Annotated in this window: 81 protein-coding genes (1 of these 81 only partly in view); 32 read left to right on the top strand and 49 right to left on the bottom strand. The window is 67.9% G+C overall.

Going from position 1 to position 82,500, the window contains the following annotated elements:
* A protein-coding gene (gene tyrS, locus BA899_RS00405) for a tyrosine--tRNA ligase (RefSeq protein WP_159299387.1) crosses the window boundary here: on the bottom strand, positions 1 to 529 show its 5' end (the start). Its footprint begins 677 nt before the window's first position; only the first 529 of its 1,206 coding nucleotides appear in the window; it begins with the start codon at positions 527 to 529; the stop codon falls past the left edge of the window.
* A gap of 89 nt (positions 530 to 618) precedes the next feature.
* Between tyrS and BA899_RS00400 the strand changes: the two genes are divergently transcribed.
* Both BA899_RS00400 and BA899_RS00395 read left to right on the top strand, forming a co-directional pair.
* Positions 619 to 1,986 (top strand): OapA family protein, encoded by a 1,368-nt coding sequence (locus BA899_RS00400; RefSeq protein WP_159299386.1) that lies wholly within the window; start codon positions 619 to 621, stop codon positions 1,984 to 1,986.
* Positions 1,987 to 1,996: 10 nt separating this feature from the next.
* The gene (locus BA899_RS00395; RefSeq protein WP_159299385.1) at positions 1,997 to 3,088 is read left to right on the top strand and encodes an anhydro-N-acetylmuramic acid kinase; all 1,092 of its coding nucleotides are present in this window, start codon (positions 1,997 to 1,999) and stop codon (positions 3,086 to 3,088) included.
* Between the two features lie 6 nt (positions 3,089 to 3,094).
* On the opposite strand, the gene erpA is transcribed toward BA899_RS00395, so the two are convergent.
* Together erpA and argC are read right to left on the bottom strand one after the other, a co-directional pair.
* Positions 3,095 to 3,445, bottom strand: coding sequence for an iron-sulfur cluster insertion protein ErpA (gene erpA / locus BA899_RS00390; RefSeq protein ID WP_069134335.1), 351 nt, complete (start codon positions 3,443 to 3,445; stop codon positions 3,095 to 3,097).
* Positions 3,446 to 3,512: 67 nt separating this feature from the next.
* The gene (gene argC, locus BA899_RS00385) at positions 3,513 to 4,547 is read right to left on the bottom strand and encodes an N-acetyl-gamma-glutamyl-phosphate reductase (protein WP_159299384.1); all 1,035 of its coding nucleotides are present in this window, start codon (positions 4,545 to 4,547) and stop codon (positions 3,513 to 3,515) included.
* 77 nt (positions 4,548 to 4,624) lie between these two features.
* Here argC and BA899_RS00380 point away from each other — a divergent pair, with 77 nt between their 5' ends.
* The 4 genes from BA899_RS00380 (at position 4,625) to irrA (ending at position 7,809) form a co-directional block, all read left to right on the top strand.
* Positions 4,625 to 6,298: a chloride channel protein gene (locus BA899_RS00380; protein WP_159299383.1), complete on the top strand. Its 1,674-nt coding sequence runs from the start codon at positions 4,625 to 4,627 to the stop codon at positions 6,296 to 6,298.
* Between the two features lie 57 nt (positions 6,299 to 6,355).
* Positions 6,356 to 6,868 carry a TlpA disulfide reductase family protein gene (locus tag BA899_RS00375; protein ID WP_157809129.1) on the top strand — a complete coding sequence of 171 codons (513 nt, stop codon included), beginning with the start codon at positions 6,356 to 6,358 and terminating at the stop codon, positions 6,866 to 6,868.
* A complete protein-coding gene (hemJ, locus tag BA899_RS00370; RefSeq protein ID WP_159299382.1) occupies positions 6,865 to 7,293 on the top strand; it encodes a protoporphyrinogen oxidase HemJ in 429 nt (142 codons plus the stop codon). Before BA899_RS00375 ends, hemJ begins: the two co-directional genes overlap by 4 nt.
* A gap of 84 nt (positions 7,294 to 7,377) precedes the next feature.
* Positions 7,378 to 7,809, top strand: coding sequence for an iron response transcriptional regulator IrrA (gene irrA / locus BA899_RS00365; RefSeq protein ID WP_083217713.1), 432 nt, complete (start codon positions 7,378 to 7,380; stop codon positions 7,807 to 7,809).
* Positions 7,810 to 7,812: 3 nt separating this feature from the next.
* On the opposite strand, the gene ptsP is transcribed toward irrA, so the two are convergent.
* The gene (gene ptsP, locus BA899_RS00360; protein ID WP_159299381.1) at positions 7,813 to 10,077 is read right to left on the bottom strand and encodes a phosphoenolpyruvate--protein phosphotransferase; all 2,265 of its coding nucleotides are present in this window, start codon (positions 10,075 to 10,077) and stop codon (positions 7,813 to 7,815) included.
* A gap of 5 nt (positions 10,078 to 10,082) precedes the next feature.
* Positions 10,083 to 10,631: an RNA pyrophosphohydrolase gene (locus BA899_RS00355; RefSeq protein ID WP_069134341.1), complete on the bottom strand. Its 549-nt coding sequence runs from the start codon at positions 10,629 to 10,631 to the stop codon at positions 10,083 to 10,085.
* 84 nt (positions 10,632 to 10,715) lie between these two features.
* Here BA899_RS00355 and BA899_RS00350 point away from each other — a divergent pair, with 84 nt between their 5' ends.
* Both BA899_RS00350 and BA899_RS00345 read left to right on the top strand, forming a co-directional pair.
* Positions 10,716 to 11,396, top strand: a complete 681-nt coding sequence (locus BA899_RS00350) for an HAD family phosphatase (protein WP_159299380.1) — start codon at positions 10,716 to 10,718, stop codon at positions 11,394 to 11,396.
* Positions 11,397 to 11,409: 13 nt separating this feature from the next.
* Positions 11,410 to 11,868, top strand: coding sequence for a copper chaperone PCu(A)C (locus BA899_RS00345; RefSeq protein WP_159299379.1), 459 nt, complete (start codon positions 11,410 to 11,412; stop codon positions 11,866 to 11,868).
* On the opposite strand, the gene hemN is transcribed toward BA899_RS00345, so the two are convergent.
* On the bottom strand, positions 11,865 to 13,256 hold the full coding sequence (gene hemN, locus BA899_RS00340) for an oxygen-independent coproporphyrinogen III oxidase (protein ID WP_159299378.1): 1,392 nt from the start codon (positions 13,254 to 13,256) through the stop codon (positions 11,865 to 11,867). The two genes, BA899_RS00345 and hemN, sit on opposite strands and share 4 nt — an antisense overlap.
* Positions 13,257 to 13,359: 103 nt before the next feature.
* Here hemN and BA899_RS00335 point away from each other — a divergent pair, with 103 nt between their 5' ends.
* Positions 13,360 to 13,779 (top strand): YbaN family protein, encoded by a 420-nt coding sequence (locus tag BA899_RS00335; protein ID WP_198515208.1) that lies wholly within the window; start codon positions 13,360 to 13,362, stop codon positions 13,777 to 13,779.
* Here the strand turns inward: BA899_RS00335 and BA899_RS00330 are convergent.
* From BA899_RS00330 to BA899_RS00290, 9 genes are read right to left on the bottom strand one after another with little or no spacing between them, the layout of a single operon-like run.
* Positions 13,769 to 14,152: an MAPEG family protein gene (locus BA899_RS00330; RefSeq protein WP_069134344.1), complete on the bottom strand. Its 384-nt coding sequence runs from the start codon at positions 14,150 to 14,152 to the stop codon at positions 13,769 to 13,771. The genes BA899_RS00335 and BA899_RS00330 overlap by 11 nt on opposite strands.
* Positions 14,149 to 15,447, bottom strand: a complete 1,299-nt coding sequence (purD, locus tag BA899_RS00325; RefSeq protein ID WP_159299377.1) for a phosphoribosylamine--glycine ligase — start codon at positions 15,445 to 15,447, stop codon at positions 14,149 to 14,151. The genes BA899_RS00330 and purD overlap by 4 nt, the downstream gene beginning before the upstream one ends.
* 21 nt (positions 15,448 to 15,468) lie before the next feature.
* Positions 15,469 to 17,043 carry a bifunctional phosphoribosylaminoimidazolecarboxamide formyltransferase/IMP cyclohydrolase gene (gene purH, locus BA899_RS00320; RefSeq protein WP_159299376.1) on the bottom strand — a complete coding sequence of 525 codons (1,575 nt, stop codon included), beginning with the start codon at positions 17,041 to 17,043 and terminating at the stop codon, positions 15,469 to 15,471.
* Between the two features lie 18 nt (positions 17,044 to 17,061).
* Positions 17,062 to 17,358: a helix-turn-helix domain-containing protein gene (locus tag BA899_RS00315; RefSeq protein WP_370456289.1), complete on the bottom strand. Its 297-nt coding sequence runs from the start codon at positions 17,356 to 17,358 to the stop codon at positions 17,062 to 17,064.
* Positions 17,359 to 17,377: 19 nt separating this feature from the next.
* Positions 17,378 to 18,259: a 50S ribosomal protein L11 methyltransferase gene (prmA, locus tag BA899_RS00310; protein ID WP_159299375.1), complete on the bottom strand. Its 882-nt coding sequence runs from the start codon at positions 18,257 to 18,259 to the stop codon at positions 17,378 to 17,380.
* Positions 18,260 to 18,261: 2 nt separating this feature from the next.
* On the bottom strand, positions 18,262 to 18,825 hold the full coding sequence (locus tag BA899_RS00305; protein ID WP_069134349.1) for a cob(I)yrinic acid a,c-diamide adenosyltransferase: 564 nt from the start codon (positions 18,823 to 18,825) through the stop codon (positions 18,262 to 18,264).
* Positions 18,826 to 18,830: 5 nt separating this feature from the next.
* Positions 18,831 to 19,358: an inorganic diphosphatase gene (ppa, locus tag BA899_RS00300; RefSeq protein WP_148122478.1), complete on the bottom strand. Its 528-nt coding sequence runs from the start codon at positions 19,356 to 19,358 to the stop codon at positions 18,831 to 18,833.
* 60 nt (positions 19,359 to 19,418) lie between these two features.
* Entirely contained in the window at positions 19,419 to 20,678 is a 1,260-nt protein-coding gene (locus tag BA899_RS00295; protein WP_159299374.1) for a 6-phosphofructokinase, read from the bottom strand.
* Positions 20,679 to 20,713: 35 nt separating this feature from the next.
* Complete coding sequence (locus BA899_RS00290; RefSeq protein WP_159299373.1) at positions 20,714 to 21,898, bottom strand: cyclopropane-fatty-acyl-phospholipid synthase family protein; 1,185 nt, start codon at positions 21,896 to 21,898, stop codon at positions 20,714 to 20,716.
* Between the two features lie 118 nt (positions 21,899 to 22,016).
* On the opposite strand from BA899_RS00290, the gene BA899_RS00285 reads away from it, so the two are divergent.
* Both BA899_RS00285 and mpl read left to right on the top strand, forming a co-directional pair.
* Complete coding sequence (locus BA899_RS00285) at positions 22,017 to 22,523, top strand: hypothetical protein (RefSeq protein WP_069134353.1); 507 nt, start codon at positions 22,017 to 22,019, stop codon at positions 22,521 to 22,523.
* Positions 22,520 to 23,887 (top strand): UDP-N-acetylmuramate:L-alanyl-gamma-D-glutamyl-meso-diaminopimelate ligase, encoded by a 1,368-nt coding sequence (gene mpl / locus BA899_RS00280; protein WP_159299372.1) that lies wholly within the window; start codon positions 22,520 to 22,522, stop codon positions 23,885 to 23,887. The genes BA899_RS00285 and mpl overlap by 4 nt, the downstream gene beginning before the upstream one ends.
* Here the strand turns inward: mpl and BA899_RS00275 are convergent.
* The 7 genes from BA899_RS00275 to BA899_RS00245 are packed head-to-tail and all read right to left on the bottom strand — an operon-like array spanning position 23,773 to position 30,293.
* On the bottom strand, positions 23,773 to 25,692 hold the full coding sequence (locus tag BA899_RS00275; RefSeq protein WP_159299371.1) for a VTT domain-containing protein: 1,920 nt from the start codon (positions 25,690 to 25,692) through the stop codon (positions 23,773 to 23,775). The two genes, mpl and BA899_RS00275, sit on opposite strands and share 115 nt — an antisense overlap.
* On the bottom strand, positions 25,689 to 26,972 hold the full coding sequence (gene hemL / locus BA899_RS00270) for a glutamate-1-semialdehyde 2,1-aminomutase (protein WP_159299370.1): 1,284 nt from the start codon (positions 26,970 to 26,972) through the stop codon (positions 25,689 to 25,691). The genes BA899_RS00275 and hemL overlap by 4 nt, the downstream gene beginning before the upstream one ends.
* Before the next feature lie 28 nt (positions 26,973 to 27,000).
* Positions 27,001 to 27,636 carry a thiamine phosphate synthase gene (thiE, locus tag BA899_RS00265; RefSeq protein WP_159299369.1) on the bottom strand — a complete coding sequence of 212 codons (636 nt, stop codon included), beginning with the start codon at positions 27,634 to 27,636 and terminating at the stop codon, positions 27,001 to 27,003.
* A 2-nt stretch (positions 27,637 to 27,638) separates the two neighbouring features.
* A complete protein-coding gene (locus BA899_RS00260; RefSeq protein ID WP_041381874.1) occupies positions 27,639 to 27,809 on the bottom strand; it encodes a rubredoxin in 171 nt (56 codons plus the stop codon).
* Between the two features lie 42 nt (positions 27,810 to 27,851).
* Positions 27,852 to 28,625, bottom strand: a complete 774-nt coding sequence (locus BA899_RS00255) for a metallophosphoesterase (protein WP_159299368.1) — start codon at positions 28,623 to 28,625, stop codon at positions 27,852 to 27,854.
* The gene (locus BA899_RS00250; RefSeq protein ID WP_159299367.1) at positions 28,622 to 29,749 is read right to left on the bottom strand and encodes a polysaccharide deacetylase family protein; all 1,128 of its coding nucleotides are present in this window, start codon (positions 29,747 to 29,749) and stop codon (positions 28,622 to 28,624) included. Before BA899_RS00250 ends, BA899_RS00255 begins: the two co-directional genes overlap by 4 nt.
* A complete protein-coding gene (locus BA899_RS00245) occupies positions 29,724 to 30,293 on the bottom strand; it encodes a YfaZ family outer membrane protein (protein WP_157809131.1) in 570 nt (189 codons plus the stop codon). Before BA899_RS00245 ends, BA899_RS00250 begins: the two co-directional genes overlap by 26 nt.
* Before the next feature lie 109 nt (positions 30,294 to 30,402).
* Between BA899_RS00245 and BA899_RS00240 the strand changes: the two genes are divergently transcribed.
* The gene (locus BA899_RS00240; protein WP_159299366.1) at positions 30,403 to 31,809 is read left to right on the top strand and encodes an FAD-binding oxidoreductase; all 1,407 of its coding nucleotides are present in this window, start codon (positions 30,403 to 30,405) and stop codon (positions 31,807 to 31,809) included.
* Position 31,810: 1 nt separating this feature from the next.
* On the opposite strand, the gene BA899_RS00235 is transcribed toward BA899_RS00240, so the two are convergent.
* The 3 genes from BA899_RS00235 to BA899_RS00225 are packed head-to-tail and all read right to left on the bottom strand — an operon-like array spanning position 31,811 to position 33,448.
* Positions 31,811 to 32,047, bottom strand: coding sequence for a hypothetical protein (locus BA899_RS00235; RefSeq protein ID WP_069134362.1), 237 nt, complete (start codon positions 32,045 to 32,047; stop codon positions 31,811 to 31,813).
* The gene (locus tag BA899_RS00230) at positions 32,044 to 32,538 is read right to left on the bottom strand and encodes an MOSC domain-containing protein (RefSeq protein WP_144346773.1); all 495 of its coding nucleotides are present in this window, start codon (positions 32,536 to 32,538) and stop codon (positions 32,044 to 32,046) included. The genes BA899_RS00235 and BA899_RS00230 overlap by 4 nt, the downstream gene beginning before the upstream one ends.
* 7 nt (positions 32,539 to 32,545) lie before the next feature.
* Positions 32,546 to 33,448, bottom strand: coding sequence for a mycobacterial-type methylenetetrahydrofolate reductase (locus tag BA899_RS00225; protein WP_159299365.1), 903 nt, complete (start codon positions 33,446 to 33,448; stop codon positions 32,546 to 32,548).
* A gap of 135 nt (positions 33,449 to 33,583) precedes the next feature.
* Between BA899_RS00225 and BA899_RS00220 the strand changes: the two genes are divergently transcribed.
* Genes BA899_RS00220 through dinB form a run of 5 tightly spaced genes read left to right on the top strand, consistent with a single transcriptional unit; the run spans position 33,584 to position 39,136 of the window.
* Positions 33,584 to 34,165, top strand: a complete 582-nt coding sequence (locus BA899_RS00220) for a YajG family lipoprotein (protein ID WP_159299364.1) — start codon at positions 33,584 to 33,586, stop codon at positions 34,163 to 34,165.
* Complete coding sequence (gene otsB, locus BA899_RS00215; protein ID WP_159299363.1) at positions 34,158 to 34,946, top strand: trehalose-phosphatase; 789 nt, start codon at positions 34,158 to 34,160, stop codon at positions 34,944 to 34,946. Before BA899_RS00220 ends, otsB begins: the two co-directional genes overlap by 8 nt.
* A 14-nt stretch (positions 34,947 to 34,960) precedes the next feature.
* Positions 34,961 to 36,715 carry a glycoside hydrolase family 15 protein gene (locus tag BA899_RS00210; RefSeq protein ID WP_235013269.1) on the top strand — a complete coding sequence of 585 codons (1,755 nt, stop codon included), beginning with the start codon at positions 34,961 to 34,963 and terminating at the stop codon, positions 36,713 to 36,715.
* The gene (locus BA899_RS00205) at positions 36,712 to 38,088 is read left to right on the top strand and encodes a trehalose-6-phosphate synthase (RefSeq protein WP_148122494.1); all 1,377 of its coding nucleotides are present in this window, start codon (positions 36,712 to 36,714) and stop codon (positions 38,086 to 38,088) included. The genes BA899_RS00210 and BA899_RS00205 overlap by 4 nt, the downstream gene beginning before the upstream one ends.
* Complete coding sequence (dinB, locus tag BA899_RS00200; RefSeq protein ID WP_235012717.1) at positions 38,063 to 39,136, top strand: DNA polymerase IV; 1,074 nt, start codon at positions 38,063 to 38,065, stop codon at positions 39,134 to 39,136. The genes BA899_RS00205 and dinB overlap by 26 nt, the downstream gene beginning before the upstream one ends.
* Here the strand turns inward: dinB and choX are convergent.
* Complete coding sequence (gene choX / locus BA899_RS00195) at positions 39,133 to 40,068, bottom strand: choline ABC transporter substrate-binding protein (protein WP_235013268.1); 936 nt, start codon at positions 40,066 to 40,068, stop codon at positions 39,133 to 39,135. The genes dinB and choX overlap by 4 nt on opposite strands.
* A 125-nt stretch (positions 40,069 to 40,193) precedes the next feature.
* Between choX and betI the strand changes: the two genes are divergently transcribed.
* From betI to BA899_RS00175, 4 genes are all read left to right on the top strand, one after another.
* Positions 40,194 to 40,802, top strand: coding sequence for a transcriptional regulator BetI (betI, locus tag BA899_RS00190; RefSeq protein WP_159299360.1), 609 nt, complete (start codon positions 40,194 to 40,196; stop codon positions 40,800 to 40,802).
* On the top strand, positions 40,786 to 42,249 hold the full coding sequence (gene betB, locus BA899_RS00185; protein ID WP_159299359.1) for a betaine-aldehyde dehydrogenase: 1,464 nt from the start codon (positions 40,786 to 40,788) through the stop codon (positions 42,247 to 42,249). The genes betI and betB overlap by 17 nt, the downstream gene beginning before the upstream one ends.
* Positions 42,250 to 42,259: 10 nt before the next feature.
* Positions 42,260 to 43,921 (top strand): choline dehydrogenase, encoded by a 1,662-nt coding sequence (gene betA, locus BA899_RS00180; RefSeq protein WP_159299358.1) that lies wholly within the window; start codon positions 42,260 to 42,262, stop codon positions 43,919 to 43,921.
* Between the two features lie 63 nt (positions 43,922 to 43,984).
* Positions 43,985 to 46,690 carry a bifunctional acetate--CoA ligase family protein/GNAT family N-acetyltransferase gene (locus BA899_RS00175; protein ID WP_159299357.1) on the top strand — a complete coding sequence of 902 codons (2,706 nt, stop codon included), beginning with the start codon at positions 43,985 to 43,987 and terminating at the stop codon, positions 46,688 to 46,690.
* Here BA899_RS00175 and BA899_RS00170 read toward each other — a convergent pair.
* The 10 genes from BA899_RS00170 to BA899_RS00125 form a co-directional block, all read right to left on the bottom strand.
* Positions 46,685 to 46,984 (bottom strand): metal-sensitive transcriptional regulator, encoded by a 300-nt coding sequence (locus BA899_RS00170; RefSeq protein WP_110883392.1) that lies wholly within the window; start codon positions 46,982 to 46,984, stop codon positions 46,685 to 46,687. The two genes, BA899_RS00175 and BA899_RS00170, sit on opposite strands and share 6 nt — an antisense overlap.
* Positions 46,981 to 49,476, bottom strand: coding sequence for a copper-translocating P-type ATPase (locus tag BA899_RS00165; RefSeq protein ID WP_235013267.1), 2,496 nt, complete (start codon positions 49,474 to 49,476; stop codon positions 46,981 to 46,983). The genes BA899_RS00170 and BA899_RS00165 overlap by 4 nt, the downstream gene beginning before the upstream one ends.
* A gap of 129 nt (positions 49,477 to 49,605) precedes the next feature.
* Complete coding sequence (locus BA899_RS00160; protein ID WP_148122500.1) at positions 49,606 to 51,351, bottom strand: ABC transporter substrate-binding protein; 1,746 nt, start codon at positions 51,349 to 51,351, stop codon at positions 49,606 to 49,608.
* A gap of 78 nt (positions 51,352 to 51,429) precedes the next feature.
* The gene (locus BA899_RS00155; protein WP_110883394.1) at positions 51,430 to 51,726 is read right to left on the bottom strand and encodes a DUF2160 domain-containing protein; all 297 of its coding nucleotides are present in this window, start codon (positions 51,724 to 51,726) and stop codon (positions 51,430 to 51,432) included.
* 15 nt (positions 51,727 to 51,741) lie between these two features.
* Positions 51,742 to 52,494, bottom strand: a complete 753-nt coding sequence (locus BA899_RS00150; protein WP_200833017.1) for a carbohydrate ABC transporter permease — start codon at positions 52,492 to 52,494, stop codon at positions 51,742 to 51,744.
* A 54-nt stretch (positions 52,495 to 52,548) separates the two neighbouring features.
* On the bottom strand, positions 52,549 to 53,415 hold the full coding sequence (locus BA899_RS00145; RefSeq protein ID WP_198515210.1) for a carbohydrate ABC transporter permease: 867 nt from the start codon (positions 53,413 to 53,415) through the stop codon (positions 52,549 to 52,551).
* Between the two features lie 11 nt (positions 53,416 to 53,426).
* Positions 53,427 to 54,497, bottom strand: a complete 1,071-nt coding sequence (locus BA899_RS00140; RefSeq protein WP_159299355.1) for an ABC transporter ATP-binding protein — start codon at positions 54,495 to 54,497, stop codon at positions 53,427 to 53,429.
* A gap of 13 nt (positions 54,498 to 54,510) precedes the next feature.
* Positions 54,511 to 55,584, bottom strand: a complete 1,074-nt coding sequence (locus BA899_RS00135; RefSeq protein ID WP_144346787.1) for an ABC transporter ATP-binding protein — start codon at positions 55,582 to 55,584, stop codon at positions 54,511 to 54,513.
* Positions 55,584 to 57,113, bottom strand: a complete 1,530-nt coding sequence (gene glpD, locus BA899_RS00130) for a glycerol-3-phosphate dehydrogenase (RefSeq protein ID WP_148122502.1) — start codon at positions 57,111 to 57,113, stop codon at positions 55,584 to 55,586. The genes BA899_RS00135 and glpD overlap by 1 nt, the downstream gene beginning before the upstream one ends.
* 47 nt (positions 57,114 to 57,160) lie before the next feature.
* The gene (locus BA899_RS00125; protein ID WP_235011847.1) at positions 57,161 to 57,988 is read right to left on the bottom strand and encodes a DeoR family transcriptional regulator; all 828 of its coding nucleotides are present in this window, start codon (positions 57,986 to 57,988) and stop codon (positions 57,161 to 57,163) included.
* Positions 57,989 to 58,117: 129 nt separating this feature from the next.
* Between BA899_RS00125 and glpK the strand changes: the two genes are divergently transcribed.
* The 3 genes from glpK to BA899_RS00110 are packed head-to-tail and all read left to right on the top strand — an operon-like array spanning position 58,118 to position 60,610.
* A complete protein-coding gene (glpK, locus tag BA899_RS00120) occupies positions 58,118 to 59,611 on the top strand; it encodes a glycerol kinase GlpK (RefSeq protein WP_148122504.1) in 1,494 nt (497 codons plus the stop codon).
* 43 nt (positions 59,612 to 59,654) lie between these two features.
* Positions 59,655 to 60,098 (top strand): VOC family protein, encoded by a 444-nt coding sequence (locus tag BA899_RS00115; RefSeq protein WP_159299354.1) that lies wholly within the window; start codon positions 59,655 to 59,657, stop codon positions 60,096 to 60,098.
* Positions 60,098 to 60,610 carry a TspO/MBR family protein gene (locus BA899_RS00110; protein WP_235011843.1) on the top strand — a complete coding sequence of 171 codons (513 nt, stop codon included), beginning with the start codon at positions 60,098 to 60,100 and terminating at the stop codon, positions 60,608 to 60,610. Before BA899_RS00115 ends, BA899_RS00110 begins: the two co-directional genes overlap by 1 nt.
* On the opposite strand, the gene BA899_RS00105 is transcribed toward BA899_RS00110, so the two are convergent.
* Positions 60,611 to 61,570 carry a LysR family transcriptional regulator gene (locus BA899_RS00105; protein ID WP_110883403.1) on the bottom strand — a complete coding sequence of 320 codons (960 nt, stop codon included), beginning with the start codon at positions 61,568 to 61,570 and terminating at the stop codon, positions 60,611 to 60,613.
* A 110-nt stretch (positions 61,571 to 61,680) separates the two neighbouring features.
* On the opposite strand from BA899_RS00105, the gene BA899_RS00100 reads away from it, so the two are divergent.
* Positions 61,681 to 61,848 carry a hypothetical protein gene (locus BA899_RS00100; RefSeq protein ID WP_159299353.1) on the top strand — a complete coding sequence of 56 codons (168 nt, stop codon included), beginning with the start codon at positions 61,681 to 61,683 and terminating at the stop codon, positions 61,846 to 61,848.
* Here BA899_RS00100 and BA899_RS00095 read toward each other — a convergent pair.
* The 10 genes from BA899_RS00095 to BA899_RS00050 are packed head-to-tail and all read right to left on the bottom strand — an operon-like array spanning position 61,845 to position 73,457.
* Complete coding sequence (locus BA899_RS00095) at positions 61,845 to 62,165, bottom strand: AzlD domain-containing protein (RefSeq protein ID WP_159299352.1); 321 nt, start codon at positions 62,163 to 62,165, stop codon at positions 61,845 to 61,847. The genes BA899_RS00100 and BA899_RS00095 overlap by 4 nt on opposite strands.
* Positions 62,158 to 62,850: an AzlC family ABC transporter permease gene (locus BA899_RS00090; RefSeq protein ID WP_110883405.1), complete on the bottom strand. Its 693-nt coding sequence runs from the start codon at positions 62,848 to 62,850 to the stop codon at positions 62,158 to 62,160. Before BA899_RS00090 ends, BA899_RS00095 begins: the two co-directional genes overlap by 8 nt.
* Positions 62,851 to 62,860: 10 nt before the next feature.
* A complete protein-coding gene (locus BA899_RS00085) occupies positions 62,861 to 63,463 on the bottom strand; it encodes a glutathione S-transferase family protein (protein ID WP_159299351.1) in 603 nt (200 codons plus the stop codon).
* Complete coding sequence (locus BA899_RS00080) at positions 63,460 to 66,594, bottom strand: efflux RND transporter permease subunit (RefSeq protein ID WP_159299350.1); 3,135 nt, start codon at positions 66,592 to 66,594, stop codon at positions 63,460 to 63,462. The genes BA899_RS00085 and BA899_RS00080 overlap by 4 nt, the downstream gene beginning before the upstream one ends.
* A 4-nt stretch (positions 66,595 to 66,598) precedes the next feature.
* Positions 66,599 to 67,678 carry an efflux RND transporter periplasmic adaptor subunit gene (locus BA899_RS00075; protein ID WP_159299349.1) on the bottom strand — a complete coding sequence of 360 codons (1,080 nt, stop codon included), beginning with the start codon at positions 67,676 to 67,678 and terminating at the stop codon, positions 66,599 to 66,601.
* Positions 67,675 to 68,277, bottom strand: a complete 603-nt coding sequence (ribA, locus tag BA899_RS00070; RefSeq protein WP_159299348.1) for a GTP cyclohydrolase II — start codon at positions 68,275 to 68,277, stop codon at positions 67,675 to 67,677. Before ribA ends, BA899_RS00075 begins: the two co-directional genes overlap by 4 nt.
* On the bottom strand, positions 68,267 to 69,220 hold the full coding sequence (locus BA899_RS00065) for a glutathione S-transferase family protein (protein WP_159299347.1): 954 nt from the start codon (positions 69,218 to 69,220) through the stop codon (positions 68,267 to 68,269). Before BA899_RS00065 ends, ribA begins: the two co-directional genes overlap by 11 nt.
* 11 nt (positions 69,221 to 69,231) lie before the next feature.
* On the bottom strand, positions 69,232 to 69,834 hold the full coding sequence (gene wrbA, locus BA899_RS00060) for an NAD(P)H:quinone oxidoreductase (protein ID WP_069134379.1): 603 nt from the start codon (positions 69,832 to 69,834) through the stop codon (positions 69,232 to 69,234).
* Between the two features lie 21 nt (positions 69,835 to 69,855).
* Entirely contained in the window at positions 69,856 to 71,154 is a 1,299-nt protein-coding gene (locus BA899_RS00055; protein ID WP_159299346.1) for a glycosyltransferase, read from the bottom strand.
* Positions 71,151 to 73,457, bottom strand: a complete 2,307-nt coding sequence (locus BA899_RS00050; RefSeq protein WP_235013265.1) for a hypothetical protein — start codon at positions 73,455 to 73,457, stop codon at positions 71,151 to 71,153. Before BA899_RS00050 ends, BA899_RS00055 begins: the two co-directional genes overlap by 4 nt.
* Positions 73,458 to 73,576: 119 nt before the next feature.
* Between BA899_RS00050 and folE the strand changes: the two genes are divergently transcribed.
* The 3 genes from folE to BA899_RS00035 are packed head-to-tail and all read left to right on the top strand — an operon-like array spanning position 73,577 to position 75,166.
* Positions 73,577 to 74,140, top strand: a complete 564-nt coding sequence (gene folE, locus BA899_RS00045; RefSeq protein ID WP_069134382.1) for a GTP cyclohydrolase I FolE — start codon at positions 73,577 to 73,579, stop codon at positions 74,138 to 74,140.
* Positions 74,137 to 74,514, top strand: a complete 378-nt coding sequence (gene folX, locus BA899_RS00040) for a dihydroneopterin triphosphate 2'-epimerase (RefSeq protein WP_069134383.1) — start codon at positions 74,137 to 74,139, stop codon at positions 74,512 to 74,514. Before folE ends, folX begins: the two co-directional genes overlap by 4 nt.
* Before the next feature lie 16 nt (positions 74,515 to 74,530).
* Positions 74,531 to 75,166 (top strand): LysE family translocator, encoded by a 636-nt coding sequence (locus tag BA899_RS00035; protein ID WP_159299344.1) that lies wholly within the window; start codon positions 74,531 to 74,533, stop codon positions 75,164 to 75,166.
* A 13-nt stretch (positions 75,167 to 75,179) separates the two neighbouring features.
* On the opposite strand, the gene BA899_RS00030 is transcribed toward BA899_RS00035, so the two are convergent.
* Positions 75,180 to 76,025, bottom strand: a complete 846-nt coding sequence (locus BA899_RS00030; RefSeq protein ID WP_159299343.1) for a universal stress protein — start codon at positions 76,023 to 76,025, stop codon at positions 75,180 to 75,182.
* A gap of 100 nt (positions 76,026 to 76,125) precedes the next feature.
* Here BA899_RS00030 and BA899_RS00025 point away from each other — a divergent pair, with 100 nt between their 5' ends.
* Genes BA899_RS00025 through BA899_RS00010 form a run of 4 tightly spaced genes read left to right on the top strand, consistent with a single transcriptional unit; the run spans position 76,126 to position 82,047 of the window.
* A complete protein-coding gene (locus BA899_RS00025; RefSeq protein WP_159299342.1) occupies positions 76,126 to 77,223 on the top strand; it encodes an efflux RND transporter periplasmic adaptor subunit in 1,098 nt (365 codons plus the stop codon).
* Entirely contained in the window at positions 77,220 to 80,273 is a 3,054-nt protein-coding gene (locus BA899_RS00020) for an efflux RND transporter permease subunit (RefSeq protein ID WP_159299341.1), read from the top strand. The genes BA899_RS00025 and BA899_RS00020 overlap by 4 nt, the downstream gene beginning before the upstream one ends.
* Positions 80,273 to 81,250, top strand: a complete 978-nt coding sequence (locus BA899_RS00015; RefSeq protein ID WP_159299340.1) for an ATP-binding cassette domain-containing protein — start codon at positions 80,273 to 80,275, stop codon at positions 81,248 to 81,250. The genes BA899_RS00020 and BA899_RS00015 overlap by 1 nt, the downstream gene beginning before the upstream one ends.
* A complete protein-coding gene (locus BA899_RS00010) occupies positions 81,250 to 82,047 on the top strand; it encodes an ABC transporter permease (RefSeq protein ID WP_159299339.1) in 798 nt (265 codons plus the stop codon). The genes BA899_RS00015 and BA899_RS00010 overlap by 1 nt, the downstream gene beginning before the upstream one ends.
* Positions 82,048 to 82,279: 232 nt before the next feature.
* On the opposite strand, the gene BA899_RS00005 is transcribed toward BA899_RS00010, so the two are convergent.
* The coding region (locus BA899_RS00005) for an integrase core domain-containing protein (protein ID WP_159299338.1) at positions 82,280 to 82,500 on the bottom strand (221 nt) is incomplete at its 5' end.

Below are 82,500 nucleotides of genomic sequence, written 5' to 3'. Positions count from 1 at the left end.
AGTCGTAACCCTGGATCAGCGGGTACATGAATTCATGGATGGCGATGGACTGGTTGGCCTGATAGCGCTTGTGAAAGTCATCGCGCTCGAGCATGCGCGCGACGGTGTACCGGGCTGACAGCTCGATCATGTCGGTGGCGCTCATCTCGCCCATCCAGGTGGAGTTGAACACGACCTCGGTCCGGTCGGGATCGAGGATGCGGAAGATCTGCTCGCGGTAAGTCTCGGCATTACGCACGACATCATCGCCGGTAAGCGGCTGGCGGGTGGCGCTGCGGCCGCTGGGATCGCCGATGCGTCCGGTGAAATCGCCGATCAGGAACACCACCTGATGCCCCAGGTCCTGGAACTGACGGAGCTTATTGATGAGCACCGTATGCCCCAGATGAAGATCCGGCGCCGTGGGGTCGAAGCCGGCCTTGATGCGCAGCGGCCGGCCGCTCGCCAGTCGCTCGCGCAGCTCGTCCTCGCGAATGATCTCATCGGCCCCTCGCCAGAGCGCCTCCAGTGCGGCGTCCACCTCGCCCATGCTGTTCTCCCGTTGTCATTCCCAATGGCCGTGGCGCGCGATTCTATCCTAATTGACCCGGATACGGGCCGGGGCTATTCTTCCGGCTCATGAACAGACGGCTGAAAACGGGATTGCTGGTAACGGGCTCGGCGCTGATCGCCGCGGCCCTCATCGCCCCGTCCTCCAATCCTCCGGGACAGGCGCAGGCGTCGCGGGCGCTGGCGCTGCCCGACGCGCCCGGCGTGCCGACGACGGCGGCGCCAACCCGCAGCACCGCCTCCCTGCCCGACGCCGATACGCTGATGGACCGGGTGTCCAATACCCGACCGGTGGCGAGTGCCGCGGATGAGTCGGCGGAGACACCCGTCGCCGAGTGGAGTGTCGAGACAGTGCGTAACGGCGATAACCTCGCCGCGCTGTTCAAGCGGGCCGGGCTCAGCGCCCGCGACGTCCATGACGTGGTCAACGCCGGCGATCCCGCCAGTCAACTGACCCGGCTGTTTCCCGGCGACGAGCTGTATCTGCAGGTCAGCGACAACGAGCGCCTAGTGGGCCTTCGTTATGCAATGAGCCCGACACGGACCCTGCACATGACCCGGGACGCCGCGGGTGACTGGCAACCCCGCGTTGAGACGGTCGAGCTCGAACGACGCACCGCAGAGGCGGAAGGCCGCATCGCCAGTTCGCTGTACAACGCCGGCATCGAAGCCGGGCTGAGCGATCGCCTGATCATGCAGCTCGCCGGCATCTTTGGCTGGGACATCGACTTTGCCCTGGACCTGCGCCGCAATGACTCGTTCGCCGTGGTCTATGAAACCCTTTACCGCGATGGTCAGAAGGTGCGTAACGGCCAGATCCTGGCGGCTGAATTCGTCAATCGCGGCGAGCGCTTCCGCGCCCTGCGCTACGAGACGCCGGAAGGCGAGAGCAACTACTACGCCCCGGACGGGCGCAGCATGCGCAAGGCCTTCCTGCGCACACCCACCGACTTCACGCGTGTGAGTTCGGAGTTCAACCCCGACCGCGTCCACCCGGTCTATGGCACCAAGCGCCCGCATCGGGGCACCGATTACGCCCCTCCGCCCGGGACACCGATCAAGGCGGCCGGCGATGGCAAAGTCATCGAGCGCGGCCGCAAAGGGGGTTACGGCAATACCGTGGTGCTCAAGCACGGAACGCGCTACACCACGCTGTATGCGCATATGCGCCGCTTCGCCAATGGCCACTCGGTGGGCGATCGCGTCAAGCAGGGCGAGATCATCGGTTATGTCGGCAGCACCGGCCTGTCCACTGGCCCGCACCTGCACTACGAATTCCGCGTCGACGGGACGCACCGCAATCCCCGCACGGTGGATCTGCCCGAGGCCAAGCCCATCGCTGAGCGCTATCGCGACGACTTCGAGCGCCAAGCTGCCCCGCTGATCGCCAAACTCGACGGGCTGAGCCCCACCCGCGTCGCCCAAGCCGGCGACTGAGCGCAACCCCATGCGCATGATCGGCCTGATGTCCGGCACGAGTCTGGACGGTGTCGATGCGGTGATGGCCGACTTTGATGCCAGCGGCCACCCCCGGCCGTGCGGACATCTCCACTCGCCTTACAGCGCTGAGCTGGCGACGGCCCTGCGCAACATCAATGCCGACAGCCCGCTGGCCCATCTACTGGCGCTCGACGCCCGGCTGGCCGGCGTCTATGCCGCCGCGGTGGAGTCCCTGCTCCATGCCACTGGCTGCACCCGTCGCCAGGTCAGCGCCATCGCCCTGCACGGTCAGACCCTGTGGCATGCCCCCTTGGCCGATCCGCCCGTCACCTGTCAGGCCGGCGATCCCAGCCGGCTCGCCGAGGCGACCGGTCTGCCCGTGGTGGCGGACTTTCGCCAGCGCGACCTGGCGGCCGGCGGCGTCGGCGCCCCGTTAGCGCCGGTTTTTCATGCGGCCCTGTTGGGCGGGGAGCAGCGCCGCTGCGTGGTCAATGTCGGGGGCGTGGCGAACCTGTCGGTACTCGCGGCCGGCGGACGCGCCGAGGCGGGATTCGACACCGGTCCCGGCAATGCACTGATGGACGCCGGCGCGCGACGATACCTGGATTCGGCCTTTGATCGTGACGGCGCATGGGCCGCATCGGGCCAGGTAGACTCAGCGTTTCTGGACCGGCTGCTGGCCGACCCCTACTTCCAGCGTCCGCCGCCAAAGAGCCTCGACGTCAGCACCTTTGACCCGCACTGGCTGGACGCCCATGCCGGGCAGCCGGCCCAACCCGTCGACCGGCAGGCGACCCTGCTTGCACTGACCGCCGAGACCATCGCTGCCGCCGTCGAGCGCTGGGGTGGCGGGCCGCGGGATGTCGTCATCACCGGGGGCGGGGCGGCCAACACCGCCCTGTGCCGGGCGCTCGACCATCGGCTGGGCGGCGAGCGCCCCCTCAAGACCAGCGATGAGCTGGGTATCCCCGCGCTTCAGGTCGAAGCGCTGGGCTTTGCCTGGCTGGGCCGCGCCACGCTGCTTGGCGAGCCGGTGGACCTGACGGCGATCACCGGCGCACGGCGACCCACTGTTCTGGGCGGGATCTATCCGGCCTGAGCGTCCTCAGACCCCGAAGGACGACCCGCAGCCGCAGGTGGTGCTGGCATTCGGATTGCGGATCACGAACTGGGCGCCCTCGATGCCCTCGACATAATCGATCTCGGCGCCTTCCAGATAGGCGCTGCTCATGGGATCGACCAGCAGCTTCACGCCGCCGTTCTCGATCATCGCGTCACCGGCCTCTTCGGATTCATCGAACATGAACCCGTACTGAAAACCCGAGCAACCGCCACCCGTGATGTACACCCGGAGCTTGAGGTCGTCGTTCTGTTCCTCGTCGAGGAGCTGTCGCACCTTCGTCGCGGCGTTATCGGTAAACACCAGCAGTTCTTCCTGCTCCGCCACTTCACTCATGACCCTGACTCCTGTTGATCATCACGTCGATGATTCTCCTGCCTGTCCAATACCCCGTCAATCGTCACTACGGCAGAACACTGATGCCCTGCAGTCCCAGTGTTTCGGGCAGCCCCAGCATCAGGTTCATGTTCTGGACGGCCTGCCCCGCGGCGCCCTTGACCAGGTTGTCTTCCACCGCCAGCACCAGCGCCATGTCGCCGCCCTCGGGCCGATGCACGGCAATGCGCACCATGTTGCTGCCCCGCACGCTGCGGGTCTCGGGATGGCTGCCGGGCGGCAGCACGTCTACAAAAGGTTCGTCGGCAAAGCGCTGTTCATAGACGGCCTGCAGATCCACCGCCGGATCGCGCAGGCGGCCATAGAGGGTGGCGTGAATACCGCGGATCATCGGCACCAGATGCGGGACGAAGGTCAGTCCCACAGGCTGCGCGGCGGCCCGCTCCAGCCCCTGGCGGATTTCCGGCAGATGGCGATGCCCCGAGGCGCCGTAGGCATGAAAGTTTTCGCCGGCCTCGCACAGCAGGGTATGCGGCTTGGGCACACGCCCGGCGCCGCTGGCGCCGGACTTGGCATCGGCGATGAGCGTATCGGTGGCCACCAGCCCCCCCTCGAGCAGGGGCAGAAACCCCAGCTGCACGGCGGTGGGATAGCAGCCGGGGTTGGCCACAAGGCGCGCCTGGCGGATCGCCTCGCGACCATACTCGGGCAGCCCGTAGACCGCCTCTGCGGCCAGCGCCGGGCAGGCGTGGTCCATGCCGTACCAGTGCGACCAGACGCCGAGATCGCGGATCCGGAAATCGGCGCCCAGATCAATCACCCGAACCCCCTGCTCCACCAGCGCCGGGGCCATTTCCATGGCGGTGCCGTTGGGCGTGGCGAAGAACACCACGTCGCAACCCGCCAGCACCGCCGGATCGGGCGGGGAAAATGCCAGGTCGACATGCCCGCGCAGGTTCGGGTAGACGGCGCTCACCGGTTGACCGGCCTGGGCCCGCGAGGTGATCACCTCGAGCGATACCTGCGGATGCCCGGCCAGAAGGCGCAGCAGCTCGACCCCGGTATAGCCTGTTCCACCCACGATCGCGGCGCTAATGGTCATCATCATCCCCTGAGCTGTTCCCATACAGTCTGTATGATGCCAGACACGCCCGCCGGGCGCCGATGGTGAGCCATTCAGTGCAGACAATCCCGACACAGCGCCAGAAATACCGCCTGTCCATCGGCCGTGCGCCGGTTGTCATGGCCGTTCTGGGGGTCATCACCGGGGCACTGACGGCGGCCGTGGTCATCGCCTTTCGACTGCTCTACGAATCCGCCCAGCGCGGGCTGCTGCCCGGCGGCCAGCTTGGCGATTACGAGGGGCTGCCCGCCTGGCAGCGCCTGCTGCTGCCGATTGCCGGCGCGGCCGTGATCGGCCTTTACATGCGCCACATCGCCCACCGCGACCCGCGCACCGGCATCGGCTTTGTCATCGAGCGAACCGCCTACCACGAGGCCCTGCTGCCGCTGCGCAACGCCATTCACCAGTTCGTGACCGCCGCCCTTGCCATCGCCAGCGGCCATTCGGTGGGCCGCGAGGGGCCGAGCGTGCACCTGGGCGCCACCACCGGCAGCCAGATCGGACAACGCCTGGGCCTGCCGCATAACAGTCTGCGCACCCTGGTGGCCTGCGGCACGGCCGCCGCCATCGGCGCCTCGTTCAACACCCCGCTCGCCGGCGTCGCCTTCGCCATGGAGGTGGTGGTCATGGAGTACACCATCGCCGGGTTTCTGCCGGTGATCATTGCCGGGGTCACCGCCACTGCGCTGGCCCACCTGGTGTTCGGCGCCGGGATCGTCTTCACCATCCCTGCACTGAGCATCCAGGGACTCCACGAGCTGCCGCTGGTCATGGGCCTCGGCCTGCTGCTCGGGGGACTGGCGGCCGCGTTCATCCGCACCCTGCGCCACAGCAGCCGCTGGCTCGGTCACTGGCCGGTCGTGCCACGGGCGCTGGTGGGTGGACTGGTCGTCGGTCTCATCGGCCTCGCCTATCCGCAGGTGATGGGCATTGGCTATGACACCATCGCCGCGACATTCGCCGGGGAACTGGGCGTTGCCCTACTGGTGGGGCTGGTCGGCGCCAAATTGCTGGCCACCGCCGCCATCATCGGTCTTGGTGTGCCCGGCGGCCTGATCGGCCCCACCCTGGTGATGGGCGCCGCCGCCGGTGGCGCGGTGGGTCTGCTGGCCGAGTCACTGATCCCGCTGCCGCTGGGCGGTCCCGCCCTGTACGCGCTGCTCGGTATGGGCGCGATGATGGGGGCGACACTGCGCGCCCCGCTGGCGGCCCTCACCGCCATGCTCGAGCTGACCGCCAATCCCGGCATCATCATGCCCGGCATGCTCGCCATCGCGGCGGCCACCCTCAGCGCCCGCGAGGTGTTCCGGACCGACTCGGTCTACCACCTCGAACTCGGCGAACGCGGCCTAGATCCCCGTCAGAATCCGCTGCTTCAGGCGGCCAGCCGGCTCGGCATCCTCCAGCTGGTCAACCCGCGCTGTGAGCAACTGCCCGTGCTGGCCGACACCACCGAGTGGGTGTTGGCCGCCCCCGATGAAGGGGCCCTGCCCGACAGGGCCTGTCGCATTGAGACGCTGCGCGCCCACCATCAGGCCGGCCAGTCCCCGTTCGCCGACGCCGTCGCGCTGCTGCCCATCGATGAAAAGGCCAGCCTGCGGGATGCCTTCGAGCGGCTGCGCGGGGCCGGTGATGCGGCACTGCTGGTTACCCGGCCGGCGAGCGGGGGTGCCCGCGAGTGGACCGGCATCGTCACCCGCCAGGCCATTCATGACGCCTATCTGGACTGATGTTCCGGGTCGGACAGTTGCTATACTGACGGTCATCAACCTGCAAGGAGGTCTGCCGTGCGAAAAGAATGGTTAGTGGGCGTACTGGCCCTGGTCATCGTCGGCCTGGTGGGCTATGTCTGGTTTGCCCCGCCGACGCGCGAGCCGGCCCCCAATGTTCAACTCGAGCGCCTCGACGGCGCGCAGACCGCACTGGCGGAGCACCGCGGCGAGGCGGTCATGCTGGTGTTCTGGGCCACCACCTGCCCGACCTGCATCCAGGAAATGCCCGAAGTGGTGGAGCTGCACCACGACCTGGGGGACGAGGGCCTGACCATCCTGGGCGTAGCGATGGACTACGATCCGCGCGATCAGGTGCGGGCGCTGGTCGAGCGCCGCGGCCTGCCCTATGACATCGTTCTGGATAACGGCGGCCGCATCGCCAATGCCTTCAACCAGGTCCGCGTGACGCCCACCACGGTACTCATCGACCCCGACGGGGGCGTGGTCTGGCAGCGCATTGGCCCGATCGACTTCGAGGGACTGCGCGAACAACTCGAGCCAATGCTCGCGGAGCGACAGTCGGCATGACCGCGCTGTGGATCAAGTCCTTTCACATCATTTCCGTGGTGACCTGGTTCGCGGCGCTGTTCTATCTGCCGCGGATGTTCGTCTATCACGCCATGACCGAGGATGAACCCGGCCGTGAGCGCTTTCGGATCATGGAGCGCAAGCTCTACCGTGGCATCATGAATCCCAGCGCGGTGGTGGCCGTGGGACTCGGCGTGGCGCTGATCGTGGTCCAGCCGTTCTGGCTGGAACAGGGCTGGCTGCATGTCAAGATACTGCTGGTGGTGGGGCTGATCGGCTATCATCTGTACTGCGGTCGACTGCTGCGGGCCTTTGCCGAGGATCGCAACACCCGCAGTCACCGCTGGTATCGTGTATTCAACGAATTGCCCGTGCTGGTGCTGATCGCCGTGGTCCTGCTGGTCGAGCTCAAGCCCTGGGCCTGAGCGCCAGCGCCTGACGGCTGTGGCGCGGCCCGCATTCCATGCTACCCTTATAGAGTACTGATCAAGTCCACAATGGTGTCTGTAATGACGTCTGCGCTGTTCTCCCGCCAACATGATGATTACGTGCGCGACCTGCTGCAGGGCGCCGGCCTGCGGGCGACCCGTCAGCGCATGGGGCTGGCCGGGCTCATTTTCGGTCAGGGCGAGCGCCACATCACCGCCGAGGAGCTGTATGCCGAGGCCATTGAGGCCGGCATGCGGCTCTCCCAGACGACGGTGTACAACACCCTGCACCAGTTCACCGAAGCCGGGCTACTGCGCGAGATCCTCGCCGACCCGCGCCGCATCTACTTTGACACCAAGGTCGACCCGCACCACCACTTCCTCGACGAGGAAACCGGTGAAATGGAAGACATCCCCCACAACCGCGTGGCGGTGGATGGCCTGCCGACGCCGCCCCCCGGCAAGACCATCGAGGGCGTCGATGTGATCGTGCGGGTGCGTCGCCCGGGCTGACGGCTACCAGCCGGCCCGGATCAGGCCCCCCAAGCCATAGCGGTCCATCTCGGCGTTCACCAACCGCCGCACCTCGCCGGGGGTCTCGCAGGCCAGCACGGCTTCAAGCAGGGCCTGCGCGGCCGAATAGGGAATGGTCCGGATCACACGCTTGACCCGCAGGATGCGGCCACTGCTCATCGACAGGCTCTCCAGCCCCATCGCCATCAAAAGCGGCGCGATCGCGGGCTCGCCGGCCATGCTCCCGCACAGCGACACCGGTTTGCCCAGGCGCTGCCCGACCTCGCCCACCGATGCCACCGCCCGCAGCACCGCCGGGTGCAACTCGTCGTAGATCGATGCCACCCGACTGTTGTTGCGATCGACCGCCAGCAGGTACTGGGCCAGGTCGTTGCTGCCAATGGACAGAAAATCGAGCCGTCGCGCCAGGCTCTCGGCCTGATAGACCGCCGCCGGCACCTCGACCATGGCGCCGATGGCCGGGATCGCGGTCACCACCCCCTCTTCAGCCAGCTCGGCATGGGCGCGGCGCAGCAGTGCCGCGGCCCGCTCGGCCTCCTCGACGCGGCTCACCATCGGGAACATCACCCGCAGGTTGTCGAGGCCCACCGAGGCCCGCAGCATGGCCCGTAACTGGGTCAGGAAGATCTCCGGATGATCGAGGGTCATGCGCACGCCGCGCCAGCCCAGAAACGGGTTTTCATCGTGACTGGGGAAGTAGGGCAACGGCTTGTCCCCGCCGACGTCCAGCGTGCGCAGGGTGACCGGCAACGGGGCGAACGCCTCGAGCACCTCGCGATAGCGCTCGATCTGCTCATCCTCGCCGGGAAACCGCGGACTGACCATGAACGGAAACTCGGTACGATGCAGGCCGACGCCCGCACAACCCACCTCCAGCGCCCGCTCGATCTCGGCGGCGAGCCCGGTATTCACCGTCAGGCTGATGGAATGGCCATCCGGCGTCACCGCCGGCTCACCGGCAATGTCCGCCAGCCCGGCGGTCATCGCCTCCTCCTCCACGGCCAGGCGCTGGTACTCATCACGCAGCGCCGGCGCGGGATCCACTTCGACCCGGCCGCGGTAGCCATCGACGATCAGCGCGCGGCCGTGCAGGCCGTGCACCGGCAGCTCGCGGACGCCCATCACCGCCGGCACCCCCAGGGCCCGGGCCAGGATCGCGATGTGCGAGTTGGCCGATCCGCCGGCGCTCACCACGCCCGCCAGCCTGTCCCGGGGGATCTCCACCAGCTGCGAGGCGCTCACCTCCTCACCCACCAGGATGACCCGGTCGGGCAGTGGCTGATCCTCTTCGCCGACGCTCAGCAACCGGCTCAGCAACCGCTGCCCGACATCGCGCAGATCACTGGCGCGCTCGCGCAGATAGGCATCATCCATGGCCTCAAAGCGGCGTGCATGCTCGGCGATGGTCAGGCGCACGGCGAACGGCGCCCAATGGCCGGCATGGATATGCGTGACGATGCGCTCACGCAGGCTGTCGCCGTCGAGCATCTGCAGATACACGTCAAAAAGCTGCTGCTCGGCCGCCGGCACCTGTCCCTGCATACGGGCCGCCAGCCCGCGAAGGTCGGCCCGGGCCGCCTCCAGCGCCCGGCCAAAGGCGGTCTCCTCGGCCTCGACATGGCGGATGCGTCGATCCGGAATGCTGTCGAGGCTGGCGGGGACGGTCATGACATGCCCCTCGCCAATCCCCAGGCCGCTCGCCCCGGCAATGCCATCGAGCCCCAGCGGATGACCGTCATCGGCGTCTCCCGGGTCGGTCAGTTCGCCGCGCACCCGGGCGTGGGCCATGACACCGGCGAGCTGCGCCGCCATGGTGACCAGAAACGCGACTTCGGCATCGCTGAAGCGGTCACGGGCCTGGCGCTGGACCACCAGCACGCCCAGCCGTGACTGATAGTGGATGATCGGGACGCCCAGAAAGGAGTGGAAGCGCTCCTCGCCGGTCTCGGGAAAATACCGGAACCGCGGATGCCGATCGGCATCGTTGAGGTTGATGGACTCCTCGCGCTCGGCCACCAGTCCCACCAGCCCCTCGCTCACCGGCAGGCGCACCTGGCCCACGGCATCCACATTCAGGCCGCGGGTGGCCATCAGGCGAAGATGCCCTCCATCGCCCTCAAGCAGATAGACCGAGCAGACATCGCCACCGGTGGCCTCGGCCACACGCTCGACAATGATCTCCAGCGCCTGACGGAAATCGCCCGCGGCATTGACCGCCTGGACAATGCGGTGGAGCGTTTCCAGCACGCCGGCTAGCGCCCCTGGCCGGGTCGGGGAATGGCCGGCGGCTGCCCGCAACCGGCGTCAGCGGGCCGCGCCGGCGGGCCCTCGGGGAATAACAGGGGGGCGAGCTCGTCGAGCGCCCGGGCATAGACATCGCGCTTGAACGACACGATGGCCTCCAGCGGATACCAGTAGGACACCCAGTCCCAGCGATCAAACTCCGGGTCGGGGCTGGCGTCGAGCCGCACCCGGGTGTCCGCCGAGCGCAGCTGCAGCAGGAACCAGACCTGTTTCTGGCCAATGCAGGTCGGCCGCTGACGGCGACGGATGAGGTGCCGGGGCAATCGATAGTGCAACCAGCCCCGCGTCGACCCCAGTACGGCGACATCCGCCGGCGTCAGCCCCACCTCTTCGTTGAGTTCGCGGTACAGGGCCGCCTCGGGGCTTTCATTACGCTGGATCCCGCCCTGGGGGAACTGCCAGGCGTTCTGGCCCACGCGGCGCGCCCACAGCAGCTCGCCGGCGCCGTTGGCCAGAATCATCCCGACATTTGGACGAAACCCTTTTGAATCAATCACTTACTTCACCAAATCAAGAATCCTGTTGCGGCTTATTCTTCCACACCGCAGAATCAAGCGGCAATGCGACAACGGGATTAAAGCGTGCAGCTGGCGATTTTCGATCTGGACAACACCCTCCTTGAAGGCGACAGCGATTACCTCTGGGGCCAGCATCTGATTGAGCAGGGTGCGGTCCAGCGCGACGAGTTCGACGCCCGGAACCGGCAGTTCATGCGCGACTACGAGGCCGGCGAGCTCGACATCGAGGCCTTTCTGCAGTTCGCCCTGCGGCCGCTCGCTGATCACCCCGAATCCCGCCTGATGGCCTGGCGGGACGCGTTCATCGAGCGCCACATCCGCCCCCGGATCCTGCCCGCCGCCTGTGAACTGGTCGACGACCATCGCCGGCGCGGCCACGCACTGATGATCATCACCGCCACCAACGGCTTCGTCACCGCCCCGATCGCGGCGCTGTTCGATATTCCGGTGCTGCTGGCCACTGAGCCCGAGCGCGGCCCGGCGGGTTACACCGGCCGGCCCGCCGGCATCCCGACCTTCCAGGCGGGCAAGATCGAGGCGCTTCGGGCGTGGCTGGACGAGCAGGAGCAGCGCTTCGACACCCTTCACTTCTACAGCGACTCGCGCAACGACCTGCCGCTGCTCGAAGTGGTGGACCAGCCGGTGGCCATCGATCCCGACCCGGTGCTGGCAGCCGCGGCCCGGGCCAACGGCTGGCCCATGCTGACGCTGCGCGCCGGCGATACCCCGCAACCTCTTGCCTGACAGGAGCCCGAGCATGCACCGCACCGCCCTTCACCGACTCACCGGGTTGGCCACCGCCCTGATCGGCACCGCTCTGGCGGGCGCCGCGCAGGCCGAGCTGATCATTGAAGACGCCTGGGCCCGGGCGACGCCACCGGGTTTTTCCAAGGGCGCCGTCTACCTTGAAATCCGCAATGACAGCCGGCGCAGTGACACCCTGGTCGGCGTGCACACCGAGCGCGCCGGCCGCGCCGAACTGCATCGCACCATCGAGGAAGGCGGCAACAGCCGCATGGTCCACACGCCCCGGGTGCGCGTGCCCGCTGAGGGCAGCGTGACCTTTGAGCCCGGCGGCCGGCACGTGATGATGATGGGCATTGACGAGGCCCTCACCGAGGGCGAGCGCTTCAGCCTTGAACTCGAGGCCGAGACCGCCGGCACCCTCCGGGTCAACGTCGAGGTGCTGGCCCCCACGGCCATGGGCGTCGACTAGATCACGCGGGAGAAGCGCCGTTCGCCGCCGGCCGCTGCCAGGTAGGCGTCGAACGGCATCGCCACGTTGCGCAGGAAAAACCGCCCCCGCGGCGTGACCTCGAGCGCGCCGGGCGCCAGCGTGAGCAGGCCGTCATCCACCAGCGGCGAGAGGGCCGCGAGGGCATCGCCGAAGTAGTCGGCAAAATCGATCCCATGACGCGCCTCAATCGCCGCGTAGTCGACCCGCCCCCGGCACATCACCGCCTGGATCACATCGCGGCGCAGGCGGTCGTCGTCGTCCATGGCCACGCCCCGCCAGATCGGCAGCTCGCCGGCGCGGACCGCGGCCGCATGGCCCTCGGGGTCACGATGATTCTGCATGAAGGCATCCCCGATCTGGCCAATGGATGAGGCCCCCAGGCCGATCAGATCCAGATCGGGGCGGGTGGCATAACCCTGGAAGTTGCGGTGCAGGGTGCCGTTATCGGCCGCCTCGGCCAGTTCATCGCCGGGCAGCGCGAAATGATCCATGCCGATGTACTGATAGCCCTCGCCGGCGAGGCGCTGCATGGCTTCGATCAGCAGGGTGAGCTTCATTTCCGCCGCGGGCAGGGTGGCGTCGGGGATCTGGCGCTGGATGCGGAACATCTGCGGCATGTGCGCATAGTTGTACAGGGCGATGCGGTCGGGGCGCATGGTCATCACCGCGTCCAGGGTCCGCGACAGGCGCTCGGGCGTCTGCAGCGGCAGGCCGTACATCAGATCCAGATTGATGGAGCGAAAGCCCTGGGCGCGAGCCTCCTCAACGATGTCGGCCGTGGCCTGAACGCCCTGGAGGCGATTGATCGCCTTCTGCACGTCGTCATCGAAATCCTGCACCCCCAGGCTCAGGCGATTGAAGCCCAGCGCGGCAAGGTGGCGGATGCGCTGGCGGTCCACCGTGCGTGGGTCCACCTCGATGGAAAACTCGCGCCGCTCCGGCGCCGCCAGGGGAAAGCGCTCGGCGATGGCGTCGATCAGTGTCGCCAGATCGTCGTCACTCAGATAGGTCGGGGTACCACCGCCCAGGTGCAGCTGCTCCACGGGACGGTCGTCGGCGAACAGCGCCGCCTGCAGGTCCAGCTCCTCGATCAGCCGGGCCAGATAGTCCTGGGCCCGCCGGTAGTTGGCGGTGATCACCTTGTTGCAGGCGCAGTAGAAGCACACCGTGCGGCAGAACGGCACATGCACGTAGAGCGACAGCGGCCGGGGGATGGGATCACCATTGCTCCAGCTGACATGGTCGCGGTAACGCGCGGCGTCGAAGTCCTCGGTGAACTGGGCGGCGGTCGGATAGGAAGTGTACCGGGGCCCGGTCACGTCATAGCGACGCAGCAGGGCCCGGTCGAGAAGAAGATTGTCGGCCATGGACGCGCCGCTCCCGATGCAGTGTTTCATGTCATCATAGGCGTTGTGCGACACGGCCGGGTTGATCTGTGTCAGTCAGGTGCAGGGTCGGCGGAGGATTGATTTGAAGCACGACGGGAACAACGGCTCAACAGGGCCCGAGACCCTGCGCAGACGGCTGGTACGCCGCGGATGGCTGATGCTGGCGCTGTTTTTCATCGGCCTCGGCAGCGTCGGCGCGGTGCTGCCGCTGCTGCCGACCACGCCGTTTCTGCTCCTCGCGGCCATGTGCGCTTCGCGCAGCTCGCCGGCGCTGCATGCCTGGCTCTACAGCCACCCGCGTTTTGGCCCGCTGCTGCGGGACTGGCGGGATCACCGCGCGATCCGGCCCCGGGCCAAGATCACCGCACTGGTGCTGGTGGCGCTCAGCTGGGGGTGGATGTGGATCAGCGTCGAGCCGCTCTATGCCCGCCTGTCAGCCAGCGCGGTCATGGCCGGCGTGGTCATCTTTCTGGCCACGCGCCCCCACGGACCTAGCCGGTAGTCAGCGCCGCCACCGCGAACAGCCCTGGCACGCAGGCGAACGCTCCGGTCCAGAGGAGGCTGCGCAGGGTGGGCCGATCGGCGATATAGGCCGCCCCATAACCCAGCCGCAGCACCACGAACAGTACCGCCAGGGCATCAATCCAGCCCTGCGCACCCCCCAGCTGATGGGCGATGATGACGGCCGCGGCAAACGGCGGGAATGCCTCGAAGGTGTTCAACTGCGCCCAGTGTGCCCGCTGGCGCCAGCCACTCAGGCCCGCCAGCCACTCCCGCGGGCGGGCGTTGTCGAACCGGCCCCGGGACTTTGCCAGACCGGCGAACACGAACGGCATGAAGATCGCGACCAGCACCATCCAGTAGGCCAGCGTCATGACGACTCCGCCTGCAGCTGTGCGTTGACCGCGCGGAAACCGATGTCCGCGCGCATGAAACGGCCCGGCCAGTGCACGGTCTCCGCCAGGTCATAGGCGGCCTGCTGCGCGGCCAGGATGTCGTCTCCCAGGGCACAGGCGCACACCACCCGGCCACCGGCGGTGACCACCTCGTCGCGGGCGTTGGTCGCGGTCCCGGCATGAAACACCTTGCGGCCGTCGCCGTCGGCATCGCCAAGCCCTTCGATGACATCGCCCTTGGCATAGGCGCCCGGATAGCCCGCCGCCGCCAGCACCACCCCCAGACAGGGCCGCGGATCCCACTGCACGGCCCCGGCGTCGAGCCGACCGTTCAGCGCGGCCTCGAACAGCGTCACCGGGTCGCTCGCCAGGCGCATGAGAATCGGCTGGGTCTCGGGGTCGCCCAACCTGACGTTGAATTCAAGGACCCGCGGCTCGCCCCGGGCGTCGATCATCAGGCCGGCGTAGAGGAATCCCCGGTAGCCACGCCCTTCGGCCACCAGGCCACGCACCGTGGGCCGGATCACCGATTCAAGAATCCGCGCATGGACCGCGTCCGTGACCACCGGCGCCGGTGAGTAGGCGCCCATGCCACCGGTGTTGGGGCCCTCGTCGCCGGCGTCGCGGGCCTTGTGATCCTGGGAGCTCGCCAGCGGCAGAACCGTTTCACCGTCCACCAGGGCAATGAAGCTGGCTTCCTCGCCGGTCAGGAAATCCTCGACCACGATGCGCTCGCTGGCCGCGCCGAATGCCCCGCCCAGCATGGATGTGGCCGCCTCGACCGCGGTGTCGATGTCGTGGGCAATGGTCACGCCCTTGCCGGCTGCCAGGCCATCGGCCTTGATCACCAGCGGCGCGCCGCGCTCGCGGATATAGGCGAGGGCCGGCTCGAGCTGCTCGAAGGTCGCGTACGCCGCGCTGGGAATGCCGTGACGGGCAAAGAACGCCTTGGCGAACGCCTTCGAGGCCTCCAGCTCGGCCGCCGCCTGCCCGGGGCCCAGACAGGCCAGCCCCGCCTGCTCAAAGGCATCCACGATGCCGGCGGCAAGCGGTGCCTCGGGCCCGATCACGGTCATCTCCACGGCCCGTTCCCGGGCCTGCTCGACAAGCGCCGGGATATCGTCGGCGCCCACCGCGAGGTTGCTCACCCCCGGCTCACGGGCGGTGCCGGGGTTGCCGGGCGCCACGTAGACGTGGCCGCAGCGCGGTGACTGTGCCAGGCGCCAGGCCAGCGCATGCTCGCGCCCCCCATTGCCCACGACCAGGATGTTCATCGGACTGCTCCCCATGGCCGGTCAGTGGCGGAAATGGCGCATGCCCGTCAGCAGCATGGCGATGCCGTGTTCGTCGGCGGCGGCGATGACCTCATCATCACGGCGCGAGCCCCCCGGCTGGATGATCGCGCGGACGCCTGCCGCGGCGGCCTGGTCAATGCCGTCGCGGAATGGAAAGAACGCATCCGAGGCCAGCACCGAGCCGGTCAGGTCCAGACCCGCCTCGGCGGCTTTGCTGACGCCGATCCGGGCACTGTCGACCCGGCTCATCTGACCGGCCCCGATCCCCAGGGTGCGGCCCTCGCGGCCATAGACAATGGCATTCGACTTGACGAACTTCGCCACCCGCCAGACAAAGTCCAGTTCCTCGGCCAGCGCCTCGCTCACCGGCTCGCGGGTCACGCAGCGCAGGCCCGAATCGGCCGTCAGGGCGCGGTCCTGGGCCTGCACGAGCAAACCGCCGCCCACCGGCTGCAGGCGCCATTCCGATGCGGCCACCGGCCCTCCCGGCACTTCGAGCACGCGCACATTGGTCTTGGCGGCGGTCACCATCAGCGCCTCATCACTGACCGCCGGCGCCAGGATGACCTCGACGAACTGACGCTCGACGATGGTCCGGGCGGTGGCCGCATCGAGCGGTCGATTGAAGGCGATGATGCCGCCGAAGGCCGAGGTGGGATCGGTGGCGAACGCCGCCTCATAGGCCGCCGTCGGCTCGGCCGCCACCGCCACACCGCAGGGGTTGGCGTGCTTGACGATCACGCAGGCGGGCGCGTCGAACGCCGCCACGCAGGCCCAGGCGGCATCGCCGTCGGCCAGGTTGTTGTACGACAGCGCCTTGCCCTGGCGCTGCTGGTAGTCGGCGAAGCTGCCCGGTCGGGCCAGGGGATCGCGATAGAACGCGGCCGGCTGATGCGGGTTCTCGCCATAGCGCAGCTCCGCGGCCTTCTCCCAGTGGCGGTTGAGCTGGCCGGGAAAGGCCGATACCTGACCGTCGGCGTCGCGGGCCGACAGGTAATCGCTGATGGCCGCGTCGTAGCGCGCCACATGATTGAACGCCGCCACCGCCAGCTCGTAACGCTGCGCGGCGTCGAGGCCGCCCTGCGCCGCCACTGCCTCGATGACCGCCGGGTACTGCGCCGGCGCCGTCACCACGCCGACGCCGGCATGATTCTTGGCCGCCGCCCGGAGCATCGCCGGGCCGCCGATATCGATATGCTCGATGGCCGCCTCCAGCGAGCAGTCGGGCCGCGCCACGGCCTGCTCGAAGGCGTAGAGGTTGACCACCAGCAGGTCGATGGGCGGGATGGACTGCTCGGCCATCACGGCCTCGTCTTCGCCCCGTCGGCCCAACAGCCCGCCATGAATGCGCGGGTGCAGGGTCTTCACCCGACCCGCCATGATTTCCGGGAAGCCGGTGTACTCGCCGACCTCCACCACATCGATCCCGGCGTCCTGCAGCAGCGTGGCGGTACCGCCGGTGGACAGGATCTCGACCCCGCTGTCGGCCAGGCAACGCGCCAGCGGCTCAATCCCGGTCTTGTCGGAGACGCTGATCAGGGCACGGCGGATGGGCAGCGGGGTGGCGGCGGACATGGCGGGACTCCGTGGTGGTCAGTCTTCGAGGCCGTAATGGCGGAGCTTTTTGCGCAGCGTTCCGCGGTTGATGCCGAGGGCGTCGGCGGCGCGGGTCTGGTTGCCGCCGCACTCGCGCATGACCACCTCCAGCAGGGGCGCCTCGGCCTGCTCGATCACCATGCGGTGGAGATCGTGACTGGCCTGGCCATCGAGGTCGCGGAAATACGCCGTCACCGTCTCATGCACACAGGCACGGATCGGGCCGACGCTGGCGCCCCCGGGGGCGGATTCGTCTTCCATGGCATGAATCCTTCGCGGAAAACCCGAAATCATAACGGCAACACCCCCACCATTAAACCGCCCGCCGCCGACCATCCAGCCGCGCCCATTCATCGACCCGGATCACCGGCTCGAAGCGACAGGCCGGCTCATACGCGGCGCGCACCGCATCGGCCTGGGTTTCAAGCAGTCCGGCCAGCGTCAGCCGCCCCCCCACAGCCAGCGCATCAATCAGCCGTGGCGCCAGCGACTGCAGAATACCCGCCAGGATATTGGCCAGCACACGGTCCGCCACCGGCAGCGCCGCCGCCGGCCCGAGCACCTCAAGCCGATCCTCCACCCCGTTGCGCCGGGCGTTGTCCCGGGTGGCCGTCAGCGCCTGCGGATCATTATCCACCGCCACCACCCGCCGGGCGCCCAGACGCAGCGTGGCAATGGCCAGCAGCCCCGATCCACAGCCATAGTCGATCACCGTCTCGTCCAACGGCGGATCGGCGGCCAGTGCCTCCAGGCACAGGGCGGTGCTCGGGTGCGTGCCTGTCCCGAACGCCAGCCCCGGATCGAGCCGGATGTTGACCGCTTCGGGCACCGGCGGCTCGAGCCCGCCGGGCACCACCCAGAGCCTCCCGCCAAAGCACTGCGGCTGGAAGTGCTCGAGCCAGGCGCGCTCCCAGGCCTGATCGGCGATCTCGGCGGTGCGCCAGCCCGACGGATCCCCGCCGAGGGCCTCGGCCAGCGCCGCGCGCACCGCATCGACATCGCTGTCCGCGGGGAACAGTGCCTCCACCCGCAGCCAGTCCCAGAGCCGGGTCTCGCCCGGCGGCGGTTCGAGCACCGCCGCGCTGCCCGGCGCCTCGGCCCAGGTGATCGCCTCGGCCCCGGCCGCCTCGAGCACCGCCTCGAGCGACTCCGCCTGATCGGCGGTCACCTCGAACGCCACCTGGCGGGCGGACATGGTCAGCGGTGTTCGCCGGGCTGCCAGAGCACGTCGCCACCGGCTTCGCGATTGGCGTCGCGGGCCAGCACGAACAGATAGTCCGACAGCCGGTTGAGATAGCGCAGGACGTTCTCGTTGATCGGTGTGGTCACCGCCAGGGCCGCCGTCTCGCGCTCGGCCCGCCGCGCCACGGTGCGGGCATGATGCAGATGCGCGGCGGCGGGACTGCCCGCGGGCAGCACGAACGAGCGCAGGGTCTCGAGATGGGCATTGACCCGGTCGATTTCCCCTTCCAGCCACTCGGTCTGGCCGGTGGCGACCCGCAGCGGCTCGAAGGGCGGATCCTCCTGCTCGGGCGTGCACAGGTCGGCCCCCACGTCGAACAGGTCGTTCTGGATGCGGGTCAGGGCCGCCTCAAGATCGCCGCCGGCGTGCAGCCGGCAGATCCCCAGCAGGGCATTGAGCTCGTCGACCGTGCCATAGGCGGTGACCCGCGGATCGGTCTTGGCGACGCGGCTGCCGTCACCGAGACCGGTCTGGCCGGTATCACCGGTGCGGGTGTAGATGCGCGTGAGCTTGACCATGCGGATCAGCCGCCGAACCGCTGGATGGAATCGTTGATCTCGGCAACCGCGGCTTCCCGGTCCTTCCAGCCGTTCACCCGCACCCACTTGCCGGGCTCCAGGTCCTTGTAGCGCTCAAAGAAGTGGCTGATCTGCTCGAGCAGCAACGGCGGCAGGTCCTCCGGCGCATTCACGGCATCGTAGATCGGCGTGAGCTTGCTGATCGGCACGCACAGCAGCTTGGCATCCTCGCCACCCTCGTCGGTCATCTCGAGCACGCCGACGGGCCGGCAGCGGATCACCGAACCGACGGCCAGCGGAAAGGGCGTGACCACCAGGGCGTCCAGCGGGTCACCGTCACCACAGAGGGTATCGGGGATATAGCCGTAGTTGGCCGGGTAGTGCATCGAGGTGCCCATGAACCGATCCACCATGATGGCCCCGGAGTCCTTGTCCACCTCGTACTTGATGGGATCGGCATTGGCCGGGATCTCGATGATGATGTTGATGTCGTCCGGCAGATTCTTGCCGGCGCCGATGCCCTCGTAGGCCATGGAAACCTCCTCGTGTGGATGATGCGGATGGCGGCAGTATACGCGGCGGCCGGGCCCGGGTCAGTCCCTGAACGGCGGGCAGCGGGGCGCCACGCGCTCCGCGCGCAGGTGGACGTGTTCGGGCAGTCCGTCGCGGTAGGGCGGATAGTCCTCGCCGGCGATCAGCGGGCGCAGGTAACGCAGCGCCGCCTCGGTCACGAACAGGTTGTCGGCGTCGATATACTCCGCCGGCATCCGCGCCTCGCGGTTGGCCACATCCGCCAGCGGCACCTGGCCGATGTGCCAGCGATAGGGCGCGTCGGCGTCGCGGACGATGGTCGGCATGACCGCATTGTGCCCGGCCACGGCGAACTCCACCGCGGCCCGCCCCAGGGCATGGGCCTGCTCGACATCGGTGGCTGAGGCGATGTGCCGGGCGGCGCGCTGCAGATAATCGGCAATGGCGTAGTGATATTTATAGCCGAGGCGCTCGCGCACCATCGCCGCAATGGCCGGGGCCACGCCCCCCAGCTGGGCATGGCCGAAGGCATCCCGGGTGCCCTGGTCGGCGACGAACCGGCCGTCGGCGGTGCGCAGCCCCTCGGAGACCACCACCACGCAATAGCCGATCCGCTCGACACATGCGCGGACCCGCTCCAGGAAGCGCGCCTCATCCAGCGCCACCTCGGGCAGTAGAATGACGTGCGGCGGGGCCTCCTCGTGGTCGCGCGCCAGTGCCGACGCCGCCGCGATCCAGCCGGCATGCCGCCCCATGGTCTCGAGGATGAACACCCGCGTCGATGTCTCCGCCATGGACGCCACATCCAGCCCGGCCTCGCGGGTGGCCACGGCGATGTACTTGGCCACCGAGCCAAAACCCGGGCAGGTATCGGTGCCGGGCAGGTCATTGTCGACGGTCTTGGGCACGCCGATGCAGGTGATCGGATAACCCATGGCCTCGCCGAGCTGCGAGACCTTGTGGGCGGTGTCCTGCGAGTCCCCACCGCCGTTGTAGAAGAAATAGCCGATGTCGTGGGCGCGGAAGACCTCGATGAGCCGCTCGTACTCGGCGCGGTTCTCGTCCAGGCCCTTCAGCTTGTAGCGCGCCGAGCCAAAGGCCCCTCCGGGGGTATAGCGCAGGGCGGCGATGCTCTCGGCCGATTCCCGGCCAGTGTCGATGAGCTGCTCATCCAGCGCCCCCAGGATGCCGTTGACGCCGGCGTAAACGGTGTTGATGGCCTCGGGATGGTCCCGGGCGGCCTCGATCACGCCGGCGGCGCTGGCATTGATCACCGCAGTGACGCCGCCCGACTGGGCATAGAAGGCATTTCTGGCAGGCATGTGGACTCCCCTTCCCCGTGTTTTGCGGGAGTCTATCAAGCGCCGGGCGCTGCAGCCTCATGCAGATAGTCACGGCACAGCGGGACCGCGGTCTGATCCATCGCCAGCTGGATCTGGAAGACCACCAGACCGCGATGATGGAAGGCCGCCTCGCTGGCGGCCAGATAGAACTCCCACATGCGACAGAAGCGCTCGCCCTTCTCGGCCGCCACCCGCTCGCGCACCGCTTGGAAGCGCTCGTACCAGGCCGCCAGGGTGTAGGCATAGTGCAGGCGCAGGACCTCGAGATCGGTCACTCCGATCTGCTGGCGCTCGATCGCGGCACTGGTCTCGGACAGCGAAGGGATGTAACCGCCGGGGAAGATATAGCGACGGATCCACGGGTTGGTCACCCCGGGCCGCCCGAGCCGGCCGATGGTGTGCAGCAGCGCCACGCCGTCGGCGGTCAGATGGTCGCGCAGCCCGGCAAAGAAGGTGTCGTAGTAGCGCGCCCCGACGTGCTCGAACATGCCCACGCTGACGATGCGCTCAAAGCGCTCGGGGACGTCGCGATAGTCCTGGATGCGGATTTCCACGCGGTCTTCGCAGCCGTGCTCGCGCACCCGATCGCGGGCCACCCGGGCCTGCTCTTCGGACAGCGTCAGTCCGACCACCTCGACACCGGCCTGTTCGGCCAGCTCGATGGCAAGGCCGCCCCAGCCGCAGCCGATATCCAGCACCCGCTGTCCCGGCCTGAGGCAGAGCTTGCGGCGGATCAGGGCACGCTTCGCCGCCTGCGCCGACTCCAGGTCGGTGACACCCGGCGGCCAGTAGGCGCAGGAGTACTGCATGTCGGTATCAAGAAAGCAGCGGAACAGCCACTCGTCGATGTCGTAGTGATGGGCCACATTGCGCCGGCTTGCCGCGCGCCGGTTCCACTGCTGGAGCGGGCGCAGCACCGAGGTCATCAACCGCCTGCCGCCTCCGGGCTCGGCGCCGTCGAAATTGCCCATCAGCACGGCCAGCAGGGTGCGCAGGTCCGGGGTGCTCCAGCCGCCTTCCATGTAGGTCTGACCCAGCATGAAGTCGGGATCCGCCGGCACCCGCCGCTCCACCTGCGGGTCGTGGATGGTCAGCCGCGCCGCGGGGTCATCGCGACCGAACTGGCGGGTCTCACCCTTGCGGCGCTCCAGCGTCAGGCTGCCGGTGTGGATGCCTTCACCGAATAGATGGTCAAGCATGGAGTCCCTCCCTCGCGACGCGGCCCGAATTACCCGTTAACATGCATGCAACCGCAATCGGGTCGCCACGTACAAGCCCACTGCCCTGATCCGCCCGCCACGGACGAGTCAAAATACCATGTCACAGCGCACCACCCTGCAGACCCTGACCGCCCTCGTACTGCTGCGCGCCGGCCCGCAGGACCTGCCGTTTTCAACCGGACTGATGGGCGCCGCCATTGCCGCGACGGCCGTCATCAATGTGCCGATCATCCAGCGCTTTACCCCTGATACCAGCGCCCTGCTGCAGATCAGTCTGCTGGCGGTCTATAACCTCGCGTTTCTGGGGGTCGTCCTGTGGCTCACCGGCAGAGGGCCCCGCTTCATCCAGAGTGCGACGGCCCTGTTCGGCGCCGATGCGGTGATTTCGCTGGTGGGCCTGCCGGTGCTCATGCTGATTGGCCGCCCGGACGAGGCCAGTGCCCTGGGCGCGCTGGCCTTCCTGGGCCTTCTGGTGTGGAACATCGCCGTGGTCAGCCACATCTTTCGGGCAACGCTGGAATGGGCGACGCCCCTCAGCCTGGGGCTGACGCTTGCTTATATCTTTGGCGGCAGTGCCTTCGTGCGCATGGCGGCCGGGCTATGAGCCATGTCCACATCCTGGGCATTGGCGGGACGTTCATGGCCGGCCTCGCCGTGCTCGCCCGCGAGGCCGGCTACCGCGTCACCGGTCAGGATGGCCCACTGTATCCACCCATGAGCGATGTCCTCGCCAGCGCCGGCGTCGAGGTCCATACCGGCTATGACCGGCTCGTGCATGCCGATGACGCCGATCAGGTGATAATCGGCAACGCCCTGTCACGGGGCAACGCGGCGGTGGAGGCGGTGCTCGACCGCGGTCTCGACTACGACTCGGGGCCGGCCTGGCTGGCCCGGCATATCCTCCGCGGGCGCTGGGTCATCGCCGTGGCCGGCACCCACGGCAAGACCACCACCGCCAGCCTGGTGGCCTGGCTGCTGGAAGCGGCCGGCCTCGAGCCGGGCTTCCTGATCGGTGGCGTGCCCGAGAACTTCGCCACACCGGCGCGCCTCGGCCGCTCGCCTTTCTTTGTCGTCGAGGCGGATGAATACGACACCGCCTTTTTCGATAAGCGCTCGAAGTTCGTGCATTTTCGCCCGCGGACCCTGGTCCTGAACAACCTGGAGTTTGATCACGCCGACATCTTCGCCGATCTCGCCGCGATCAAGCGCCAGTTCCATCATCTGCTACGCGCGGTACCCGGCACCGGCGGCATCGTGGTGAACGCCGATGACGCCGCCCTGGCGGACGTCCTGGCGGCGGGCTGCTGGAGCGGGACGATCCGCTTTGGCCAGGGCGACGGCTGTGACTTCCCCCTGCATGCCGCCGCCGATGGCTGGCAACTGGGGGACTGGCACTGGCAGGCGCCGCTGCCCGGCCGGCACAACGCCATGAACACCGCCGCCGCCCTGCTTGCCGCGCGTCATGCCGGCCTGTCCATGGCCGATGGCATCGCCGCACTGGCCGGCTTCCGGGGTGTCCGCCGGCGTCTGCAACGGCGTGGCGAGGCCGCTGGTGTCGAAGTTCTGGATGATTTCGCCCATCACCCCACGGCCATTGCAGCCACCCTCGAGGCCCTCGCCACCGACACCCGGCCCGGGCGGCTGATCGCCGTGCTCGAGCCCCGCTCCAACACCATGCGCCAGGGGGTCCACCAGCACCGCCTGGGCGATGCCCTTGAGGCGGCGGATCAGGCCTTCGTCCTGGCAGCGCCCGATCTGGACTGGGATGTCGGCGCCGCGCTCGCCCCGCTCGGCGCCCGTGGCCATTGGCGCGCCGACCTGCAGGCCCTGATTGACGCGATCCTTGCCGCTGTTCAGCCCGGCGATCGGGTGGTGGTCATGAGCAATGGCGGCTTCGGTGGCATCCACGAGCGACTGCTCGCCGGACTCGCCAGCAGCGCATCCACCTGCGCCGGATCGGGTCGGTAGCGGCGCAGTCGTGGCAACAGGACACCGGGCTTGATCACGGCCCGTTCCAGATCGATCAGCCAGAGCCGCTCACCGTCATCGGCCCGCGCCTGCCAGGCCCGCAGCACCCAGCGCTGACGGGCATCCTCACCCACGCTTATCCAGACATGGTCGGGGCGATGGCCGGCATGCCAGCGCGGCAGCACCGGCAGTCGGGCGGCATCGGGCCGCGGGCTGATCCAGCGCAGCGCGCTCTGCCAGCGCCACGCCGGCGGCGATGTCCAGCCCGGCTCCGGCGGTTGCCAGTCGTTGGCTTCAATGACCGCGACGAACGGCGCCGCCGGGCCGGCAAGGCCCAGCCGCTGACTGGCGGGCTCGGGCCATGTTGATCCGGGCGGATAGCGGTCCAGCGGATCCGGCCAATCCAGCACGGCCGCACCGGCGGCGGCCAGCACCAGCACGCCCGCCGATACGCTCACCGCTGCCGGAAACCGCGGTGGACGGCGCTTGCCCGTGGCGGCCAGGGCCGGCAGCGCGCCCAGCACCACGCCCAGACTGATCCCCGCCACCAGATCCATCGGCCAATGCACCCCCAGCACCACCCGCGACCCGGCCACTGCCGCCACCCCCACACCCGCCAGCGCCATCAACCCGCGGTAGGGCCCACGCGCGGACAACGGCAGCAGCGTCAGCCAGGCGGTGACAAGCGCCGCGATCGCGGCGGCATGCACACTGGGGTAGGCGCCACTCCAGCCGGCCGTGCCGGTCAGCGCGGCAGGCCGGGGTAACCCCAGCCCGTGCTTGAGCGCCAGTCCCAGGGCAACGGCCAGCAATACGCCCAGCAGGGCATGCACCGCGCGGCGAGGCTGGCCCTGCCAGGCCAGCAGCGCGGCCAGTGCCAGGGTGGCGAGGGCAATCGGCAGGCTGCCACCGGCCTGGGTGAGCCACCAGGCAAACGCCTGCAGCGATTCGCTGCGCTGAGCATCAAACAGCGCGACCGCCCCGCGCTCCCAGCCTGCCGGCGCGGGGGCGAGGACTGCCCGGGACAGCGTCGCGATCACCCCCAGCAGGGCCAGCCACCACAGCCAGCCCTCGCGGTGGCGCAGCGCCCGGACAGCGGCATGCGGTCCGTGCAGCCAACGGCGCCAGTCACCCGGCGGCGGATGACGGCCGATGGCCCGCGCCACCCGGTTGCCCAGCAGGCGCAGCGGCCGATCGATACGCGGGATCAGCCAGCGCAGCAGCAGAAATCCCCCAAACCCCAGGGCCAGCCACGCCACCAGCCGCCCCATGACCTCCATGGCCAGGGCCAGCGACGCGCCAAAAACGATCCCAGGGAGCAGATAGGCGGGTGCCCAGCCGATGGCCGAGCCCACATTGGCCAGCAGGAACCGCCCCGGCGGCATCCCCAGCATGCCCACCACGGCCGGGATCACCGGGCGCACCGGACCGATGAAACGGCCCAGCACCACGCTCTTGCCGCCGTGGCGCAGGAACAGCTCCTCGGCCCGATCCATGGCCTGGGGATAGCGTCGCACCAGCGGCAGGGTGCGCAGCTGATCACGGTAATGGCGGCCCAGCCAGTAGCTGAGTGAATCACCGACGATGGCGCCGGCCATGGCCCATAGCAGCATGGGCAGGATCGCGATATTGCTGCCGCCCACCGCCGCGCCGGCGAGGAACATCAGCACGGCACCGGGGACGATCAGCCCGACCAGCGCCAGCGACTCGGTCAACGCAATCAGGCCAATGATCACCCCGGCCCAGCCGGGGTTGACCGAGAGCCACTCGAACAGTGGCTCAAGCGCTGATTCGAGACTGCTCACAGATCGGAGAACACCTGCTCAGCGGCATCCAGGGTATGCCGAAGCGCCGCCTCGTCATGGGCGGTGGAGACAAAGCCCGCCTCGAAGGCCGACGGGGCCAGATAGACACCCGCCTCGAGCATGCCGTGGAAAAAGCGCACGAAGCGATCGCCATCACAGGCGGCGACATCCTCGAAGCCCACCACCGAATCGCGGTCGGTGAAGAACAGGCCGAACATGGTCCCGGCCTGATGGGTCCTGAGCGCCACGCCGGCACGGGCGGCCCGGTCCCGCAGGCCCTCGAGCAGCCGGGCGGTCCAGGCCTCGGCCTCGGCATGCACACCCGGCCGGGCAAGCTCGGTAAGGGTGGTCAGGCCGCTGGCCATGGCCAGCGGATTGCCGGACAGCGTGCCCGCCTGATAGACCGGCCCGGTGGGCGCCAGCCAGTCCATGATCTCAGCGCGCCCGCCGAGGGCCGCCGTGGGCAGGCCGCCGCCGATGACCTTGCCCAGACAGGTCAGGTCCGGATGGATGCCGTACCAGGCCTGGGCACCCCCCAGCGAGGCGCGGAAGCCGCTCATCACCTCGTCAAAAACCAGCAGCGCGCCGGTGTCATCGCAGACATCCCGCAGCCCCTGCAGGAACTCGGGCAGCGCCGGCACACAGTTCATATTGCCGGACACCGGTTCGACCAGTATCGCGGCGAGGCTGTCGCCGTATTCGGCCACCAGCTGCCGGACGCTGTCGATGTCGTTGTAGGGGGCGGTCAGAGTGGTCTCGGTGACCGCCGCCGGAACCCCCGGCGATCCGGGAATCCCCAGCGTCAGCACCCCCGAACCGGCCTCCACCAGCAGCGCATCGACATGGCCGTGGTAGTTGCCGCGAAACTTCAGTACCCGGTCACGGCCGGTGTAGCCGCGGGCCAGGCGCACCGCGCTCATGCAGGCCTCGGTGCCGGAGTTGACCATGCGCAGGCGCTCCATGCCGGGCATGATCGCCTGGACCTTTCTGGCCAGCTCGGTTTCAAGCTCGGTGGGGGCGCCAAAACTGGTGCCATTGGCGGCGGTCTGCGCAATGGCATCCACCACCGCCGGGTGGGCATGACCAATGGCGAGGGGGCCATAGGAGAGCACGTAATCGACATACTGTCGGCCATCGACGTCCTCGATCCATGCCCCCTGACCGCGGCGCATGAACACGGGGGTACCACCGACGGCCCGGAACGCGCGCACCGCCGAGTTCACGCCCCCGACCAGATACTGGTTCGCCTCCTCGAAAAGCGCTTCGGATCGATTCGTCATGAATTCTCCGCGTGTTGTTTGGGTGGGCTCAGGCCGCCGGGCCGAAGCCCCGGTCAATCAGGGTGGCGGTGGCGGCCTCGATGTCCGGCGCCGCCGATATCGCTTCGACCACGGCCACGGCGTCGGCCCCGGCCGCCGTCACCTCGGCGATGTTACCGGCGTTGATGCCGCCGATCGCCACCAGCGGGCGGTCCGTGAAGGCCCGCGCCTCGCGGAACACCGACAGCGGCGCCAGTGCCGACTCGGGCTTGGTCGGTGACGGGTAGAGGCTGCCGAACGCCAGGTAATCGGCCCCGGCTTCAGCGGCCGCCCGGGCCCGGTCAAGATCGGCATAGCAGGACACGCCGATCAGGCGGTCCGGCCCCAGCGCCGTGCGGGCCGCCGCCACATCGCCATCGTCCCGGCCCAGATGAACGCCGTCCGCCGCCACCGCCCGGGCCAGCGCAATGTCGTCGTTGACGATGAAACAGGCACCGGCGGCCCGGCACTGGGCGGCCAGCGCTGCCGCTTCGTGCCGCCGGCGCTCGGTGTCATCGGACTTGTCGCGATACTGGACCACCCGGACACCGCCGCGCAGCGCGGCGGCCACCGCCGTCTCCACGGGCACGGGCGGCGGCCGGCGGGCGTCAGTGACCATGTAGAGCCCGGTGATCGGACCGGTCATGATCAGATCTCGATCATCTCGAAATCGGACTTGCCGGCCCCGCACTCGGGACACACGAAGTCATCGGGGATGTCTTCCCAGCGGGTTCCGGGCTCGATGCCCTCATCCGGCAGACCGTCTTCCTCTTCGTAGATCCAGCCGCACACCACGCACATCCAAGAGCGGTATTCCATCGCACCCATCTCCAGTCATTTCTTAGTAGATCGTCCAGCGTATCAAGCCATTGGGACACGGACCACGCCCGTGTCGATCCCGCCATCGGCGCGCAGATCCAGCCAGCGAAAGCCGGGCGCCGCGGGGACCGTCGTAAAGCGCGGCGCGCCCGCCAGGAACTGCGCCGCCGTGGCCGGCGTCGTCAGCATGCGCCGGTCGCGCCAGCGGCCATCGAACGCCGTGTGCACATGCCCGCAGATCATCCCGCGAACCCGCGGATCGGCCGCGATCCGCTCCAGCAGCGCCTCCGGCTCAGCCAGCCCGATGGCATCGAGCCACGGCGTTCCCACCGGCAGAGGCGGGTGGTGCAGCGCGATCAGGCACCACCGCGTGGCCAGCCCGGCCAGTGCCGCGTCCAGCGCCGCCAGCTCGTCGGCGCCCAGCCGGCCCGGGACCTCGCCCACCTGCAGCGAGTCGAGGCTGATCAGGGTCCAGTCACCCACCGACAGGGTCCGACCGGCGTTGACGGCCTCCCCGGCGAACACCGACTGCAGCGGTTCGCGGGCGTCGTGGTTGCCGGGCATCACCCGGACGGGTCGGCCAAACGCCTCGAGGATTCCGCGCAGGCGCTCATAGGCCACGACGGCGCCGTCGTGGACCAGATCGCCGGTATGGACAACCGCTTCAGCGGACGCCAGCCACGGCTGCATGGCCGCGGTCACCGCCCGCAGCCGCGCCTCGGGGATCACGCCGGCATGCTCGGCGGCGGGGTCCGCGAACAGGTGGGTGTCGGTGATCTGCAAAAGCCGCGGGCCATTGGCCGGGGCCACTGTCATGTCCCGCCGTCCCCGTGCACCCACAGCTGGCTGAACCAGAAGTAGCGTCCCTCGCCGTCCGGCGCGGTGCAGTTGTAACGGGTCCGCCCCACCGGGATCGGGGCTTTTCCCTGCACCTCGAAACGCCGATCGGCCTCGAGCCATTCCGGGGTCAGCCGCTCGCCGCGGTAGTAGCAGGCCAGCTGCCCGGCCCGCAGGTCCGGGGTCGGCGCCAGGGTCAGTGACAGCGCCGGCGCCGTGCGCGACCCGCGCACCGGATCCAGTGGCGCCTGCTCGATCACCGGCAGCGCCCGCGAGCGCACCTTGACCCGAAACCGGTCCATTGCGGCATAGCGCTCGTTGAACGAGTGCCGCGGCAGGGCCAACGAGTTGGAATGGATACCGATGGCGCCCGACTGCTGGCCGAACGCCACAAACCCCAGTTCGGCCACTTCATCCATCAGCTCGAGACTGTATTCGCCATAGGGATAGGCCAGCAGCGGCGGCGACTGATGGACGGCGTCGCCCAGCTCGTCGCGCAGGCTGGCCCGGGCGTCCAACAGATCGGTGCGCACGCGATCGCGCCAGCGGGGCCGGGTCTCGCCGTCGCGCCGGTGGAACAGCACGGCATGCGAGCGCGAGTGATTGGCGAAACGCACCCCCTGCGCCGCGAGTCCGCGCATCCGCTCCCAGCTCATGTGCCCCGCCTGACCGGCATTCACCGGCTCGGTGTTGACGAACACCGTGTACGGAAAGCTCCGGGCCTCGAGCATGGGATGGGCGGTTTCGCCGACACTGCGATAGCCATCGTCAAAGGTGATGGCCACCGTGCGCGGCGGCAGGGGCCGATTGGCCTCCAGGGCCTCGACGACCCGGGCCAGCGGCACCACGTCGAACCCCTCGGTCTCGAGGTAATCCAGATGCGCCCGGAACTGCGCCTCGGTGACGTTGGTGCTGGGGTGATCCGCGTTGCCGACGCGGTGATACATCAGCACCGAGGCCACGGTCTCGGGCGTGGGGGCCGGCGACTCTGCCGCCGCCGGCCCCAGGCCACTGACCAGCATCAGCACCAGCGCAAGGCACCGCAGCCGGCCCACCGGCCAGCGCCGGGCGGCGCGCTCAGAACTGCAGATTGAATCCGGCAAAGACGCCATCATCAAAGTCCCGGTCCGAGCCCCCGTCATCAAAGCTCAGCTCGATTTTGCGGTAGCCGAGATACACCGCCGCATCCTCGAGCACCTTGAACTCGCCCCGCACCGAATACTCCTGATAACCATCGATGTCGCTCACCGTGGTCGCCGAAGGGGCAAAGTAGACGCCGCCGGCCACTGCCGCCCGGTTGTACATCGGCAGCGTCCAGCGGGCCTTCGCGCCCACCGCCAGCGCCGCGCCGGTGGCGTCGCGCGGGTCATCGCGGGCATAGGCAAGCTTGCCACCCACGCCGACCAGCAGGGCGTCGCGGCCGGGCTCGGGCTGGTCGACCAGGTGCAGGTTGGCCTCGGCGATGTCGCCATCGTCGTCGTGATGCAGCAGGGCGGCGCCGGCCTCGAGCCCCTCCGGCGGCAGCATCCGGGTATAGCCCAGCTGGGCGGCGTCGCTGCTGACATTGAAGTCGAGCGTATCGGCGGCCACCGGCAGGCTCAGGGCCACCCCGATCAGCACGCCCGGAATCCCTTTATGCATCATCATCGATCCTGTCCTTCCGCTTGAGGGTTCTGCCCTGAATGATACACCGAGATCCGCGCCTCGACAGGGGCCTGACATGGTCGCAGCCGCCCGGGAATGGGATAATACCCCCATGACGATGATCGAAACCCTCAGACAGCAGCTCGGCGACGCGGCCGTGATCGCGCCGGGCCCGGCGATGGCCGGCTATCTCGAAGAGCGCCGCGGGCTGTTCGCCCAGCGGCCGGCGCAGGCGGTGGTGCGCCCGGCGGACACCCGCGGGGTCGCTACGTGCGTGCGCATCGCCGCTGAATACGGCGCCGGCATCGTGCCCCAGGGCGGCAACACCGGGCTCTGCGGCGGCGCCGCCACCACCCATCCCGATGGGCTGATCCTGTCACTCGAGCGGCTCGACCGCATCCGCGCCGTCGACGCCGACAACTTCACCCTGACCGCCGAGGCCGGCTGCACCCTGAGCGCCCTGCATACCGCCGCCGCCGATGTCGGGCGGCTGTTTCCACTCAGTTACGCCGCTGAAAACGACTGCCAGATCGGCGGTAACCTGGCCACCAACGCCGGCGGCATGAACGTGCTGCGCTATGGCAACGCCCGCGACCTGGCGCTGGGGCTGGAAGTGGTGCTGGCCGACGGCCGGATCTGGGATGGACTGCGGACCCTGCGCAAGGACAACAGCGGCTATGACCTGAAGGATCTTTTCATTGGCGCCGAGGGGACGCTGGGGATCATCACCGCCGCCAGCCTCAAGCTGTTTCCCGCGGTGCGCGAGCGGGCCACGGCGATTGTCGGGCTGGACAGCGCGACGGCCGCGGTCTCGCTGTTCGCCCGCCTCCGTGCGGCCAGTGGCGATACCATCACCAGCTGCGAGCTGATGGGGCGCGGACCACTGAGCCTCGCCCTCGAGCACGCCGCCGATTGCCACGAGCCACTGCCGGAGCGGTTTCCCTGGTATCTGCTGGTGGAACTGACCAGCAGTGCCCCGGCGGCGCTGGACAGCCGCCTCGAGCAGGCCCTGCAGGCGGACGATGCCGGCGCGGGGGATTACCGCATCGCCCCGGATGCCGCCACGGCGGCGGATTTCTGGCGGCTGCGCAACAGCATCCCCGGCGCGCAGAAAGGCGCCGGGGCGAGCATCAAGAACGACGTCTCGGTGCCGGTGGCCGACATCCCCGCCTTCATCGAGGCCGCCAGCGCTGCGGTGACCGAGGCCTGCCCGGGGGTGCGCCCCTGCGCCTTCGGCCACATCGGTGACGGCAACATCCACTTCAACCTGACCCGGCCCGTGGCCACCAGCGACGAGGCGTTTCTGGCCCAGTGGGGGGCCCTGACCCGGCGCGTGCACGACATCGCCATGCAGTACCGCGGCTCGTTTGCCGCCGAGCACGGTGTGGGGCAACTCAAACCCGGCGAGGTGGCGCGGCTGAAATCGCCGGTGGAGCAGGATCTGATGCGCCAGCTCAAGGCCGCCTTCGACCCCGCCGACCGCCTCAATCCCGGCAAGGTGGTGCCGCCGTCGGGGTGATTCAGCGCGAGGCGTCGCGCCGGCGCATCAGCCGCGCGGCATAGAAGCTGCCCACCGCGGGGGCGAAGGTGAGCGCGGTGGTCAGCCAGATCACCGCGTTGCCCGGGTCGAGCAGCAGACCGATGGTTGCCGGGCCGATCTTCATCCACAACGCCCCGATACCGATCACCACGATGTTCAGCGCGAGGGCCAAGAACACCCAGCCCAGGGTTCGCAGCAGGCGCGGCAGATCATTCATGACGGGGCATCCTCGAGTGCCGCGACCACCGGGTCGCCCAGCGTGATCCGCCCCGGCTCCACCACCCGCGCGATGATCCCGCCGTGCCCGCGCATGGCGTTATAGCCCCCGCTACCCAGCGACTGCTCCATGAACGAGCAGGGGTCACAGGTGCCGGTGCCCTCAAGGCACACGTCGCCCACCCGGAAGGACTCGCCGCGCAGGGCGTACAGATTGATGCCGCTGACCACCAGATTGCGGCGGGTGATGGCCGGATCAATGGCGGGGTGGCCGCTGAGCGCGGCGATCACCGGCAGATGCTCGGCCTGTATGAGCGTGACCGCACGTTTGCCGCTGCGCCCGGCGTAGCGATCGCCCACCAGCCCGGTGGCGTCAACCGCCACCGATTCGGGCTTTTCCATGGGCGCATGCCGGGCCGGCCGCAGACCGATCCACTCGAGCCGTCCGGCCCGGGGATACTGGCTCATGAGCGTGCGCAGTGTCGTCGTCATGCGCGGATCATACCCCGATTGGCGGCGCGCGGTGGAGAGCCGCCAGGTCCTTGGCCAGGGCGACGGTGGCCGCCGGCGGAATCGGGCCGATGGGCGCCAGATTGATGTCCAGTGCCGGCGCCACCCGCCCATGGGCGCGTTGATGGGCGACGATCTGCGCCCAGGCGTGGCGTATCTGCTCGAGCGAGCGGGCCAACACCTGCGCGTCATCGGCGGTCAGCCAGTCGTACAGGGCATCCGAGACCGTTACTCCCAGCCACAGCAGAAAGCGCAGATTGCGGGCGTTGCGGATGGGGCAGAACGCCAGCAGGATCTCGGGCGGCAGCGCCGCGCGGGCGGCCAGCGTATCCAGCAGGGCGGTGAAGGCCTCGGGCTCATAGAGAATCTGGGTGGTGAAAAAGTCCGCGCCGGCCGCGGTCTTCGCAGCGATCCGCTCCGCCTCGTCATGCCGCGAGGGGATGCAGATATTGCCGATGCGCAGCGACTCGACCCGACTGCGCTCGCGCAGCAGGCCATTGGCCCGGGTCACGCCGGGGCCGGGGTAGCGCACCGAATGGCGCCCGCCGCCCACCAGCACGAACCGCCGGATGCCATAGGCCTCCCAGGTCTCATTGACCCAGTCCACCAGCGCCTGCTCGCTGGCATGGTGCACCACCACGTGATTGATCATCGACTCCACACCCAGACGCTCGTGCAGCACCCGCGCCAGATCCCGTGGCGCCATGCGCGGCGCGAACGGCTGCCGACGCTCGCCCTGATCGCTGCGCGACGGCTCCTCATGGATCTCGGGGATGTTCACGACATCGATGGGGCAGGCGGCCTGCACCCGGGCCACCTTCTCGACCACCGCCTCAATCGCGGCTTCACCCCGATGGAGTTCGGGCGGAACGGCCTCCAGCACGGTTTTCACGGATCACTTCCCTGGCTGATGCGATGAATGAACGGCCAGGCAGTCTCGTGCGCCCCCCGTCTGGCGTCAAGTCGCCGGCATTCGTCCGCCGCCCGGGGATGTTAATCTGCCCTCCGAACACACGAGGACACAATCATGAACCGAATCATACGCAGCCTGGTGCTGCTCGGACTGGTCAGCCTCCTGGCCGCCTGCAGCCAAGGCACGCAGAACCTGCGCCTGTCGCCGCAACCGCCGGCCACCGAGCCGGTCACCGACAGTGATCGCGGGATCGCCCTGCAGGTGGTCGACAATCGCAGCCAGTCGGATCTGGGGATTCTCGAGAACCCCAACCGCAGCATCATCCGACTGGTGGCCGCCCAGGATCTCGCCTACACCGTGCAGCTGGCCGCCGCCGAGGGCCTGCGCGGCTACGGCTTCCGCCCCACGCTGTGGGATGGTGCGGGTGAGCCGCGTCTGGAGATCGGCATCGAAACGTTGAGCCATGATGTGGCCGTCGGCGTGCCCTATGAGCTGACCACCCGCATTACGCTGGACGCGGTGGCCGTCGCCGGGGGCGAGCGCTTCACCAGTCAGGCGCAGACCACCCGGACCCGGCAGCGCGTCCTGCCGCCCAACGCCAAAGCCAATGCCGAGGCCGTTGATGCCGCCATCACCGAGGCCCTCGACCGGCTGCTGAATGCCGAACTGGCCGCGTTCCTCGCCGACCGTGAATAGCCGGGCGTCCACGGAGCTGTCTGACGAGCGCGCAGCGGGGCTACCGACACCGCGCGCCGACTGGGCGCTGTTCCTCGACTTTGACGGGACACTGGTGGAGATCGCCGAGCACCCTGAGGCGGTCCATGTCCCGGCGCAGCTCATCGGACTGCTCGATGCCCTGGTGCAGAGCCTCGATGGCGCGGTGGCCATCGTCTCGGGACGGCCCCTCGAAGGACTCGATGCGCTGCTGGGCGGGGCACTGCCGGCGGTGGCCGGACTGCATGGCCTCGAGCGCCGCAGCCTCGGCGGCCAAATCCATCGGCCCGCCGATCGACGCGCCGAACTGGACGGCCTGCGCCAGGCGCTGGAGGCCTTCGCCGGCGAGCATCCCGGGGCCCACGTCGAGGACAAGGGCAACGCCATCGCCCTGCATTACCGCGGCGATCCCGCCCTCGAGCGCCCCGCCCGGGCGCTGGTCGAGCATCACTGCGAGTCCCTGGGGGAATCATTCCGGCTGCAATCCGGCAAGCAGGTGCTCGAGGTGGGCCCGGCCGGGCATGACAAGGGCACCGTCATCGAGGCCTTCATGGCCGAGCCGCCCTTCCACGGCCGGATACCGGTCTGCCTGGGGGATGACGTGACCGACGAGGACGCCTTTGCCGCCGTCAACCGCCTTGGCGGCCACTCGATCCGCATCGGCACCGACCGACCCACCGCGGCCAGCCATGCGCTGGCATCCGTCAACGAGGCTTATCAATGGCTCAACCGGCTGCCCCGACACCTTCGCCCGATTCAATAGATCTTGAACTGGGCATGATCGGCAACGGCCAGATCAATGGCCTGATCGATCCCCTCGGCCGCCTCGTCTGGGCGTGCCTGCCCCGCTTTGATGCCGAGCCCGCCTTCTCGCGGCTCGTCGACTCACAGGACCGCGGCCACTTCAGCATCGAGCTCTGCGACCAATGCGCGGTCAGTCAGTCCTACCATCCCAACACCGCGGTCCTGTCCACCGAGCTGACCGACCGTTACGGCGCCATCCTGCGCATCATCGACTTCTGCCCGCGGTTCCGGCAGTACGACCGCACCTATCGGCCGGTCATGATCATCCGCCGCGTCGAAGTCGTGCGCGGTCATCCGGTGATCCGCACCCGGCTGCGCCCGGTGAGCGGCTGGGATGCCAGCGCGCCGTCCACCACGCGCGGCAGCAATCACGTCCGCTTTCTGCGCCACGACCAGGTCCTGCGCGTCACCACCGACGCGCCGCTGACCCATGTCCTCGACGAGACGCCGTTCGTGGTCGACGCCATCATGACCTTCATCCTCGGCCCCGATGAAAGCGTCAAGGAATCGGTGGAGGCGATGGGCCGCCGGTTTCTGGAGCAGACCGAGATGTACTGGCGCGACTGGACGCGCTCGCTGGCCATTCCCTTCGACTGGCAGCAGGCGGTGATCCGCGCCGCCATCACCCTCAAGCTCTCGGCCTACGAGGACACCGGCGCGGTGATCGCCGCCGCCACCACCTCGATCCCCGAGGCGGCGGACAGTGGCCGCAACTGGGACTACCGGTACTGCTGGCTGCGGGATGCCTACTTCACCGTGCATGCGCTCAACCGCCTGGGCGCGACACGCACCATGGAAGGGTTCCTGCGCTACATCATCAACCTGGTGGCCGCCAGCGGCGATCACCGTCTGCAGCCGCTCTATGGCATCGGCGGCGAGCGCCGCATCGAGGAGACCACCGCCGACGCACTGGGCGGCTATCGCGGCATGGGGCCGGTGCGCGTGGGTAACGCCGCCTACTACCAGGTCCAGCATGATGTCTACGGCACGGTCATCCTCGCCGCCACCCAGGCGTTTTTCGACGCCCGCCTCGAGCGGCCCGGCGACCAGGCGCTCTACCAGCGCCTCTGCGCCCTCGGTGAAGAGGCCATCCGCCACCACGACCAGCCCGACGCCGGCATCTGGGAATACCGCGGCCGGGCCCGCGTGCACACCTACTCGGCAATGATGTGCTGGGCGGCCTGTGACCGGCTGCGCCGCATCGCCGAGCAGCTCGGGCTGGATGCCGACGCCGGCTACTGGTCGGGCCAGGCCGCCACCATCCATGCCACCGTCTGCCGCGAGGCGTGGAGCGATACCCACAATGCCTTTGTCGAGAGCTTCGGCGGTGACAGCCTTGATGCCAGCCTGCTGCTCATGCACGAGCTGGGCTTTCTGGCCGCCGATGATCCGCGCTTCATCGGCACCGTCGAGGCCATCGAGGCCCACCTGCGCCGGGGCGACCATCTGTTCCGCTATGCCGCCGCTGATGATTTCGGTCGGCCTGAGAACGCCTTCAACATCTGCACCTTCTGGTTCATTGACGCCCTCCAGGCCATCGGCCGCCATGACGAGGCGCGACGGCTGTTCGAGAACATGCTCGGCCACCGCACCCGGCTGGGCCTGCTCTCCGAGGATCTCGACGCCAACCACGGCGAACTCTGGGGCAATTTCCCGCAGACCTACAGTATGGTGGGGCTGATCAACTCGGCCATGCACCTGAGCCGCAGCTGGGAGGAAAGCCTTTGAGTCGACTGGTCGTTGTCTCCAACCGGGTCCCCCTGCCACAGCCCGGCCAGCCTCAGGCCGGCGGACTGGCCGTGGCCCTGTCCGATGCGCTGTCGCGACGCGGCGGCCTGTGGTTCGGCTGGTCGGGCGAGGTCAGCGAACAGCCCGACTCCCGCCCGTCGATCCGCCACCACGAGGGCATCGACTACGCGACCCTGTCGCTGAGCCGTGAGGACTATGACGACTTCTACCTGGGCTATTCCAATGCGGTGATCTGGCCGGTGTTCCACTTCAACCTGGGGGCCATGGACTATCAGCGGCGCTATTCCCACGCCTACACCCGGGTCAACGCCCGCTTCGCCGACTGCCTGGCCCCGCTCATCGAGCCCGACGACACCCTCTGGATCCACGACTACCACCTCATGCCGCTGGCCCGCGAGCTGCGCGAACGCGGCCTGCGCAACCGCATCGGGTTTTTCCTCCACATCCCCTTCCCCGACTACGACGTGCTGCGGGCCATGCCGGGCCATCGGGCCCTGCTGGAGGATCTGTGCCGGTTCGATCTGCTGGGTTTTCAGACCGCCAACGACCGGCATGCCTTCGAGGAATCCGCCACCCGGGCCATCGGGGCGCTGGTGCGAGCCTCCGGGCAGCTGCGCCACCGCAACCGCGACCTGCGCACCGGCGTCTATCCGGTGGGCGTCGACGTAGCGGCCCTCGCCGACCTGTCCGCGCAGACCCTGACCACACCCGCCGTCCAGCGGCTGCTCGACGGGCTTGGCGAGCGCGATCTGATGATCGGCGTCGACCGCCTCGACTACTCCAAGGGCCTCGAGCAGCGCTTCCGCGCGTTCGAAGCGCTGTTCGATGACTACCCCCACCGCCGCGGGCATACCGTGCTCATGCAGATCGCCAGCCCCTCGCGCGGGGACATCGCCGAGTACGCCGATCTGCGCCAGCGCCTGGAGGGGCTGAGCGGGCATATCAACGGCGTCTATGGCGATCTCGACTGGGCGCCGCTGCACTACCTCAACCGCACCTTCGAGCGGGGTGCCATCATGGGGCTCTACCGCGCGGCGCGGGTGGGGGTGGTCACCCCCCTGCGCGACGGCATGAACCTGGTCGCCAAGGAGTTCATCGCCAGCCAGGATCCGGACAACCCCGGGGTGCTGGTGCTCTCGGACCTGGCCGGGTCGGCCGCCGAGCTGAGCGACGCGATCCGCGTCAATCCCTACGACACCGATGCCATCGCGGCCGGGCTCAACCAGGCCCTGGCGATGCCGCGACCCGAGCGCCGGCGGCGCCACGAACGCATGATGGCGGTGCTCCATCGCAACGACATCGGCGCCTGGGAACGGCGCTTTCTCGATGACCTCGGCGGCGGCCACGACTGACCCGGGCGCCCCCGCTGCGGCGCGCATCATCATGCATGTGGACATGGATGCGTTCTTCGCCTCGGTGGAACTCAAGCGCCGCCCCAGCCTCCGCGGCCAGCCGGTTATTGTCGGCGGGCGCGGCGATCCGGCCCGGCGCGGCGTGGTCTCCACCGCCACCTATGAGGCACGGGTGTTCGGCATCCACTCGGGCATGGCGCTGCGCACGGCGGCGCGGCTGTGCCCCGATGCGGTCTTTCTGCCGGTGGACTTTCCCGCCTACCACGAGGCCTCGGCGCGGGTCTTCGAATGCCTGGCCGCGGTCAGTGAACGCCTGCAGCCAGTGGGCCTGGACGAGGCCTACATGGACATCAGCCATCGCAGCGATGACCCGCTCGGCATCGGCCGGAGGCTGAAGGATGACATCCATACCGCCACCGACCTGGTGGCCTCCGTGGGGATCGGTCCCAACCGACTACTCGCAAAGATCGCCTCGGACCTGGAAAAGCCCGATGGACTGACCCGGCTGCGTCCCGCTGACGTGCCCGAGCGGGTCTGGCCACTGCCGGTACGAACCCTGCATGGCGTCGGCCCGCGCACCGCCGAGCGGTTGGCCGGTCTGGGTGTGGAGACGGTCGGGGATCTGGCCCGGATGGGCCGGGATGGGCTGTCCACCGAGTTCAGTCCGCGGCATGCGCAGTCACTGAGCGACTCGGCCCATGGCATTGACGAGCGCCCCGTGCAGACTGAGCGCGTCCGCAAGTCCATCGGCCGCGAGCGCACCTTCCAGCAGGACTGCCGCAGCAGCGGGCGGCTCGATCATGAAGCGCGGCTGATGCTCGATGAGGTGCGGGGACGGCTGACCGCCCGCCAGCTGGGCGCCCGGACCGTGACGGTCAAGCTGCGTTACCGCGACTTCACCACCCATACCCGGTCCCAGAGCCTGGCCAGTGCCACCGATGATCATGAGGCACTGGCGGCGCTGGTCCGCCAGTGCCTGTTCGCGCACCGGCTGCATCGCGCGGTGCGCCTGCTGGGCGTTCAGCTCTCGGGGCTGACGCCGCTCTAGAGCCCCAGGTCGTCGCGCACGATGGTCACCGCACCGGTGCCATCGACGTTGGTCACGCCCTCAAGCCAGCGGTTGAGCAGGTCCGGGTTATCCATGATCAGTTTCTGGCCCGCCTCCATGGGGGACATTTCCTCGTTGATCACATAACCGCCCGCCTGGCTCTGCTCTTCGACCGTGTAGGCGTACTGCTCAAGGAGCCGGCCGACGTTGCTGCAGCGCTCGCTGTAGCCGGCGGTGGTGATGGTGTAGACCGTGGCGCCGCCCTGGTTGGGGCCGAAGTACTCGGCACCGCCGGTCAGGTAGCGCATGTCGATGTTGATGTTCATCGGATGCGGCGCCCAGCCCAGAAACGCCACCCACTCATCGCGGGGCACCGAGCGCTGCACCTGGGTGAGCATGCCCGCCTCGGAGGACTCCATGAGCTCCCAGTCGCCCAGTCCGAAGGCATCGTCGTCGATCATCGCCTGGATGGCGGCATTACCGTCGTTGCCGGCCTCGATGCCGTAGATGCGCCCCTCGAAGCGGTCCTGATAGTCATCCAGATCGGCGAAATCGCGGACGCCGGCCTCCCAGACGTAGTCCGGGACCGCCAGGGTGTACTTGGCACCCTCGAGGTTGGCGCTGATCTGCTCGATCTCGCCATCGTCGAGATAGGGCCGGATCATGCTTTCCTGGGTGGGCAGCCAGAGGCCCAGAAAGGCATCACGCTGGCCGTCGGCCACCGACTGGAAGGCGATCGGCACCGAGGCCGTGGTCAGCTCCACCTCGTAGCCCAGCGTCTCGAGCAGGTATTCCATGACCTCGGACTTGATGGTCACACCGGTCCAGTTGACGTTGGCAAGCCCCACCGACTGGCAGCTCTCCGGCTCGTTGGCGCTGGCGTTCATGGCGGACAGTGACACCAGAGCGGCACCGGCGACCGTCGCGATCATTCGGGTTTTCATAGGTTCTCCAGATTTACCGACTCGTTTTGAGTGGCTTAAGCACACCACAGTATTGATTGAGTGGTCAATCAATGAAGATTAGACTGGCGGGCATTCGATCGGGAGGCGTTGGCATGGCGCGGAAAGGAATGGAAACGGTGCGGCGCCGGCAATTGATCCAGGCGACCCTCCAGGTCATCCATGACCAGGGGCTGCAGGCCACGACACTGGGCCGGGTCGGCCAGCAGGCCGGCATTTCGCCGGGTCTGGTCGCTCACTACTTTGGTGACAAGCGGCATCTGCTGGCGTCGACCTACCTGTCGCTGGTGCGCTCGCTGGAGCAGGAATACCGCGCGGCACGGGCGGGAACGGCGGCCGGGCTGCCGCGGGTGCGGGCCATCATCGACGCCAACTTCGCCGCCAGCCAGTCCGATGCCGTCACCGTCAGCTGCTGGCTGTCGTTCTGGGCGCAGGTCAACCATGTGCCCTCCATCGCCCGCATCCAGCGGGTGGTGACGCGCCGCCTCGAGAGCAATCTCACCCATGCGCTGGCGGCCTTTCTGCCGCGCGCCGAGGCGGTGCGACTCGCCGAAGGCCTGGGCGTGATGATCGATGGCCTGTGGCTGCGCGCCAGTCTGCGCACCGGCGGCCTGGATGTGGCCGCGGCCCGCGCCCTGGCCCATCGCTACCTCGACTCCGAACTCCATGCACTGACCGGAGGCCCGCATGTCCAGACCGCCTGAGCGCCTGCTGTGGATCGACAACACCTGGGTCGACGCCCGGCAGGGACGACGCTTCACCACCACCAACCCGGCCACCGGCGAGCCCCTCGCCGAGGTGGCCGAAGCCGATGCCAGTGACGTCGACGCCGCCGTGCGCAGCGCCCGGGCCGCCCAGGCCGACTGGGCGGCGAGGTCCGGTGTCGAGCGGGGTCGCATCCTGGCGGCCGCCGCCGCAACGGTGCGCGCACACCGCGATGAGCTCGCCCGGCTTGAATGCCTGGATGGTGGCAAGCCCATCGCCGAAACCCCCGAGGCCGATGTCGATTCCGCGGCCGACTGCCTGGAATACTTCGCCGGTCAGGCCGGCAGCCTGCAGGGCGAGTACCAGGACGTGGCAGGCGGGTTCTTCTACACCCGCCCCGAGCCCCTCGGGGTCTGCGGCGGCATCGGTGCCTGGAACTACCCACTCCAGATCGCCGCCTGGAAAAGCGCACCGGCGCTTGCCGCCGGTAACGCCATGGTTTTCAAGCCCGCCGAGCTGACGCCGCTGTCGGCCCTGCGGTTCGCTGAGATCCTGGCCGAGGCGGGTCTGCCGGCCGGACTTTTCAATGTGGTCCAGGGCGCCGCGGAGACCGGGCAGGCCCTGACCCGCCATCCTGGCATCGACAAGATCTCGCTCACCGGCGAAGTGGGCACCGGCAAGGCCGTGATGCGCGATGCCGCCGACACCCTCAAGGCGGTCACCATGGAGCTCGGTGGTAAGTCGCCGCTCATCGTATTCGACGATGCCTCGCTGGATGACGCCGTCTCGGGGGCGCTGCTCGGCAACTTCTACACCCAGGGCGAGATCTGCACCAACGGCACGCGGGTGTATGTCCACGAGGCGGTGATCGAGGCGTTCATCGACCGGGTCCTGACCCGCACCCGGGGACTGACCATCGGTGATCCGGCCGATCCGGACACCGACATCGGCGCGCTGATCTCGCCCGCCCACCGCGATCATGTCCTCGAGTACATCCGGCGCGGCGAGGCGGAGGGCGCACAGCGCCTGATCGGGGGTGAAGCGGTGACGGTCGCCGGCTGCCCGGGGGGCGCCTTCGTCTCGCCGGCGGTGTTCCGGGTGGAGAATGACGACTGCGTCATCGCCCGCGAGGAGATCTTCGGCCCGGTCATGACCATCCTACCGTTCCGCGACGAGGCCGACGTCATCCGGCGTGCCAACGACACGCCCTACGGCCTGGCCGGCGGGGTGTTCACCCGCGATCTGTCCCGCGGCCACCGGGTGGCGGCGGCCCTGCAGGCGGGGGTCATCTGGATCAATCACTACAACCTGACCCCCATCGAGATGCCGTTCGGCGGCATGCGCCAGTCAGGGATCGGCCGCGAGAACAGCCGCCGCGCCCTTGACCACTACACCCAGCTGAAAAGCGTGTTCGTCGCCAGTACCGGCGTCGACGCCCCCTACTGACGGATCGCGTATGCACACAGAAACCTTCGACTACGTCATCATCGGCGCCGGCTCGGCCGGCGCCGTGCTCGCCCACCGGCTGACCGAGGATCCGGACTGCCGGGTGCTGCTGCTGGAAGCCGGGCCCATGGATTACAGCCTCTGGATTCACATGCCCTCGGCCTTCGACAAGCCCATGGGCAGCCGGCGCTACAACTGGGGTTACGCCACCGAGCCCGAACCGGCCATGGACAACCGGCGCATGGATTGCCCGCGCGGCCACGTGCTGGGCGGGTCCTCCTCGATCAACGGCATGGCCTATGTGCGCGGCAATGCCCTCGATTACGAGGGCTGGGCGGATGACTTCGGCCTCGAGCAGTGGCGCTACTCGAAAGTGCTGCCGTACTTCCGCCGCGCCGAGGACTTTGATCAGGGCGCCAATGACTACCACGGCAGCGGCGGCCCCCTGCATGTGACCACCGGGGCGATGCGCAATCCGCTCTACCGGGCCTTCGTCGACGCCGGTGTGGCGGCCGGCTACCCCGAGACCGACGACATGAACGGCTATCAGCAGGAGGGCTTCGGGCCCATGTTCATGACCACGCGCAACGGAGTGCGCTGGTCCACCGCCAACGCCTACCTGCGCCCGATCATGCGCCGGCCCAATCTGACCCTACGCACCGGGGCGCTCACCGAGACCCTGCAGTTCGATGCCGACCGGGTCATCGGCGTGCGCTACCGCTATCGGCGCGAGACCCGTGAGGCACGGGTCGACCGCGAGGTGCTGCTGTGCGCCGGCGCCATCAACTCGCCGCAGATCCTGATGCGCTCGGGCATCGGTCCCGCAGCGGCACTGCAGGACCACGGCATCGACGTCCAGCAGGATCTGCCCGGCGTCGGCGAAAATCTCCAGGACCACCTCGAGGTTTACGTGCAGTACGCCTGCCGCGAGCCGATCACCCTGTTCAGCGCCCTCAAGCCCTGGAACCAGGCGCGCATCGGCATCCAGTGGCTGACCACCCGCGGCGGGCTGGGGGCCACCAACCACTTCGAGTCAGGCGGGTTCATCCGCAGCGAAGCGGGCGTGCCCTATCCCAACCTGCAGTATCACTTCATGCCCATCGCGCTCAGCTACGACGGCAGCGTGTCGGCGGACTGCCACGGCTTTCAGGCCCATGTCGGGCCCATGCGCCCCGAGAGCCGCGGCCGCGTCACCCTGTCGGGGGCGGATCCCGAGGCGGCCCCGCGGATCGTATTTAACTATATGGCCAGCGAACGCGACCGGCGGGAGATGCGCGCCGCCGTGCGCCTGACCCGCGAGGTCATCGAGCAGTCCCCCATGGACCGGTTCCGCGAGCGCCCCCTGTCCCCCGGGCCCGAGGTGCAGAGTGACGCCGAGATCGACGCCTGGGTGCGGGCCAACGGCGAGAGCGCCTATCACCCCAGCGGCACCTGCCGGATGGGGACGGCCGGCGATCCGCAGGCGGTGGTCGATGGCGACGGCCGGGTGCATGGCGTCGCGGGCCTGCGGGTGATCGATGCCTCGATCATGCCGCGCATCGCCAGCGGCAACCTCAATGCGCCCACCATCATGATCGCCGAAAAGCTCGCCGACCGGCTGCGTGGCCGGGCGACCCTCGACGAACCACAGCCCTGGTATCAGGCGGCTGACTGGCAGACGCGGCAACGCTGATACGGATCGTCTTCTGCGGTACAATGCTGCTATGCAACATAGTTCCAGCAGGAGTTCCGGCCGATGACAGTCCGCAACCTCGATTACCTTTTCAAGCCGCGCTCAATCGCCATCGTCGGCGCCAGCCGGCGGCCCGGATCGGTCGGCGCGGTACTGGCCCGCAACCTGTTCAACGGCGGCTTCGACGGCCCGATCATGCCGGTCAACCCCAAGCACCAGTCCATCGAGGGGGTACTGAGCTACAAGTCCATTGATGAGCTGCCGGTCACCCCGGATCTGGCGGTGGTCTGCACCCCGCCCAAGACCGTGCCCGAGGTGGTCCGCCAGCTGGCCGAACGCGGCACCCGCGGCGTGGTGGTCATCACCGCCGGCTTCGGCGAAGGCGACGATGACGAGGGCATGGAACTGCGACAGCAGGCGCTGGATGCCGCGCGCCCGCATCTGACCCGCATCATCGGCCCCAACTGCCTGGGCATTCTGGTCCCCGGGTTCGGCCTCAATGCCAGCTTCGCCCATCTGGCGCCCCCCGAGGGCCGCATCGCCTTCGTCACCCAGTCCGGCGCCATCGTCACGTCGGTGCTCGACTGGGCCGAGCGTCGCGGGATCGGGTTTTCGCACATGATCTCGCTGGGCGACATGGCCGATGTGGACTTCGGCGATACCATCGACTATCTCGCCAACGATCCCAACACCAAGGCCATCCTGCTCTATGCCGAGGCGATCACCGACGCCCGCAAATTCATGTCGGCCGCCCGGGCGGCGGCGCGCATGAAGCCGGTGATCGTGGTCAAGTCGGGGCGGCATGCGGCCAGCGCCCAGGCGGCGGCGTCGCATACCGGCGCCCTCGCCGGCTCGGACAAGGTCTATGACGCGGCCTTCCGGCGCGCCGGCATGCTGCGGGTGGACACCCTCGGCGAGCTGTTCGCCGCCGTCGAGACCCTCGCCACCACCGGCACACCCAACGGCGACCGGCTGGCGATCCTGACCAACGGCGGGGGCATCGGCGTACTGGCCACCGATGCGCTGATCGGCCACGAAGGCAAGCTCGCCACCCTACCGGATCACACGGTGCAGGCCCTCAACGAGGTGCTGCCACCCACCTGGTCCCACGGCAACCCGGTGGACATCATCGGTGACGCCCCGGGCAAACGCTACGCCGACTCCCTGGCGGTGCTGGCGGACAGCGACGCCGCCGACGCCATTCTGGTCCTCAACTGCCCCACGGCGGTGTCCGACAGCATGGATGCCGCCGAGGCGGTGATTGCCGAGCAGAGCCGCCAGCAGTCGCAGCCCGGGCGTCGCGACAGACAGCCCAAGCTGCTGACCTGCTGGGTCGGCGAGCACACGGCGCAGAACGCGCGCCGGCGTTTCTCCGAAGCCGACATCCCCAGCTACACAACGCCGGAAGGCGCCGTGCGGGCGTTCATGCACATGGTGGCCTACCGCCGCAACCAGGAGCAGCTGCTCGAGACGCCACCGTCGGTGCCGGAGCTGTTCACGCCGGATTACGAGACGGCCAACCGGCTGGTGGAACAGGCCGCCGCCGAGAACCGCGAGATCCTCAGTGAACCCGAGGCCAAGCAGCTGCTGGCCGCGTTTGGCGTCGAGGTGGTCGCCACGGAGGTCGCCGAGTCACCGGAGGCGGCGGCGGATGCCGCCGAGCGGCTGGGGTATCCGGCCGCCATCAAGATCCTCTCGAAGGACATCACGCACAAAAGCGATGTCGGTGGTGTCGCCCTCGATCTTGAGGATCACGACGCGGTCTATCGCGCCGCCGAGGCCATGCGCCGCCGCGTGGCGGAGACCTATCCGGACGCCGACCTGCAGGGTTTCAGCGTCCAGCCCATGGTCAAGCGGGCCGGGGCGTGGGAGCTGATCGCCGGGTTTACCGAGGACGCGCAGTTCGGCCCGGTGGTGCTGTTCGGTCAGGGTGGCACGGCGGTCGAGGTCATCAAGGACCAGTCGCTGGCGCTGCCGCCGCTCAACATGAAACTCGCCAACGACATGATCGAGCGCACCCGGGTCTACGACCAGCTACAGGGCTATCGCGACCGCCGGCCGGCGGATCTCGATGCCGTCGCCCTCACCCTGACGCGCATCGCCCAGATCGCCGCCGACATCTCGCGGGTCAAGGAGCTGGACATCAACCCGCTGCTGGCCTCGGCGGACGGGGTGGTGGCCCTGGACGCCCGGGTGCGCATCGGCGAGAACGGCACCGGCACGCGGCGCCTGGCGATCCGGCCCTATCCGCGTCAGCTCGAGAAGACCGTGGTGGCCGACGACGGCGCCGAGTACCTGCTGCGGCCCATCGTCCCCGAGGACGAGCCGGCCCTGCACCGGGCGTTCGCCCATCTGACACCCGAGCAGATCCGGCTGCGGTTCTTTGCCCCCATGAAGCAGATGAGCCACATGGCCGCGGCGCGGTTCACGCAGATCGACTACAACCGCGAAATGGCGCTCATCATCACCGATGCCGACAAGGTGCCGGGCGAGGCCGAGATGTATGGCGCGGTGCACATCCATGCCGATCCGGACGATGAAAAGGCCGAGTACTCGATCATCGTGCGCCACGACCTGACCCGGCAGGGGCTGGGCCGGCTGCTCATGGAGCATGTCATCGACTACGCCCGGGACCGCGGCATCGGCGAGATCGAGGGTGATGTGCTGCGCGAGAACCAGCCCATGCTGGCGCTCTGCAGCCAGCTCGGCTTTGAGCAGCACACCGATGCCGAAGACCGCGACATCGTCCGGGTCTCGCTGCCGCTATGACCGGTACTTCATGATCTCCATGAGCTCATCCACGATCACGTCGGCATCGCCGCGTTCGCGGGCGCTGGTGACGTGGTGGTGGAGATGGCTGCGCAGGACCGTGTCGCCTACCTTCTCCAGCGCACCGTCCACCGCCTTAAGCTGGCGCAGGACGTCCACGCAGTAGACATCCTCGCGCTCGAGCATGCGGACGATGCCCTCGATATGCCCGCGGATCGAGGCCAGCCGCTGGCGGGCGGTCTCGCGGACCGCCGGGTCAAGGGCGAGATGACAGTGCTCGACGGAATCGTTCATGCCGTGGCCTCCGTGGATGCCGACGCCGGACGGAACCGGCGCAGGCGCAGTGAATTGGTGAGCACGAACAGGCTCGACAGGCTCATGGCCGCCGCCGCGGCCATCGGGTTCAACAGCCAGCCGGTGAACGGGAACAACAGTCCCGCCGCCACCGGGATCAACAGGACGTTGTAGCCATAGGCCCAGACAAAGTTGCCCTTGATCGTGCGATGCGTGCGACGGGCCAGCGCCACGGCATTGAGCAGGCCGTTGAGGTCGGCCCGCATCAACACCGCGTCGCCGGCCTCGATGGCCACATCGGTGCCGGTGCCGATGGCGATGCCCACGTCCGCGCGGGCAAGCGCCGGGGCGTCATTGATGCCATCGCCGACGAACGCCACCCGGCGGCCCTCGCCCTGCAGGCGCTGCACCTCGCGGGCCTTGGCGTCGGGCAGCACGCCGGCCATGACCTCATCGATCCCCAGCCGATCGGCCAAGGCATGGGCGGTGGCCGCCTGGTCACCGGTGACCATCGCCACCCGCAGGCCCTGGGCGCGCAGCGCGGAGATGACCGCCGCGCTCTCGGGACGCGGCGGATCGGCGATGGCGACCACCCCCAGCAACTGACCGTCCACGGCGGCATAGACGGGAGTCTTCGCCGCCTGCATCAGCGCCTCGACCTCGGTCTGCACGGCCGTCGTGTCAACGCCCAGCCATTCCATGTAGTGCGCCGCGCCGATGTGCACATAGCGGTCATCCACCCGGGCGTGCACCCCGTAGCCGCTCACCGCCTCGAACCCGGTAGCGGTAGGCCAGGCAAGGCCGCGTTCGCGCGCGGCGGCCACCACCGCGTCGGCCAGCGGATGCTCACTGTGGGATTCCACTGCCGCCATGAGGGTCAGCACATCATCGTCGCTGCCGGTGGCGCCGATCTGATCGGTTACCTGCGGGCGGCCGAGGGTCAGCGTGCCGGTCTTGTCGAGGACCACGGTATCGGTGCGGGCCAGCGATTCCAACGCGGCCCCGCGCCGCAGCAGCAGACCGTTCTCGGCCCCCTTGCCGGTGGCCACCATGACCGCGGTGGGGGTGGCGAGCCCCATGGCACAGGGACAGGCAATGAGCAGGACGCTGACCGTGGCCACGAAGGCATAGGAGAGCACCGGCTCAGGGCCCACGGTCAGCCAGATGGCGGCGGTCAACAGCGCCACCACCAGCACCACGGGGACGAACACCCCGGCGATCCGGTCGGCCATCTGCTGGATCGGCGGTTTTTCGGCCTGGGCTTTCTCGACCATGCCGATGATCTGCGCCAGCACCGTATCGGCCCCCACCTCGGTGACGGTGGCGGTCAGCGATCCCTGGCCATTGACGGTACCGGCCACCAGGCGATCACCCTCGGACTTGGCCACCGGCACTGGCTCGCCACTGATCATCGACTCGTCGACGCGTGACTGACCCTCGCTGACCCGGGCGTCCACGGGAATGCGCTCGCCGGGCCGGATCATGACCGTCTCGCCACGCGCCACGGCATGGATGTCCACTTCCGTGGGGCCCTCATCACGCACCACGCGGGCGGTGCGTGCCTGCATGCCCAGCAGGCGCTTGATGGCCATCGAGGTCCGGCCACGGGCGATCTGCTCGAGATAGCGCCCCACCAGGATCAGGGTGATGATCACGCCGGCGGCCTCGAAGTAGCTGCCGGCGGTCCCCGGCGGGAACATCCCCGGCACCAGCAGGGCCAAGAGCGAGTAGCCATAGGCCGCGCCCGCACCGATCATGACCAGACTGCTCATCGCCGGCGCCCGGTGGCGCATCTCGGTCAGCCCCTTGCGGAAAAAGTCCCGGCCGGCCCAGAAGACGATGGGCGTCGCCAGCAGCCATTCCACCGCAATCCAGGCGCGCTCGGGCAGCCACTGGGCAAACCACGCGGCGCCCCCGGGGATGTGCCGGCCCATGGCGATGGCCACCAGCGGCACCGCGAAGGCGGCGGCGGTCAGTACACGCCGGCGCAGCACGGCCTGCTCGCGTGCCGCCGCATCCTGGCCCGGCGCCTCGTCGCCGGCGTCACCACGCCGCTCGGCTCCATAGCCGGCCGCCTCCACCGCCTTGATCAGATCAGCGCTGTCGAGACTCCCGGCGATCACCTCGACATCGGCCGTGCCCATGCCGAGGTTGATGCTGGCGTTCACCACCCCCGGCAGGGCATTGAGGGCGTTTTCGACCGTGCGCACGCAACCGCCGCAGGTCAGGCCACTCAGTGCGAGTTGAATGGACTCGTGTCGGGCGGGATAGCCGGCGTCATCAAGCTGACTGTCCACCCGGTTCAATCCCTCGGCGGGGTCATGACCGGCGTCAAAGGCCACATGGGCCCGGGCGGTGGACAGATTGACACTGGCTGTCTCGACACCCGGGACACGACGGATCGCCTGCTCGGCGCGATTGACGCAGCTGCCACAGTTCAGGCCGGTGACCTCAAGGTCGAAGGTGTCTGCGGGCATGAAGGCCTCGATCATTACGAAGTGATGCCCTTACGGTACCCCTCCCCCCGGGGGGCCGGTCAAACGCAGCGATCACGATGGCCGGGCACAAAAAAGGGGGCCCGAAGGCCCCCTTTGGTTCATCCAGGCAATGAATGCGCTGGATTACATGCTCTCACGCCAATCGGCAACGAGCTCGTCGTAGGGCACGGTCTCGCCCTGCGGCTTCTCGTTTTCCAGCGGAGGCTTCGGCGCGCCGGGCTGGTTGAACCAGTACTCGGCAGTCCGCTCCTCGTTCAGGCGCGGTCCGCAGACTTCCTGCACACCGGCCCGCTCGAGGCGCTCCATGACGCGATCCTGCTCAGCCGCCAGGTTATCCATGGCGCCCTGCGGGGTCTCTTCACCGGTCACGGCAGCGGCCACGTTCGACCACCACAGCTGAGCCAGACGCGGATAGTCAGGCACGTTCGTGCCGGTATCCGTCCACAGCTCACGCGCCGGGCTGCGATAGAACTCAACCAGACCACCGAGCTCCGGTGCCCGCTCCGTCATCGACTCGGACATGATGTCCGACTCGCGGATCGGGGTGAGGCCCTCGTTGAGCTTCTTCAGCGACACGACCTTCGAGGTCACGAACTGGGCATACAGCCAGGCGGCCTTGCGGGCCTCCGGATCGGCATGCTTGAAGAACGTCCAGGAACCGATGTCCTGATAACCGACCTTCATGCCCTCTTCCCAGTACGGGCCGTGGGGCGAGGGGGCCATGCGCCACTTCGGCGTGCCATCCTCGTTCACCACCGGCAGGCCCTCTTCGACCATCGAAGCGGTGAAGGCCGTGTACCAGAAGATCTGCTGGGCGATCTGACCCTGGGCCGGGACCGGGCCCGCCTCCGAGAAGGTCATGCCCGAAGCGGACGGCGGTGCATAGTCACCCAGCCAGTCGATGTACTTGGTCAGTGCATAGACGGCGGCCGGGCCATTCACGGCACCACCACGGGTCACATCGGAACCGACCGGATGGCAGTCCTCGACACGGATGCCCCACTCGTCAACGGGCAGACCGTTGGGCAGGCCCTTGTCACCGGCACCGGCCATCGACAGCCAGGCGTCAGTGAAACGCCAGCCGAGGGACGGGTCCTTCTTGCCGTAGTCCATGTGGCCATAGACCTCACGACCATCCAGCTGGCCCACGTTCTCGGTAAAGAACTCGGCGATGTCCTCATAGGCGGACCAGTTCACTGGCACACCCAGCTCATAGCCGTAGATGTCCTCGAACTGCGCCTGAAGGTCTTCGCGCTGGAACCAGTCATAGCGGAACCAGTAGACGTTGGCGAACTGCTGGTCCGGCAGCTGGTACATGTTGCCGTCCGGCGCGGTTACTGCATCCAGACCGATGAAGTCGTCCAGATCCAGGTACGGCGACGTGACGTCGGCACCCTCGCCTTCCATGTAGTCAGTCAGCGAGACCACCTGACCATAGCGATAGTGGGTACCGATCAGGTCAGCATCGTTGATGTAGCCATCATAAATACTCTCACCCGACTGCATCTCGGTCTGCAGCGCCTCGATCACGTCACCCTCACCGATCAGGTTGTGGGTGAGGTTGATGCCGGTGATGTCGGAAAAGGCCTCGGCCAGGACACTGGCCTCGTACTCATGGGTGGCGATGGTCTCGGAGACCACGGACACGTCCATGCCGCGGAAGTCCTCAGCCGCGTCGATGAACCACTCGAGCTGCTCGAGCTGCTCTTCGCGGGTCAGTGTCGACGGCTGGAACTCGTCGAGATACTGCTCGGCGACAGCCATCTGCTCATCGGTGGCCGCCTGGGCATTGCCCAGCCCGCCGACACCGAGGGCAGCAGCCACGGCCAGTGCAGTCAAAGGACGCATGGCGTTTTTCTGCTCTGTCATGCTTTTCTCCTCCAGGAAGGGGACATTACCCCATTACTCAAGGACAGAGGCACTGGCCAATCCAGTGCTTGCCCACTTCTAGCCCCATCGAAGCATCACCGCGGCGTAAACCACAGAAATGCCCGAGGCAAACAAAAGGCTCGCGTCCGAAAACGCCAGCCAGATGAGATGGATGAAGGCCGCCCCCAGCAGGCTCATGAACAGACGATCCCCGCGGGTCGTCGGCACTGGCAGGAAGCCCCGCCGCTCGTAGGTCGGCATCACGAACTGCAGGACGCCAAAGACCACCAGCATCACGGCTATGGCGATGAAAAAGATCGCCACCGGCTGGGTCCAGGCCATCCAGGACAGATTGAAGCTGATTCCTTCGTTCATCGTTGCAAACTCCGATTACACGCGGCCGAGGGCAAAGCCCCGGGCGATGTGCTTGCGCACGAACCAGATCACCAGGGCGCCGGGCACGAGCGTGAGAATACCGGCCGTCGCAAGCAGCCCCCAGTCAAGCCCGGAGGCACTCACCGTCCGCGTCATGGTGACCGCGATCGGCTTCGCCTCGACGGAGGTGAGGGTCCGCGCCAGCAGCAGCTCGACCCACGAGAACATGAAGCAGAAGAACGCCGTCACACCCACGCCGGAACGGATCAGAGGCAGGAAGATGGTGATGAAAAAGCGCGGCCAGCTGTATCCATCCAGATAGGCGGTTTCATCGATCTCCTTCGGCACCCCGGACATGAACCCCTCAAGGATCCAGACCGCCAGTGGCACCGTGAACAGGGTATGGGCCAGCGCCACCGCAATGTGCGTGTCATACAGCCCGACACTCTGGTAGAGCTCGAAGAACGGCAGCAGGAACACCGCCGGCGGCGCCATGATGTTGGTCAGCAGCCAGAAGAACAGGTGCTTGTCACCGAGGAAGTTATAGCGGCTGAACGCATACGCGGCGGGCAGCGCCACGGTGAGCGATATCACCACGTTCATCGCCACATACAGCGTCGAATTGATGTACCCCGGGAACCAGGTGGGATCGGTGAAGATCTTCACATAGTTGGCCACCGTCAGGTTCTCCGGCCACAGCGTGAAGGTCGACAGGATTTCCTGGTTGGTCTTGAGCGACATCATCAGCAGCCAGTAGATCGGCAGCATCAGGAAGATCAGCCAGGCGGCCAGGAAGATATAGCGTCGTTTCGAACCCACGGCCTAGCCCTCCCGGTCCATGTTGAGAATGGTCAGATAGAACACATAGCTGAACAGCAGGATGATCAGGAAGTAGACCAGCGAAAACGCCGCTGCCGGTCCCAGATCAAACTGGCCGACGGCCATGGTCGTCAGGCTCTGACTGAGGAAGGTGGTCGCGTTGCCCGGACCGCCGCCGGTGAGCACGAACGGCTCGGCATAGATCCGGAAGCTGAAGATGAAGCGCAGCAGGATCGCGATCAGCAGCACGCCCTTCAGCTTAGGCAGCTCGATGAACCGGAACACCGCCCAGCGCGATGCGCCATCAATGCGGGCCGCCTGATAGAACGCATCGGGAATCGCCTGCAGGCCGGCATAGCACAGCAGGATGACCAGCGAAGTCCAGTGCCAGACGTCCATGACCAGGACGGTCAGCCAGGCGTCCAGCGAGTCGCCCGTGTAGTTGTAGTCAAAGCCGATGCTGTTGAGGATGACGCCGGCAAAGCCCACGTCCGGGCGGGAGAACACCTGCCAGATCGTGCCCACCACGTTCCACGGCACCAGCAGTGGCAGCGCCAGCAGCACCAGCGACACCGACACCCATGGCCCCTTTTTGGGCAGACACAGCGCAAGGCCCACGCCCAGCGGAATCTGGATGAGCAGCACGGCCGCCGAGAACAGCAGCTGCCGGATGAGTGCCCCATGCAGCGCCGGGTCGCGCAGCACTTCGGTAAACCAGGCGGTGCCGACAAAGAACCGGGAATTGGGCCCGAAGATGTCCTGCAGCGAGTAGTTGACCACGGTCATCAGCGGCATGATGGCGCTGAACGCCACCACCAGCACCACTGGCAGGACCATCAGCCACGCCCATTGGTATTCGCGCTTTTCCACTTTTCCTCCCCTTAACCGACTAGCTTGTCGTCGGCATACAGCAGCGCGTTGTCGACGGGGAACACCACCCGCAGACCGTCGCTGTCGATCTTTTCGGATTCATCCAGCCGGACGTGGACCTCGTGCTCACCCAGATGCCCGGTGACGAGCATGTAGTCGCCCAGGTCCTCGACCTTGTCGACCTTGATCAGGTGCCCGGTCTCGTCGCCCTCGGCCGGACGGATCAGCTCGGGGCGGATGCCGAGCTGCAGATTGCCGCCGGCCAGACGGGCGGCCTCGGCCATTGCCGGGTCAACGGCGATCCGCTCGTCCCCGACCACGGCCTCGCTACTCTCCACCGAGCAGGCCATGAAGTTCATGCCCGGGCTGCCGATGAAATACCCGACAAAGGTGTGCTCCGGCCGCTCGAAGAGTGCCTGCGGCGTGCCCACTTGGAGCACCTGACCGGCGAGCATCACCACGACCTTGTCAGCGAACGTCAGCGCCTCGGTCTGGTCATGGGTCACGTAGACGAGGGTGAGATTGAGCTGCTCGTGGACTTCGCGGAGCTTGCGCCGCAGCTGCCACTTCAGATGCGGGTCGATCACCGTCAGCGGCTCGTCAAAGAGCACCGCCGCCACGTCTTCGCGCACCAGCCCTCGTCCCAGCGAGATCTTCTGCTTGGCATCGGCGGTCAGGTTGTTGGCCCGGCGCTTGAGCACGTCCTCAAGGCCCAGCATGGTGGCGATGTGCGTCACCCGCTGGTTGATGTAGTGCTCGTCCATGGACCGGTTACGCAACGGAAACGCCAGATTGTCGAACACCGTCATCGTGTCGTAGATGACCGGGAACTGGAAAACCTGGCCGATGTTGCGACGCTCCGGCGACAGGTTGGTCACATCGCGGTCGCCGAACATGACCTTGCCCTCGGACGGCTGGACCAGCCCCGAGATGATGTTGAGCAGCGTCGTCTTGCCGCAGCCCGACGGCCCCAGCAGCGCGTAGGCGCCCCCGTCTTCCCAGACATGCTGCATCGGCTGCAGGGCATAGTCACCGCCCGGCGCGTACTGGTGGGCGAGATTATTGAGTTCTATTCGTGACATTGATCTACCCGCGTTACTGCTGCGGCGCGGCCACGAGCTGGTCCGCGCTGTCGAATACGTAGGCCCGGTTCAGGTCGGCATGCACATCGAAGCGCTCACCGGGGTGGACCACATGAACGCCGCGCTCCTCGACCACCCAGTCATGGCCGTTGACCGCGAGATGGACATAAGTGACCGACCCGGCCACTTCCGCCACTTCGACCTCGCCCTGCATGGTGATGCGGTCGTCATTCGGCGTCGCGTACAGATGATGCGGACGCACGCCCATGGTGTAGCGCCCCGGCACCAGGTCCTTCATCTGCCCGGGCAGCGGCTGATCGAACAGCCCCTCCACCTTGACCCGGCCGTCGTCGACCTGGATGGGCATCAGGTTCATCGGCGGGTCGGCGAACACCTGGGTGACGGTGGTGCTCGCCGGATGGCGATAGCACTCGGCGGTCACGCCATGCTGGATCACGCGCCCTTCGTGCAGCACGGTGGTCTTGCCCCCCAGCACCAGGGCCTCTTCGGGCTCCGTGGTCGCGTAGACCACCACGGTGTCACGGTCGGCGAACAGATTGCGCAGTTCCGAACGCAGGCCCTCACGCAGCTTGTAGTCGAGGTTCACCAGCGGCTCGTCGAGCAGCACCAGTTTGGCATCGCGCACCAGCGCGCGGGCCATGGCGCAGCGCTGCTGCTGGCCACCGGAGAGCTCCGAGGGCAGGCGGTCGATGAGGTGGTCAATGCCCAGGCGCTCAGCCTCGGTGCGTACACGCCGGTCGATCTCGGCGGCGGAAAGGCCGGCCAGCTTGAGCGGCGAGGCGATGTTGTCGTAGACCGACAGTGACGGGTAATTGATGAACTGCTGGTAGACCATCCCCACCGAGCGCTTGCGCACCGGGACCTTGGTGACCTCGTGGCCATCTTCGAGGACCCGGCCGGTATTGGGATGATCCAGCCCCGCCATGATCCGCATCATTGTCGTCTTGCCGGCCTCGGTCAGGCCCAGCAGCACATTGAACTCGCCCCGCTGGAAGGTGAGGTTCACATCCCTTAGATGCGCCTCACCGCCAACGGTGCGATTAACCCCCTCCAGGACGAGACTCATTACGCAGTTGCCCTCTTTTTCTCGTGCCCCGTAAACCAGGCGTTGACCCGCTCGCGCTGATCGGCATCCAGCATCAGGCCCAGCTTGCTGCGCCGCCAGATGGCGTCCTCGGCGGTCATCGCCCATTCGTGCTCGGCCAGGTAGCGCAGCTCGGCCTCGTAGCAGTCGGACCCGAAATGCTCGCCCAGATCATCCAGCGACCGGGCCTCCCCCAGCATGGTCTCGACCTGTGTGCCGTAGTTGCGCACCAGCCGCCAGGCCATCGCCTCGGGCAGCCACGGGCGCTCGCGCCGCAGCCGCTCGAGGTAGCGCTCGAAATCGCCGTCCGGAATGTCGCCACCGGGCAGCGCCTCGTCGCCGGTCCAGTCTGTGATCGGCGCGCCCAGCAGCGGCGCCACCTGATCCACCGCCTGGCGCGCCAGTGTGCGGTAGGTGGTGATCTTACCGCCAAAGACCGACAGCAGCGGGGCGCGTCTGTCATCCAGATCAAGGCTGTAGTCGCGGCTGACCGCCGAGACGTCTTCCTCGTCCGACTCGTCATACAGCGCCCGCACGCCGGAGTAGGTCCAGACCACATCCTTGGGCGCGATCTGATCCTTGAAATAGCGGTTGACCGCGTCGCAGAGATACTGGATTTCGTCGTCGCTGGCAGTGGCCTCGGCCGGGTTGCCCTCGTAGGCGACGTCGGTGGTGCCGATGAGGGTGAAATCCTGCTCGTAGGGGATGGCGAAGATGACCCGGCCATCGGTGTTCTGGAACAGGTAAGAGTCGTCATGCTCGAAGATCTTGGGCACGACGATGTGGCTGCCCTTGACCAGATGCACGTCCTTGCCGTCGTTCATGTCCATGGCGTTGCCAAGGAACTTGGCCACCCAGGGCCCCGCGGCGTTCACAACCGAACGTGAACGAACATTCCGAACATCGCCGTTCACGGTGTCGGTGAGCTGCACACTCCACTCATCATCGCCACGTTCGGCGCCGGTGCAGCGGGTGCGCGGCAGCACGGTCCCGCCGCGCTGCTCGACATCCATGCAGTTGAGCACCACCAGGCGCGAATCCTGCACCCAGCAGTCGGAATACATGAAGCCCTTGGTGACGCCATCCTTGAGCGGCTCGCCGGCGTAGTGGGTGCGCAGATTGAGCCCTTTCGAACCGGGCAGCTTCTTACGGCCACCGAGGTGGTCGTAGAGGAACAGGCCCATGCGGATCATCCAGGCCGGGCGCAGCTCCTTGACGTGCGGCATCACGAAGCGCAGCGGCCAGATGATGTGCGGGGCGATGCCCATCAGCACTTCGCGCTCTTTCAGCGCCTTCTGCACCAGCCGGAATTCGTAATATTCAAGATAGCGGAGCCCGCCGTGCACAAGCTTCGTACTGGCGGACGAGGTGTAGTTGGCGAGATCGCCCTGCTCGACAAGCAGTACCCGCAGCCCGCGGCCTGCCGCGTCGCGCGCTATGCCTGCCCCGTTGATGCCGCCGCCGACGACGACGACGTCGTAGCGGTCGGTCTGCTGACCTTCAGAAGCCACAGGTGCCTCTCCTCCGTTTCCGATGTGGGCGACTATACTGCCGCCTTTTAATGTTCGGTTTCAAACATACCACTGCGCCGGTCGGAGTCAAGCGAGCCGTCAGCGCCCGCGGATGCGTCAGTCACCACCAGACGGCCGCCATTCTCTTTCATGACCCGGCGCACGTACGCCGGCGGTTCGGCATCAGTGTACAGTTCATCAATCTCGCCCAGGCTTGCCACCCGCACCATCGCGTTGCGGCCGAACTTGCTGTGATCCGCGCCCAGCAGGGTCGAGCGCGCGTTGCGCAGGATCGCCTGGATGACGCGCACCTCGTGATAGTCGAAATCCAGCAGCGTGCCGTCGGCCTCGATGCCGGAGATGCCCAGCACCGCATAGTCGACCTTGAACTGATTGACGAAATCGATGGTTGCCTCGCCGGTGATGCCGCGGTCGCGCTGGCGGACCACGCCGCCGGCCACGATCACCTCGCAGTCGGGGCTGTCAGCCATGGCGCTCGCCACATTGAGGTTGTTGGTGATGACCCGCAGGCCGTGATGCTGGCGGAGCGCCAGGGCCACGGCCTCGGTGGTGGTGCCCAGGGTGATGAACACCGACGCCTTGTCCGGGATGCGCGCGGCAATGGCGGCGCCGATACGCGCCTTGGCCTCGGGCAGCAGGATGCGACGCGCCTGGTAGTGGACATTCTCGACGCTCGAGGGCAGCCCGGCCCCACCGTGGTAGCGGCGCAGCAGGCCGGCCCCGCACAGGGCGTTGATGTCGCGCCGGATGGTCTGCGCCGTCACCGCAAAATGCTGCGCCAGCGCCTCCACCGAGACGAACCCCTGCTCTTGGACGAGATCGAGCATGGCCTGTTGCCGGCCATTGAGCCCGATGGGTAGATCCTCCGCCGCGATCAACGCGCGCCTCCTCCGTTCGGTTTCGAGCACCAAACTTGACATTTTTCTTCTGCACTCGATCATACCGCCTAATCAGAAAGGCGCAATCATATCGAGGAGAGCGGCATGGCCGATAATAACGGCATACTGGCCATTGATCAGGGGACAACCAGCTCACGGGCCATCGTTTTCGATCTCGAAGGCCACATCGTGGCGACCGCCCAGGAGGAATTCTCCCAGCACTACCCGCACAGCGGCTGGGTGGAGCACGAGCCCCAGGATCTGATCGACACCACCCTCGATACCAGCCGCCGGGCCCTCAAGGCGGCCAAGGCCGCCGGCGTCCATGCCTGCACCATCGGCATCACCAACCAGCGCGAGACCACCATCGTCTGGGACCGGCGCACCGGCGAGCCGGTGCACAATGCCATTGTCTGGCAGGACCGCCGCACCGCCGAGCGCTGCGCCGCACTGAAGGCCGCCGGCCACGAGGCGATGGTCGCCGAGCGCACCGGGCTGCTGCTCGATCCGTACTTCGCCGCCACCAAGATCGCCTGGATCCTCGATAATGTGCGCGGCGCGCGGGAACGGGCGCGGAAGGGCGAGCTGGCCTTCGGCACCGTCGACACCTGGCTGCTCTGGCGGCTGACCGGCGGCCGCAGCCATGCCACCGATGCCACCAACGCCAGTCGCACACTGCTGTTCAACATCCACCGTCAGGCCTGGGACGACGAGCTGCTCAGCCTGTTCGACATTCCCGCCGCGATCCTCCCCGAGGTGCTCGACAGCGCCGATGACTTCGGCACCACCGACCCCGAGCTGTTCGGCAGCGCCCTGCCCGTCGAGGGCATCGCCGGTGACCAGCACGCCGCGGTGGTCGGCCAGTGCTGCTTCCGGCCGGGGATGATCAAGAGCACCTACGGCACCGGCTGCTTTGCACTGATGAACACCGGCGATACCGCCGTGCCGTCGCAGAACCGCATGCTGACTACCACGGCCTATCGCATCAACGGCCAACCCACCTATGCCCTCGAAGGCGCGATCTTCATCGCCGGGGCCGCCATCCAGTGGTTGCGCGACGAGCTGGGCATCATCGCTCACGCCTCGCAGAGCGAGGGCCTGGCCAATGATGCCGAGGCCGAGGGCCTGTACATGGTGCCGGCCTTCACCGGTCTGGGCGCGCCGTGGTGGGATCCCAACGCCCGGGGCGCGATCTTTGGCCTGACCCGCAATACCGGTGTCGCCGAGTTCGTCCACGCGGCACTGGACTCGGTCTGCCTGCAGACCGGCGACCTGCTCGAGGCCATGGCGGATGACTCGCAGACCAAGCAGGCCACCCTGCGTGTCGACGGTGGCATGGTGGCCAACAACTGGCTGCTGCAGCGGCTCGCGGACCTGACCGGGCTGGATGTCGAGCGCCCGAAGGTGATCGAGACCACCGCGCTGGGGGCCGCCTATCTGGCCGGGCTGCAGCACGGCCTGTACCAGTCGCTGGAGAGCCTCGAGTCGCAGTGGTCGCTGGATGATCGGTTCAAGCCGGCCATTTCCCACCAGGCCCGGGAACACATCGTTGAGGGCTGGCACGACGCGGTCCGTCGGACCCTGACGACCGGGCGCTGAAAACGCTACTATGGCGGTATTCAATGCCGTTGCCGGAGGATGGATGCAGTATCTGCACACAATGGTCCGAATCAGTGACATCGATGCGTCGCTGCGGTTTTACTGCGACCTGCTCGGCCTCGAGGAGATCAGCCGTCAGGACAGCGAAAAGGGGCGTTTCACCCTGATCTTCCTGGCCGCGCCGGCCGACCGTGACCGGGCCCGCTCCAGCGATCGGGCGCCGATGCTCGAGCTGACCTACAACTGGGACCCGGAGACCTACACCGGCGGCCGTAATTTCGGTCATCTGGCCTATCGCGTCGACGACATCTACGCCACCTGCCAACACCTCATGGACAATGGCGTGACCATCAACCGGCCGCCGCGCGACGGGCACATGGCGTTCGTCAAATCCCCCGACGGCATCTCGGTGGAGCTGCTGCAGAGTGGCGACGCGCTGCCCGCGCAGGAACCCTGGGCCTCCATGGCCAACATGGGGAGCTGGTAATGCCGGCGGCCGGCGCACGGCCCATGGATGACCGGCGCCGCGACCGGTGGGGCCTGGCCGGCTGGACACTGCTGGTGGTGGTGACCGCGATGGGCGGCATCCTCAGCCCGCCCGGGGCCTGGTACGCGGCGCTCGACAAGCCGCCGATGACCCCGCCGGACCTGCTCTTCCCGATCGCCTGGACGCTGCTCTATGGGCTGATGATCGCCGCGGCCTGGCAGGTCTGGCGACGGATCGGGCTGCTGGCGGGCCTTGCCGTGCTCATCCCGTTCATCGCCCAACTGGGCGCCAACGGCCTGTGGAGCATCCTGTTCTTTCAGTGGCATCGCCCGGATCTGGCACTCGTGGACCTGGTGGTGCTCTGGGCGCTCATCGCGCTGACCATGCTGCGCTTTCGCCGGGTGCACCCGCCGGCGGCGTGGCTGCTGGCGCCCTATCTGGTGTGGGTGACCTACGCCGGGTATCTCAACATCGGCGTCATCCTGCTGAACGGGCCCGCGCCGCCGGCCTGATCAGCCGCGCTCGATGCGCTCGCGCCATTCCGCCTCGGTAAACTCAATGCCCTCGCGTTCCCACGGCGGGACCGGCGTGAACACCTCGACGAGGAAGTCGACGAACGCCCGGACCTTGCGCGACAGATGCCGGCGGTGGGGATAGAGCAGAAAATACGCCGAGCGCTCGTGGGGATACTGCGGCAGCACCGGCACCAGGTCGCCGCGCCGGATGGCGGGCATCACCAGCCAGGTGGACAGCCGCGCCAGACCCACCCCGGCCAGCGCCGCCTCGTACAGGGCGTCGGCGGTGTTGGCGCGGAAGTTCCCGCCGACATGCAGGGTCCGATACCCCTGCACCGGATCCTCAAAGGCCCAGTCGTTGAACTGCGAGACCTCGTAGAGCGTCAGGCAGTTGTGTGAGAGCAACTCCTCCGGCGTCGCCGGCGCCCCGTGCTGCTCGATGTAGTGCGGCGATGCGCAGATGATCCGACGATTGACGCACAGCCGGCGGGCGATCAGTGACGGGTCATCCATCTGCTCGCGCCACTGGATGGCCACATCGATGCCTTCCTCGATCAGGTCCACCTGGCGGTCGGTCAGCTCGAACTCGATGTTGAGCTCGGGATAGCGCTCGAGAAAGTCCTGGATGCGGGGCAGCACCTCGACCCGGCCGAAGGCCACCGTGGCCGCCACCCTCAACGTCCCCCGAGGGTTCTCGTTCAGCGCCGTGACCGCCTCTTCGGCCTCCTCGATCTCCTGGATGATCCGCGCGCAGCGCTCGTAATAGGCATGCCCCACCTCGGTCAGGCTGACCCGCCGGGTGGTGCGGTTGAAAAGCCGCACGCCCAGCCGGTCCTCGAGACGCCGGATCTGCTTGCTGACCGCCGACGGCGTGAGGTCGAGATCGCGGGCCGCCGACGAAAAGCTGCCCCGGTCCACCGCCCGCACGAACATGTGCATTTCCGCCGCCCGATCCATCGCTTACCTATTCCTGTCCGTCACTAATGAAATGCTGTTTCGGATTATTACCTCTTACGAGGAACAGCATACAATCCAATACAACGTCACCATAGCCCAGGAGATCAACCATGCACATTCGCAGCAATCGAGAGGTCGACCCCGCAGCGGCCCTTCGCCAGGCCGAGATCATTCACAGCGCCTATCGCAGCGGCGCCTGCCAGTCGATGGTCGCAGGCCTGCGCGAGCAGCTCGCCGAGCGCCAGGCCCGCCGCTACGGACTGCCCCGGGCCCGCTAGGCGGGGAGTAGCGCGCGCAGGCTCCACAGGGCGATCATGCCCAGGATCAGGGTCGGCAGGGTGGCCTGGGTTTTCCAGGCCACTCCCCCGGCCACCAACCCGGCCAGCAGCCGTGGTGCGTCGACACTGCCGTCCCCCTGCCACTGCACCAGCCCCGGCAGGACCAGCGCGGCGAACACCGCCGGCGGCACATAGCTGAGGCCGCGACGCACCAGATCGGGCATCTGCAGCCCGTGACCGAACACCAGAAAGGCGCCGCGCCAGATGAACGTGCCGACGCCGATCGCCGCCACCATCCACCACAGCGGATCAACCACGACGCCACCCCTCGGCCACGACGCCGGCGACGATCCCGGCGAGCGAAGCCAGCGTCAGCCCCAGCCCCGCGGGCAGATCACGCCCCAGCACCGACAGGGAGCCGGCCACCAGCGCGGCGATGACGCCGGGGCGGCTGCTGATCGACATCACCAGCAGCGCCAGAAAGATCAGCGGCACGATGAAGCCCAGCTCCCAGGCCGGCGGCATCGCCGTCCCCGCCCAGTAGCCAAAGGCCGTGGCAAGCTGCCAGACCCCCCACAGCGGCAGCGCCACCCCAAAATAGAACCAGTGATTGAAGCGCTCGCCGCCGCGGGTCATGACCCGGGAGATGGTCAGCGCATAGGCCTGATCGGTGAGGATATAGGCCATCAGCGATCGACTGCCCGCCCCCACATGCCGGAAATGCGGCGCCAGATGGGCGCTGTACATCAGCATGCGCAGATTGATGATGAGCGCGGTCAGCACCACCAGCGGCGCCGCGGCACCGGCGTCGATCAACTGAATGCTCGCGAGCTGCGAGGCGCCGGCGAACACGATCAGCGACATCCCCAGGGTCAGCGCCGCGCCCAGCCCGGCATCCAGACCCGCCACCCCCGCGGTCACCCCGAACGGAACGATCGCGGCGACCATGGGCGCGACGGCCTTCAGGCCATCACTGAACGCCTGCTGACGGGCGGATGCCATCCCGGCGCCCTCAGGCCGCCGGCGGCGGCGTTGCCGTGAACGAGGGCCGCTCCAGCATGCGCGCGAGCCACTCGCCGGCCGCCGGCTGTGCCGCCCGCCAGGGGATCTCGCCGCCAAAGCGAAAATCCACCCAGGCCAGGGCCACCGCCGTCGCCAGATCCCCAAGATCGGGATCCTCCGCCGGCGCCTGCCCCTCGATACCCACCGCCAATGCGTTGGCGGCGCGCTCCAGGGCGTCAAAGCGCCGCCGCGCCAGCGGAGTGTGGGGATCGCCATGACGGCGCTCCGTGATCACGCCGGCCCCATTGTCGATGCAGCCAATCGCCTGACCCAGCCGCGCATGCACCGACTCCACGGCATCGCGCGGCATCAGGCGCGGCTCGGGGTAGCGGCGCTCGAGGAACAGCGCGATCACCGCCGCCTCGCACAGCACCTGACCACTGGGCATGACCAGCGTGGGGACGCGCGAGTGGGTGTTGACCGCGACCAGCTCCGCCGGCGACGCCCAGGGATCGACGAAGCGATAGTCCACCCGATCCTGGAGCTGCTTTTCCAGCAGCGTCACCCGCACCAGGCGGGCGTACGGTGAGGTCGGTGATGTGAACAGTTTCATGGGCTGCCTACCCCCCGGTTGGATACGGCCTGATGCACATTATGCCCGAGCATCAGCAGACACGGCGTCAGCACCAGAGTAAGCACCGTGGCAAACGTGAGGCCACCGGCAATGGTGGCCGAGAGCTCCGCCCACCACTGGGTGGACGGCGCGTTGAACTCGATGCGGCGGCCCAGCAGATCGACGTTGAGCTTGAGCACCATGGGCATCAGCGCCAGCACCGTGGTCACCGAGGTGAGCAGCACCGGGCGCAGACGCTGCACGGCGGTCCGCTGAATGGCCTCGCGCACCGGCAGGCCGTCGGCCCGCAGGCCATTGTAGGTGTCGATGAGCACGATGTTGTTGTTCACCACAATGCCGGCCAGGGCGATTGCGCCCACCCCGCCCATGACAATGCCGAACGGCCGCTGGGTGACCATCAGCCCCAGCAGCACCCCGGCGCTGGACAGCACGATGGCCGAGAGCACCAGCAGCGTCTGATAGAGACTATTGAACTGCGTGAGCAGGATGATGCACATCAGCGCGATCGCCACCACAAAGGCCGTCGACAGGAACGACTGCGCCTCGCGCTGGTCCTCGTCCTCGCCCTTGAACGCCACGCTGACGCCGGCCGGCAGCGGATCCTCGGCAATCGATGCGCGCAGCGCCGCGACCCGGTCATCCACCAGCCGGCCCGCCTCGACATCGGCATTGACGGTCAGCACGCGCTGGCGGTCGATCCGCTCCAGCGTGCCGGTCCGGGGGGTGGGCTCAAAGTCGACGAAATGGCTCACCGGGACCTGGCCGTGGCGCGTCGGCACCCGCAGCTCGCCCAGACTGCCGAGGCTGCGATCCTCAAGCGGGTAGCGCACGCGGATGTCCACCTCGTCATCGGCGTCGTCCGGGCGATAGTCGGCGATCAGTATCCCGTTGGTCACCAACTGCACGGCATTGCCCACGCGCTGGACATCGGCGTCGTATCGGGCCGCCCGTTCGCGGTCCACGCGCAGGGCCCACTCGATGCCCGGCAGCGGGCGGTTGTCTTCGACATCGGCAAAGCCCCCCAACCGGTGCATGCGCTCGCGCAGCGCCTCGACCCCGGCCGCGAGCCGATCCTTATCGCCCGAGACCTGCAGCTCCACCGGTTTCGCCTGACCCGGTCCCTGGGTCTGCTCGGCGATCTGGATGCGGATGCCGGGGATATCGGCAAGCGCGGCGCGGATGTCCTCAATGATCGCCGTCGCCGGTCGGCGCCGGGTCCAGTCGATGAATTCCAGTTGCACCACGCCGATGGCATCGCGGGCCAGCGACTGCCCGCCGGTGCGGGTGGGATCGGCGAAGGTGCGGGCATAGGCGAAGTCGACCTCGTCGAACCCGGCCAGACGCGCCTCCACCGTCTGCACCAGCGCGTCCTTTTCATGGATCGACAGATCCCCCCGGGCCTGGACCTGCACGCGGGCATAGTCGGGCTCGGTGGCGGGGAAGAACTCCACGCCGACGCCGAAGCGGCCATAGGCGATCCACGTCGAGACCACCACCGCCAGAATCACCAGCAGCACCGTGCCCGGCATGCGCAGTGCCCCGCGCAGCAGCCGATGATAGCCGCCGGCCACCCCGCCCAGGGTGTCAAGATCACCCGTCTCGGCGATCTCAATGCGGCGATGATGCCCGCCGGGATGCGCCTCGCGCCGGCCCAGCCAGCCACCCAGCACGGGGATGAACACCAGCGCCATCGCCAGCGAGGCGGTCAGCGTCACGATCACCGTAATGGGCAGGTACTTCATGAACTGACCGACCAGCCCGCCCCAGAACAGCAGCGGCACGAACACCGACAGCGTCGTGATGGTGGCGGCGATGATCGGCCAGCTCATGCGCCAGGCGCCGTAGCGATAGGCCTCACGCGGCGACGCCCCCTCGGCCAGGCGGCGTTCGGCAAGCTCCACCACCACGATGGCCGCATCCACCAGCATGCCCACCACCAGGATCAGGCTGAACAGCACGACGATGTTCAGCGTGTAGCCCATGGCATTGATCACGAGAATGCCGGCCAGAAACGAGCCCGGGATGGCCAGGCCCACCAGCAGCGCCGGCCGCCAGCCCATGACCGCCACCACCACGATCATCACCAGCACCACCGCGGTCAGCACGTTGTTCTGCAGATCCCGCAGCATGGTGCGGATATCCTCGGAGCGATCCTGCAGATAGGTCACCTGCATGGCCGCCGGCCAGTTGCCGCGCTCGGCCGCGACGATCCCGCGGATGCGGTTGTTGACCTCGATGATGTTGGCGCCGACCCGCTTGGAGACCTCCAGCGTGACCGCCGGCTCGCCGTTGACCCGGGCAAACTCGTCGACGTCCTTGAAGGTACGCCGCACGCTCGCCACATCACCGAAGGTGACCACCCGATCATCGGTCACCTTGACCGGCAGGCCGAGGACGTCGTCCATGTCCTGGATGACGCCGGGGACCTTCACGGATAACCGCCCGGCGCCGGTGTCCAGTGCGCCCGCGGCGATCAGCCGGTTATTGCGCTCCACCCGGGCGAACAGATCGGCGTAGGAGACGTCATAGGTCTGCATGACCCGGTCGTCCACCGACACCTCGAGCAGCTCTTCGCGATTGCCACCAATGTCGGCCTCGAGCACCCCGGGCAGCGATTCGATGCGATCCTGCAGGGCCTCGGCGGTATCGATCAGCGCGCGCTCGGGGACCGCCCCGGACAGCGCCACGGTCAGCACCGGAAACAGTGCCACGTTGACCTCGTCGACACGCGGTTCCTCCGCACCCTGCGGCAGCTCGGAGCGGGCGATATCCACCCCCTCACGCACGTCGTCCAGGGCCCGGTCGGCGTCAAAGCCGGCATCGAATTCCAGCAGCACCGAGGCAAACCCCTCGGTGGCGGTCCCCTTGATCTGATCGAGCCCCTCGATGCCCGCGAGCTCGCGCTCCATGGGGCGCACCAGCAGCCGCTCGGCGTCCTCGGGCGAGATCCCCTCGTAGGCCATCGAGACATAGACCACCGGGATATTGACGTCGGGCTCCGCCTCCTTGGGGATGGTCTGGTAGGCCACGGCCCCCATGACCACAATCAGCAGCAGGACCAGCGTGACCGAACGGCTGCGGCTTAACGCGGCATCAATCAGCGCGCGCATCGGTTCAGCCGCCGTTGGCGGAGGCGTCGGCCGCGACCGGGTTCACGGTGTCGCCGGGGCGGACAAAGCCCTGCCCCACGGTGATCAGGCGCACCCGATCCGGCAGCCCGGTCACCCAGACGCCGTCGCGCTCGGTGCGCACGATATCCACCGGGGCAAAGGCCACCTGATCGGCGTCGTCGACGGTCTTCACGCCGACCTCGCCCGACGCCGCCAGCGCCAGCCAGGCCGGACTCAGGAAATGCGCGCGCACCGTCTCCAGCGGGATGCGCAGCGTGGCGCTGACGCCCGCCGGCAGACCGTCGGGGTTGGCCGCCTCGACTTCGACCCGAAAGGTGCGCGAGCCCGCCTCGGCGGCGTTGCCGATGCGCCGCACCGTGCCGGTCAGGGTGTCGCCGGTGGCCAGTTCGATGCGCACCTCGCGCCCGGTTTCGACCTGGCGGATGGACTGCTGAGCGACATGGCCGATGGCGACCAGCGGGTCGACATCGATGATCCGCACCACCTGCTCGCCGGCGGCCAGATAGTCGCCGGTGTCCACACCACGCGATTCCACCTGACCGGCGATGGGTGCCGTGATGCGGGTGTTGTCGATTTCCTCTTCGATGGCGGCGCGCCGGGCGCGGGCCGATTCCAGCGCCGCGCGCGCCTCGGTGACGGCGATCTGCGACTGAAAGCCATCGCCCGAGAGCTGCCGGGCGGCCTCGAAATCCGCCTCGGCCTGGTCAACCCGGGCCTGTGCCTCGGTACGGCGGGCTTCGCGATCGCCCATGGCCAGCTCGACGATGGGATCCCCCGGGGCGACGGTGTCACCGGCTTCGACCTGCACCGCCGCCACCTGGCCACCGGTTTCAGCACGCAACTGGACATCGCGGTCAGCCACGGTATCCCCCTGACTCTCGAGAAAGCGCTCGACGCGCTCGGCCTCAAGCTCGGTGACCGCCACGTCCATGACCGGCGCCGCCGCCCCGGCATCACGCTCAGCGGACGGTGCATCGGCACGCTCGCCGATCCGGCCGCTCAGCATCCAGGTGCCGACGACCAGCGCCGCCGCCAGGGCAAGGAGATACGACCGAAGGTTCATGGCTCGAAGTGATGCCCGAACTTGGCCGCCTTGGTCTCGAGATAGGCGTGATTGTGGGGATTGCGCCCGGCCAGCAGCGGCAGCCGCTCGATCACCCGCACGCCGGCGGCCTCAAGGCCCTCGACCTTGGCCGGGTTGTTGGTCATCAGCCGCACCGCTGTCACGCCCAGCGCGCCGAGCATGGAGGCGGCCACGCCATAATCGCGGGCATCGGCGGCAAAGCCCAGCACCTCGTTGGCCTCGACGGTATCCGCGCCGGCCTCATCCTGAACGCCATAGGCGCGGATCTTGTTGAGCAGGCCGATGCCCCGGCCCTCCTGGCGCAGGTACACCAGCACGCCCTCGCCGGCCTCGCCGATCCGCTGCATGGCCGCCTCAAGCTGGGGGCCACAGTCACAGCGCTGGCTGAACAGGGCATCGCCGGTCAGGCACTCCGAGTGCACGCGCACCAGCGACGCCTCAGCCGCGGCCGGATCCCCCATCACCAGCGCCACATGCTCGCCGCCGTTGTCGGCCTGAAAACCGTGGATGCGGAACGTCCCCCAGCGCGTCGGCAGGCGGGCCTGACCGGTCTCGCGGGCGCTGGACTCAACGGCCATGCGGCGCGTCCAGGTCGATCACCGGACCGGCCGGGATGATGCCGGTGGGATTGATCATCGGGTGGCTGGTGTAATAGTGCCGCTTGATGTGGTCAATGCTCACCGTCCCGGCGATGCCCGGCTGCTGGTAGAGATCGCGCAGATAGCCACTGAGGTGCGGATAGTCGTCGATGCGGCGCAGGTTGCACTTGAAGTGCCCCACATACACCGGGTCAAAGCGCACCAGCGTGGTGAACAGCCGCCAGTCGGCCTCGGTGATGGCGTCGCCGGCCAGGTAGCGCTGATCGCCCAGCCGGGCCTCGAGCTCGTCGAGGGCGGCAAAAAGCTCGCTCACGGCCTGTTCATAGGCCGTCTGGGCGGTGGCGAAGCCCGCCTTGTACACGCCATTGTTGACGGCGTGATAGATCTGCGCGTTGAGGGCGTCGATGGTCTCGGCCCGATCGGCGGGGTAGAGATCCAGATCGTCGGCCACCCCCGGCAGATCATTGAAGGCGTGGTTGAAAATACGCACCAGATCCGCCGACTCGTTGTTGACCAGCGTTTCACGCTGCCGGTCCCAGAGCGCCGGCACCGTGACCCGGCCGGTGTAGTGCGGATCGGCCTTCTGATAGATCTGATGCAGATACTCCAGGCCGAACAGCGCATCGGCGGTGGCCCCGGGGTAGCTGTCATCGAAATGCCAGCCGCCGCTGCCCATGTAGGGATGCACCACCGAGACCCCGATATGCGGCTCGAGGCCTTTCAGCCGGCGGACGATCAGCGCGCGATGCGCCCACGGGCAGGCCAGCGACACATAGAGATGATAGCGGCCCGATTCCGGCGGGTGATCGCCCTGCGGATCGATCGGGTTGCGGAACACCGTCTCGGGCCGCTCGAAGCGCCCGCCGGTGGATTCGGTGTCATACCACTGGTCGTGCCAGACGCCGTCTACGAGCAATCCCATTGCACTGGCTCCTAAGTCGCGAGACGCCCGGCGATTTCCGCCACATGGCGCCCCTGAAAACGGGCGATCTCGAGTTCGTTGTCACTCGGCTGGCGGCTGCCATCGCCATCGGAAAGCGTGGTCGCGCCGTAGGGCGTGCCGCCGGTGATCTCGTCCATGGTGGTCAGCGCCGGGCAGGAGTAGGGCACACCCACCACCACCATGCCCTGGTGGAACAGCGTCGTGTGGAACGAGGTCAGCGTGGTCTCCTGACCGCCATGCTGGCTGCCGGTGCTGGCGAAAACGCTGCCCACCTTGCCGATCAGCTTGCCGCCGGCCCACAGCGAACCGGTCTGATCGAGGAAGTTGCGCATCTGCGCGGCCATGTTGCCAAACCGTGTCGGGGTTCCGAACAGGATGGCATCGTAGTCGGCCAGCTCATCCGGGCTTGCCAGCGGCGCGGCCTGATCGAGCTTGGCGCCGGCCGCCCGGGCCACGTCCTCGGGCATGAGCTCGGGCACCCGCTTGACGACCACCTCGGCGCCCTCCACCGATCGTGCGCCCTCGGCAATGGCACCGGCCATCGTCTCGACATGCCCCCAGGTGCTGTAATAAACCACCAGAATACGGCTCATACCCTTGATCCTCTTGTTGTCTCAGAAAAGTTCGTCGGGGTCGTTATCCGGCCCCAGCGCCTTGCCGGCCGCCCGCGCCATGCCGCGGATCACGGTCCATTCCGCGTGCACACGGCGAAGGCTCCGCTGCCAGGCCGCGCGCGCTTCGTCACGGAACGCCACGGGCCGGTCGGGCCGCTCGGCCCGGCAACCCGCGTAGAGCGCCAGCGCCCGGTCGACACAGCTTGACAGCGAATACGCATCCGCCGTTTCGGCCAGCGCCTGACGCATCCGCGCCCGGGCCCCTCCACTCAGTGACAGCATGCCCAGCAACGCCTCGGCAAACGCCGCCGGCGGGGCATCGTCATCCAGTAATCGGCCATTATCCCCCTTCACCACCTCACGTGCACCCGATGCATCCAACGCCACCACCGGCACCCCGGCGGTCATGGCCTCGGCCAGCACCAGGCCCTGGGTCTCGGTGAACGAGGCAAAGCCGAACACATCCATCGCCGCATAGGCATCGGCCAGCGCCGGCAGGGCCAGCGCGCCGGGGCGCACCAGCCGATCGGCCAGGCCGGCGGCGGCAAAGCGGGCATCGATGTCGGCGCCGGCCGGCCCGTCGCCCACCACCAGGCAGATCACCGCCGGGTCCTGCCGGGCGGCCTCGACCAACGCCCGGGCCAGATAATCCAGGTTCTTCTCCTCGGCCAGCCGGCCGACATGGCCGATGACCCGCGCCTGCGGATCAATGCCCAGACGCTGGCGGCCGGCATGGGCATCACCGCCGCTGAACGCCGCCCGGTCGATGCCGGTGGGCACCACCGCCAGCGGCGACTCCACCCCACGCTCGCGCAGCAGATCCGCCACGCTCTCGCTGGGGGCGAACACCTGATCGGCGCTGTTGGCATAGCTCGTGGACAGCTCGACGACAAAACGCTTGAGCGCCGTGGAATCGCCGGGGACGTAGTGGGTATAGGCCTCGTAGAGCGTGTGATGGGTGAACACCAGCGGGCAGGCCCGCCGTGCCGCCACGCGCAGCGCGGTGGAGCCGATCAGGAACGGGTGGTGGGCATGAATGATGTCGGGCTCGAAGGCATCCAGGGCCTCATCGAGCTTACCCGGCACCGGCAGCACCACCGAAAAGTCACTGCCATTGAAGTTCTGGATGGCGGGGATGCGCACCACATCGGGCTCGTCCGCCGGGGTATCGGGGAACACCGGCGCCACCACCAGCACCCGGTGCCCGCGGTCGCGGCAGCCCTCGGTGAGGGCCGAGACGGACCGGGCCACGCCACCGACATGCGGGGTGTAGGTGTTGGTCATCATGACGATGTTCATGCCGGTGCCTCCGGCATTTCCAGCGACCGGCAGTCGCCGGCGCGGTCGATCGGCGGCTGCCCCGGCACCGCCAGGCGGATGCAGGCCGGCCCGGGGCCATCGATCCGCCAGTCGACACGATGCCCCTCGGGCGTTGGTTCAAAGCGCACCCGGACGCTGCCGAACGCCGTGGGCGTGGGTCCGAAGCCGAATCCGGTCCGCGCGGCCAGCCAGCGCGGCTGGATACCGGCGCCGAGTACCAGGCCATCGCCTTCCTCGCGGACGAACGCGTTGCGCATCATCGACACCCATTCGGCCGCCGCCCAGACGTGCTGGCCATCCCCCATGCAGCCGCCATCGGTGCGCGGGTGGATGGCCTCGGGCCACTGCCCGGTGGGGCTCGCCAGTCGGGCCACCGCGTCCATCAATGCGAGGCCATCAGCGTCGCCGGCCCGCAGCAGCACCTGCGCCAGGTGCAGGGTCAGATAGGCATTGACGCCGGAGTGGATCATTTCCTGGAAAAAACCGCCGTTGACGCGATGCGCGTCCAGCAGATACCCGACCGTGCCCAGCAGACGGGCATCGTCTGCGGCCAGGGTCTGCAGCGGAAACCCCGCGGCAATCGAGCCGATCGCCCCGGCATCCATGCGCCGCCGGGGCGAGGCCGGCATCACCGGCCGGCCCAGTCGCTCGCCATCGGCGGCGTAGGCCCGCTCGAGGCTCGCCGCCAGATCGGCCGCCTCGTCGTCCACCCAATCGGCCAGCGCCGGTTCGCCGTCGGCGCGCAGCCGCCCGGCCACCGCCCGCAGACCGCCATGGGCCCACTGATCGTCCCAGTAGTAATAGTCGTTGGGGCCGAGATGCTCGGCGCTGAAGCCCGCCGGCAGCAACCCGGCCTCGGGCCGGTCGCTGTCCGCTGGCAGCCGCTTGCGCGCCACCCACTGGACACCGCGCCGGATCACCCGCAGCCACTCATCGCGATCCGCGCCCGGCGGCCACTCGCCGGTCAGGGCATGGTGGCGGGCGATGATCCAGAGCGCCTGGCCATTCGAATCCCACTCGCCCTCCTGGCTGTGGAAATAGCCGGTGGCACGGGTCTGGCGCCCCGGAAAGCGGGCCAGCGAGCGGCGTCCACGCTCGAGCAGCCCGGCGTTGAACAGCCCATGGATGATGAACGCCGCATCCCTGAACCAGAAGCGCTTATAGGTATAGGGCCCCGGGTAGATGTCTTCGACGGAGTGCAGCAGCAGCGTGCGCAGCGCCGTGTCGTAGAGCGCCTGATAGTCCGCATCCGGCACATCCAGTTGCGCCGCCGGGGCCAGCGCCTCGGCCCACGAGGCCGGGCCCACCGGATCGGCGGGCTCGGGCAGCGGCACCGACAGGGTCACACTGCGCGACTCCCCGGGCGCCAGATCGAACTGCGCCGCAGCGGTCAGCAGCCCGGTGTCGCAGTCGAGACGCGCGGGGGTGACGCCGCCATCACCGCCATCGGCCGGCTCACCGGCAAGCCGCTGGGCGACATCCCCTGACTCGTAATCAGAGGTATCGATGCGCTCGGGGCGGGTATCAAAGTCGAACCGCGCCGGCTGCATCACATGCTGCTCGTCAAACACCCGCCACTGCCACGCGGCCGCCGGCGACTCGCCCGGTGCCTGGTCAAGCCGCTGGATAAAGCTGATGCCCTCGGGGTTATAGGGGCGCAGCGCCAGCGCCAGGCGCCCACCCGCCGCGGCGGTGGCGGTGTAGCGACACTCCAGGCGATGGCCATCGCCGGCGGCCACCACCCGGGCGCGGCTCACCAGTTGCAGGCCGCCGGTCTCGGCGGTGGTGGTCACGCTCAGGTCATCGTCGCCGCGGTCCAGCCGCTGATCGACGGCGGGCAGACGCGAGGGGATCAGCCACTCGCCATCGGCCCCCCGCACCCAGGCATCCACCGAGCCGCCGTCGATGAGCGGTGTCACCAGCCCGCGCGGGTCAATGATGGGCAGCGCGGCGCAGTCCGGCCGGCCCACCGCGGTCCAGTTGCGGTGGGTGAGATTGACGTGGGTGATGCTGAACGCCCGGGGCAGAAACGCCGGGCTGTGCGGGTCGAACTGCTGCTCGATCCAGTACGGCCAGATCCAGTCCAGGTTGTGCTGGATGACCCGCGTGTTGATCAGTCCCCGGGCATGAAAGATCATTCCGGCGCGCAGCAGCTCGATGGGCTCGGCCACCTCCGAGGGCTGGCCGAAGCGCCGCAGCCGCGCCATCACCGCCAGCGGGTCCATGAACCCCTGCGATCGGGCCGCCCGGCGCACCACCCAGCGCCAGGGCAGCCACCTCATTAACGCCATCAATCGCATCTATCGGTGCCCTATCGCTCGAATTTCTGAAACATCTGTGTAAAAGTTCTGTCCGACCCGCCGTTACAACCCCAAGACTTTCATTCCAACGGAGATCGTTGATGAATCCGGATCTCGACCACCATTTCGAGCAGATCATCACGGGCCTGGGTGAGGACCCGAGCCGTGGCGGCCTGGAGAAGACGCCCTATCGCGCGGCCCGGGCCATGGAGTACCTCACCCAGGGCTATCACCAGTCGCTCGACGAGCTGGTCAACGGTGCAATGTTCGAATCCGACAATGACGAAATGGTCATTGTTCGTGACATCGAATTCTACTCGCTCTGCGAGCATCACGTCCTGCCCTTCTTCGGCCACGCCCAGGTCGGTTACATCCCCGACGGCCGGGTCATCGGCCTGTCGAAGATCGCCCGCGTCGTCGACATGTACGCCCGCCGCCTGCAGATCCAGGAAAACCTCGCCCGCGAGGTGGCCGAGGCCATCCAGCAGGTCACCCAGGCGCGCGGCGTGGCCGTGCAGATGGACGCCCAGCACATGTGCATGATGATGCGCGGGGTGAGCAAGCAGAACGCTGAGATGAGCTCCTCGGTGATGCTCGGCACATTCCGCGAGTCGGTCTCGGCGCGCAACGAATTCCTCCAGCTCATCCGTCGCCGGCCGGCATGAGCGGCGGTATCCAGCGGCCCCTGTCGCGCATCCGGGTCAAGGACCTGCGGCTGCGCACGTTCGTCGGCTTCAACGACGAGGAGCAGCGCAAGCGCCAGGATGTGGTCGTCAACCTGCGCATCGACTACGACGCCCTCGCCGCCGCGCGCGGCGATGTGGTGGACGAGGCACTGGACTATAAGACCATCACCAAGCAGATCATCGCCCATATCGAGGACAACCGGTTTCTGCTGCTCGAAAAGCTGGTCAACGACCTGGTCGAGCTGATCATGGCGCACACGGCCGTGCAGTACGCCGAGGTCGAGGTCGACAAGCCCCACGCCCTGCGCTTCGCCGATTCGGTCTCGCTGACCATGACCGCCCAGCGGGACTGACTCCGCCGGCGGCCCCATGACCGTCAGCGCCTGGCTGTCACTGCTTGCCATCTGCTTGCTCGGCGCCGTGTCACCGGGCCCCAGCCTGGCGCTGGTCATCCGCAACACGGTCAACCGCGGACGCGGCGCGGGGCTGATCACCGCCGTCAGTCACGGCCTGGGCGTCGGCGTCTATGCCCTGGCGACGGCGCTGGGGCTGGCGGCAGTCATCGCCACCCATGAGACCCTGCACAGCGCGATCACCCTGGCGGGCGCCGGCTATCTGCTGTGGCTGGGGGCCAGTGCCATGCGCGCGGGCCACCCGGCCGCCGAAGCGGGTGCCCAGCCCGCCCCCGCCGATGTCATGCCCGGGCGCGGCGTGGCGGCGGCCCGCGATGGCCTGACCATGGCGCTGCTCAACCCCAAGATCGCGGTGTTCTTTCTGGCCCTGTTCAGCCAGTTCGTCACGCCCGGCGCCGGTGCGCCGACCGTCGCCCTGCTGGCCGGCACCGCCACCGTGGTGGATGCCGGCTGGTATGCGCTGGTGGCGACGGGTCTGTCCGCCAGCGGCGGTGCCGCCTGGCTGCGGCGCCGGCGGGTCTGGATCGAGCGGCTGACCGGGGCGGTGCTGGTGTTCCTGGCCCTCAGCACGGCCGCCACCGTGCTTGGCTGACGCTGACGCCGCGTCAGTGCGAGAGCAGCACCGGCAGGGTCATTTCGCCCAGGATCCGGCGGGTGGTCCCGCCCATGACCATCTCCCGGAACCGCGAGCGTCCGTACGCCCCCATCACCAGCAGATCGGCATCGGCGTCGGCGGCCGCCGACAGCAGGGCGTCGGCCACGGGGATGTCGACACTGCCCTGGTGGGTCGCGGTCACCCGCACACCGTGCCGGGCCAGGTAGGCGGCGACATCGGCCCCGGGCAGATCGGTCCCCGCCCCGCGCAGGCCCGGCGCCTCGGTGCCGATCACCGCCACCTGCACCTCGTCGGCCCGGCACAGCAGGGGCAGGGCATCACTGACCGCCCGGGCCGATTCGCGACCGCCATCCCAGCCGACGATCACCCGCTGCCCCACCGGACGCCGCTGCCAGGCATAGGGCAGCGCCAGCACCGGACGCCCGGCCATGACCGCGGCCTGGCCGGGCAGATCGGCCGGCACCAGGTCGGCGGGCCGATCCGGGTCGACCTGGCCCAGCACCAGCAGATCGGAATAGCGCGCCTGCTGGGCGACGACATCCACGGTGCTGCGGTCAACGCGCAGATCCTCCACCGAGCGCCATTCGGTGCTGAGCGCCTGATGCGCCACCTCGGACTCAAAGATCGCCGCCAGCCCGGCGTTACGGGTCTGCCAGGCCTCGCGGTAGCGATCCAGCGCCTCGGGCGGCAGGTATTCGGCGTGGGCGGCCAGCGGCTCGGCCACCGCCAGGCCGGTCAGGTGGGCCTCATGGGCGCTTGCCAGGGCCGCCGCGGCGGCGACGTGATTGGCCTCGTGGCCGTCCTTGTGCAGATAAAGCAGGATCGAGCGAATCATGATCCCCTCTCCCTTGGCCTGTTGTTGTCAGGAACAGGCTAAGTCCGCGGGGAGTCCTGATACAATCACAACTTTTACGCCAACAGCTTGTCGGTCAGTCATGAAAGTTTTTATCCGTCTGCTTATCGCCCTTCTCCTGCTGGGCGGAATCTTTGGTGGCATCTTCGGCTACAAATACTTTGTCCAGATGCAGGGCGGCGGCCCGGGCGGCCCGCGTCCGGCCAACATCACCGCGACCACGGTCGCCAGCGAGCAGTGGCAGGGCGAGCGCAGCAGCGTCGGCAGCCTGACCGCCGTGGATCGCGTCGCCGTGAGCACCGAGGTGGCGGGCACCATCGAGTCGCTCAATTTCGACTCGGGTGAGCGCGTCGGCACCAATGATGTGCTGGTCGCCCTGGACACCGATGTCGATGAGGCCGAACTGCAGGGCCTTCAGGCCGAGGCCGAGCTGGCCCGCATCGCGTTCAACCGCGCCGAGGATCTGCTCCCCCAGCAGGCCATCTCCCAGTCCGAGTTCGACGAAGCGCGGGCCCGGCTCGACAGCGCCACCGCCGCCGTGGACACCCAGCAGGCGCGACTGGCGCAGAAGACCATCCGCGCGCCCTTCCCGGGCATTCTCGGTCTGCGCACGGTCAGCGTCGGCCAGTATCTGGCCCCCGGCAGTGACATTGTCGAGATCCAGCGGCTCGACCCCATCTATGCCGACTTCACCCTGCCCGAGCGGTTTCTCACCGACCTCGAGCAGGGCCAGTCCATCGAGGTGAACACCAGCGCCTTCGAGGACACCTTCAACGGCACCATCACCGCCATCGATAGCGCCATCCGCGAGAACACCCGCGCCGTGTCGGTGCGCGCCACGCTGGACAATCCCGACGGTCGACTGCGACCCGGCATGTTCGCCGAGGTGACGGTGCTCGAGCCCATGGAGCGCACGCTGCTCACCATCCCGCGCACGGCGGTGAGCTTTAACACCTATGGCGATTTCGTGCTGCGCATCAATCAGAACGACAATGGCCTGGTGGCCGAGCGCGTGCAGATTGAAACCGGCGAGGTGCGCGATGGCCGGGTCGAGGTCACCAACGGCCTCGACAAGGGCGATCGCGTGGTGGCCGCCGGGCTGGTCAAGGTCCGCCCCGGCCAGCCGGTCACCATTGATGACACCGTCACGCTGAATCCGGACGAGGTGACCGGTCGATGAAATTCACCGACATCTTCATCCATCGCCCGGTGCTGGCGACGGTGATCAGCCTGCTGATCCTGCTGGCCGGCGTGCGCTCGCTGGACCTGCTCGAGGTGCGCCAGTACCCGTCCACCGAGAACACGGTGGTCACCGTCACCACCACCTTCCCCGGCGCCGACAGCGAGCTGGTGCAGGGCTTCATCACCCAGCCGCTGCAGCAGGCCATCGCCGAGGCCGGTGGCATCGACTACATCACCTCGGAAAGCCGCCAGGGCCAGTCCACCATCGAGGTGAACATGGCCCTCAACTACGACGCCAACGCGGCGGTCTCGGAGATACAGGCCAAGGTGGCCAGCCAGCGCAATGTGCTGCCCGCCGACGCCCAGGACCCGGTGATCGAGTCGAGCACCGGCGATCAGACGGCGCTCATGTATCTGGCGATCTACAGCGAGTCGGTCAAGATCCCCGAGATCACCGATTTCGTGAACCGCGTCATCCAGCCCCAGGTCCAGGCGCTGGACGGGGTGGCCAAGGCCCGGGTGTTCGGGCGCTCGCCGGCGATGCGCATCTGGCTCGATCCGCAGCGCATGGCGGCGCTCAACGTCACGGCCAGCGAAGTCCGCGACGTGCTGCGCGCCAACAACTATCAGGCCGGCATCGGTAACACCAAGGGGCCGTATACCCGCATCAACCTGTCGGTGACCACCGATGTGAGCGATCCCGACGCCTTCGAGCGCCTGGTGATCCGCGAAGAGAACGGCACCGTGGTGCGCCTCGATGATGTGGCTGCGACGGACTTCGGCTCCGAGACCTATGCCTCGGCGGCCTGGTACAAGGGCCAGCCCTCGGTGTTCATCGCCGTGGAGCAAGCCCCCGGCGCCAATCCGCTGGATGTGGCCGGCGAAGTCCAGCAGACGATGCCCAACCTGCGCAGCCAGCTACCGCAGGACATGCAGCTCGCACTGCCGTATGACGCGAGCAAGTTCATCGAAGACTCCATCAACGAGGTGTTCAAGACCATCGCCGAGGCGGTGCTGATCGTGCTCGTGGTGATCTTCCTGACCATCGGCTCGATCCGCGCGGCCATCGTGCCGTCGCTGGCGGTGCCGCTGTCGCTGGTGGGCGCGGCCACCATCATGATCGCGCTGGGCTATTCGCTGAACCTGCTCACGCTGCTGTCCATGGTGCTCGCCATCGGGCTGGTGGTGGACGACGCGATCATCGTTGTCGAGAACATCCACCGCCATATCGAGGAAGGCTACTCCAACGTCGATGCCGCCATCATGGGCGCGCGCGAACTGGCCGTCCCCATCATCGCCATGACCACGACCCTGCTCGCGGTCTACGCGCCCATCGGCTTCATGGGCGGGCTGATCGGGACGCTGTTCACCGAGTTCGCCTTCACCCTGGCCGGGTCGGTGCTCATCTCGGGCATCATCGCGTTGACCTTCTCGCCCATGGTCTCGGCCGCCGTGCTCAAGCCCGGCGGCAAGGCCGGGCGGTTCGAGCAGTTCGTCGAGCGCATGTTCAACGGCCTGGCCGCCGCCTATCAGCGCAGCCTGCACAGCCTGCTCGACACCAAGAGCGTGCTCATCGTGTTCGGCGTGATCGTGCTGGCCTCGAACTACTTCATGTTCACCACCAGCCAGAGCGAGCTGGCGCCCACCGAGGATCAGAGCATCCTGTTCTTCCAGGGCACCGCACCGCGCACCGCCACCTTCGATTATCTGGCGACATTCGCCGAGCGCTACCAGACCGAGGCGGAGAGCATCCCCGAGTACAGCGAGACGTTCATGATCCTCGGCGGCCTGTCGCCGGATACGGTGTTTGGCGGCGTCAAGATGGTCCCCACCAGCGAGCGCGAGCGCAGCCAGACCGAGGTGCAGCAGGAGGTGACCGCCAAGTTCACGCCCAACCCGGGGCTCGACACCGCGGTGTTCCCGCGGCCCAGTCTGCCGGGCTCGGGCGGCGGGCTGCCCGTGCAGTTCGTGCTGACCACCTCGGCCGGCTACGAGGCCCTGGATAACGTCGCCACCGATTTCATCGGCCAGGCCATGGGCAGTGGCAACTTCCTGTTCCTGCGCAAGTCCGTGGAGTTCGACCGACCGCTGACCACGGTCGAGGTCAACCGCGACAAGGCGGCCGACATGGGCATCAGCATGGAGCAGCTCGGCAGCAGCCTGTCCGGGATGCTCGGTGGCGGCTACGTCAACCGCTTCAATCTGGACGGGCGCAGCTACAAGGTCATCCCCCAGGTTGATCGCCCGTTCCGGGCCAATGCGGCGATGCTCGAGGAATACTACATCGAGACCCCTCAGGGCGAATCGGTGCCGCTCTCAAGCCTGGTGACCCTCAAGGAATCGGTGGTGCCGAGCTCACGCAACCAGTTCCAGCAGCTCAACTCGGTGACGCTTGAGGGGATCCCGGCGCCGGGCGTGCCGCTGGGGGATGCGCTGAACTACCTCGCGACCACCGCCGATCAGGTCCTGCCGGCAAGCTATAACGTCGACTACACCGGCCAGTCGCGACAGTTCGCCGATCAGGGCGGCGCGCTGGTGCTGACGTTCTTCCTGTCGATGCTGGTGATCTATCTGGTCCTCGCCGCACAGTTCGAGAGCTGGCGCGATCCGGCGATCATCCTGGTCTCGGTGCCGCTCAGTATTGCCGGGGCGCTCGCGTTCATCACCCTTGGCTTCGCCACGGTCAACATCTACACCCAGGTGGGGCTGATCACGCTGATCGGCGTCGTCGCCAAGAACGGCATCCTGATCGTGGAGTTCGCCAACAACCTGCAGATCAAGCAGGGCCTCGGCAAGCGCGCGGCGGTTGAACAGGCGGCCACCATCCGCCTGCGGCCGATCATCATGACCTCGCTGGCGCTGATCATGGCCATGGTGCCGCTGCTCATCGCCACCGGCGCGGGCGCGGTCAGCCGCTTCCAGATCGGTCTGACCATCGCCACGGGGCTTGGCATCGGCACGCTGTTCACGCTGTTCGTGCTGCCCGCCTTCTACCTGGTGCTGGGGCAGGACCACAACGCCCACAAGTCGGAGGCGACAGCGGCCTGATGGCGGCGGTGACGGCTCGGGGGCTGACCCGGACCTACGGCACGACGACGGTGGTGGATGGCATTGACCTGACCATCGAGGCGGGTGAGTGCTTTGCGCTGCTGGGGCCCAACGGTGCCGGCAAAACCACCACGCTGCGCATGCTGCTGGGGCTCACACCCCCCAGCAGCGGCGAGGTGACCGTGCTGGGTGAGCCCATCCCGAAGCGGGCCCGGGCGATGCGCGAGCGTGCCGGCATCGTGCCCCAGTTCGACAACCTCGACCCCGACTTCAGTGTGCGCGAGAACCTCATCACCTACGGCGCCTATTATGGCGCACGGCGTAAGGCGGTGGAGGCGCGGATGGACTCGCTGCTCGCCTTCGCCGAGCTGACCGAGCGGGCCGATGACCCCATCCAGGGGCTGTCCGGGGGCATGAAGCGCCGCCTCACACTTGCCCGGGCCCTGGTCAACGACCCGGAGCTGCTCGCCCTGGACGAGCCCAGTACCGGCCTTGACCCCCAGGCCCGCCAGCACATCTGGGAGCGCATGCACACGCTGCGCCGCCAGGGCCGCACCCTGCTGCTGACCACCCATTACATGGAAGAGGCCGAGCGGCTCTGCGACCGCGCCGCGATCATCGATCACGGCCGCATCGTCGCCTGCGACAGTCCCTCGGCGCTGATCGCCGCGCACATCGAGCCGCATGTGGTGGAACTGCGCGGCGATCAGGCCATGCAGTGGATGGGGCGGATGAACGCCGCCGGCGACATCGACGCCGAGGTGCGCGGTCATGCCGGCGCCGGCAGCGGCCTCGAGCCACTGACCGCGGCCGGATTCCGGGTGGAGCCGGTGGGCGAGACGGTGCTGATCTACGGCGCCGACCGCGACGCCCTGATCCAGCGCATGGAGGCACTGATCGGTCCGGGGTATCTGTATCGACCGGCAAGCCTTGAGGATGTCTTTCTGCGCCTGACCGGACGGGAGCTGCGCGACTGATGAGTGCGAGTGTTGCGGATCATCTGAAAACCGGCCCACAGCTCAGTGGCCGGTTCATTGCCGTGTGGCTGCGCAACCTGCGGGTCTGGCGCAAGCTCATGCTGCCCTCGCTGCTGGGTAACTTCGGTGAGCCGGTGCTGTATCTGCTGGCACTCGGTTATGGGCTGGGGCAGTTCGTCGGCGAAGTCGAGTCCATGCCCTATATGGTGTTCCTGGCGAGCGGCATCGTCTGCTCAGCGGCGATGACCGGCGCCACCTTCGAGGCGCTCTACTCCGCCTACACCCGGCTCACCCAGCAGCAGACCTGGGCGGCGATGCTCGCCGCGCCGATGAACGTCGATGATGTGGTGCTGGGCGAGATCGCCTGGGCGGCCACCAAGGCGCTGATCAACGCCAGCGCCATCGTGCTGGTGGCCGCGGTGCTGGGTCTGGTCGCCGGGCCCGAGGCGCTGCTGGTGCTGCCGGTGATCCTGCTCGCGGGGTTTTCGTTTGCCGGCATCGCGATGATCGTCACCGCGATTTCGCCAAGCTACGATTTCTTCCTGTACTACTTCACGCTGGTCATGACCCCGATGCTGCTGCTCTCGGGCGTGTTCTTTCCGCTATCGGGGCTGCCCGACGCGGTTGGCATCGGCGCGCAGTTCCTGCCGCTGGCGCATGTGGTCATGCTGGTGCGCCCGCTGATGACCGGCACCCCCGTCGACGCGCCGGTGCTGCATCTGGCGGTGATCCTGGGCTATGCGGTGGGCAGCTACTGGATCAGCGCGGCCCTGGCGCGGCGACGGCTGATCCGCTGACCGGCTCTGTCCGCTCCGGCAGCCAGACCCAGACGTAGGTGAGGTGGACCCCATCCGTCGGACCACTGGTAGCGGTTAAGTTGTAAAGGCCGGTGGCATCTCCATCGGCATTAAGTTTCCGGCATATGAGCCCAGTGGACCTCAGCCGGGATTCTTTGATCTGAGGTGGACCCCATCCTTCGGACCACTGGTAGCGGTTAAGTTGTAAAGACCGGTGGGGTCTCCATCGGCATTAAGTTTCCGGCATATGAGCCCAGTGGACCTCAGCCGGGGTTCTTTGATCAAGCGCGGTATGTGGTCGCTCTGTGTTGTAGAAGTCGATGTATCTGCCCAGCCCACGCTCCAGGGCCGTCGGGCTGTCGTAGCCCCGCAGGTAGACGTCCTCGTACTTCAGCGTTCGCCACAGTCGCTCGACGAAGACATTGTCGAGGGCCCGGCCACGGCCATCCATGC

The organism is Spiribacter sp. SSL99, assembly GCF_009805925.1.
GTDB classification, from domain to species: domain Bacteria; phylum Pseudomonadota; class Gammaproteobacteria; order Nitrococcales; family Nitrococcaceae; genus Spiribacter; species Spiribacter roseus.
Note: the sequence above shows the minus strand (reverse complement) of the source record. Positions and strands in the feature narration are given on the sequence as shown.

Bases quoted from the DNA above. Each gene is read 5' to 3' on its own strand.
- BA899_RS00400 (WP_159299386.1), top strand. From the start codon at position 619: ATGAACAGACGGCTGAAAACGGGATTGCTGGTAACGGGCTCGGCGCTG.
- BA899_RS00395 (WP_159299385.1), top strand. From the start codon at position 1,997: ATGCGCATGATCGGCCTGATGTCCGGCACGAGTCTGGACGGTGTCGAT.
- erpA (WP_069134335.1), bottom strand. From the start codon at position 3,445: ATGAGTGAAGTGGCGGAGCAGGAAGAACTGCTGGTGTTTACCGATAAC.
- argC (WP_159299384.1), bottom strand. From the start codon at position 4,547: ATGACCATTAGCGCCGCGATCGTGGGTGGAACAGGCTATACCGGGGTC.
- hemJ (WP_159299382.1), top strand. From the start codon at position 6,865: ATGACCGCGCTGTGGATCAAGTCCTTTCACATCATTTCCGTGGTGACC.
- irrA (WP_083217713.1), top strand. From the start codon at position 7,378: ATGACGTCTGCGCTGTTCTCCCGCCAACATGATGATTACGTGCGCGAC.
- BA899_RS00345 (WP_159299379.1), top strand. From the start codon at position 11,410: ATGCACCGCACCGCCCTTCACCGACTCACCGGGTTGGCCACCGCCCTG.
- hemN (WP_159299378.1), bottom strand. From the start codon at position 13,256: ATGGCCGACAATCTTCTTCTCGACCGGGCCCTGCTGCGTCGCTATGAC.
- BA899_RS00330 (WP_069134344.1), bottom strand. From the start codon at position 14,152: ATGACGCTGGCCTACTGGATGGTGCTGGTCGCGATCTTCATGCCGTTC.
- purD (WP_159299377.1), bottom strand. From the start codon at position 15,447: ATGAACATCCTGGTCGTGGGCAATGGGGGGCGCGAGCATGCGCTGGCC.
- purH (WP_159299376.1), bottom strand. From the start codon at position 17,043: ATGTCCGCCGCCACCCCGCTGCCCATCCGCCGTGCCCTGATCAGCGTC.
- BA899_RS00315 (WP_370456289.1), bottom strand. From the start codon at position 17,358: ATGATTTCGGGTTTTCCGCGAAGGATTCATGCCATGGAAGACGAATCC.
- prmA (WP_159299375.1), bottom strand. From the start codon at position 18,259: ATGTCCGCCCGCCAGGTGGCGTTCGAGGTGACCGCCGATCAGGCGGAG.
- BA899_RS00305 (WP_069134349.1), bottom strand. From the start codon at position 18,825: ATGGTCAAGCTCACGCGCATCTACACCCGCACCGGTGATACCGGCCAG.
- ppa (WP_148122478.1), bottom strand. From the start codon at position 19,358: ATGGCCTACGAGGGCATCGGCGCCGGCAAGAATCTGCCGGACGACATC.
- BA899_RS00295 (WP_159299374.1), bottom strand. From the start codon at position 20,678: ATGCCTGCCAGAAATGCCTTCTATGCCCAGTCGGGCGGCGTCACTGCG.
- BA899_RS00290 (WP_159299373.1), bottom strand. From the start codon at position 21,898: ATGCTTGACCATCTATTCGGTGAAGGCATCCACACCGGCAGCCTGACG.
- BA899_RS00285 (WP_069134353.1), top strand. From the start codon at position 22,017: ATGTCACAGCGCACCACCCTGCAGACCCTGACCGCCCTCGTACTGCTG.
- mpl (WP_159299372.1), top strand. From the start codon at position 22,520: ATGAGCCATGTCCACATCCTGGGCATTGGCGGGACGTTCATGGCCGGC.
- hemL (WP_159299370.1), bottom strand. From the start codon at position 26,972: ATGACGAATCGATCCGAAGCGCTTTTCGAGGAGGCGAACCAGTATCTG.
- thiE (WP_159299369.1), bottom strand. From the start codon at position 27,636: ATGACCGGTCCGATCACCGGGCTCTACATGGTCACTGACGCCCGCCGG.
- BA899_RS00260 (WP_041381874.1), bottom strand. From the start codon at position 27,809: ATGGAATACCGCTCTTGGATGTGCGTGGTGTGCGGCTGGATCTACGAA.
- BA899_RS00255 (WP_159299368.1), bottom strand. From the start codon at position 28,625: ATGACAGTGGCCCCGGCCAATGGCCCGCGGCTTTTGCAGATCACCGAC.
- BA899_RS00245 (WP_157809131.1), bottom strand. From the start codon at position 30,293: ATGATGATGCATAAAGGGATTCCGGGCGTGCTGATCGGGGTGGCCCTG.
- BA899_RS00240 (WP_159299366.1), top strand. From the start codon at position 30,403: ATGACGATGATCGAAACCCTCAGACAGCAGCTCGGCGACGCGGCCGTG.
- BA899_RS00235 (WP_069134362.1), bottom strand. From the start codon at position 32,047: ATGAATGATCTGCCGCGCCTGCTGCGAACCCTGGGCTGGGTGTTCTTG.
- BA899_RS00230 (WP_144346773.1), bottom strand. From the start codon at position 32,538: ATGACGACGACACTGCGCACGCTCATGAGCCAGTATCCCCGGGCCGGA.
- BA899_RS00220 (WP_159299364.1), top strand. From the start codon at position 33,584: ATGAACCGAATCATACGCAGCCTGGTGCTGCTCGGACTGGTCAGCCTC.
- BA899_RS00210 (WP_235013269.1), top strand. From the start codon at position 34,961: ATGATCGGCAACGGCCAGATCAATGGCCTGATCGATCCCCTCGGCCGC.
- dinB (WP_235012717.1), top strand. From the start codon at position 38,063: ATGACCTCGGCGGCGGCCACGACTGACCCGGGCGCCCCCGCTGCGGCG.
- choX (WP_235013268.1), bottom strand. From the start codon at position 40,068: ATGATCGCGACGGTCGCCGGTGCCGCTCTGGTGTCACTGTCCGCCATG.
- betI (WP_159299360.1), top strand. From the start codon at position 40,194: ATGGCGCGGAAAGGAATGGAAACGGTGCGGCGCCGGCAATTGATCCAG.
- betB (WP_159299359.1), top strand. From the start codon at position 40,786: ATGTCCAGACCGCCTGAGCGCCTGCTGTGGATCGACAACACCTGGGTC.
- betA (WP_159299358.1), top strand. From the start codon at position 42,260: ATGCACACAGAAACCTTCGACTACGTCATCATCGGCGCCGGCTCGGCC.
- BA899_RS00175 (WP_159299357.1), top strand. From the start codon at position 43,985: ATGACAGTCCGCAACCTCGATTACCTTTTCAAGCCGCGCTCAATCGCC.
- BA899_RS00170 (WP_110883392.1), bottom strand. From the start codon at position 46,984: ATGAACGATTCCGTCGAGCACTGTCATCTCGCCCTTGACCCGGCGGTC.
- BA899_RS00165 (WP_235013267.1), bottom strand. From the start codon at position 49,476: ATGATCGAGGCCTTCATGCCCGCAGACACCTTCGACCTTGAGGTCACC.
- BA899_RS00160 (WP_148122500.1), bottom strand. From the start codon at position 51,351: ATGACAGAGCAGAAAAACGCCATGCGTCCTTTGACTGCACTGGCCGTG.
- BA899_RS00155 (WP_110883394.1), bottom strand. From the start codon at position 51,726: ATGAACGAAGGAATCAGCTTCAATCTGTCCTGGATGGCCTGGACCCAG.
- BA899_RS00150 (WP_200833017.1), bottom strand. From the start codon at position 52,494: ATGCTGCCGATCTACTGGCTGCTGATGATGTCGCTCAAGACCAACCAG.
- BA899_RS00140 (WP_159299355.1), bottom strand. From the start codon at position 54,497: ATGTCACGAATAGAACTCAATAATCTCGCCCACCAGTACGCGCCGGGC.
- BA899_RS00135 (WP_144346787.1), bottom strand. From the start codon at position 55,584: ATGAGTCTCGTCCTGGAGGGGGTTAATCGCACCGTTGGCGGTGAGGCG.
- glpK (WP_148122504.1), top strand. From the start codon at position 58,118: ATGGCCGATAATAACGGCATACTGGCCATTGATCAGGGGACAACCAGC.
- BA899_RS00115 (WP_159299354.1), top strand. From the start codon at position 59,655: ATGCAGTATCTGCACACAATGGTCCGAATCAGTGACATCGATGCGTCG.
- BA899_RS00110 (WP_235011843.1), top strand. From the start codon at position 60,098: ATGCCGGCGGCCGGCGCACGGCCCATGGATGACCGGCGCCGCGACCGG.
- BA899_RS00105 (WP_110883403.1), bottom strand. From the start codon at position 61,570: ATGGATCGGGCGGCGGAAATGCACATGTTCGTGCGGGCGGTGGACCGG.
- BA899_RS00100 (WP_159299353.1), top strand. From the start codon at position 61,681: ATGCACATTCGCAGCAATCGAGAGGTCGACCCCGCAGCGGCCCTTCGC.
- BA899_RS00090 (WP_110883405.1), bottom strand. From the start codon at position 62,850: ATGGCATCCGCCCGTCAGCAGGCGTTCAGTGATGGCCTGAAGGCCGTC.
- BA899_RS00085 (WP_159299351.1), bottom strand. From the start codon at position 63,463: ATGAAACTGTTCACATCACCGACCTCACCGTACGCCCGCCTGGTGCGG.
- BA899_RS00080 (WP_159299350.1), bottom strand. From the start codon at position 66,594: ATGCGCGCGCTGATTGATGCCGCGTTAAGCCGCAGCCGTTCGGTCACG.
- BA899_RS00075 (WP_159299349.1), bottom strand. From the start codon at position 67,678: ATGAACCTTCGGTCGTATCTCCTTGCCCTGGCGGCGGCGCTGGTCGTC.
- ribA (WP_159299348.1), bottom strand. From the start codon at position 68,277: ATGGCCGTTGAGTCCAGCGCCCGCGAGACCGGTCAGGCCCGCCTGCCG.
- BA899_RS00065 (WP_159299347.1), bottom strand. From the start codon at position 69,220: ATGGGATTGCTCGTAGACGGCGTCTGGCACGACCAGTGGTATGACACC.
- wrbA (WP_069134379.1), bottom strand. From the start codon at position 69,834: ATGAGCCGTATTCTGGTGGTTTATTACAGCACCTGGGGGCATGTCGAG.
- BA899_RS00055 (WP_159299346.1), bottom strand. From the start codon at position 71,154: ATGAACATCGTCATGATGACCAACACCTACACCCCGCATGTCGGTGGC.
- BA899_RS00050 (WP_235013265.1), bottom strand. From the start codon at position 73,457: ATGAGGTGGCTGCCCTGGCGCTGGGTGGTGCGCCGGGCGGCCCGATCG.
- folE (WP_069134382.1), top strand. From the start codon at position 73,577: ATGAATCCGGATCTCGACCACCATTTCGAGCAGATCATCACGGGCCTG.
- folX (WP_069134383.1), top strand. From the start codon at position 74,137: ATGAGCGGCGGTATCCAGCGGCCCCTGTCGCGCATCCGGGTCAAGGAC.
- BA899_RS00035 (WP_159299344.1), top strand. From the start codon at position 74,531: ATGACCGTCAGCGCCTGGCTGTCACTGCTTGCCATCTGCTTGCTCGGC.
- BA899_RS00030 (WP_159299343.1), bottom strand. From the start codon at position 76,025: ATGATTCGCTCGATCCTGCTTTATCTGCACAAGGACGGCCACGAGGCC.
- BA899_RS00025 (WP_159299342.1), top strand. From the start codon at position 76,126: ATGAAAGTTTTTATCCGTCTGCTTATCGCCCTTCTCCTGCTGGGCGGA.
- BA899_RS00020 (WP_159299341.1), top strand. From the start codon at position 77,220: ATGAAATTCACCGACATCTTCATCCATCGCCCGGTGCTGGCGACGGTG.
- BA899_RS00015 (WP_159299340.1), top strand. From the start codon at position 80,273: ATGGCGGCGGTGACGGCTCGGGGGCTGACCCGGACCTACGGCACGACG.
- BA899_RS00010 (WP_159299339.1), top strand. From the start codon at position 81,250: ATGAGTGCGAGTGTTGCGGATCATCTGAAAACCGGCCCACAGCTCAGT.